At 72.7% G+C, this 109,300-nt stretch carries 109 protein-coding genes, 2 pseudogenes and 1 riboswitch (2 of these 112 cut by a window edge); of the genes and pseudogenes, 52 read left to right on the top strand and 59 right to left on the bottom strand.

What is annotated here, in order from left to right; genetic code table 11:
• Positions 1-2,873, top strand: the 3' portion of a protein-coding gene (gcvP, locus tag ACLJPL_RS21310; RefSeq protein ID WP_411082460.1) for an aminomethyl-transferring glycine dehydrogenase. 13 nt of this gene lie to the left of the window's left edge; 2,873 of the gene's 2,886 nt are visible here — the last part of the coding sequence; the start codon falls outside the window, past its left edge; its stop codon occupies positions 2,871-2,873.
• A 103-nt stretch (positions 2,874-2,976) separates the two neighbouring features.
• On the opposite strand, the gene ACLJPL_RS21305 is transcribed toward gcvP, so the two are convergent.
• Both ACLJPL_RS21305 and ACLJPL_RS21300 read right to left on the bottom strand, forming a co-directional pair.
• Positions 2,977-3,183 carry a DUF5999 family protein gene (locus ACLJPL_RS21305; RefSeq protein WP_411082459.1) on the bottom strand — a complete coding sequence of 69 codons (207 nt, stop codon included), beginning with the start codon at positions 3,181-3,183 and terminating at the stop codon, positions 2,977-2,979.
• A 316-nt stretch (positions 3,184-3,499) separates the two neighbouring features.
• Complete coding sequence (locus ACLJPL_RS21300) at positions 3,500-4,093, bottom strand: hypothetical protein (protein ID WP_411082458.1); 594 nt, start codon at positions 4,091-4,093, stop codon at positions 3,500-3,502.
• A 502-nt stretch (positions 4,094-4,595) separates the two neighbouring features.
• Between ACLJPL_RS21300 and ACLJPL_RS21295 the strand changes: the two genes are divergently transcribed.
• Complete coding sequence (locus tag ACLJPL_RS21295; protein ID WP_411082457.1) at positions 4,596-6,101, top strand: glutamate--cysteine ligase; 1,506 nt, start codon at positions 4,596-4,598, stop codon at positions 6,099-6,101.
• Positions 6,102-6,157: 56 nt separating this feature from the next.
• Here the strand turns inward: ACLJPL_RS21295 and ACLJPL_RS21290 are convergent, their stop codons facing one another.
• Positions 6,158-7,942 (bottom strand): substrate-binding and VWA domain-containing protein, encoded by a 1,785-nt coding sequence (locus tag ACLJPL_RS21290; RefSeq protein WP_411082456.1) that lies wholly within the window; start codon positions 7,940-7,942, stop codon positions 6,158-6,160.
• 190 nt (positions 7,943-8,132) lie between these two features.
• Here ACLJPL_RS21290 and ACLJPL_RS21285 point away from each other — a divergent pair, with 190 nt between their 5' ends.
• Positions 8,133-8,912, top strand: a complete 780-nt coding sequence (locus tag ACLJPL_RS21285) for a CPBP family intramembrane glutamic endopeptidase (RefSeq protein WP_411082455.1) — start codon at positions 8,133-8,135, stop codon at positions 8,910-8,912.
• Between the two features lie 170 nt (positions 8,913-9,082).
• Here the strand turns inward: ACLJPL_RS21285 and ACLJPL_RS21280 are convergent, their stop codons facing one another.
• The 4 genes from ACLJPL_RS21280 to ACLJPL_RS21265 form a co-directional block, all read right to left on the bottom strand.
• Positions 9,083-9,904, bottom strand: coding sequence for a PhzF family phenazine biosynthesis protein (locus tag ACLJPL_RS21280; protein ID WP_411082454.1), 822 nt, complete (start codon positions 9,902-9,904; stop codon positions 9,083-9,085).
• Positions 9,905-10,091: 187 nt separating this feature from the next.
• Positions 10,092-11,414 (bottom strand): MFS transporter, encoded by a 1,323-nt coding sequence (locus ACLJPL_RS21275; RefSeq protein WP_411082453.1) that lies wholly within the window; start codon positions 11,412-11,414, stop codon positions 10,092-10,094.
• A 287-nt stretch (positions 11,415-11,701) separates the two neighbouring features.
• Positions 11,702-11,827, bottom strand: a complete 126-nt coding sequence (locus tag ACLJPL_RS21270) for a hypothetical protein (protein WP_411082452.1) — start codon at positions 11,825-11,827, stop codon at positions 11,702-11,704.
• A 53-nt stretch (positions 11,828-11,880) separates the two neighbouring features.
• Positions 11,881-12,552 carry a formylglycine-generating enzyme family protein gene (locus ACLJPL_RS21265; protein ID WP_411082451.1) on the bottom strand — a complete coding sequence of 224 codons (672 nt, stop codon included), beginning with the start codon at positions 12,550-12,552 and terminating at the stop codon, positions 11,881-11,883.
• Positions 12,553-12,938: 386 nt separating this feature from the next.
• Here ACLJPL_RS21265 and ACLJPL_RS21260 point away from each other — a divergent pair, with 386 nt between their 5' ends.
• Positions 12,939-13,544: a PadR family transcriptional regulator gene (locus tag ACLJPL_RS21260; protein ID WP_411082450.1), complete on the top strand. Its 606-nt coding sequence runs from the start codon at positions 12,939-12,941 to the stop codon at positions 13,542-13,544.
• Positions 13,545-13,636: 92 nt separating this feature from the next.
• On the opposite strand, the gene ACLJPL_RS21255 is transcribed toward ACLJPL_RS21260, so the two are convergent.
• Positions 13,637-14,074 (bottom strand): SRPBCC family protein, encoded by a 438-nt coding sequence (locus ACLJPL_RS21255; protein ID WP_411082449.1) that lies wholly within the window; start codon positions 14,072-14,074, stop codon positions 13,637-13,639.
• 63 nt (positions 14,075-14,137) lie between these two features.
• Positions 14,138-14,350, bottom strand: a complete 213-nt coding sequence (locus ACLJPL_RS21250; RefSeq protein ID WP_411082448.1) for a hypothetical protein — start codon at positions 14,348-14,350, stop codon at positions 14,138-14,140.
• Between the two features lie 246 nt (positions 14,351-14,596).
• On the opposite strand from ACLJPL_RS21250, the gene ACLJPL_RS21245 reads away from it, so the two are divergent.
• The 3 genes from ACLJPL_RS21245 (at position 14,597) to ACLJPL_RS21235 (ending at position 17,323) form a co-directional block, all read left to right on the top strand.
• The gene (locus ACLJPL_RS21245) at positions 14,597-15,139 is read left to right on the top strand and encodes a Clp protease N-terminal domain-containing protein (RefSeq protein WP_411082447.1); all 543 of its coding nucleotides are present in this window, start codon (positions 14,597-14,599) and stop codon (positions 15,137-15,139) included.
• A gap of 40 nt (positions 15,140-15,179) precedes the next feature.
• Entirely contained in the window at positions 15,180-16,205 is a 1,026-nt protein-coding gene (locus ACLJPL_RS21240) for an EamA family transporter (RefSeq protein ID WP_411082446.1), read from the top strand.
• Positions 16,206-16,366: 161 nt separating this feature from the next.
• Positions 16,367-17,323, top strand: coding sequence for a DMT family transporter (locus ACLJPL_RS21235; RefSeq protein WP_411082445.1), 957 nt, complete (start codon positions 16,367-16,369; stop codon positions 17,321-17,323).
• A 95-nt stretch (positions 17,324-17,418) separates the two neighbouring features.
• Here the strand turns inward: ACLJPL_RS21235 and ACLJPL_RS21230 are convergent, their stop codons facing one another.
• Entirely contained in the window at positions 17,419-18,114 is a 696-nt protein-coding gene (locus tag ACLJPL_RS21230) for a pyridoxamine 5'-phosphate oxidase family protein (RefSeq protein WP_411082444.1), read from the bottom strand.
• A 47-nt stretch (positions 18,115-18,161) separates the two neighbouring features.
• On the opposite strand from ACLJPL_RS21230, the gene ACLJPL_RS21225 reads away from it, so the two are divergent.
• Positions 18,162-19,493: an aminotransferase class I/II-fold pyridoxal phosphate-dependent enzyme gene (locus tag ACLJPL_RS21225; protein ID WP_411082443.1), complete on the top strand. Its 1,332-nt coding sequence runs from the start codon at positions 18,162-18,164 to the stop codon at positions 19,491-19,493.
• A gap of 178 nt (positions 19,494-19,671) precedes the next feature.
• Here the strand turns inward: ACLJPL_RS21225 and ACLJPL_RS21220 are convergent, their stop codons facing one another.
• The gene (locus ACLJPL_RS21220; RefSeq protein WP_411082442.1) at positions 19,672-20,694 is read right to left on the bottom strand and encodes a DMT family transporter; all 1,023 of its coding nucleotides are present in this window, start codon (positions 20,692-20,694) and stop codon (positions 19,672-19,674) included.
• Positions 20,695-20,768: 74 nt separating this feature from the next.
• Between ACLJPL_RS21220 and ACLJPL_RS21215 the strand changes: the two genes are divergently transcribed.
• The gene (locus ACLJPL_RS21215; RefSeq protein ID WP_411082441.1) at positions 20,769-21,692 is read left to right on the top strand and encodes a LysR family transcriptional regulator; all 924 of its coding nucleotides are present in this window, start codon (positions 20,769-20,771) and stop codon (positions 21,690-21,692) included.
• A gap of 91 nt (positions 21,693-21,783) precedes the next feature.
• On the opposite strand, the gene ACLJPL_RS21210 is transcribed toward ACLJPL_RS21215, so the two are convergent.
• The gene (locus tag ACLJPL_RS21210; RefSeq protein WP_411082440.1) at positions 21,784-22,257 is read right to left on the bottom strand and encodes a pyridoxamine 5'-phosphate oxidase family protein; all 474 of its coding nucleotides are present in this window, start codon (positions 22,255-22,257) and stop codon (positions 21,784-21,786) included.
• A 124-nt stretch (positions 22,258-22,381) separates the two neighbouring features.
• Between ACLJPL_RS21210 and ACLJPL_RS21205 the strand changes: the two genes are divergently transcribed.
• On the top strand, positions 22,382-23,053 hold the full coding sequence (locus ACLJPL_RS21205; protein WP_411082439.1) for a cysteine hydrolase: 672 nt from the start codon (positions 22,382-22,384) through the stop codon (positions 23,051-23,053).
• Here ACLJPL_RS21205 and ACLJPL_RS21200 read toward each other — a convergent pair.
• On the bottom strand, positions 23,040-23,489 hold the full coding sequence (locus tag ACLJPL_RS21200) for a Rieske (2Fe-2S) protein (protein WP_411082438.1): 450 nt from the start codon (positions 23,487-23,489) through the stop codon (positions 23,040-23,042). The two genes, ACLJPL_RS21205 and ACLJPL_RS21200, sit on opposite strands and share 14 nt — an antisense overlap.
• A 137-nt stretch (positions 23,490-23,626) precedes the next feature.
• Here ACLJPL_RS21200 and ACLJPL_RS21195 point away from each other — a divergent pair, with 137 nt between their 5' ends.
• The 9 genes from ACLJPL_RS21195 (at position 23,627) to ACLJPL_RS21155 (ending at position 32,196) form a co-directional block, all read left to right on the top strand.
• Complete coding sequence (locus ACLJPL_RS21195; protein WP_411082437.1) at positions 23,627-24,016, top strand: effector-associated constant component EACC1; 390 nt, start codon at positions 23,627-23,629, stop codon at positions 24,014-24,016.
• Entirely contained in the window at positions 24,013-26,115 is a 2,103-nt protein-coding gene (locus ACLJPL_RS21190) for a caspase, EACC1-associated type (RefSeq protein ID WP_411082436.1), read from the top strand. Before ACLJPL_RS21195 ends, ACLJPL_RS21190 begins: the two co-directional genes overlap by 4 nt.
• Positions 26,116-26,166: 51 nt before the next feature.
• Positions 26,167-27,030: a HipA family kinase gene (locus tag ACLJPL_RS21185; protein WP_411082435.1), complete on the top strand. Its 864-nt coding sequence runs from the start codon at positions 26,167-26,169 to the stop codon at positions 27,028-27,030.
• A complete protein-coding gene (locus ACLJPL_RS21180; protein WP_411082434.1) occupies positions 27,027-27,410 on the top strand; it encodes a DUF3037 domain-containing protein in 384 nt (127 codons plus the stop codon). Before ACLJPL_RS21185 ends, ACLJPL_RS21180 begins: the two co-directional genes overlap by 4 nt.
• Positions 27,411-27,604: 194 nt before the next feature.
• Positions 27,605-28,366: a 3-oxoacyl-ACP reductase FabG gene (fabG, locus tag ACLJPL_RS21175; protein ID WP_411082433.1), complete on the top strand. Its 762-nt coding sequence runs from the start codon at positions 27,605-27,607 to the stop codon at positions 28,364-28,366.
• A gap of 20 nt (positions 28,367-28,386) precedes the next feature.
• Positions 28,387-29,142, top strand: a complete 756-nt coding sequence (locus ACLJPL_RS21170; RefSeq protein ID WP_411082432.1) for an SDR family oxidoreductase — start codon at positions 28,387-28,389, stop codon at positions 29,140-29,142.
• A gap of 117 nt (positions 29,143-29,259) precedes the next feature.
• Positions 29,260-30,843, top strand: a complete 1,584-nt coding sequence (locus ACLJPL_RS21165; RefSeq protein WP_411082481.1) for an ABC transporter substrate-binding protein — start codon at positions 29,260-29,262, stop codon at positions 30,841-30,843.
• A gap of 93 nt (positions 30,844-30,936) precedes the next feature.
• The gene (locus ACLJPL_RS21160) at positions 30,937-31,620 is read left to right on the top strand and encodes a uracil-DNA glycosylase (protein WP_411082431.1); all 684 of its coding nucleotides are present in this window, start codon (positions 30,937-30,939) and stop codon (positions 31,618-31,620) included.
• 102 nt (positions 31,621-31,722) lie between these two features.
• Entirely contained in the window at positions 31,723-32,196 is a 474-nt protein-coding gene (locus ACLJPL_RS21155; RefSeq protein ID WP_411082430.1) for a hypothetical protein, read from the top strand.
• Between the two features lie 206 nt (positions 32,197-32,402).
• Here ACLJPL_RS21155 and ACLJPL_RS21150 read toward each other — a convergent pair whose 3' ends face one another.
• Positions 32,403-32,891, bottom strand: a complete 489-nt coding sequence (locus ACLJPL_RS21150) for a hypothetical protein (RefSeq protein WP_411082429.1) — start codon at positions 32,889-32,891, stop codon at positions 32,403-32,405.
• A 197-nt stretch (positions 32,892-33,088) separates the two neighbouring features.
• On the opposite strand from ACLJPL_RS21150, the gene ACLJPL_RS21145 reads away from it, so the two are divergent.
• Entirely contained in the window at positions 33,089-33,997 is a 909-nt protein-coding gene (locus ACLJPL_RS21145; RefSeq protein WP_411082428.1) for a Gfo/Idh/MocA family protein, read from the top strand.
• On the opposite strand, the gene lnt is transcribed toward ACLJPL_RS21145, so the two are convergent.
• From lnt to ACLJPL_RS21125, 4 genes are all read right to left on the bottom strand, one after another.
• On the bottom strand, positions 33,918-35,564 hold the full coding sequence (lnt, locus tag ACLJPL_RS21140; RefSeq protein ID WP_411082427.1) for an apolipoprotein N-acyltransferase: 1,647 nt from the start codon (positions 35,562-35,564) through the stop codon (positions 33,918-33,920). The genes ACLJPL_RS21145 and lnt overlap by 80 nt on opposite strands.
• Positions 35,565-35,694: 130 nt before the next feature.
• On the bottom strand, positions 35,695-36,165 hold the full coding sequence (locus ACLJPL_RS21135; protein WP_411082426.1) for a nuclear transport factor 2 family protein: 471 nt from the start codon (positions 36,163-36,165) through the stop codon (positions 35,695-35,697).
• A gap of 117 nt (positions 36,166-36,282) precedes the next feature.
• A complete protein-coding gene (locus ACLJPL_RS21130) occupies positions 36,283-37,149 on the bottom strand; it encodes a universal stress protein (RefSeq protein ID WP_411082425.1) in 867 nt (288 codons plus the stop codon).
• A gap of 34 nt (positions 37,150-37,183) precedes the next feature.
• Positions 37,184-38,203 carry a ferric reductase-like transmembrane domain-containing protein gene (locus ACLJPL_RS21125; RefSeq protein ID WP_411082424.1) on the bottom strand — a complete coding sequence of 340 codons (1,020 nt, stop codon included), beginning with the start codon at positions 38,201-38,203 and terminating at the stop codon, positions 37,184-37,186.
• Positions 38,204-38,434: 231 nt separating this feature from the next.
• Here ACLJPL_RS21125 and ACLJPL_RS21120 point away from each other — a divergent pair, with 231 nt between their 5' ends.
• The gene (locus ACLJPL_RS21120; protein WP_411082423.1) at positions 38,435-39,109 is read left to right on the top strand and encodes a hypothetical protein; all 675 of its coding nucleotides are present in this window, start codon (positions 38,435-38,437) and stop codon (positions 39,107-39,109) included.
• Between the two features lie 271 nt (positions 39,110-39,380).
• Entirely contained in the window at positions 39,381-40,070 is a 690-nt protein-coding gene (locus ACLJPL_RS21115) for a sigma-70 family RNA polymerase sigma factor (protein ID WP_411082480.1), read from the top strand.
• On the opposite strand, the gene ACLJPL_RS21110 is transcribed toward ACLJPL_RS21115, so the two are convergent.
• The 4 genes from ACLJPL_RS21110 to ACLJPL_RS21095 are packed head-to-tail and all read right to left on the bottom strand — an operon-like array spanning position 40,056 to position 44,373.
• Positions 40,056-41,276 (bottom strand): MFS transporter, encoded by a 1,221-nt coding sequence (locus ACLJPL_RS21110; protein ID WP_411082422.1) that lies wholly within the window; start codon positions 41,274-41,276, stop codon positions 40,056-40,058. The genes ACLJPL_RS21115 and ACLJPL_RS21110 overlap by 15 nt on opposite strands.
• Positions 41,277-41,318: 42 nt before the next feature.
• Positions 41,319-42,542 (bottom strand): ATP-grasp domain-containing protein, encoded by a 1,224-nt coding sequence (locus ACLJPL_RS21105; protein WP_411082421.1) that lies wholly within the window; start codon positions 42,540-42,542, stop codon positions 41,319-41,321.
• Positions 42,539-43,636 carry a pyridoxal-phosphate dependent enzyme gene (locus ACLJPL_RS21100; protein ID WP_411082420.1) on the bottom strand — a complete coding sequence of 366 codons (1,098 nt, stop codon included), beginning with the start codon at positions 43,634-43,636 and terminating at the stop codon, positions 42,539-42,541. The genes ACLJPL_RS21105 and ACLJPL_RS21100 overlap by 4 nt, the downstream gene beginning before the upstream one ends.
• Positions 43,633-44,373, bottom strand: coding sequence for a class I SAM-dependent methyltransferase (locus ACLJPL_RS21095; RefSeq protein ID WP_411082419.1), 741 nt, complete (start codon positions 44,371-44,373; stop codon positions 43,633-43,635). The genes ACLJPL_RS21100 and ACLJPL_RS21095 overlap by 4 nt, the downstream gene beginning before the upstream one ends.
• A 199-nt stretch (positions 44,374-44,572) precedes the next feature.
• Between ACLJPL_RS21095 and ACLJPL_RS21090 the strand changes: the two genes are divergently transcribed.
• Positions 44,573-45,130 (top strand): AAA family ATPase, encoded by a 558-nt coding sequence (locus ACLJPL_RS21090; RefSeq protein WP_411082418.1) that lies wholly within the window; start codon positions 44,573-44,575, stop codon positions 45,128-45,130.
• A gap of 114 nt (positions 45,131-45,244) precedes the next feature.
• Here the strand turns inward: ACLJPL_RS21090 and ACLJPL_RS21085 are convergent, their stop codons facing one another.
• Together ACLJPL_RS21085 and ACLJPL_RS21080 are read right to left on the bottom strand one after the other, a co-directional pair.
• Positions 45,245-46,117, bottom strand: a complete 873-nt coding sequence (locus tag ACLJPL_RS21085) for an undecaprenyl-diphosphate phosphatase (protein ID WP_411082417.1) — start codon at positions 46,115-46,117, stop codon at positions 45,245-45,247.
• A 188-nt stretch (positions 46,118-46,305) separates the two neighbouring features.
• Positions 46,306-47,028, bottom strand: coding sequence for a TVP38/TMEM64 family protein (locus tag ACLJPL_RS21080; RefSeq protein ID WP_411082416.1), 723 nt, complete (start codon positions 47,026-47,028; stop codon positions 46,306-46,308).
• Between the two features lie 22 nt (positions 47,029-47,050).
• On the opposite strand from ACLJPL_RS21080, the gene ACLJPL_RS21075 reads away from it, so the two are divergent.
• The 4 genes from ACLJPL_RS21075 (at position 47,051) to ACLJPL_RS21060 (ending at position 50,276) form a co-directional block, all read left to right on the top strand.
• Positions 47,051-47,791 carry a DNA alkylation repair protein gene (locus ACLJPL_RS21075; protein ID WP_411082415.1) on the top strand — a complete coding sequence of 247 codons (741 nt, stop codon included), beginning with the start codon at positions 47,051-47,053 and terminating at the stop codon, positions 47,789-47,791.
• Between the two features lie 87 nt (positions 47,792-47,878).
• The gene (locus ACLJPL_RS21070) at positions 47,879-48,040 is read left to right on the top strand and encodes a hypothetical protein (protein ID WP_411082414.1); all 162 of its coding nucleotides are present in this window, start codon (positions 47,879-47,881) and stop codon (positions 48,038-48,040) included.
• Between the two features lie 95 nt (positions 48,041-48,135).
• On the top strand, positions 48,136-49,311 hold the full coding sequence (gene tuf / locus ACLJPL_RS21065; RefSeq protein WP_411082413.1) for an elongation factor Tu: 1,176 nt from the start codon (positions 48,136-48,138) through the stop codon (positions 49,309-49,311).
• A 119-nt stretch (positions 49,312-49,430) separates the two neighbouring features.
• On the top strand, positions 49,431-50,276 hold the full coding sequence (locus ACLJPL_RS21060; protein ID WP_411082412.1) for a spermidine synthase: 846 nt from the start codon (positions 49,431-49,433) through the stop codon (positions 50,274-50,276).
• Positions 50,277-50,358: 82 nt separating this feature from the next.
• Here ACLJPL_RS21060 and ACLJPL_RS21055 read toward each other — a convergent pair whose 3' ends face one another.
• On the bottom strand, positions 50,359-51,432 hold the full coding sequence (locus ACLJPL_RS21055; RefSeq protein ID WP_411082411.1) for a hypothetical protein: 1,074 nt from the start codon (positions 51,430-51,432) through the stop codon (positions 50,359-50,361).
• A 134-nt stretch (positions 51,433-51,566) separates the two neighbouring features.
• On the opposite strand from ACLJPL_RS21055, the gene ACLJPL_RS21050 reads away from it, so the two are divergent.
• Positions 51,567-52,004, top strand: a complete 438-nt coding sequence (locus ACLJPL_RS21050; protein ID WP_411082479.1) for a DUF4442 domain-containing protein — start codon at positions 51,567-51,569, stop codon at positions 52,002-52,004.
• Between the two features lie 96 nt (positions 52,005-52,100).
• Here ACLJPL_RS21050 and ACLJPL_RS21045 read toward each other — a convergent pair whose 3' ends face one another.
• Positions 52,101-52,631, bottom strand: a complete 531-nt coding sequence (locus ACLJPL_RS21045; protein ID WP_411082410.1) for a gamma carbonic anhydrase family protein — start codon at positions 52,629-52,631, stop codon at positions 52,101-52,103.
• A gap of 218 nt (positions 52,632-52,849) precedes the next feature.
• Here ACLJPL_RS21045 and ACLJPL_RS21040 point away from each other — a divergent pair, with 218 nt between their 5' ends.
• Positions 52,850-53,599: an acyltransferase gene (locus ACLJPL_RS21040; RefSeq protein WP_411082409.1), complete on the top strand. Its 750-nt coding sequence runs from the start codon at positions 52,850-52,852 to the stop codon at positions 53,597-53,599.
• A 74-nt stretch (positions 53,600-53,673) separates the two neighbouring features.
• Positions 53,674-54,228: a YbaK/EbsC family protein gene (locus ACLJPL_RS21035; RefSeq protein ID WP_411082408.1), complete on the top strand. Its 555-nt coding sequence runs from the start codon at positions 53,674-53,676 to the stop codon at positions 54,226-54,228.
• Positions 54,229-54,486: 258 nt separating this feature from the next.
• On the opposite strand, the gene ACLJPL_RS21030 is transcribed toward ACLJPL_RS21035, so the two are convergent.
• A complete protein-coding gene (locus ACLJPL_RS21030) occupies positions 54,487-55,299 on the bottom strand; it encodes an aminoglycoside N(3)-acetyltransferase (protein ID WP_411082407.1) in 813 nt (270 codons plus the stop codon).
• Between the two features lie 49 nt (positions 55,300-55,348).
• A complete protein-coding gene (locus tag ACLJPL_RS21025; RefSeq protein WP_411082406.1) occupies positions 55,349-55,759 on the bottom strand; it encodes a CoA-binding protein in 411 nt (136 codons plus the stop codon).
• 75 nt (positions 55,760-55,834) lie between these two features.
• Here ACLJPL_RS21025 and ACLJPL_RS21020 point away from each other — a divergent pair, with 75 nt between their 5' ends.
• From ACLJPL_RS21020 to ACLJPL_RS21010, 3 genes are all read left to right on the top strand, one after another.
• On the top strand, positions 55,835-56,461 hold the full coding sequence (locus ACLJPL_RS21020) for a YigZ family protein (RefSeq protein ID WP_411082405.1): 627 nt from the start codon (positions 55,835-55,837) through the stop codon (positions 56,459-56,461).
• A 253-nt stretch (positions 56,462-56,714) separates the two neighbouring features.
• On the top strand, positions 56,715-57,884 hold the full coding sequence (locus ACLJPL_RS21015; RefSeq protein WP_411082404.1) for an exonuclease SbcCD subunit D: 1,170 nt from the start codon (positions 56,715-56,717) through the stop codon (positions 57,882-57,884).
• Positions 57,881-60,886, top strand: a complete 3,006-nt coding sequence (locus tag ACLJPL_RS21010) for an AAA family ATPase (protein ID WP_411082403.1) — start codon at positions 57,881-57,883, stop codon at positions 60,884-60,886. The genes ACLJPL_RS21015 and ACLJPL_RS21010 overlap by 4 nt, the downstream gene beginning before the upstream one ends.
• Before the next feature lie 71 nt (positions 60,887-60,957).
• On the opposite strand, the gene ACLJPL_RS21005 is transcribed toward ACLJPL_RS21010, so the two are convergent.
• The gene (locus ACLJPL_RS21005; RefSeq protein WP_411082402.1) at positions 60,958-61,404 is read right to left on the bottom strand and encodes an Lrp/AsnC family transcriptional regulator; all 447 of its coding nucleotides are present in this window, start codon (positions 61,402-61,404) and stop codon (positions 60,958-60,960) included.
• Positions 61,405-61,491: 87 nt separating this feature from the next.
• Between ACLJPL_RS21005 and ACLJPL_RS21000 the strand changes: the two genes are divergently transcribed.
• The gene (locus ACLJPL_RS21000) at positions 61,492-61,986 is read left to right on the top strand and encodes a rhodanese-like domain-containing protein (RefSeq protein ID WP_411082478.1); all 495 of its coding nucleotides are present in this window, start codon (positions 61,492-61,494) and stop codon (positions 61,984-61,986) included.
• Between the two features lie 120 nt (positions 61,987-62,106).
• Here the strand turns inward: ACLJPL_RS21000 and ACLJPL_RS20995 are convergent, their stop codons facing one another.
• The 3 genes from ACLJPL_RS20995 to ACLJPL_RS20985 form a co-directional block, all read right to left on the bottom strand.
• Positions 62,107-63,009: an ATP-grasp domain-containing protein gene (locus ACLJPL_RS20995; RefSeq protein ID WP_411082401.1), complete on the bottom strand. Its 903-nt coding sequence runs from the start codon at positions 63,007-63,009 to the stop codon at positions 62,107-62,109.
• A 95-nt stretch (positions 63,010-63,104) separates the two neighbouring features.
• Positions 63,105-64,793 carry a DUF885 domain-containing protein gene (locus ACLJPL_RS20990; protein ID WP_411082400.1) on the bottom strand — a complete coding sequence of 563 codons (1,689 nt, stop codon included), beginning with the start codon at positions 64,791-64,793 and terminating at the stop codon, positions 63,105-63,107.
• A gap of 117 nt (positions 64,794-64,910) precedes the next feature.
• The gene (locus ACLJPL_RS20985; RefSeq protein WP_411082399.1) at positions 64,911-65,399 is read right to left on the bottom strand and encodes an Lrp/AsnC family transcriptional regulator; all 489 of its coding nucleotides are present in this window, start codon (positions 65,397-65,399) and stop codon (positions 64,911-64,913) included.
• Between the two features lie 59 nt (positions 65,400-65,458).
• On the opposite strand from ACLJPL_RS20985, the gene ACLJPL_RS20980 reads away from it, so the two are divergent.
• Positions 65,459-66,679, top strand: coding sequence for a trans-sulfuration enzyme family protein (locus tag ACLJPL_RS20980; RefSeq protein ID WP_411082398.1), 1,221 nt, complete (start codon positions 65,459-65,461; stop codon positions 66,677-66,679).
• Here ACLJPL_RS20980 and ACLJPL_RS20975 read toward each other — a convergent pair.
• The 5 genes from ACLJPL_RS20975 to ACLJPL_RS20955 form a co-directional block, all read right to left on the bottom strand.
• The gene (locus ACLJPL_RS20975) at positions 66,606-68,009 is read right to left on the bottom strand and encodes a GNAT family N-acetyltransferase (RefSeq protein WP_411082397.1); all 1,404 of its coding nucleotides are present in this window, start codon (positions 68,007-68,009) and stop codon (positions 66,606-66,608) included. The genes ACLJPL_RS20980 and ACLJPL_RS20975 overlap by 74 nt on opposite strands.
• Before the next feature lie 196 nt (positions 68,010-68,205).
• Positions 68,206-70,941, bottom strand: a complete 2,736-nt coding sequence (locus ACLJPL_RS20970) for a DUF6493 family protein (protein WP_411082396.1) — start codon at positions 70,939-70,941, stop codon at positions 68,206-68,208.
• On the bottom strand, positions 70,938-72,314 hold the full coding sequence (locus ACLJPL_RS20965; protein ID WP_411082395.1) for an SWIM zinc finger domain-containing protein: 1,377 nt from the start codon (positions 72,312-72,314) through the stop codon (positions 70,938-70,940). The genes ACLJPL_RS20970 and ACLJPL_RS20965 overlap by 4 nt, the downstream gene beginning before the upstream one ends.
• 71 nt (positions 72,315-72,385) lie before the next feature.
• Positions 72,386-73,960: an alkaline phosphatase D family protein gene (locus tag ACLJPL_RS20960; RefSeq protein ID WP_411082394.1), complete on the bottom strand. Its 1,575-nt coding sequence runs from the start codon at positions 73,958-73,960 to the stop codon at positions 72,386-72,388.
• Positions 73,961-74,017: 57 nt separating this feature from the next.
• The gene (locus tag ACLJPL_RS20955; RefSeq protein WP_411082393.1) at positions 74,018-75,574 is read right to left on the bottom strand and encodes a PLP-dependent aminotransferase family protein; all 1,557 of its coding nucleotides are present in this window, start codon (positions 75,572-75,574) and stop codon (positions 74,018-74,020) included.
• Between the two features lie 47 nt (positions 75,575-75,621).
• On the opposite strand from ACLJPL_RS20955, the pseudogene ACLJPL_RS20950 reads away from it, so the two are divergent.
• Positions 75,622-76,467 (top strand): annotated as a pseudogene (locus ACLJPL_RS20950) (DMT family transporter); the annotation flags it as partial.
• 69 nt (positions 76,468-76,536) lie between these two features.
• Here ACLJPL_RS20950 and ACLJPL_RS20945 read toward each other — a convergent pair.
• The gene (locus ACLJPL_RS20945) at positions 76,537-77,367 is read right to left on the bottom strand and encodes an alpha/beta fold hydrolase (RefSeq protein ID WP_411082392.1); all 831 of its coding nucleotides are present in this window, start codon (positions 77,365-77,367) and stop codon (positions 76,537-76,539) included.
• A gap of 122 nt (positions 77,368-77,489) precedes the next feature.
• On the opposite strand from ACLJPL_RS20945, the gene ACLJPL_RS20940 reads away from it, so the two are divergent.
• Positions 77,490-78,374, top strand: coding sequence for an RNA polymerase sigma-70 factor (locus ACLJPL_RS20940; RefSeq protein WP_411082391.1), 885 nt, complete (start codon positions 77,490-77,492; stop codon positions 78,372-78,374).
• Between the two features lie 280 nt (positions 78,375-78,654).
• Positions 78,655-79,422, top strand: coding sequence for a GntR family transcriptional regulator (locus ACLJPL_RS20935; protein WP_411082390.1), 768 nt, complete (start codon positions 78,655-78,657; stop codon positions 79,420-79,422).
• Positions 79,423-79,616: 194 nt separating this feature from the next.
• Here ACLJPL_RS20935 and ACLJPL_RS20930 read toward each other — a convergent pair whose 3' ends face one another.
• The 3 genes from ACLJPL_RS20930 to ACLJPL_RS20920 form a co-directional block, all read right to left on the bottom strand.
• On the bottom strand, positions 79,617-80,774 hold the full coding sequence (locus tag ACLJPL_RS20930; RefSeq protein ID WP_411082389.1) for an ROK family transcriptional regulator: 1,158 nt from the start codon (positions 80,772-80,774) through the stop codon (positions 79,617-79,619).
• A gap of 100 nt (positions 80,775-80,874) precedes the next feature.
• The gene (locus ACLJPL_RS20925) at positions 80,875-81,525 is read right to left on the bottom strand and encodes a response regulator (protein WP_411082388.1); all 651 of its coding nucleotides are present in this window, start codon (positions 81,523-81,525) and stop codon (positions 80,875-80,877) included.
• Positions 81,497-82,690, bottom strand: coding sequence for a sensor histidine kinase (locus ACLJPL_RS20920; protein ID WP_411082387.1), 1,194 nt, complete (start codon positions 82,688-82,690; stop codon positions 81,497-81,499). The genes ACLJPL_RS20925 and ACLJPL_RS20920 overlap by 29 nt, the downstream gene beginning before the upstream one ends.
• A 108-nt stretch (positions 82,691-82,798) precedes the next feature.
• Here ACLJPL_RS20920 and ACLJPL_RS20915 point away from each other — a divergent pair, with 108 nt between their 5' ends.
• Genes ACLJPL_RS20915 through ACLJPL_RS20905 form a run of 3 tightly spaced genes read left to right on the top strand, consistent with a single transcriptional unit; the run spans position 82,799 to position 84,959 of the window.
• Positions 82,799-83,731 (top strand): ABC transporter ATP-binding protein, encoded by a 933-nt coding sequence (locus ACLJPL_RS20915; RefSeq protein WP_411082386.1) that lies wholly within the window; start codon positions 82,799-82,801, stop codon positions 83,729-83,731.
• 2 nt (positions 83,732-83,733) lie between these two features.
• The gene (locus ACLJPL_RS20910) at positions 83,734-84,471 is read left to right on the top strand and encodes an ABC transporter permease (protein WP_411082385.1); all 738 of its coding nucleotides are present in this window, start codon (positions 83,734-83,736) and stop codon (positions 84,469-84,471) included.
• Positions 84,472-84,521: 50 nt separating this feature from the next.
• A complete protein-coding gene (locus tag ACLJPL_RS20905) occupies positions 84,522-84,959 on the top strand; it encodes a hypothetical protein (protein WP_411082384.1) in 438 nt (145 codons plus the stop codon).
• Positions 84,960-85,104: 145 nt separating this feature from the next.
• Here the strand turns inward: ACLJPL_RS20905 and mug are convergent.
• From mug to ACLJPL_RS20890, 3 genes and pseudogenes are all read right to left on the bottom strand, one after another.
• Positions 85,105-85,641: pseudogene (gene mug, locus ACLJPL_RS20900) on the bottom strand (G/U mismatch-specific DNA glycosylase); the annotation flags it as partial.
• Between the two features lie 19 nt (positions 85,642-85,660).
• The gene (purB, locus tag ACLJPL_RS20895; RefSeq protein ID WP_411082383.1) at positions 85,661-87,103 is read right to left on the bottom strand and encodes an adenylosuccinate lyase; all 1,443 of its coding nucleotides are present in this window, start codon (positions 87,101-87,103) and stop codon (positions 85,661-85,663) included.
• Positions 87,104-87,209: 106 nt separating this feature from the next.
• Positions 87,210-87,632, bottom strand: coding sequence for a MarR family winged helix-turn-helix transcriptional regulator (locus ACLJPL_RS20890; RefSeq protein WP_411082382.1), 423 nt, complete (start codon positions 87,630-87,632; stop codon positions 87,210-87,212).
• 162 nt (positions 87,633-87,794) lie between these two features.
• Here ACLJPL_RS20890 and eno point away from each other — a divergent pair, with 162 nt between their 5' ends.
• Positions 87,795-89,129, top strand: coding sequence for a phosphopyruvate hydratase (gene eno, locus ACLJPL_RS20885; protein ID WP_411082381.1), 1,335 nt, complete (start codon positions 87,795-87,797; stop codon positions 89,127-89,129).
• Between the two features lie 189 nt (positions 89,130-89,318).
• Here eno and ACLJPL_RS20880 read toward each other — a convergent pair whose 3' ends face one another.
• From ACLJPL_RS20880 to ACLJPL_RS20865, 4 genes are all read right to left on the bottom strand, one after another.
• Positions 89,319-90,188: an SGNH/GDSL hydrolase family protein gene (locus ACLJPL_RS20880; protein WP_411082380.1), complete on the bottom strand. Its 870-nt coding sequence runs from the start codon at positions 90,186-90,188 to the stop codon at positions 89,319-89,321.
• 102 nt (positions 90,189-90,290) lie between these two features.
• A complete protein-coding gene (locus ACLJPL_RS20875) occupies positions 90,291-91,310 on the bottom strand; it encodes a hemolysin family protein (protein WP_411082379.1) in 1,020 nt (339 codons plus the stop codon).
• A complete protein-coding gene (locus ACLJPL_RS20870) occupies positions 91,307-92,644 on the bottom strand; it encodes a hemolysin family protein (protein ID WP_411082378.1) in 1,338 nt (445 codons plus the stop codon). Before ACLJPL_RS20870 ends, ACLJPL_RS20875 begins: the two co-directional genes overlap by 4 nt.
• A 187-nt stretch (positions 92,645-92,831) precedes the next feature.
• Positions 92,832-93,266 carry a GNAT family N-acetyltransferase gene (locus ACLJPL_RS20865; protein ID WP_411082377.1) on the bottom strand — a complete coding sequence of 145 codons (435 nt, stop codon included), beginning with the start codon at positions 93,264-93,266 and terminating at the stop codon, positions 92,832-92,834.
• 93 nt (positions 93,267-93,359) lie between these two features.
• Here ACLJPL_RS20865 and ACLJPL_RS20860 point away from each other — a divergent pair, with 93 nt between their 5' ends.
• A complete protein-coding gene (locus ACLJPL_RS20860) occupies positions 93,360-93,602 on the top strand; it encodes an antitoxin (protein ID WP_411082376.1) in 243 nt (80 codons plus the stop codon).
• Entirely contained in the window at positions 93,599-93,970 is a 372-nt protein-coding gene (locus ACLJPL_RS20855; RefSeq protein WP_109166801.1) for a fic family toxin-antitoxin system, toxin component, read from the top strand. Before ACLJPL_RS20860 ends, ACLJPL_RS20855 begins: the two co-directional genes overlap by 4 nt.
• A 265-nt stretch (positions 93,971-94,235) precedes the next feature.
• Here ACLJPL_RS20855 and ACLJPL_RS20850 read toward each other — a convergent pair whose 3' ends face one another.
• The 4 genes from ACLJPL_RS20850 to bioB form a co-directional block, all read right to left on the bottom strand.
• Positions 94,236-94,922: a class I SAM-dependent methyltransferase gene (locus tag ACLJPL_RS20850; protein WP_411082375.1), complete on the bottom strand. Its 687-nt coding sequence runs from the start codon at positions 94,920-94,922 to the stop codon at positions 94,236-94,238.
• A gap of 101 nt (positions 94,923-95,023) precedes the next feature.
• A complete protein-coding gene (gene bioD, locus ACLJPL_RS20845) occupies positions 95,024-95,722 on the bottom strand; it encodes a dethiobiotin synthase (protein WP_411082374.1) in 699 nt (232 codons plus the stop codon).
• Position 95,723: 1 nt separating this feature from the next.
• Positions 95,724-97,067 carry an adenosylmethionine--8-amino-7-oxononanoate transaminase gene (locus ACLJPL_RS20840; RefSeq protein ID WP_411082373.1) on the bottom strand — a complete coding sequence of 448 codons (1,344 nt, stop codon included), beginning with the start codon at positions 97,065-97,067 and terminating at the stop codon, positions 95,724-95,726.
• Complete coding sequence (gene bioB / locus ACLJPL_RS20835) at positions 97,060-98,352, bottom strand: biotin synthase BioB (protein ID WP_411082372.1); 1,293 nt, start codon at positions 98,350-98,352, stop codon at positions 97,060-97,062. The genes ACLJPL_RS20840 and bioB overlap by 8 nt, the downstream gene beginning before the upstream one ends.
• Positions 98,353-98,507: 155 nt before the next feature.
• Between bioB and ACLJPL_RS20830 the strand changes: the two genes are divergently transcribed.
• On the top strand, positions 98,508-99,668 hold the full coding sequence (locus ACLJPL_RS20830) for an 8-amino-7-oxononanoate synthase (RefSeq protein WP_411082477.1): 1,161 nt from the start codon (positions 98,508-98,510) through the stop codon (positions 99,666-99,668).
• Positions 99,669-99,859: 191 nt separating this feature from the next.
• Here the strand turns inward: ACLJPL_RS20830 and ACLJPL_RS20825 are convergent, their stop codons facing one another.
• Together ACLJPL_RS20825 and ACLJPL_RS20820 are read right to left on the bottom strand one after the other, a co-directional pair.
• The gene (locus ACLJPL_RS20825) at positions 99,860-100,102 is read right to left on the bottom strand and encodes a DUF397 domain-containing protein (protein ID WP_411082371.1); all 243 of its coding nucleotides are present in this window, start codon (positions 100,100-100,102) and stop codon (positions 99,860-99,862) included.
• A 29-nt stretch (positions 100,103-100,131) separates the two neighbouring features.
• Complete coding sequence (locus ACLJPL_RS20820; protein ID WP_411082370.1) at positions 100,132-100,992, bottom strand: helix-turn-helix domain-containing protein; 861 nt, start codon at positions 100,990-100,992, stop codon at positions 100,132-100,134.
• A 246-nt stretch (positions 100,993-101,238) separates the two neighbouring features.
• Between ACLJPL_RS20820 and ACLJPL_RS20815 the strand changes: the two genes are divergently transcribed.
• Complete coding sequence (locus tag ACLJPL_RS20815) at positions 101,239-101,670, top strand: ATP-binding protein (RefSeq protein WP_411082369.1); 432 nt, start codon at positions 101,239-101,241, stop codon at positions 101,668-101,670.
• Positions 101,671-101,804: 134 nt separating this feature from the next.
• Here ACLJPL_RS20815 and ACLJPL_RS20810 read toward each other — a convergent pair whose 3' ends face one another.
• Complete coding sequence (locus tag ACLJPL_RS20810; RefSeq protein WP_411082368.1) at positions 101,805-102,719, bottom strand: LysR family transcriptional regulator; 915 nt, start codon at positions 102,717-102,719, stop codon at positions 101,805-101,807.
• Positions 102,720-102,792: 73 nt separating this feature from the next.
• Between ACLJPL_RS20810 and ACLJPL_RS20805 the strand changes: the two genes are divergently transcribed.
• Complete coding sequence (locus tag ACLJPL_RS20805; protein ID WP_411082367.1) at positions 102,793-103,446, top strand: LysE family translocator; 654 nt, start codon at positions 102,793-102,795, stop codon at positions 103,444-103,446.
• 61 nt (positions 103,447-103,507) lie between these two features.
• Here the strand turns inward: ACLJPL_RS20805 and ACLJPL_RS20800 are convergent, their stop codons facing one another.
• From ACLJPL_RS20800 to ACLJPL_RS20790, 3 genes are all read right to left on the bottom strand, one after another.
• Positions 103,508-103,978 (bottom strand): C40 family peptidase, encoded by a 471-nt coding sequence (locus ACLJPL_RS20800; RefSeq protein ID WP_411082366.1) that lies wholly within the window; start codon positions 103,976-103,978, stop codon positions 103,508-103,510.
• 3 nt (positions 103,979-103,981) lie between these two features.
• Positions 103,982-104,168: riboswitch (cyclic di-AMP (ydaO/yuaA leader) on the bottom strand.
• A 352-nt stretch (positions 104,169-104,520) separates the two neighbouring features.
• Positions 104,521-104,826 carry a hypothetical protein gene (locus tag ACLJPL_RS20795; RefSeq protein ID WP_411082365.1) on the bottom strand — a complete coding sequence of 102 codons (306 nt, stop codon included), beginning with the start codon at positions 104,824-104,826 and terminating at the stop codon, positions 104,521-104,523.
• Positions 104,827-104,899: 73 nt separating this feature from the next.
• On the bottom strand, positions 104,900-105,505 hold the full coding sequence (locus tag ACLJPL_RS20790; protein WP_411082364.1) for an ATP-dependent Clp protease proteolytic subunit: 606 nt from the start codon (positions 105,503-105,505) through the stop codon (positions 104,900-104,902).
• A 303-nt stretch (positions 105,506-105,808) separates the two neighbouring features.
• Between ACLJPL_RS20790 and ACLJPL_RS20785 the strand changes: the two genes are divergently transcribed.
• Positions 105,809-106,105, top strand: coding sequence for a type II toxin-antitoxin system Phd/YefM family antitoxin (locus tag ACLJPL_RS20785; protein ID WP_411082363.1), 297 nt, complete (start codon positions 105,809-105,811; stop codon positions 106,103-106,105).
• Between the two features lie 187 nt (positions 106,106-106,292).
• On the opposite strand, the gene ACLJPL_RS20780 is transcribed toward ACLJPL_RS20785, so the two are convergent.
• The gene (locus ACLJPL_RS20780; protein WP_411082362.1) at positions 106,293-107,282 is read right to left on the bottom strand and encodes an ABC transporter permease; all 990 of its coding nucleotides are present in this window, start codon (positions 107,280-107,282) and stop codon (positions 106,293-106,295) included.
• 117 nt (positions 107,283-107,399) lie between these two features.
• Here ACLJPL_RS20780 and ACLJPL_RS20775 point away from each other — a divergent pair, with 117 nt between their 5' ends.
• The 4 genes from ACLJPL_RS20775 to ACLJPL_RS20760 form a co-directional block, all read left to right on the top strand.
• Positions 107,400-108,020 carry a TetR/AcrR family transcriptional regulator gene (locus tag ACLJPL_RS20775; protein WP_411082361.1) on the top strand — a complete coding sequence of 207 codons (621 nt, stop codon included), beginning with the start codon at positions 107,400-107,402 and terminating at the stop codon, positions 108,018-108,020.
• Between the two features lie 139 nt (positions 108,021-108,159).
• On the top strand, positions 108,160-108,462 hold the full coding sequence (locus ACLJPL_RS20770; protein WP_411082360.1) for an urease subunit gamma: 303 nt from the start codon (positions 108,160-108,162) through the stop codon (positions 108,460-108,462).
• A 13-nt stretch (positions 108,463-108,475) separates the two neighbouring features.
• On the top strand, positions 108,476-108,787 hold the full coding sequence (locus tag ACLJPL_RS20765) for an urease subunit beta (RefSeq protein WP_411082359.1): 312 nt from the start codon (positions 108,476-108,478) through the stop codon (positions 108,785-108,787).
• Positions 108,780-109,300, top strand: partial view of an urease subunit alpha gene (locus ACLJPL_RS20760; RefSeq protein WP_411082358.1) — the 5' portion only. The gene runs 1,201 nt beyond the window's last position; only the first 521 of its 1,722 coding nucleotides appear in the window; its start codon is at positions 108,780-108,782; the stop codon falls past the right edge of the window. The genes ACLJPL_RS20765 and ACLJPL_RS20760 overlap by 8 nt, the downstream gene beginning before the upstream one ends.

Below are 109,300 nucleotides of genomic sequence, written 5' to 3'. Positions count from 1 at the left end.
GCACTCCGCTCTCCCAGCTGGAGCAGGGCATTCCGTTCGAGCAGCGCCACATAGGGCCCGACGCCGAAGCCCAGGCGAAGATGCTCGCCCAGGTCGGCTACGGCTCCCTCGACGAGCTGACCGCCGCCGCGGTGCCCGACGTGATCAAGAGTGCGGAGGCCCTGAACCTTCCCTCGGCGCGCACCGAGGCCGAGGTCCTGGCCGAGCTGCGGTCGCTCGCCGACCGCAACCAGGTGCTCGCCCCGATGATCGGCCTCGGCTACTACGGCACCTTCACGCCGCCCGTCATCCTGCGCAACGTCATGGAGAACCCCGCGTGGTACACGGCCTACACGCCGTACCAGCCGGAGATCTCCCAGGGCCGCCTGGAGGCCCTGCTGAACTTCCAGACGATGGTCGCCGAGCTGACCGGACTGCCCACCTCCGGCGCGTCCCTGCTCGACGAGGGCACCGCCGCCGCCGAGGCCATGGCGCTCGCCCGGCGCGTCGGCAAGGTCAAGAAGGGCGTCTTCCTGGTCGACGCCGACACCCTGCCGCAGACCATCGCGGTCATCGAGACCCGCGCCGAGCCGACCGGCGTCGAGGTCGTCGTCGCGGACCTCGGCGACGGCATCCCCGCCGAGATCGCCGAGCGCGGCGTCTTCGGCGTCCTGCTCCAGTACCCGGGCGCTTCCGGCGCTGTGCGCGCCATCGAGCCCGTCATCGAGCAGGCCCACGAACTCGGCGCGATCGTCACCGTCGCCGCCGACCTGCTGGCGCTCACGCTGCTCACCTCGCCCGGAGCGCTCGGCGCGGACATCGCGGTCGGCACCACCCAGCGCTTCGGCGTCCCCATGGGCTTCGGCGGCCCGCACGCCGGCTTCATGGCCGTCCGCGAGAAGTTCGCCCGCAGCCTGCCCGGCCGCCTCGTCGGCGTCTCCGTCGACGCGGACGGCGACAAGGCGTACCGCCTCGCCCTCCAGACCCGCGAGCAGCACATCCGCCGCGAGAAGGCCACCAGCAACATCTGTACGGCGCAGGTCCTGCTCGCCGTCATGGCCGGGATGTACGCCGTCTACCACGGGCCCGAGGGGCTGCGCACGATCGCCCGGCGCACCCACCGCTACGCCGCGATCCTCGCCGAGGGCCTGCGCGCCGCCGGCGCCGAGGTCGTGCACGGCGACTTCTTCGACACCCTGACCGTGCGGTCGCCCGGCAAGGCCGCGGAGATCGTCGCGGAGGCCCGGGAGCGCGGGGTCAACCTGCGCCGCGTCGACGCCGACCACGTCTCCATCGCCTGCGACGAGACCACCACCCGGTCCCAGCTCTCCGCCGTCTGGGCGGCCTTCGGCGCGGACGGCGACATCGAGGCGCTGGACGGCTCGGCCGCCGACGCGCTGCCCGGCGCGCTGCTGCGCTCCGACGACATCCTGACCCACCCGGTCTTCCACCAGCACCGCTCCGAGACCGCGATGCTGCGCTACCTGCGCAAGCTCGCCGACCGCGACTACGCGCTGGACCGCGGCATGATCCCGCTCGGCTCCTGCACCATGAAGCTGAACGCGACCGCCGAGATGGAGTCCATCACCTGGCCCGAGTTCGGCGCGCTGCACCCCTTCGCCCCGGCCGAGCAGGCGCAGGGCTTCCTCACGCTCATCCGCGAGCTGGAGGAGCGCCTGGCGGAGGTCACCGGTTACGACGCCGTCTCCATCCAGCCGAACGCCGGCTCCCAGGGCGAGTTCGCGGGACTGCTGGCCGTCCGCGCGTACCACCGGGCCAACGGCGACGACCAGCGCACCGTCTGCCTGATCCCCTCCTCCGCGCACGGCACCAACGCCGCGAGCGCGGTCATGGCGGGCATGAAGGTCGTCGTGGTGAAGACCGCCGACGACGGCGAGGTCGACATCGCGGACCTGCGGGCCAAGATCGAGCAGCACCGCGACGAGCTGGCCGTGCTCATGATCACCTACCCGTCCACGCACGGGGTCTTCGAGGAGCACGTCGCCGACATCTGCGGCGAGGTGCACGACGCGGGCGGCCAGGTCTACGTCGACGGCGCCAACCTCAACGCGCTGGTCGGGCTGGCCAAGCCGGGCAAGTTCGGCGGCGACGTCTCGCACCTGAACCTGCACAAGACCTTCTGCATCCCGCACGGCGGCGGCGGCCCCGGCGTCGGCCCGGTCGGCGTCCGCGCGCACCTCGCCCCGTACCTCCCCAACCACCCGCTCCAGCCCGCCGCGGGCCCGGAGACCGGCGTGGGCCCGATCTCGGCCGCCCCGTGGGGCTCGGCGGGCATCCTGCCGATCTCGTGGGCGTACGTCCGTCTGATGGGCGGCGAGGGCCTCAAGCGCGCCACGCAGGTCGCCGTGCTGGCCGCCAACTACATCGCCAAGCGCCTGGAGCCGCACTTCCCGATCCTGTACAACGGCCCGGCCGGACTGGTCGCGCACGAGTGCATCGTGGACCTGCGGCCGATCTCCCGGGCGACCGGCGTCTCCATCGACGACGTCGCCAAGCGCCTCATCGACTACGGCTTCCACTCGCCGACCATGTCGTTCCCGGTGGCCGGCACGCTGATGATCGAGCCGACCGAGAGCGAGGACCTCGCCGAGCTCGACCGGTTCTGCGACACGATGATCGCGATCCGTGCCGAGATCGAGAAGGTCGCCTCCGGCGAGTGGAGCGCGGACGACAACCCGCTGGCCAACGCGCCGCACACCGCGGCGGCGCTCGGCGGCGACTGGGACCACGGCTACAGCCGCGAGGAGGCCGTCTTCCCGGCCGGGGTGTCCGCCGCGGACAAGTACTGGCCGCCGGTGCGCCGGATCGACGGCGCCTTCGGCGACCGCAACCTGGTGTGCTCCTGCCCGCCGCTGGAGGAGTACGACAACTGACCCTTCGGGGCGTGACCTGACATGCGTCGGGGCCGGTGCGGGAATCCTCCCGGGCCGGCCCCTTCTCCGTACAGCCTTGTTCGGACGTCCTCGTACGTCCGCCTCAGGCGGCCTTCACCACGCGGCCTGTCGCCAACGGCCGGTGCGGGGCGATGATCTGCCCGTCGGGCAGCAGCTCGCCGGTGTCCTCGAAGAGCAGGACGCCGTTGCACAAGAGGCTCCAGCCCTGTTCCGGGTGGTGTGCCGTCAGTCGGGCCGCCTCCCGGTCGGTGGAGTCGGCGGTCGGGCAGGGTGGCTGGTGCTGGCACATGGATGGGTTCTTTCGCTGCGTCGAGTCGAGTGTCCTGCGGCTGGATGAAAGGCTCATGGCCGCCCCCGTATCAGTCGGTCGAGTCCCAGTGTTGCCCTACGGCGCTGATTCCGCAGGGATTTCACCGCAGCTCCTGTACTCCTCTCATGACGCATCACCCGCGCGGACGGTTCACCGCAACTGCACGGTCCCTTCGGGTGGTTCGGGGTGGCCGGACCGGGCTAGTCCGAGTGGGCAAGAGGGAGCCCCCACGGTGACCCGTTCCGCCGGCAGGGCGTGCGGGTCATCGTGGGGGCCGGTCGTCCGTCGCCGCCGGTCAGGCGGAGCTGAGCAGTGGGCCGGGGGCCACGCGCAGGGTCATGACGGGCAGCAGGTCGGCGACCCGGTGCGGGCGGTGCGCGGCGATGCCCGGCGGGGCGGGCGCGAGGGGCACCAGGACGTCGGCCGGGGCGAGCACGCCGACCGAGGCGTCGGAGGAGTCGTCCTCGGTGCTGTCGTGCAGCCAGAGGGTGAGCATGTACAGCTCGGGAATGGACAGGAGTCTCGCCTGGTACGCCGTGGGCGAGGCTTCCGCCTGGCGGACCGCGAGCTCCGTCGAGGCGAGATAGGGGCCCTCGAAGAAGTGCGAGAAGCTCCAGCCGTCCGGCGTGAGCATGGTGTCCGCGGCGGCGACCGCCCGGCCCTCGCTCCGGATGAGGAAGCGCCAGGCCGCGAGGCGGGTTCGGGGTGCCGTGCCGGTCGGAGCGATCCGGTCCAGAACGTGCACGGGAAGCGGCAGTTCGGGGCTCAGTGGTCCCTGGACGGACCGCAGGGCGGAGGTGTGCGCCTCGCGGACCGCGGTCGGGGAACCGAGGGCCGCGAGAACACTGCGCAGGGCGGGCGCGGGAGCCGGGGGGACATGCAGCGGCATAGTGGGTCGCCTCTCACTTCGGAGACACGGTGATGCGTGGGCGGGTGCAGACGGCGCTGTCGGCGTGCGGAGCCAGAGCCAGAGGAGGCCGGTGACGGGCCGGTTGCGTCAACTCTCTGCCTCGTCAGGCGGAGTTTATACGACACGTGTTCACTCAGTGTTTCCGCTAGCTGCCGGGCATATTTCGCGCAAGGCGGCATCCGGTCTTCGAATTGCGGTATTCCTGGTGATTTGATCGGCCGCTCACGGCCCCTGCCTGGGGCTCTTTCGGCGGAGCGGACGGCCGAAACTCGTCGGTGTTTCCACCACGGTTCCGCCGGGTGCTCCCCGGCCGAAAATGCCGGGCGGCCCTTGCCCAAGGAATGTGCCCCCGGTCTCCGTCAACCAGCCTAGCGGGTTTCCCGACGCCCGTGGGGCGTTACGGATCACTCCGGCTGGGCATTATCGATCGTGATGCGAACGGCCCGGTCAGCGGGCCGACCACTGGAGGAGGGACCCCTCGATGGGGGAGAAGGTCGTGGCGGGAGCCGTTGACCTGTCCGATCGGCAGGCATACCGCACCAAGCTCAACCAGTGCCTGGAGGGGCTGGGCAGACTCCTGGCGGAGCGGAGGTTCGACCGGCCGAGAAACCTGATGGGGCTGGAGATAGAGCTGAATCTCGCGGGCTCGGACGGCATGCCCCGGATGATGAATCAAGAAGTGCTCCAGCGCATCGCGAGCCGGGATTTCCAGACCGAACTCGGGATGTTCAATCTGGAAGTAAATATCGTTCCGCACCGGCTCGGCGGCCGGGTATTCGATCAGCTCTCGGAGGAGTTGCGGACCGGTCTCGCCTATGCGCACCGCAAGGCCGGGGAGGTGGACGCGGGGATCGTCATGATCGGAATCCTGCCGACGCTCGGCCGGCATGACGTGGTCTCGGCCAATCTCTCGGACGTGGACCGCTACACCCTGCTCAACGATCAAATGGCGGCGGCCCGGGGGGAGGATTTCGTCCTGGATATCGAAGGCGTGGACCACCTGGTCTGCTCCTCGCCCTCGATCGCCCCCGAATCGGCCTGCACCTCGGTCCAGTTGCACCTCCAGGTGACGCCCGGCCGCTTCGCCGACGTGTGGAACGCGGCCCAGGCGATCGCCTCCGTCCAGATCGCGCTGGGCGCCAACGCCCCGTTCCTGTTCGGCAAGGAGCTGTGGCGCGAGTCGCGGCCCCCGTTGTTCCAGCAGGCCACCGACGTACGGCCGCCGGAGCTGGCGAACCAGGGCGTGCGGCCGAGGACCTGGTTCGGGGAGCGCTGGATCACCTCCGCCTACGAGCTCTTCGAGGAGAACCTCCGCTACTTCCCGCCGCTGCTGCCGATCTGCGACGAGGAGGAGCCGCTGCGGGTCCTCGACGAGGGCGGTGTGCCCGAACTGGCGGAGCTGGTCCTGCACAACGGGACGGTCTACCGCTGGAACCGCCCGGTGTACGGGATGACCGACGGCGTTCCGCACCTGCGGGTGGAGAACCGGGTCCTGCCGGCCGGGCCGACCGTCACGGACGTGATCGCCAACTCCGCGTTCTACTACGGGCTCGTACGGGCGCTCGCCGAGGAGTCCCGGCCGGTGTGGAGCAGGCTGCCGTTCGAGGCGGCGGAGGAGAACTTCGACGAGGCGTGCCGGCACGGCATCGAGGCCGAGCTCCTCTGGCCCCGGTCCGGCCGCTCCGGCGGGCTGGCCAGGATCCCCGCCGTACAGCTGGTACGGGAGGAGCTGCTGCCGCTGGCCGCGGCCGGGCTGGACGCCTGGCACATCGAGCCCGCCGACCGCGACCGCTATCTGGGCGTCATCGAGGAGCGCTGCAAGCGGCGGGTCAACGGGGCCTCCTGGCAGGTCGCCACCTACCGCCGGGCGCTGGAGGCCGGGCTCGGCCGGGAAGCGGCCCTGGCGGCGACCACGCGGCGCTATGCCGAGCTGATGCACGCGGGGGAGCCGGTGCACACCTGGCCGGTGGGGTTCCCGGCGCCGTGAGCGTTGGCTCGTACGCGGACGGGGGCGGCGGCCGGGCCGGGCCGCCGCCCTCATTCCTAGGGGACGTGTCCGCGCTGGCCGGCCGTCATGATGGCCCGGAGGATGACGGCCTGGATGTCCGCCGGGTCGCTCACCCCGTACCCGTCGCCGCCGGTGATCCGCGCGATCTCCGCCACCTCCGTACGGTCGGCGTCCGGGCCCACCGCGATGACGATGACGGGAACGGGGCGCTCCGGGTCGACGAGTTCCTTGAGCTCGGCGAGCAACGCGCCGCGTGAGATGGAGCGTTCGTCCTGGTTGGAGCCGTCGGTGAGGATCACCAGGGCGTTGAACTTGCCCTTCACATACGTCGACAGGGCCTCCTTGTACGAGGCCAGCATCGTGTCGTACAGCCCGGTCGCCCCGCCCGGCACGGGCTGGAGCCCCGCGAACGCCGCCGTCAGCTTCTCCCGGTGGGTGGAGCCGCCCTGGGCGGGGTCGCCCAGCCGGCGGGTCGGCATGAGCTCGCGGTAGTCCTTCTCGCCGTCCAGCGTGGTGGCGAACTCCCAGAGGCCGATCTCGTCGTCCGGGGTGAACTGGCTCAGGGCCTGGATGAGCGATTCCTTGGTGACGTCCATCCGGGACTGGGCGCGTCCCGGCACCGGCGTCGACATGGAACCGGACGCGTCGACCACCGTGGTCAGCCGGGCGCTCCGCACCGTGATCGTCCACATCCCCAGCATCTCCTGGAGCCGCTTCGCCGAGGGCGCCTCGGCGGCCGACGTGCTGTACGGCTGGGGCGCCCGGCCGCCCGCCGACGTGACGACCGTGCTCAGCGCCCCGCCGTCCGGCGCCCGGAACCCGTACCGGGCGAACGTGGCGCGGGAGTCCCCGTCGTTGAGCAGGGTCATGAAGCGCAGGGCCGCCCGGGACTGCGCCAGGGTCAGCTTCTCCCGGTTGACCAGGGTGTACGGGTAGTCGAGGAGCGGAGTGCCGTCCTCGGGATAGAAGAGGTTCAGCTTGCCGTCGTCGGCCGCCTCCCCGTTGTGGGTGAAGGCCGCCTGCTCGGAGATCAGGACCGCCTGATTGCGCTTCGCGTCGCCGCCCCCGGTGCCGGAGCCGCTCCGCGCCAGGGTCCCCAGCGCCTGCGCGTCGCTGTCCGACATCCGCTCGGCCAGCACCTTGGCGGTCTCCGCGACCCTGGTGTCGCTGTCTTCGCCCTGCTGCTCGGACGAGGAGCCGATGCTGGTGAGCGCCAGCAGGCCGGTGGCGCTGCGCGCCGGATCCGCCGCACCGAGGCGAACCTTGTCCGACTGGAGGATCGCGGTGACCAACTCGCCCCAGGCGTACGTCTTGTCGGGCCAGCCCAGACGTTTCGACACGGACGGCACTATGGCCAGAACCACCGGTGAGGAGGCCACCGAATCCGAGGGGGAGACGGGGATGCCCTCGCCCAGCCCTTCGGCCCGGTCCAGCCACAGGTCGGAGTCGGGCAGCCAGATATGGAAGCCGGGGGCCTTGCCGCCGCCCGCGAGTTCGGCTGCCACCTCGGAGGAATCGCGCGCCACCACCTCCACGTCGAGACAGCGGCCGTCCGATCTCACCTCGTCGGCGAGGGCCTCCTCGGCTATGGAGCGTACGGCCGGCGCGATGTCCGGGGAGGCGACCAGGGACAGTCGGACGGCGGCGTTCTCGCAGGACTCGGAGAACGCCCACAGGCCGCCCTTGGCCGCCACCGCTGTGCCCGTCGCCACGGCCAGGACGAGCAGGGTGGCGATGGAGATGGTGCGACGCCGGCGCCCGCGGGGAGCGTCCCGGCGTTCATCCGGCGCGTAGGCGTCGGGCAAGCTATGACGTCCCATGTGGGTGATGCCCCCTGAAGATGAACGATGAACGAGGAAAAAGGGGGGACCGCACCATCGGTGATGGTGGTCGTCCTCCGGCCTGTCGCGCATGATCTTCGTACCTGCATTCGAGACCCTAGCGGGACGGTGAGCGGGATGAGACGCGATTGCAGAACAAAAGGCGGGTGTACTGGTGGAGGCGGGGCGCGTGGCTGATTCTTTTCCGCAAGTGGACGCATCGAGAAGGATCTTGCGGTCCGAAACGGTGCTGGTCCTGGCGCTCTCTCTGGGCGCGAGCGCGGTGTCGGCACTTATCAGTTTCATCGGATCGCTGACGAAACCGGGCGGTCTGAAGGACCAGGCGGCGACGCTGAACGGCTCGTACGCCCCAGGCCGCCCATGGCTTGATCTGGCCTGGCAAATGTTCGGGATCGCAACGGCCCTGGTGCCGGTCGCGCTCGTGGCGCACCTGCTCATCAGGGAGGGGGCGAGCCTGCGGACCATCGGGTTCGACCGGACCCGGCCGTGGTTCGACCTCGGTCGCGGGACCCTGGTCGCGGCCGGCATCGGCAGTGCCGGGCTCGCCTTCTACCTGGGGGCCAGGGCGAGCGGTTTCAACCTCACCGTCGTTCCGGAGTCGCTGCCCGACGTCTGGTGGAAGTTCCCCGTACTGATCCTCGCCGCGGCCGAGAACTCCGTGGTGGAGGAGGTCATCGTCGTCGCGTATCTGCTGCGCAGACTGGACCAGTTGGGGTGGACGCCGATGGCCTCACTGGTGGCGAGCTCCGTACTGCGCGGCTCGTACCACCTGTACCAGGGCATCGGCGGCTTCATCGGCAACCTGGTGATGGGCGTGGTCTTCGTGCTGCTGTACCGGCGCTGGGGACGGGTGGGGCCGCTGGTCGTCGCGCACACGCTGCTCGACATCGGGGCGTTCGTCGGGTACGCGCTGCTCGCGGGGAGGGTGGACTGGCTGCCGACGCTGTGAGGGCGGGGGCAGGGGGGGTTGGGCTGCGGGGGGAGTGGGGGGCTCCGCAGCTTTTCGCGTCGGTACGGCCCCGCACTCCTGCCATGCGTACGGGCTTTCGCGGCCCCCGCTGCCCGTGCCGGGGCCCCGCAGCGCCTGCCATCCGTACCCGGGCCCCGCAACTCCCGCGCTCAGAGTGTCGTCAGCAGCTCGCCGTCGATCACCGTGACCGCCGTGCCGGTCAGCAGGGTGCGCTCCCCGCGCAGGGCGGTGCGTACGAGGCCGGAGCGGGCGGACGCCTGGAGCCCGGTGAGGTCGCTCCGGCCGAACCGGGCCGACCAGAAGGGGGCCAGTGCGGTGTGGGCGCTGCCGGTCACCGGGTCCTCGTCGATGCCGACGCCCGGGAAGAAGCCGCGCGAGACGAAGTCGTAACCGCGGGCGGGGTCTTCGGCGGCGGCCGTGGCGATGACGCCCCGCCGGGAGCAGGCCGCGAGGGCGGCGAAGTCCGGGGCGAGAGCCCGTACGGTCGCCTCGTCGGACAGTTCGACGAGCAGGTCGCCGATGTGCTCGCCGGTGTCGTGGACCGAGAGCGGCTCGGCTCCCAGCGCTTCGGCGAGTCCGGTCGGCGCGCTCTCCGCGCGCAGCGGGGCGGTGGGGAAGTCGAGGGTGAAGGAACCGTCCGGGTGGGCGGTGGTGGTGACGATCCCGCAGCGCGCGGTGAAGCGCACCGTGCCGGTGGCCTGCCCCGTGGTGTGCAGGATGTGCGCGGTGGCGAGCGTGGCATGACCGCACATGCCCACCTCGGTGGCCGGGGTGAACCAGCGCAGCGCCCAGTCGGCCTCGCCGCCCGGCGGCAGGGGGTGGGCGAAGGCCGTTTCGGAGAGGTTGACCTCGCCGGCGATCTCCTGGAGCCGTTCGGCGTCAGGGAAGGCGGCGGAGTCCAGCAGGAGGACGCCTGCGGGGTTGCCGGAGAAGGGGCGGTCGGTGAACGCGTCGACGATGCGAATCCTCATGCGGCGACCGTAGATCGCTCGCGGGACCGTGGACCAAGGCCAATCCGGGACGTCTGGCCTTGGTTCCGGGAGGTCGACGGTCCGACCGAAGGCAGCGGTAGGCCGGCAGAGCCGAGGCGCGCTCCTGGACGTGCCCGCGCCGAACGTGTACGGCGGTCGGGTCCGGTCCGGGTGTCAGACCCTGGTTCTAGTGTTGTCCCGGTGATCCCGTTGGCGGTGAATCCGTCGCGGCCGGAAGCCGCCGCCCCAGGCGCGCCAGGGGAGACAGGGCCATCAGTGCCGGGGACAGCATCATGCCCGCCGACGTCGCCAGGAGGCTGGTGCGCACCCCCCACTCCGCCGCGAGGTATCCGCCGAGCAGGGAACCGAGCGGGGTCAGCCCCATGCCGACGAAGGTGATCGTCGCCGCCGCACGGCCCTGCATCCCGTAAGGGGTGACGGCCTGCCGGACGGCCATGACCGTGACGTTCACCAGCTGGCTGAAGGTTCCGAACACGAAGGTGATCAGGAGGAGCGCGGGCACCGTCCCGGGGGAGGAGCCGTGCAGCGCGGGAACGCACAGCAGCGCCCCGTTGCCGATCACCGCCGCGCACACGAGCACGGCGCCATGGCCGAACCTGCCCGGCAGACGGGCGGCGAGCAGCGAGCCCAGGAGCGCACCCGGCCCCGTCGCCGCGAGCGCCAGCCCGACCATGGCGCCGGACAGACGCAGTTCACGCGGGAGGAAGAGCAGATAGGCGGTCATGGTGGCCGCCAGAGCGAACTGAAAGGCGGCCGAGGCCAGGCAGATGGTCCGCAGCGAGGCATCGCGGGCGACGAAACGGAGGCCCTCGCGGATGCGCCGTCCTACCCGGGGGGAGCGTTCCGAACGTTCCGGGGGCGATTCGACTCGACTGATCCGCCCGATCGACAGGAACGACAGCACGAAGAACAGCGCACCGGAGGCGACAGCGATCGCCGCCGGCAGCGACATCAGAGCGCCGCCGAGGGCCGGACCGCCGATCTGCGCCGCGGACCGGCTGCCCTCGAGCGCGCTGTTCCCGCCCAGTAGCTGATCGCGCCTCACCAGCCGTACAAGGGAGGTCTGATAGGCCACGTCGAAGAACACGGACAGCGCCCCGACGACGAACGCCAGCACGAGCAGCACCGGCAGACCCAGCCCGCCGAGGAGACCGGCCACGGCGGCCGCACCCAGCGCCAGGGCCCGGGCGGCGTCCGTCAGCACCATGACCGTGCGCGTCCGCCACCTGTCCACCCACGCGCCGACGAAGAGCGAGAGCAGCAGGATCGGAGCCTGTCCCACGGCGCGGAGGACGCCCAGCTCCCCGGCGTCGGCTTCGAGCGTCAGGACGGCGAAGAGCGGCAGGACCACCAGCGCTGTGTGCTCGCCGAGTTGGGAGGTCGTCTGCCCCGCCCAGAGTCTGCGGAAGTCTCGGTCCCGCCACAGGCTCGACGTAACAGGACGGTGGGAATCGGAGGGGGCGGAGGAATCGGAGGAAGCGGACGGCACGAAGTCCCCTGGGGATGCCGGAACGAGGCCCGCTGTCCGACGACGTGCCGAGGCGGGCGCGCCGAGGGTACGAGCCGGGGTGGGGCTCGCTGTGCCGCGACATCAGGGGCAGCACGCGATGACAGGGCCGATCACGGCCTACCGCAGTGTCAACGCGCGCTCGGGCGACCGGGCATGTCTGGGCTCCTCGGGGTGTGCTCGCTGCGTGCGCACACTAGCGCCGGCGGCCCGGCCGACCCAAGGCGTTTTCGGCCGGCGGGGGCTTCTTCGCCGACGCCGATACCCCGTCAGCCGTCCCGCGCCAGTGCGGAGGGGCAGCGGAACACCGGTCGGCCGAGGTGGTCCGCGCGCCCCTCTTCGTCGAGTTCGAAGGGGCCCTCGGGGATCACGCAGAACTCGTTGGGGTTCGCCATGCCGTGACCCTCGCAGGTCGCCAGGTGCACGCGGCCACCGTCGACCGCGTGGCCTACACGATGGAACGCGCGACGCGGAATCCCACGTCGTCGACCTGGAAGGTCGGGTGGCTGCGGCGACGGGCCGAGGCGCGGCAACTCCAGTGCTCGTCGAACCAACCACCGCCACGGAGCACCCGGTATTCGCCGTAGACCTCGGCGTCGTAGACGTCCCAGCACCAGTCCCAGGCGTTGCCGAGCATGTCGTAAAGCCCCCACGGGTTGGGGCGTTTGCCGCCCACTTCGTGGATGCGCTCATGCGAGTTGCCGCGGTACCAGCCGATCTCGTCGAGATCCCCGTAGTGCGGCCCGGTCGTCCCGGCACGGCAGGCGTGCTCCCACTCGGCCTCGGTCGGCAGCCGGTACCCGTCGGCGGACGCGTCCCACTCGACGCCTTCGCCATCGGCGGGGAAGTGGTAGGCGGAGGTGAACCCGTGGCACTGGGACAGGGCGTTGCAGAACCGTGCCGCGTCCCACCAGGAGACGCTCTCGACGGGCAGCCGATCGCCCTGGGCGGTACTCGGCCGCCGGCCGGTGATCTGCGCGTACAACGCCTGGGTGACAGGGAATGCCCCGAGCCGGTAGGGCGCGAGCTCGACCGGCCAACTGCGCTGTGTCCGCCGGTCCGACAGCGTCACCCGCCCCGGCGGGACCTCGATCATCTCGTTGCCCGGTGTCACGTCCATGATCAGGAGATCCTAACGAGAGCTGCCGGCCGGGATCTGGGCAGGGGCGGGTTTGAGCGGAGAGACCGGCGGACGTGAGCCACCTCTGTCATCTGTCACCCCCTGCCGTCCGTCGACGACTTCCGGGGCTGCGCCCCCGATGACCGTCCGGCGACAGGACGGGACAGGACAGGACGGGAACGGAGCCTTGCGTTCCGCCTACTCGGTCACACGGTCCGAGTCACGCTCGGCGGGAGTCGGTGCGCGGTGATGCCGAAGTGTTGTGCCGTCTGGACCGGCTCGCCGACGTCAATGAGGGCCCCGCACGGACCAGACGCTTGCCGGAAGATAGGTTCCGATATATCGTTGAAGTATCGCGAAAGATCACCGATAGAAGGAGCGTAATGATGCGTACACACGGATACGAGCATGAGCACGGGCCGGGACGCCGCGGCCCCGGTCATCACGGGCGAGATGAGGGCGGCGGGCGGCGAGCCGCCTTCGGGCCGTTCGGGCCGCCGTTCGGCGGCGGGCCTTTCGGGGGGCGCGGTCGAGGCGGTGGAGGCCGGGGCCGGGCGCGGCGCGGGGATGTGCGGGCGTCGATCCTGGCTCTGCTGAAGGACCGGCCGATGCACGGATACGAGATGATCCAGGAGATCGGCGAGCGCAGCGGCGGGGCCTGGCGGCCCAGTCCCGGGTCCGTCTACCCGACGCTCCAGCTGCTGGAGGACGAGGGGCTGATCGTCAGCGCGAGCGAGGGCGGCAAGAAGCTCTTCACGCTCACCGACTCCGGACGCGCGGAGGCGGAGTCCGCTCCCGAGGCCCCGTGGGAGGGGGCCGGGCGCGGCGCGGACTGGGAGGACGCGAACGAGATCCGGCAGGCCGGGTTCGGTCTGATGGAGGCGTTCGGACAGGTCTGGAAGACCGGCTCGCCCGAGCAGCGGCAGAAGGCGATGGCCGTCATCAACGACGCCCGCAAGAAGCTGTATCTGATCCTTGCCGACGAGCATTGAGCGGGTGCCCGCCATCGACCGCGGTCGGTGGCGGGCGGTGGGGCCTCACGGACAGCTGTCCGCGAGGCCCCACCGTGCGTTCGCCGCCGAAGTCAGGCCGCGACCAGGCCGTCGAGTCTGCGCAGTGACTCCTGGAGCGCCGCCGTCGCGGAGTCCCTGAGTCTGCCGCCCATCATGGAGACCGCCGCGCCGGTGAACTCGCCGTCGATGCGCACCGCCGTGGCGTCCCCGTCCGGGGCGGGCGTGAGGGAGTAGCGCATGGTCAGGTCGACTCCCATCGGGCCCTTGCCCCGGGTCGTCAGCAGCCGGCCGTGTTCCAACTCGTCGACCGTCCACGCCACCTCGGCGGGGAAGCCCATGAGCTTCATGTTCTCCTCGTAGACAGCCCCGAGCTCCAGCGCGGCCGGGCCGCCCTTGGGGAAGCTGGTGTGGGTGGCGTTCCACGCGCCGTACGACGAGAAGTCCGTCAGTTGCGCCCAGACTTTCTCGGCAGGTGCTTCGATGCGCGCCTGCGCGCTGACCTCGGCCATGCGACCACCCCTGGTTCCGTCCGGATACGGTGCCGCGGAACGTAGCGGCAGCGACCGGAACATTCAATGCTGATGGGTCGTCAGATTCGCCGGGGCTGCCGGGTTCCGCCAGATCGTCGCGGCGTCGAAGCGGTCCGACGCGCGCGGGTGCGGGCCCTCGTCGTGGCAGTGGAACGCGGCCCAGAACAGATCGGCGGGCAGCGCGTCGTCCGGTGCGTACACGCGGTAGACGTACTGCATTCCGTCCTGGGCGAGCAGTGCGACCATCCAGAACACTCGTGATCTCTCCCGCCCGGCGCTGTTGCGTGCTGTGGTCTGAGGGACGTGCGGGCGGGGGTCTGCGGTTGCCCGGGGCGCGCGGCGCAAGGCGGCGCGTCCGATTCGAGAGCCCTGGTTGTACGCCGTGGCGTGATCTCATCCGCAAGGATGAGGGGCCGCTCCGGTGTGCCCGACTTGGGTGGGACCCGGGAATGGGTCCCTCCGGCGATGCCCCGGCACCCCGGGAACTGATGGGGTGGAGGGGTGCAAAACCGGACGACGCGGATCCCCGAACAGCCCACCCCGTACCCCACCGATCCCGATGCCGGATTCACCGCCGAACTGGCCTCGGTGGTGACCGGGGCGCGCAGGCGTGCGCTGCGGGACGGCGACCGTCAGATCGACACCGCCCACCTCCTGCACTCCCTCGTCGAGAGCGACCCCGAGGTCCGCGAGGTCTTCGACGGGGCTCCGCAGCTGGCCCGGGTGCTCGGCTATCTCGTCCAGCGCAGCATCGGTTACGGGCTCCGCTGGCAGGGCTCCGTCGAGGATTCCGGAGCCGTCCCCGTCGTACGGGAGTCGTCCCCGGAGGGCTGGTCGCCGGCGGCCGTCGCCGCCATGGAGGCCGCTCTCCACCGTGCCGGGCTGCGCGGTGAGGCGCGCGCCCGCGGGCTCGACCTCCTCGCCGCGCTGGCCGTCGACGGCGAGTGCCGCGCGGTGGAGGTGCTGACGCGGGCGGGCGTCGACGCGCGGTGGTTGTCGGGCCGCGCGGCCGAGCGTACGGCCGAGGCGTCTCGACAGGTGTGACGGAGGTGACGGTGCTGTCGGCTGCTGCCATGATGTGCCGATGCACGCGTCTGGCGGAAATCGGAAGAGAAGCGCCGGCCTGGGACTCGCCCTCGCCTCGGCCTTCGCGTTCGGCGGTTCGGGAGTGGCGGCCAAACCGCTGATCGAGGCGGGGCTCGACCCTCTGCACGTGGTGTGGCTACGGGTGGCGGGCGCCGCCGTCGTCATGCTGCCCGTCGCCTGGCGCCACCGGAATCTGGTACGTGAGCGGCCTGCCCTGCTCGCCGGGTTCGGGCTCTTCGCCGTGGCCGGCGTGCAGGCGTGCTACTTCGCCGCGATCTCCCGTATCCCGGTCGGCGTGGCCCTCCTCGTCGAGTATCTGGCCCCCGCGCTGGTCCTCGGCTGGGTCCGCTTCGTCCAGCGCAGGCCCGTGACCCGGGCCGCGGCGCTCGGCGTGGTCCTGGCGGTGGGCGGCCTGGCCTGTGTGGTGGAGGTCTGGGCCGGGCTCGGCTTCGACGCCCTCGGACTGCTGCTCGCCCTCGGCGCGGCCTGCTGCCAGGTGGGGTACTTCGTCCTGTCCGACCACGGCGGCCAGGACGGCCGGGACGGTGAGGGGAAGCGGGCCGAGCCTCCGCATCCGGTCGGCGTCATCGCGTACGGACTGATCGTCGGCGCCGTCGTCCTGACCGTCGTGGCGCGCCCCTGGGGAATGGACTGGTCGCTGCTCGGCGGGACCGCCGGGATGAACGGCGACGAGATCCCCGCCTGGCTGCTGCTCGGCTGGATCGTGCTGATCGCCACCGTGCTCGCGTACGCCACCGGAGTCGTCTCCGTCCGGCTGCTCTCGCCGCAGGTGGCCGGGGTCGTCGCGTGCCTGGAAGCGGTCATCGCGACGGTCCTGGCCTGGGTGCTGCTCGGCGAGCACCTCTCCGCCCCGCAGCTCGTCGGCGGTTTCGTCGTCCTCGCCGGTGCGTTCATCGCGCAGTCCGCCGCCCCGAAACCGCCTTCGGGGCCCATCGCCGCGGGGACGGGCGCGGCGGCGGCCGCCGCCGAAAGCGAGTTGTCCGCCGGGCGGACCCCGCACTAGTGTGCCGATCATGCATCTGACTGTGCTGCCGCCGCCCGCCGCCTAGCGCGCGCGGCCACTCACTCCTGACGAGGACCGGGCTCGGGCAGTCCCCGAGCGGTTCGTCGCTGCCCGCGTGCGGAGCCGAGCGACCACACCCTTTCCTCCTCCGGAGAAGTCATATGCCCACCCCGGTTTCCGGGCTGCCCATCGGGCGGAGCCTGTTGTATCTCGTCGTCGCCGGAATCGCCTGGGGGACCGCGGGCGCGGCCGCTTCCCTGCTCTTCCGGGTCAGCGATCTCGGTCCCCTCGCCCTGTCCTTCTGGCGCTGCGCCGGCGGCCTCGTCCTGCTCGCCGGCGCGCTCGCCCTGCGTCCCCGCCGCGCACCCCGGCGGCCCGAGCCCCGGGGCCGCCGACTGCTGCGTGTCCTCGCCACGGGCGTCGGTCTCACCGTGTTCCAGAGCGCGTACTTTGCGGCGGTGGAGTCCACCGGCCTGGCGGTCGGCACCGTCGTCACCCTCGGGGCGGGGCCCGTCCTGATCGCGGTCGGCGCACGGCTGATGCTGGGCGAACGCCTCGGCGGGGGCGGTCTGGCCGCCGTGACCGGGGCGCTGACCGGTCTGGCCGTGCTGGTCCTCGGCGGCGAGGGCGGCGACGTCGTCCCGGCCGGGGTGCTGCTCGCGCTCCTGTCCGCATCCGGGTACGCGGCGATCACCCTGCTCACCCGGTGGCTCGGGCGGGACGGTGACGGCGGTGACGCGCTCACCACCAGCGCCTGGGCGTTCGGCATCGGCGCGGTGGGCCTGCTGCCCATGGCGCTGGCCGAGGGCCTGGTGCCGCACACCGCCGAGACGGGCCAGGTGCTGTGGCTGCTGGTCTACGTGGCGGCGGTGCCCACCGCGCTCGCGTACGCGCTGTACTTCGCGGGGGCCACCGCCGTCCGCTCGGCCACCGTCTCCGTGATCATGCTCCTGGAGCCGGTGAGCGCCGCGGTCATCGCGGTGACCGTCCTGCGGGAGCGGCTGACGGCGGCCACCGTCGTCGGCACTCTGCTCCTGCTGACCGCCGTGGGCGGGCTGGCCCTGGCCGAGGCGCGCTCCGGCGCGCTCACGCGCCGCCAGGACGCCATGGCGGTGTAGCGACCGGGGTGGTGGACGGGCTCGAAGCGGAGCGTCCCGGCGCTCCGGGTCCGTCCACCACCCGTGCCTCGCGGGAGGTCCCGGGCGGCCGGACGTCAGAGCGCACGGAGATAGTCCGGGACGTCCACGGCCGGATCCAGGTCGTCCGCCGGGACCGGCGGCGCGTAGCCGCGGGTGAGCGGCACGATCCCGGTCCAGTGGGGGAGCGTGACGTCCTCCGGCTCGTCGTTGGGGCCGCCGGTGCGGACCTTCGCGGAGACCTCGTCCAGATCCAGCCGGATGACCGCCGTGGCGGCCAGCTCCTTGTCGTTCGCCGGGCGTGCGTCCCGGGAGCGGCCGGGGACGGCCTGGTCGACGATCGCGTCGAGGGCGATCCGCCGCTCCTCGGGGTCGGTCACGGCGGTGGCGGTGCCGTGGACCACCACGGAGCGGTAGTTCAGCGAGTGGTGGAAGGCGGACCGGGCCAGCACCAGGGCGTCGACATGGGTGACGGTCAGGCAGACCGGCAGGCCCGGGTCGGCCGCGCGGGTGTCGCGCAGTGGCCGCGATCCGGTCGACCCGTGGACGTACAGGCGCTCCCCGACCCGGCCGTACATGGTCGGGAGCACGACCGGCGCCCCGTCCCGGACGAAGCCGAGGTGGCAGAGGTAGGTGGCGTCGAGCGTCGAGTGGACCAGCTCGCGGTCGTAGGAGGCGCGCTCCTTGGCCCGGGTGGGGACCGTGCGGTCGGTGGGCGTGTAGGGGGCGGCGACGCCGGGGCCCGCGGCGGTGGGCGGTGCGGTGTCCTGCATGGTGTGCTCCCTTGCGGATTTCATTGCACTAGTGCATAGTATTGTTTGTGCTAGGAGAGTATCGGATCAGTGGGCGGCGCGCATCGGAGATCGCCGCCAGCGTGGAGCGCGGGGTCGGTTCCGGGGACCTCGCGCCCGGTCATGTGCTGCCCCCGATGCGGGAGTTGGCCACACATCTGGAGGTCAACCCGAACACGGTGGCGGCCGCGTACCGGACCCTGCGCGAGCGCGGAGTGATCGAGACGGCGGGCCGCCGGGGCAGCCGGGTGCGTCCGCGCCCGGCCAGCACCCCGCGCGGCTCCCTGCGCATCGAGGCCCCGCCGGGCGTGCGGGACCTGGGGGAGGGCAACCCGGATCCCGCCCTGCTGCCGGACCTCGGCCCGGCACTGGCCGCTGCCGCAGCGATCGACGCCGCGAGCCCCGGCCTGTACGGGGAGGAGCCCGTGGTCGCGGAGTTCGCCGCGTACGCGCGCGGGGCGATGGACGCCGACGGGGTGCCCGCGGGGCCGGTCGCGGTGACCTCGGGCGCGCTCGACGCCATCGAGCGGGTGCTCGCGGCGCACCTCAAGCCGGGGGACTCGGTGGCGGTGGAGGACCCCGGGTGGGGCAGCGTGCTCGACCTCGTGCCGGCGCTCGGGCTGCGTGCCGTGCCGGTCGGGGTGGACGACGACGGGCCGCTGGTCGCGGACGTGGAGCGGGCGCTGCGCGCCGGGGCGCGGGCGCTCGTCGTCACCGACCGCGCGCAGAACCCCACCGGGGCCTCGGTGAGCGCGGGCCGCGCCCAGGAGCTCAAGGCCGTCCTCGCCCGCCACCCGGACGTGCTGCTGATCGAGGACGACCACGGCCACGCCATCGTCGGCCTTCCGCTGCACCCGCTGGCCGGCGCCACGGACCACTGGGCGTTCATCCGCTCGGCCGCCAAGGCGTACGGGCCCGACCTGCGGGTCGCCGTGCTCACCGGGGACGCGGTCACCGTCGACCGGGTCGCGGGGCGGCAGGGACTGGGGCCCGGCTGGGTGAGCCGGCTGCTTCAGCGCGCCGTGCTCCACCTGTGGACCTCGGACGCCGTCGACACCGCCGCCGTCGCCCGGTCCTACGGGGAGCGCCGGGACGCGCTCGTGCGCGCACTGGCCGAGCGCGGGGTTGCGGCGCACGGGCGCAGCGGGATGAACGTGTGGGTGCCCGTCAGTGACGAGACCGGGGCCATCGCCCGGCTGCTGCACGCCGGTTGGGCCGTGGCCCCCGGTGCGCGCTTTCGGATGGCCACGCCTCAGGCGGTGCGGCTCACCGTGTCCCCGCTGACGGCGGCGGACATCGGGCCGCTGGCGGACGCGGTGGCGGCGGCGGCCGGGCCCGCGCGACCGGTCGCGTACGGCTGAGGTCCGGGCGTGCGGCCGGCTGTCGTACGCGCCTGCCGGGTACGGCTGAGGACTTGGCGTGCGGCCGTACGCGCCTGTCGCGTACGGCTCGGGCGCCTGCCGCACGGTCCTCCGCCGTACGCACCGGCTGCGTACGGCGGAGGTGTGTGGGCGTGCGGTCGTGTGCCGTACGGGTCGGTCACGTGCGGCTGAGGCGCTTCGTCCCGCCTTCTGCCGTACGGGAGTCGGCGGCGGCGGACGACGGGCGGCTCTGGGTGAGGGCCGCGCCGACCAGGACGATCACCACGCCCACCGGAGTGTTCCAGCTCAGTCGCTCGCCGAGCAGGGCGACGCCCGCCGCCGTGGCGATCACCGGGATGAAGTACGTGACCATCTGCCCGGTCGTCGGGCCGACCTCCTGGACCAGTCCGTACTGGAGCAGGACCGCGAGCCCCGTGCCGAGCGCTCCGAGCGCCAGGACGGAGAGGGTGGGCAGCAGGGGGAACGTGTCCGGAGCAGAGGTGAACACCGGTGTCACCACGGCCAGTTGCAGCGTTCCGATGAAGAGCTGGCTGCCGGTGAGGGTCAGTGTCGACGCGCCGGTCCCCGACAGCGTACGGCGGACGTAGATCCAGCCGACCGCGTAGCTGAACGAGGCCAGCAGCGCCATCCCCGTGCCCGGCAGGTCCAGGCCCGAGAAGCCCTGCCAGGCCCCCAGCACGGTCAGCACGCCGATGAAGCCCACGCCCAGCCCGGCGACGCGGCGGCGGGTCGGGCGGTCCTCGGAAAGGGCGACCACCGAGAGGGCCATGCCCCACAGGGGCGAGGTCGCGTTGCAGATCCCGGCGAGGGTGGAGGGGATGGTCAGCTCGGCGTAGGAGAAGAGGGAGAACGGCAGCGCGTTGAGGAAGAACGCCGCCACGGTGATGTGCACCCAGGTCCGGGCCGAGCGCGGCAGCCGCTCACGGCGCATCGCCATCGCGACGGCCAGGACGGCGGTCCCGGCCAGCAGCCTGCCGAAGGTGACCTGGAACGGTGCGAACCCCTGGGTGCCCACCTTGATGAGCAGGAAGCTGAACCCCCAGATGAGGGAGAGCGCGGCGAACCGGATCCGCCAGTCCACGGCCGGGCGTCGGTGGGCGGGGTCGGGGGCGTGGGCGGTCGGGGGTGCGGGTGCGGGTGCGGCCGCTGGGGTGGGCGGCTGGTGGCAGGGGGCGCTCATGGGTTCAACGATGGCGACCGTCACCGCGTAGCACAAGTGAGAGTTTCTGCGCCCTTTCGCGTAGCATTACTTACATGTTGAATCTGGAGCGGCTGCGCACGCTGGACGCCCTCGCCCGGCACGGATCGGTGAGCGGGGCCGCCGGCGGGCTGCACGTCACCACGTCGGCGGTCTCGCAGCAGATGGCCAAGCTGGAGCGCGAAGTGGGGCAGCGGCTGCTCGCCAGGAACGGCCGCGGGGTGCGTCTCACCGACGCGGGGCGGCTGCTCGCGGACCACGCGGCGCGGATCCTGTCCCAGGTGGAGCTGGCCCAGTCCGACATCGAGGCCCAACGGGGCGAGGTGGTCGGCCAGGTGACGCTTTCGGCGTTCCCCACGGCGGCGCGCGGACTGCTGCCCGACACGCTCACCGGTCTGCGCGCGGACCACCCCGAACTGAAGGTCCGCACAAGGGAACTGGAGCCGGAACAGGGGCTCCGGGCGGTCCTGCGGGGCGATGTCGACGTGGCCGTGGTGCTCGACTGGAGCAACAAGCGGCTGCCCGTGCCCGGGGGCCTCACCAAGGCCGAACTCCTGGACGACGCACCGGACATCGCCATGCCCGCGGGGCATCCGCTGGCCGGCCGGGACGAAGTGGAGCTGGAGGACTTCGCCCAGGACGAGTGGGTGTCCTGGCCCGAGGGCGAATTCTGTTACGAGTGGCTCATGTTCACCCTGCGCTCCCGGGGCATCGAGCCCCGCATCTCCCACCTGGCCGGTGAGCACCATACGCAACTCGCCCTGATCGCGGCCGGGTTCGGCGTCTGCGTCGCACCCCGACTGGGCCGGGGGCCCGTGCCCGAAGGGGTTTCCCTGGTGCCGGTGCGGCAGACGATGCGCCGCCACATCCACGCCGTCTGGCGTACGGACGCGGACCGCCGCCCCTCGGTCCGCGCCGCGGTCGACGCGCTGCGGGCGGCGGGGGAGCGGGTGGCGGCCGGGGCCCCCATGTCCGGGTGACTACCAGGCCAGGCCCGCATCCGGGTGACTGCCCGGACAGGGCCCCGCATCTGGGTGTGACTACCCGGCCAGGGCCCGCATCCGGGTATGACTACCCGGCCAGGCCCGCGATCTTGCGGAAGTCCCACGAGGTGACCGCGTCCGGGGTGAGCCGCAGCCAGGCGTGCCGTCCGTCGTGCGGCATCTCCGTGATCCCGAAGTACTTCGCGGGGAACAGCCGCTCCGGTACGTCGAGTTCGGGGCAGGGCTCACCCGTGCGCGGGGCCTCGCCGACGAACTGGGCCGTGCCGGAGAGTTCCACGCCGCGCAGTTCCTCGTACGCCTCGCCGTCGTCGACCACGACGGCGATCCTCGGGTCCTTGCGGAGCTGGGACCAGCGCAGGCTGCGGGTGATGGAGTACAGCCAGAGCGACGAGCCGTCCCAGACGAACCAGAGCGCGCCGATGTGCGGCGGGCCTTCGGCGGCCAGGGTGGCGACCCGGCAGGTGCGTTGCTCGGTGAGGTAGGCGTCCCGTTCCTCCGGGGTCATCATGATCCGGCGGCCGCGTCGCTGGGTGTCGGTCATGCGGTGTCCTCCCTTGTCATCTGACGATGTGTCAGAAATCATGGGTGTTCTTGCCGTGCGGCGCAACGCCGTTCGCCACGCGGCAGACGTCAGCAGCACAGGCACAGGAAGAAGGAGGAGCGCCGTGGCGTCCAGGGAAACGCGGGAACGGCTCGCCGCGCTGCTCGACCCGGCCACCACCGTACTGCTCACCGTCGAATGTCAGCAGGGGGTCGTGGGACCGGACAGCGCGCTGCCCGAACTCGCCGGGGCCGCACGGTCGTCGGGCGTCCTCGGCAACATCGCCCGGCTGGTCGCCGCCGCCCACGAGAGCGGGGTCCAGGTGATGCACGCGATCGCCGAGAGCCGCCCGGACGGGCGCGGCGCCAACCGCAACGCCCGGCTCTTCCACGCCGCCGCACGGCTGCCCGTACAGCAGCACACCGGCACCACCGCCGTACGGGTGGCGCCGCCCATCCAGGTGGCGGACGAGGACCTCGTCGTACGCCGGTTGCACGGGCTCTCGCCGCTCGCCGGCACCGACGTGGACGCGCTCCTGCGCAACCTCGGCTGCCGCACGCTCGTCGTCACCGGGGTCTCGGCCAACGTCGCCGTCCCCAACGCCGTGTTCGACGCCGTCAACCTCGGCTACACGGCGGTCGTCCCGGCCGACGCGATCGCCGGGGTGCCCGCCGAGTACACTCCCGCGATGGTCCGCAACACCCTCGCCCTGGTCGCCACGATCGCCGCCACCGACGAGATCCTGGGCTGCTGGAAGGCTCCCCGCAGGCCGGGCGGCGGCGCTATGCCAGCGTGATCGACCCGCCCTCCACGGTGATCTCCCGAGCGGGCAGCGGCCGGGTGGCGGGCCCGGCGGTGGGGTCGCCCGTCGCCGCGTCGAACGCCGAGTTGTGACAGGGGCAGGTGATCGCGCCGCCCGTGACCTCCTTCACCGCGCAGCCCTGATGCGTACAGGTGGACGAGAACGCCTTGAACTCACCGGCCCTCGGCTGGGTCACCACGACCTTCTGCGCGGCGAAGACGACCCCGCCGCCCTCCGGGATGTCCGCCGTCCGCGCGAGGACGGCCCCGCTCCCCCCGCCGCTCCCCGGCTGCTCGACCGACTCCGCGCCGCCCCCCGAACCGTCCGGACCTCCGCACGCGGTCAGTGCGGCAGCCGCTCCGGCCGCCCCCACCGCCAGGACGACGGTGCGGCGTTCGAGGAGGTTCCGGCGCTCCTGCGCTGCGCTCATCGCGGCATTCCCTTCATCGGTGTCCATGGTCATCGGTGTCCATGGCCTCTGGCATGGGTACGGAGAGCGGGGCGCCGGTGTTCAGTTGGACGGGGCGTACGGGGCCACGGGGCGTCACTCACGGCGAGGGGGCGGATGTGCTGATCGAGATACGGCTGTCGGACGCGGGAGAGGAAGCGGGGGAGGACACCGACCTCGACGCGTTGAGGTCGCTGTACCTGTGGCTGCTGGAGGACCGCGCCGTCTCCCAGCACGCCCAGGTGTCGCTGGCCTCCGGACCGGCCCGGCCGGGCGCCCAGGGAGGCGGGGCGTTCGAGTGGGTGCAACTGGCCGCGGACTCGGGCCTGCAAATCGGCGCGCTCGCGCTGTCGTACGCCGGCTGGCGCAACACCCGTCCGGGCCGGTCCGCCGGGACGACCGCGACACTCACCCGTGGCGGGACCACTGTCGAGTTGTCCTCCGACGATCCCGAAGCGGTCGCGCGACTCGTCGCGGCACTCGACGACGAGGACAGTTCCGATTCGTGAACACCAAGCCGCTGCTCCCTGACCCCCACACGTCCAGGGTGGTGCTCCTCGGGGTCAGCGACTACGACCACCTGGAGGACCTGCCCGCAGTGGGCAACAGCCTGCTGGACTTCACAGAAGCCCTGCGGTCGCCGGAACTGTGGGGAATCCCCCGGCAGAACAGCCGCATGCTGCACAACCCGGGCGCCGTCGAGGAGGTGCTCGACGCCGTTCGCCGGGCGGCGGCCGAAGCCCGGGACACCTTGCTCCTCTATTACGCGGGGCACGGTCTGCCGGACCCGTACTCGGGGGAGCTGAATCTGGCCCTCACCGGGTCCGACCCGGAGAAGCAGGAGTCGTTGCTGGCCTACGAATGGCTCCGGCGTCCCCTGCTGGCCAGCCGCGCGAAGCGGAGAATCGTCATTCTCGACTCCTGCTACAGCGGTCGGATCCTGCCCAAGATGCTGTCCGGCCGACGACTGGCCGAGAAGGCCGGCATCGAGGGGGTGTTCCTGATGGCCGCCAGCGCGTCGAACCGGGAGGCGCTCTCGCCGCCGGGCCAACGGCACACCGCGTTCTCCGGCGAACTCCTGCGCATCCTGCGGGAGGGAGTGCCGGAAGCCGGGCTCGCCCTCGACCTCCGCACCATCTTCGGCGAGCTCGACATGGCGCTGACCCGCCGCTCGCTGCCTCGGCCGCAGAGCAACAACCGCAACACCGCGGCGGCTCTGGGACTGGTCTGGAACCGACACCACTTCTCCGCGGTGGCCGAGGGGCAGGAGACCGCCGGGCATCGCGGCGACGTCCTGCTCATCGACGGATTCGACGTCGGCGAGATCCTCGGGAACGAGGAGGAGCGGGAAACCTGGCTCGCCACGGATTCCCGAACGCAACGTCCTGTCGCCATCACGGCCCTGCGGGCGGAGTCTGCCGGAGACCCCGCGGCCCGGGAGAGGTTCCACGTATGGCGGCGCTCACTCCCCGCGGGCGAGAGCCACCCCTCGATCGTGGCGGTGTACGCGAGCGGCGAGGCGCGACACTGGAGGGGGCCGCGCCCCTACGTCGTCACTGAGTACCTGCCGGCCACCTTGCGTGAACTCCTCGACTCCTCGGGCATGTTGCCTCTGGGGCAGGCGGTTTCGGTGATCCGCACCGTGCTGGAAGCGCTCCGGCACGCCCAGGAAACCGGCAGGGGCCACGGGGTCCTCGCTCCGGAGAGCATCCGGATCGGACACGACGGTCACGCGAAGGTCACGCGGTTCCACCGCCCGGTGGCAGAGCCCGACCACGATCCCTCCGCCGCGCTTCCCGTGGTCGCGGGCCCGATCCACTACGCGTCCCCGGAACAGGTGACGTCCCGCGCCTCGGACGCCCGTACCGACGTGTACGCGGCCGCCTGCCTGTTCTGCGAACTCCTCTCCGGCGCCCCGCCCTTCGTCGGCGCGCACGCGGTCGCCATCGCCTACCAGCACATGACGGTGAAGCCGCCCAGGATGTCCGCGCGGCTCAACGACCTGCCGCCGAGGTGGGATCCCTTCTTCCGGAAGGCACTGGCCAAGGACCCGGACGACAGGTACCGGAACGCCGAGAGCATGCTAGAAGCCCTGGTGCACCGTGTGTCCGCTCCCTCGACCCTGGCGGAGGAGGTCATCCAGGCGTTCCGTGAACCGCGGCTCACCGTCCGGGCGAGCACGGTGGACGGGAACTGGGTCCTGGGAGCGTTCCGGGCGTGCGCCGAGGAACTGGCCACGGGCGCGCCGGGGCCCGGCAGCCTGGAGCTGCGCCTGCTGCTGCCCCGTTACGACGCGGACTCGCTCCTCGCCTCGCAACGGGCCCTGCTCAGGGCGGACAGCGAGGACGCGGTGCGGGCGCTGCGGCGGACCCTGGACGCGCTGGTGGCCGCCGGCCACGTGGGGTCGGTCGATGTGCGGGTCCGCCGGGCGTCCTCGGTATCGACCTTCTTCGTCCTCGGCGAGCGGCTGGCCTTCGCGGCTGCGACCCGGGTGCAGCCCCTCCAGCGTTTCGACGCCCGCTCCGGGGAGGCGGAGGCGCACACCGTCCGGGACTTCCGCGCGAAGTTCGCCTCGGCCTGGCGCGCCGCCCCGGAGGAGGCGTCGTGAAGCCGCGCCGGCCCCGGGGCCCCGGTGTACGGCGGCCGATAGCCTGGGCCCATGCTCACCGAAGTCACCGCGACCCGTTACGTCACGCCCCTGCGTGAGGGCGGCTCGCTCCCCGGGATCGTCGAGGCCGACGATCTCGGCACGTACGTCATGAAGTTCACCGGAGCCGGCCAGGGCCGCAAGACGCTCGTCGCTGAGGTCCTCTGCGGCGAGCTGGGCCGGCGGCTCGGGCTGCGGGTGCCGGAGCTGGTGACCATCCATCTCGACCCGGTCATCGGCCTCGCCGAACCCGACCAGGAGGTGCAGGAGCTGCTGAAGGCGAGCGGCGGACTGAACCTCGGGATGGACTACCTGCCGGGCTCGCTCGGCTTCGACCCGCTCGCCTACGAGGTCGGCGCGGCCGAGGCAGGGCGGGTCGTGTGGTTCGACGCGCTGATCAACAACGTCGACCGCTCCTGGCGCAACCCCAACATGCTGGTCTGGCACGGCGACCTCTGGCTCATCGACCACGGCGCCACCATGATCTGGCACCACAACTGGCCGGGCGCCGAAGCCTCGGCCGCGAAGCCGTACAACGCCTCCGACCATGTGCTGGCCCCCTTCGCCCCGGACATCGCGGCGGCGGCCGCCGAGCTCGCCCCGCTGGTCACGGAGGAGCTGCTCACCGAGGTGGCCGCCGATGTGCCGGACGCCTGGCTGGTCGACGAGCCCGGGTTCGGGTCCACCGACGAGCTGCGCCGGGCCTATGTGGCCCCGCTGCTGGCGCGGGCCGCCACCGTCCACGAGCGGATCACCCTGGACGCGCCGACCGCGAACCGGCCCTCCCAGGCCCCGGGCTGGCTCACCGAACGGCTGCCGCCCCGCGGGGGCCGCGCCCCGGCAGCCGCCCGTACCGGCGAGGAGGGCGGCCGATGACGCGCCGCGACGTCTTCGAGTACGCGCTCCTGCGAGTCGTCCCCCGGGTCGAGCGCGGGGAGTGCTTCAACGCGGGGGTGCTCGTCTACTGCCGGGCCCACTCGTTCGTCGCCGCCCGTACGCACCTCGACGAGGCGAAGCTCAGGGCGCTGGACCCGGCCGCCGACGTCGTCGGGGTGCGGGCCGCCCTCCGCGCGGTCGAGGGGGTCTGCGGCGGCGGGGACGGGGCCGGGCAGGCGGCCGGCGACGACCCCGGGCGGCGGTTCCGCTGGCTGATCGCCCCGCGCTCCACGGTCGTCCAGCCCGGGCCCGTGCACACCGGGCTCACCGCCGACCCGGCCGGCGAGGTGGAGCGGCTGCTCGACCTGCTGGTGCGCTGAGTCCGGCACCCGGGGGGTGTGACGTGCGGCCCCCCGGGCCGCACGCCGTTGACACCGGGTGCCAGGGCTTCTAGCGTCTCGTCTGCTGAAGGTACTAAGCGGTTGCTCAGTGATCGGGGCCTCTCTGTCAGGGACTGTCAGGGAAACGCTCCGACGTCCGCTGAGCCGCGATCCAAGGGCGAGGAGAACCAAGCATGTCCACCACCGAGCAGCGCGTGGCCATCGTGACGGGAGCGGCGCGGGGCATCGGCGCCGCCACCGCCGTACGCCTGGCGGCCGAGGGCCGCGCCGTCGCCGTACTCGATCTCGACGAGGCGGCCTGCAAGGACACCGTCGAGAAGATCACCGCCGCCGGGGGCTCCGCGCTCGCGGTCGGCTGCGACGTGTCGGACGCCGCTCAGGTGGAGGCCGCCGTCGCGCGGGTCGCCGCCGAGCTGGGCGCTCCGACGATCCTCGTGAACAACGCGGGGGTGCTCCGCGACAACCTGCTGTTCAAGATGAGCGAGTCCGACTGGGACATCGTGATGAACGTCCACCTCAAGGGCGCGTTCCTGATGGCGAAGGCCGTCCAGGCGCACATGGTGGAGGCCGGGTTCGGCCGGATCGTCTCGCTGTCCTCCTCCTCGGCCCTCGGCAACCGGGGCCAGGCCAACTACTCCGCCGTCAAGGCGGGGCTCCAGGGGCTGACCAAGACCCTCGCCAAGGAGCTCGGCAAGTTCGGCGTCACCGCCAACGCCGTCGCGCCCGGCTTCATCGTCACCGAGATGACCGCGCAGACCGCCGCCCGTGTCGGCATGGGCTTCGAGGAGTTCCAGGCGGCCGCCGCCACCCAGATCCCGGTCCAGCGCGTCGGCCGTCCCGATGACGTCGCGAACGCCATCGCCTTCTTCGCCGGTGACGACGCCGGTTTCGTCTCCGGCCAGGTCATCTACGTGGCCGGCGGACCTCTCAACTGACCCGAAGGGCAGCGGACGACATGACGGTGCAGGACAGCGGAAAAGTCGCGCTCATCACGGGCGCGAGCCGGGGCATCGGTTACGGGATCGCCGAGGCGCTCGTCGCGCGCGGCGACCGGGTGGCCATCACCGGGCGGGGCGAGGACGCCCTCAAGGAGGCCGTGGAGCGGCTCGGGGTCGACCGGGTCATCGCCATCCCCGGCAAGGCCCACGACGAGGCCCACCAGGCGGCGGCCGTCGAGCGGACCATGGAGGCGTTCGGCCGGGTCGACTTCCTGGTGAACAACGCGGGGACCAACCCCGTCTTCGGCCCCATGGCCGAGCTCGACCTCAATGTGGCCCGCAAGGTGTACGAGACGAACGTGATCTCGGCGCTGGGCTTCGCGCAGCAGACCTGGAGGGCCTGGCAGAAGGAGAACGGCGGGGCGATCGTCAACATCGCCTCCGTCGCCGGCGTCGCCCCCTCGCCGTTCATCGGCGCGTACGGGATGTCCAAGGCGGCCATGGTCAACCTGACCCTTCAGCTGGCGCACGAGTTCGCGCCGGTCGTCCGGGTCAACGCGATCGCGCCCGCCGTGGTCAAAACCCGGTTCGCCGAGGCGCTCTACGAGGGCCGGGAGGCGGAGGCGGCGGCCGCCTATCCGCTGGGCAGGCTCGGTGTGCCCGAGGACATCGGGGGCGCCGCGGCCTTCCTGACCTCGGCGCAGTCGGACTGGGTCACCGGCCAGACCCTGGTGGTCGACGGAGGCATTTTCCTCAACGCCGGCGTTGGCTGATAGTGGCCTGAACCGATTTGGCCTGATTGGCTCTGGCGCCCCGCTGGACAAGCGTGTTGACCCGGTGGGGCGCTGCGGTATGGTCTGCCGATCCACGGCTGATCGAGGAGCGTGCGCGTGTTCTACCGGGCCAGTCTGCAGGCTGCTGCAGCTCTAGCATCCTTTTCCCTGCTGGTAGGCGGTTGCGGTCTCCTGTCCGAAAGTGGATCGGAAACTGACCAGAAGATATCCGTTGGAACGACGAGCTCTCCGTCCACGCTCGACCCCGCGGCGGCCTGGGACGGCTCCTGGGAGCTGATGCGGAACATCTACCAGACCCTGATGAGCTTCCCCACCGGCAGTACGAGTCCCGAGCCGGACGCGGCCGACTCCTGCGTGTTCACCGACTCCACGAGCATGGCCTACCGGTGCACCCTCCGGAAGAACCTCAAGTTCTCCAACGGCGAGAAGCTCGACGCCCGGGCCGTGAAGCACTCCATCGACCGTGTCGTGGACATCCACTTCAAGGGCGGCCCGGCCGGCATGCTCGGCTCCCTGGACCGGGTGGAGACCAAGGGCGACGACACCGTCGTCTTCCACCTGAACAAGCCCGACGCCACCTTCCCGTTCATCCTGGCCACGCCCGCCATGTCGCTCGTCGCCCCCGGCGACTACCCCAAGGACAAGATCCGCGACGACGGCAAGGTCACCGGCTCCGGCCCCTACCTCCTGGACGCCTACGAGCCCGGCGTCACCGCCGAGATGACGAAGAACCCCGACTACAGGGGCTTCGCCAACCGGAAGAACGACGCGGTCACCATCCGGTACTTCGAGAAGTCCGCCGACATGGTGAACGCGCTGAAGGCCAAGGAGATCGACGCCACCTACCGGGGTCTGACCGCCGAGGAGGTCATCGGCCTGGAGGACAAGAAGGACGGCAACGAGGGCCTCCAGATCACCGAGACCGTCGGCGCGGACATCCGCTTCCTCGTCTTCAACCCGAAGGACCCCGCCGCCGCCAACCCCGCCGTCCGCAAGGCCATCGCGCACATCGTGGACCGGGACGCCCTGGTGGCCAAGGTCTACCGGGGGACCGCCGAGCCGCTCTACTCGATGGTCCCCAAGGGCATCGCCGGACACACCACCAGCTTCTTCGACACCTTCGGCGACCCGGACGTCGGCAAGGCGAAGAACCTGCTGACCTCGGCCGGGATCACCGAGCCGGTGAAGATGACCTTCTGGTACACCACCGACCGCTACGGCTCCTCCACCCAGCCCGAGTTCGAGGAGCTGGAACGGCAGCTGGAGAAGACCGGGCTGTTCGACATCACCCTGGAGAGCGCGCCCTGGAAGAGCTTCCAGGAGGGCTTCACCCGCGGCGACTACCCGGTCTTCGGCCGCGGCTGGTTCCCGGACTTCCCGGACCCGGACAACTTCATCGCCCCCTTCGTCGGCGAGGAGAGCGTCACCGGCACCCCGTACCGCAACAAGGAGATCACCCAGCAGCTCATCCCCGCCACGCGGCAGAAGAGCGACCGGGCCGCGGTCAGCAGGCAGTTCGAGCGGGCCCAGCAGATCCTCGTCGAGGACGTCCGGCTGCTGCCGCTGTGGCAGGGCAAGCTGTACGTGGCCTCCGGCGAGGACATCGGCGGCGGCGAGCGCGCCCTCGACCCGCAGACCGTCATGCAGATGTGGGAGCTCTACCGCAAGACCAGCTGGTAGCGAGGACCTCAGAACAGGGCTCCCCGGCCCGTTGTCAGTGGCGGCCGGTAGGTTCTGGGATCAAGAACCTGTTGCTCACCGGAGGTTGTGGACGTGACCGATATCGACCTGCTGCCCGAGTCCTGGCGCGGCGTCCTCGGCGAAGAACTGCAGAAGCCGTACGTCAAGGAGCTGGCGGACTTCGTCGAGGAGGAGCGGGCCAAGGGGCCGGTGTACCCGCCGCGCGAGCAGGTCTTCGCCGCCCTGGACGCCACGCCGTACGACCGCGTCAAGGTCCTCGTCCTCGGCCAGGACCCGTATCACGGCGAGGGGCAGGGGCACGGCCTGTGCTTCTCCGTGCGGCCCGGCGTCAGGACCCCGCCCTCGCTGCGCAACATCTACAAGGAGATGCGCGAGGAGCTCGGCCTGCCGGTCCCGGACAACGGCTATCTGATGCCCTGGGCCGAGCAGGGCGTGCTCCTGCTGAACGCCGTGCTCACCGTGCGGGGCGGCGAGGCCAACTCCCACAAGGGCAAGGGCTGGGAGAAGATCACCGACGCCGTGATCCGCGCCGTCGCCGAGCGGCCCGATCCCGCCGTCTTCGTGCTGTGGGGCAACTACGCCCAGAAGAAGCTGCCCCTGATCGACGAGGAGCGCCATGTCGTGGTGAAGGGCGCCCACCCCTCCCCGCTCTCCGCGAAGAAGTTCTTCGGCTCCCGCCCCTTCACCCGGATCAACGAGGCCGTCGCGGCCCAGGGCCACCAGCCGATCGACTGGCGCATCCCGGACCTGGGCTGAGGCCGACCCGGCCGCCGCCCGTGCCTGAGCGGTATTGCGGACCACCGGCGCTAGCGTCGAAGGGACCGTGACCGGGCTGGACGGGCGACAGAGGAGACCGCAGTGGTGGAGCAGCAGGAGGCGTCCGAGGACGCCGTCATGACCAGGATCGGCCAGGCGGTCATGCTGCTCCACGGCGGTGACCGGGAGGAGGCACGCAACCGCTTCGCCCTCCTCTGGTCGGAGCTCGGCGCGGACGGCGACGCCCTGCACCGCTGCACCCTCGCGCACTACATGGCCGACACCCAGGACGACCCCGGCGACGAGCTCGCCTGGGACCTGCGGGCCCTGACGGCCGCCGAGGGGCTGAGCGACGAGCGCCCGGCCGGGCACCCGGACTCCCTGGCGGTCCGGGCGTTCTCCCCGTCCCTCCACCTCAACCTCGCGGCGGACTACCTCAAGCTCCAGCGCCCCGACGCGGCCCGCATCCATCTGCGCCAGGCCCGCGACGCCGCCGACGCGTTGGACGACGAGGGTCACGGCGGCGGAGTGCGGGCCGCCATCGACCGGCTGGAGCTGCGGATGCGGCGGCAGTGAGCGGGGGCGGGCGGGAAGCCGGAGCGGCCGGGTGGCCGGGGCGGTCTCCGAGGTTTGGCCGGTCCGGAAGCCGTACCCGCCCCGGAAGTCCGGCCGCGCCGCAAGCCCCGCAGTTCCGTAAGCCCCGCAGTTCCGGAAGCCGTGGTGCTCGGAAGCCCCGCCGTCCCGGCAGCCCCGCCGCCGCTCATGAGACCGCGACTTCGCCGTCAGCGGCCGTACGTCTCCTCGCAGATCCTGGCCTCCCTGCTGCCCGCGGGCCAGCCGCCGTAGCCCCGGCCGAGCGCGCAGACGTCGTGCCCGCCGCCCGGGAGGCGCGGCAGAGCCGGCAGGGCGGCCGGAGGGATGCGGGGGACCGGCTTCCGCGGTGTCCGCCGCGGTGACGGCGGTGCGGCCCGCTCCGGCGGCCGGGTCGTCTGCGGCGGCACGACGCGCCGCGCCTTCGCCGGATCCGGGGCCGGGGCGGCGGAAGGAGGCGCGGGGGAGGCGGGCCTGCCCGGCGACGGGCTCGGTTCCCCGATGGTCTCCAGCGCCTCGCGGGCGGGCGGCTGCACGACCTGGGGGAACACGTCCTGCGCCGGGCTGCTGCTCCGGCCGGGCTGCCGGGGGCCGTCCTGCGGCGCGACCGAGACGCAGCCGGAGACGGCCGCCACGGCCACCCCGATCAGGAGCCTCGCGGTGATATGGGTTCGCTGCACCCGGACAACTCTGCGGTGCGGAAAGGCCGTCGGGAGCCGATGGACCAGGAATGGCCCACACGAGTGACCCGGTCAGCACAGCGCCCGTCCCCCGGTCCCGGGCGGCCGGAAGGCAGGCGGCGGCCTCCCCGTATGCTGCCGGGACCGGAACACGCCGGCTGGAGGGCCAGTACGGCAGGCGAAAGAGGGGGACCCCAGTGAAGGTCGGTTGCATCGGGCTCGGCGACATCGCGCAGAAGGCGTACCTGCCGGTGCTGACCGCCGTCCCGGGGGTCGAGCCGCACCTCCAGACCCGTACGCCCGCCACGCTCGACACCGTGGGCGACACCCACCGCATCCCGGCCGGAGCCCGCCACACCACCCTGGACTCCCTGCTCGCCGAAGGGCTCGACGCGGCTTTCGTGCACGCCCCGACCGCCGTCCACCCCGAGATCGTGGAACGGCTCATCGAAGCCGGGGTGGCCACGTATGTCGACAAGCCGATCGCCTACGACTACGCCGAGTCCGAGCGGCTGGTGAACCTCGCCGAGGAGCGCGGCGTCAGCCTCGCCATCGGCTTCAACCGCCGCTTCGCGCCGGGCTACGCCCAGTGCGCCGAGCTCCCGCGCGAGCTCATCCTCATGCAGAAGAACCGGGTCGGCCTGCCCGAGGACCCCCGCACCCTGGTGCTCGACGACTTCATCCACGTCGTCGACACCCTGCGCTTCCTGGTCCCCGGCCCCGTCGACCACACGACCGTGCGGGCCCGCGTCGTGGACGGGCTGATGCACCATGTCGTGCTCCAGCTCTCCGGCGACGGCTTCACCGCGATCGGGATGATGAACCGGCTCAACGGCTCGACCGAGGAGATCCTCGAAGTCTCCGGCCGGGACGCCAAGCGCCAGGTGCTCAACCTCGCCGAGATCGTCGACCACAAGGGTCAGCCCAGCGTGCGGCGGCGCGGCGACTGGGTGCCGGTGGCCCGGCAGCGCGGGATCGAGGCGTGCGTCCACGCGTTCCTCGACGCGGTCCGCGCGGGCACGGTGCTCAGTGCCCGGGACGCCCTGGCGACCCATGAGCTGTGCGAGCGGATCGTCCGGGAGTCCCTGGAGCAGGCTTCCGCCTGAACGCCCGCAGCCCCTCGGCCGCGCACAGGGCGGCCAGCGCCGCCAGCGCACCGTAGACCGCCCAGTCGCCGAAGCGGGTGTAGAGCGTCGCGCCGCGCGTCAGCGGTACGTCGTACACGGCCGCCGCGCTCACCTCCGTACCGAGCGGCTGCCCGACCCGCTCCCCGCGCGGCCCGTACACCGCGCTGATGCCGGTGAGCGTCGCGTGCACCACGGGGCGGCCGTTCTCGGCGGCCCGCAGCGCCCCCAGCGACGCGTGCTGGGCCGGGGCCCAGCTCTGCTGGAAGGTGGAGGTGGCGGACTGCGCGACGAGCACCTGAGCGCCGTCCCGGGTCAGCCGCCGGCTCATGTCGGGGAACGCCGACTCGAAGCAGACCAGTGGACCGATCCGCAGCCGCTGATCGCCGTCCGGCAGGGTCATCACCACCTGCCGGTCGCCGCGCAGCCGGTCCTCGCCCGCCGCCTTCCCCACGGAGGTCGCCCAGCCGAGCAGCGAGCGCGCCGGGACGTACTCGCCGAACGGCACCAGGCGCATCTTGTCGTACCGGTCTCCGGTCGGCCCGTCAGGACCCACGAGCACCGCCGACTTGAAGATCCCGCTGCGGCCCGATCCGTCCGTCTGCCGGGCGTCCACATTGACCAGCAGGTCGGCCCCGGTCTCCCGGGACAGCGCCGCGAGCCGCCGTACGGTCGCCGGGTCCCGCCACGCGCCCGCCCCGATGCTGCTCTCGCCCCACACCACGAGGTCCACATCCCGCCCCGCCACCGAGCGGGTCAGCTCCTCGCCCCGGGCGAGCCGCCGCTCGACGCTCCCGGAGCCCGCGACGACCCCCGGCTGGACGACGGCGATCCGGGCCGTGCCGGCGCTCACCGGCTGCGGGGCCCACGTCCATGCGGCGGCCACGGCCAGGGCGCTCCCGGCCAGCGCAGCCCCCGCGGTCGTCCGGGCGGGGGCGGCCCCGGCCGGCAGCAGGGCCACAGCGGTGTTGACCGCCACCACCAGCAGACTCACCAGCCACACCCCGCCCACCGACGCCACCCGCAGGGCGGGAGCGACCTCCCACTGGCTCGCGCCCAGGAGCCCCCACGGCCCGCCGAGCCCCTCCCAGGAGCGGACCAGCTCGATCACCAGCCACCCCGAGGGCACGGCCACCAGCGCGGCGGCGGCGCGCGGGGCGGAGGGCGCGGCGCCGAGCAGCCGCCCGGCCAGAACGCCCCAGGGGGCCCACAGCAGACCGAGCAGCGCGGCCAGCAGCACGATGAAGACGTGCAGACTCGGCATCAGCCAGTGGTGCACCGCGAGAACGAAACCGGTTCCGCCGATCCAGCCGTCCAGCGCCGCCCGGCGGGCCGTGCCCGCCGAGCGGATCAGCAGCAGCCAGGGGACGAGGGCGACATACGCCAGCCACCAGAGCGAGGGCGCGGGGAACGCGAGCGCGGGCAGCGCCCCGGCGAGCAGCGCGGCGACTCCCCGGACCCAGCCGGAGGCGGGAAGCGACCGGGCGGGCTTCTCTCCGGACGGCGGCTGCCCCTCGGACGCCAAAACCCCTCCGCGCCGCATCCGCATGCCGTGCCCTCCTCGTCCCGCGCGGGTGAGCAGCCGCGTGATCTGCCGGATCAGCTCTGGGTACCCAGTGTGGGGGAGGTGATCCCCGGCCGACACGGGACGCGACCGGGGTCCTTCGGCACGGGGAGGTTCAGGCCGTGCGGCGCCACTTCTCGTGGACGGCGACGGTACGGATGCGCCAGCCCGGTTCCGTACGGTCCAGCTCGAAGGTGTAGCGCCCGCCGGTGACGAAGTCGGGGGCGGTGTCCTCGGCCCGCCGCTCGTCGCCCTCCCGCGCCAGGCGCATCGGGTTGAGGTAGTCGGCCCGGACCTGAGCGCGGTCGCCCGGATAGCCGCCCAGGTCCTGGAGGTCGATCCGCCGGTTGACGATGAGGTGCTGGCGGATCGGGAAGAGGAGCATCGTCCCGGCGAGCCACCGCGCGATCTCGCCCGCCGGGCCCTCCTCGCCGCCCGCTCCGGTGTAGTCCGCGCGGCCGTCCGGGGTGAACAGGGCTTCGTACGCCGGCCAGTCGCCGTCGTCCACGCTCACCGCGTATCCGGTGATCACGTCGTCGATGGCGAGCCGGTCCATCACGGTCGCGAGTGCCACACGCTGTGTCATCGGTCAAGTCTCGGTCAAGCGGCCCGGGACGCCAAGGGGCGTGCGCCATCGGGAAGCCGACCGGGCGAAGCCGTACCGAAGCGGCTCGCGCCGCCGGGAAGCCGACAGGGAGGCCGGTCAGCAGGGCACGACGGCGACCGGTCCCAGCGCGTGCGTGACCGTCGTCTGCGCCACCGGCGAGAGCCCGAGGCCGAGCGACTCCCCGCCCTTGCGGCGGCCGATCACCGTCAGGGCCGCCGTGGCGGAGGCCGTGACCAGGGTGCGCGAGGCGGAACCGTTGACCGGCTCCCGTACGACCTCCACCTGCGGGTACCGCTCCTGCCAGCCGGAGGTCAGCTCCGCCAGGCTCCGCGCGGCCGAGCCCGCCGCGGTCTCCCGGTCGAAGACCGGACCGCCCCTGAGCATCGAGGAGAACATCGTCCAGCCGTGCACGATCCGCAGTCGCGCACCGGGCCGGGCGGCCGCGGTCGCGAAGGCGAAGGCGAGGACGGCCTCGCTGCTCTCGTCGGCGGCGACCCCCACCACGATGTCGGAGTGGTCCTCGGCCTCCCCGGGCCGGTCCTCCTCGTCGGAGGGGCCCTCCTGCACGATGACGACCGGGCAGCCCGCCATCGACGCGGTCGCCAGGCTGTTGGAGCCGATCATCAGCGAACGGAAACCGCCGAGGCCCCGCGAGCCGACCACGACCATCGACGCGTCCCGGCCGAGCGAGACCAGGGCCGCCGCCGGGAAGTCCAGCGGGGCCAGCGTCGAGGGGCGCAGTGCCGGGGCGATCAGTTCGCTCCGGCGTACGGCTTCGGCGAGGAGCTGGTCCGCCTCGCGCTGCTGGGTCTCCTCGTCGACGCTCCGGGTGAGCGGCCGCACATGGACGATCAGCAGCGGCAGACGGCGGCGGGCGGCCTCCCGCGTGGCCCAGTCCAGCGCCTGCCGGCTGTGGGTGGAACCGTCGACGGCGGCGAGCACGGGAAGATCATGGGTGGTCATGGACCCGAGCGTACGTGCCCGGGCGGACGCGTCCTCAGTCGTGGTTGTGGGTGGAGGAGGTGTCGTCCGGCGGTACGCTCCGCCCGCCGTCGCTCCCGCTGACCACCACCGCGATCAGCGCTGCCATCACGCCCACCACCGCGAGCCGGCCGCCCAGGCGCAGCGCCCAGCCCGTCCGGGAGACGGCGGTCCCGGACAGCGCGGGCAGCTTCTCGGAGCGACGGGCGGGCCGCAGCAGACGGACGAGCAGCAGGGCGGCGATCGGCAGCTGGAGCAGCCAGACGCTGGTGCGGAACCACCCGTCGTACCAGACGTTCGTCCCGTACAGCAGGGTGTGCCAGACGCTCAGCACATAGACCACGATCACGAAGCGGTGCAGCACGCGCCAGGTCTTCGGGCCGATGCGGTGGCGTACGTAGAAGAGCAGGCCGAGCGGTATCGCGAGGTACAGGGCCGCCTGGCCGATCGGGATGGCGACCTGGCCGGTCCCCGAGTCGTAGCCGCCCGGGACGAAGGTCTCGACGAAGGCGGTGGCCAGCGCGGAGTTCCAGGCCGCTGTGTCGTGCCGGAACAGCTCGGCCCCGAACAGCAGGGCGTGGGCCGCGATCAGCGCGATGGTGTTGAGGCTGGTGGTGCGGTGCAGGCGCTCCAGGCGGGGGCCCGGTATCCGCAGCCACGCCGGGCGGGGGCCGGAGAGCAGAAGCCCGAGGATCACTGTTCCCCACGCCCAGAGCAGGGCGGACCAGCCGAACGCCTGGCTGAGGAAGTACATCCAGAAGCCGCCCGCGTCGGCCATGAACGGCATCACGGAGACCGTGGAGGAGGTCTTGTTCTGGATGCGTATGTACAGCAGGACGAAGACGGCCGCCGTCACGAGGAGCGCCACGAGACCGTCCGGCCAGGAGGCGCGCAGGTCGGAGCGGAGGGTGGTGCGCTGGGCGGTGCGGGGCTGCCGGGGACCGGGGAGACGGCCGTCCGGGGACGCGGTCTCGGGCTGCTCGGCGGGGAGTTCGGCGGCCGCTGCCGGTTCGGGTGCGGGGGGTTGGTTCGTCATGCGGCCTCTTCGGGGCGTCGGCTGGCGGAGGGCGGACGCGTCGGCCCCGGGCCACGAGGCGTGCGCAGACGCGTTGTTGGAGCAGTCGGAGGCGCGGGGCCGAAAGTTCCCCCGCCGGCTCTGTGATGTGAATCACACAGGAGGCGGGTGGGGCAAACGGGGTGAACTCCCGTTGTTTCCGCATCTGCTGGTCTTCTCGCCGGGGCGGGTGCGGCTGGCACGATGGTCGCCATGGGAGCCGGAACCGCACTCCGCCTCGCACGCACCGCACTGTTCGCGGTCGTGTGCGTCGCCGTGTCCGGACTCGGCCATGCCCTGATGTCCGGCGGGCCGCTGCCGCTGCTGCCCCTGCTGGCCGTCCTCGTGCCGGTCACCGCCGCCGGCTGGTGGCTCGCGGGCCGCGAACGGGGCGCACCGGCCACCGTCTGCGCCCACGTCCTGGGCCAGTTGGCACTGCACGCCCACTTCAGCGCGGCCGCCGCCTGCTTTCCGGCGGCCTCCGGAACGGGCGCCACGGGGAGCGCGCACCACGCGCACGGGGCGATGTCCCACGCCTCCCACAGCGGGCCGGCCGGGGACGCCTCGTACCCGATGGAGCTTCTGGCGGCCTTCGACGGTTCGGTGTTCACCCTCGGCATGGCCGCCGCCCACGCGGTCGCCGGACTGATCTGCGGCTGGTGGCTGTGGCGCGGCGAGCTGGCCCTCGCCCGGCTGGGCCGCTCCCTGGCCCTGTTCGTGCGGGCCCCGCTGCGGACCGCCTGGCGTCTGTGGTCGGCGACGCCGCCCGCCGCCGGGCGGCCCACTCGGCGACGCACCCGCCGCAGGCCGGGCCGCCGCCCCCAGGACCGCCTCGCCCTGCACGCCATCTCCCGGCGCGGTCCGCCCCTTCCCGTCCCCTCCCTGTGACTTCCACCCGCCCACCCGGTCCTGTGCGACCCGGTGGCGGTACGGGTGTGCGCCGCGCACACCCGTGACAGGCATGCCGGTCGACCGGACCGCCCCGAGGGCGTCCGCGCGGCCGGCCACGCGGAGCCGGGCCCGAGGACCGCACCACGGCTCCGCCAGGACGCGAAGGACTGCTGTGACCCCTACTGCCACCCCCTCCCTCCCCGCCCGGCCGCCGACCGCCCCGGCGCCCCGGCCCCGGGTCCACGCCGCCCGGCAGAACGACGGACAGATCACCGACTGGGCCCTGGCCGCCGGAGGCGGCGACCGGGAGGCCGCCGACCGCTTCGTCCGGGCGACCTACGAGGACGTCCGCAGGTTCGTCGCCTACCTCAGCGCCGATGTGCCGGGGGCCGACGACCTCGCCCAGGAGACCTATCTGCGGGCGATGACCGGACTGGCCCGCTTCGCCGGGCGCTCCTGCGCCCGCACCTGGCTGCTGTCCATCGCGCGTCGCGTCGTGATCGACCGGTACCGCACGGCCGCCGTACGCCCCCGGACCGCGGACACCGCCGACTGGCAGGGCGCGGCGGAACGGACGCAGCCGCGCCACCTGCCCGGATTCGACGAGTCCGTCGCGGTCTTCGACGCCCTGAGCCGACTGGACCCGGCCCGCCGCCAGGCGTTCGTCCTCACCCAGATGCTGGGGCTCTCCTACGAGGAGGCGGCGGACGACGCGGGATGCCCTGTCGGTACGGTGCGCTCCCGCGTGGCCCGCGCCCGCCGGGAACTGGCGGGGCAGTGGCGCACCGAACCGGGGGAGCGGGCGGCGTCCGCCACGGCCGTAGTCGCCGTCGTAGCGTCCGCCACCGTCGTCCCCGGCACGGCTGTGTCCGCCACTGTCCTGTCCGGCGCGGGCGTCTCCGTCAGGTCCGTGCCCGTCACGGGCGCGACCGCTCCGGCCGGTTCAGCCGCCATCTAGGTCGGACGCCGTTCCCGCCCGGGGCTTCGAGGCGCCCCGGGCGGTACGGCGGAAGCTCAGCAGGAGCACCGGCAGCAGCAGGCACTGGAGGCAGGCGGCCACCCAGAACGCCCGTGCCGAGGCGGCCGACTCCGCCGCCGCGTACAGCTGGCCGCCCACCACCCCGCTGACGAACGCGCCGATGCCCGCCGCCAGTCGCTGGCGGCCGAACACGGCGGCCGGGGGAGCGGAGGCGCGGGCCAGCGCCTCCAGGTCGTTCTTCAGGAAGAGCACGATCTCGCCCACGCAGAGCAGCGCCCCGCCCACCGCGATGCCGGTGTGCCCGCCCCCGGCGATCGCCGCCATCCCCGCCGCCATGACCCCGAACCCCCACCGCAGGGCCGCCCGATAGGTCAGGGCGGCGATCCACTCGGCCAGCAGCGGCTGGGCGACGACGAGGAGGGCCGCGTACCCCATCATGACCGCTCCGTAGAAGCCGGCCGACGTCCGGGGGACCGCGTACAGCGCCAGATAGTGCTGGAAGAACATGAACGCGTACACGCTGGCGACCGTCACCAGGAACGGCGAGAGTCCGGGCCGCGACGGGCCCCCGCCCGGAGGCTCGTCCGCGACCGTCTCCGGGCGCGCCGCGTCGCGCGGCAGGAACGCGTGCCCCACCCCGACCAGCGCGAACAGCCCGGCGACGCACGTGAAGAGCACCCCGGGGGAGCCCATGACGAGCGGGGCCGCGGCCGGAGGGCCGAGCGCCATCCCCGCGTTGAACGCCGAACTGCTCGCCGACAGCAGCCGCGGCCGGTCCTCGTCCGGTGAACCGTCCACCAGATAAGCCTTGTTGGCGGGCAGATAGAGCGCCGCGCCCGCCGACACCAGCAGCAGCGCGCCGATCGCGAGCGCGGGGCTGGCCAACCCCGGTACGAACGCGGCGAATCCGGCCGTCCGCAGGGTCAGGGCCACCAGCATCGACCGCCGCAGCCCGATCCGCGCGGCGACCGGGCCCGCGACCACGCCCCCGGCGAACTGGATCAGCGAGGCCACCGCCAGCACGAAGCCGACCGTGCCCAGCCCGAGGCCGAGGCGCTGGTGCAGCAGCACCGACATGTACGGCAGCACGGCGAAGCTGCCCAGGGTGATCAGGAACGAGCCCGCCAGCAGAAGGCCCTGCGGGCCGCTGAACCTCCGCCCTGCCGTGGCCCGTCCGGCGCTCACGCCCACCGCCGGAGGGCCGGCCGTCCCGTGCTCACCCGGCCCTCACGGCGCGTCCGCGATCACCGGGCGTACCCGCACCGCCGCGCTCCACGCCCGGTGCTGGGCCAGCTCCGCCGTCGCCGCCTCGGCCAGCACCATGCCCGTGCAGCCCCGCTGATCGCCCACCTGGGCCAGGGTCTCGCCGGGCTCGCGGACGGGGTACCACTCCACGGGCCCGGGAAAGGCGGCGAGTTCGTCGAGGCCGTGCCAGCCCTTCAGGACCCCGGGGCGGTCGGCGTAGACGAGGACGAAGGCGTACGCGGGTCCCCGCCCGTCGAGCGGGGAGTCCAGCAGCCCGGGGCGGCGGCCGAGGGCCTCGTCCACCATCGCCGTGTACACATTGGTCCGCAGGGTCCGGCAGAGCACCTCGCCGACCAGCGCCCCGCCGATCCGCCGGTTGACCTCCACCAACTCGGGCCCCTCGGCGGTCAGGATGAACTCCACATGGGCGAACCCCCTTCGGTGCCCGGCCACTTCGAGGACCCGGCCCACCCACGCCTCGATATCGGCCCGCTCCCCGTCCGGCAGCGCCACCGGAAACGCCGCGACCTCCTCCCGTACCACCGCCGACCGGGACGTCTGGCGGCTCAGCACCCCGAGCAGCCGGGTGGTCCCCTCCCAGCTCAGGGTCTCCGCGCTGTACAGAGGACCGGACAGGAACGCCTCCGCGAACAGCGCCCCTTTCAGCGGCCGTTGGGCGGACTCCGCCAGCGCCCGGTGCAACGCCTCCTCGTCGTGCACGACCCAGACGTCGCGAGAGGAGGTGCCCGCCGAGTCCTTCAGCACGGCGGGCAGTCCGACCGTACGCAGCACCGCGTCCGCCCCCTTCGGCCCGGGCGGCACGGCCACGGCGGCGGACCGGCTCAACCCCCGCGCGTACAGGGCCTCCCTCACCCGGCGCTTGTCCCGCAGCAGCCGGACCGCCGCCGGGTCCGGGCCCGGGAGCCCCAGCTCGGCGGCCAGATCGGCGGCCGGCACGCTCCAGGTGTCCGTCGTGTTGATCAGCCCGGCCAGGGACGGGACGGCGGCCAGCGCCCGGCGGACCGCCTCCGGGTCGTCGGTGTCCACGTCCACGACGTCCAGCGCGTCGGGCGGCAGGGTGGCCAGCTCATGCCGGTACACCGAGCGGTCGCCGGTCAGCAGGCAGAGCCGGCGCCCGGTGGACGCGGCGGCCTCGGCCATCCTCCCGAGACCGAAGGACAGGGACTCCAGGGCGGCGATCGTCACGGCAGCATCTCCACGGTCGGTACGGGGGCGGGGGAGCCCGGTTCGGGCAGGCGGGCGGCCTCGGGCGCGGCGCGGCGGGCCCACTCCATCACCGACCACGGCGGCCGCAGGGCGTCCAGCGACGCGATCGGCCGGGGCCGCAGACCGGCCGGGTCCAGCGCCTCGGCGTGCCGGGCGAACACCCGCTCGGCGTAACGGTGTCCGGTGTCCGCGCCCAGCACCAGATGCAGCCGGCCCGGGTCGCGCGCCGCCTCCCAGGAGCCCGCCAGGTGCGCCGCCCCGGTGGACAGCCCGGCGAACACGGCGTGCCGGCGCAGCAGTCCGACCGCACCGGCCATCGCATGGCGGAAGTCCAGCCAGTGGACGGTGTCGTACAGCTCATGGTGGACGTTCCCGAACGGGATCGAACTGCCGATGCCCGCGATGATCGCCTCCGGGTCGCTGAACTGCTCGCTGCCGAAGGTGACACTGCCGAACGGCTGGACGCCCACCAGCCGCACCGCCCGCCCCGACTCCCGCAGCGCGCGGGCCAGTCCGCCGGTCGACGCCCCCGTGCCGACCGCGCCGACCACGGTGAGCGGGCCCTCGGGCAGGGACGCGGTGAGCAGATCGGCGAACTCCCGGTACCCGTCGTGGTGGACGGCGTCGTGGTACTGCCGCATCCAGTGGAAGTCCGGCCGTTCGGCCAGGAGCCGGCGAACATGGCGCACGCGCAGCTCCTGATCCAGGCGCAGGCTCTGCGACGGCGGCATCCGGTCCACGGTCGCGCCGAGGATCTCCAACTGGGCGAGCATCGTGGCGTCGACGGTGGTGGACGCCACGATGTGGCAGCGCAGCCCGTAGCGGTGGCAGGCCATGGCCAGCGCCACCGCGTAGATGCCGCTGGAGCTGTCGACCAGCGTCTGGCCGGAGGACACCCGGCCCCGGCGCAGCAGCGAACGGACCGCGCCGAGCGCCGCGTACACCTTCATCGTCTCGAACCGCGCCAGCACCACGTCAGCGTCCAGCCGGATCAGGTCCGGGGTCTTCACGGCGTCGGTGATGTGCTCGTGCACGGTCGCGGCGGCGGCCGACTGCCGCGCCCCGGCCCTCACTTGCGCCGCCCTCGGACGATGAGCCGGTCGGAGCGCTGGTCGTACCCCGACCCGTCGAAGCCGCCGAAGCACTCCACTTCGGCGAAGCCCGCCTCCGTGAAGAGGGCGTGCAGTTCGGCGGCCGAGTACAGCCAGGAGTGGAGGGAGGCCGTACGGGCCGAACTCCCGCGCACCAGCGTCCAGTCGGTGCGCAGCCGCCGCCAGCTGTCGAGGACGGTGTCGCGCTGGACGACGTACGAACCGTCCGGCAGGTCCACCACTTTGGGCCGCCCGATCCAGCCCGCCAGCACCTCCTTGCCCATCACGTCCACCAGGAGCTGCCCGCCCGGCTTGAGGCTGTCGTGGGCGTTGCGGAGCACCTGGAGGTTGTCGTCGGCGTCCTCGAAGTAGCCGAACGAGGTGAAGACGTTCAGTACGACGTCGAAGGCTCCGGGCTCCGTGTACGTGAGCATGTCGGCCCGCTCCAGGCGCACTTCGGCTCCCGCCGCGTCACACAGGTTCCGGGCCCGCTCCAGCATCGAGGGCGACAGGTCGACCCCCGTCACCGCGTATCCGCGTGCCGCCAGCGGCACCACGAACAGCCCCGGTCCGCAGGCCAGGTCCAGCACCCGGGAACCCGGTGGGAAGTCCAGCAGGGGGGAGGAGGCGACCAGGGCTGCGGCGGACTCGGCCCGGGCGGGTGGGAACATCGTCGAGGCGAAATCGGACCAGAGCGCGTCGTCCTCGTACCAATGCATGCCTCTCGGCCTCCTCCCGGCCCTTGTGGGGCCCGTCCTGCCCGCAGTACCTGGCGTGTCCGCCGTACTCGTCGCTGGGTCGTCCTCCAGTAGTCGGCCGCCCGGGCGGGGAAGTTCCCGCCGCCGCCCCCGGACGACGGGTGCCCTACGATCACCGGCGGGGGCGGAGCGGACCGCCCGTGCACGGAGCGGAGCGACGATGGCCTGGACCGAGGTACCGGTGGACACGGAGCCGGCCGCGGGCGCGGTCCTGCTGAGCGGCATCCCCGGCAGCGGCAAGTCCACGGTGGCCGCCGCGCTCGCCGCGCGGTTCGCCGCCTCGGCCCACATCGAGGTGGACGCACTCCAGGAACTCATCGTCACGGGCGGGCGCTGGCCCTCCCCGGAGCGGGACGAGGAGGCGGACCGGCAGATCTTCCTCCGGGCCCGCAACGCCTGCCTGCTGGCGGACAGTTTCGTCGGCGCGGGCTTCCTGCCAGTGATCGACGACGTGGTGGTCCGCCGGGCCCACCTCGACTTCTACCGGAAGCGGATCACGGTGGGGCCGCTGCACTGCGTGGTCCTCGCCCCGGGCGCGGCGAAGGCGGGGGAGCGCAACCTCGCCCGCGACAAGACGCTCACCACGGACTGGACGTTCCTCGACACGGCGATGCGCGACGAACTGGCCGGCCAGGGCGTCTGGATCGACAACGCCGAGCTGACGGTTCAGGAGACGGTGGACGCGGTCCTCGCGGCGACGGGGCTCACGGGCCGCTGAACCGGCGTTGTCAGACCCCCGCTCTACGGTGGTGACATCTATCCGCGCTGCTGGCTGCTGCGCTGCTGGATCGGCCCCGCCCGGCTGCTCCCGGGCGGGGCGCCCATCGCCGGGTCAGCCGGCCGACTCACCCGCGTGCGGGCTCAGCACACCGGTGGAGACGAGGATGAAGAGGAGGATGCCGAGGGCCACCCGGTAGTAGACGAACGGCATGAAGCTCTTGGTCGTGATGAATTTCATGAACCACGCGATGACGGCGTACCCGACGAAGAACGCCACGATGGTCGCGAAGATCGTCGGCCCCCAGGAGACATGGCCCTCGCCCACGTCCTTCAGCTCGTACGCGCCCGACGCGAGCACCGCGGGGATCGCCAGCAGGAAGGAGTAACGGGCGGCCGACTCACGGGTGTAGCCCATCAGCAGGCCGCCGCTGATGGTCGCGCCCGAGCGCGAGACGCCGGGGATCAGGGCCATCGCCTGGCAGAAACCGAAGATCAGGCCGTCCCGGACGCCCAGGTCCTTGAGCGTCTTGCGTTCCTTCACCGCGCGGTGCTTGCCGCCGGCTTCGTCGCGCGCGGCCAGCCGGTCGGCGATGCCGAGGACGATGCCCATGACGATGAGCGTCGTCGCGATCAGCCGCAGGTCGCGGAAGGGCCCCTCGATCTGGTCCTTGAGCGTGATGCCCAGCACCCCGATGGGGATCGAGCCTACGATGACCAGCCAGCCCATCTGGGCGTCGTGGTCGCCGCGCAGCTCCTTGTTCGTCAGCGAGCGGAACCACGCCGACAGGATCCGTGCGATGTCCTTGCGGAAGTAGATCAGCACCGCCGCCTCCGTGCCGATCTGGCTGATGGCGGTGAAGGCCGCCCCCGGGTCGTGCCATCCGGCGAACGCGGCGGTGAGCCGCAGATGGGCGCTGGAGGAGATCGGCAGGAACTCGGTCAGTCCCTGAACGAGTCCCAGGACGAATGATTCGAACCAGCTCATGGGGTTTGGGCCATCCCGAAGGTGATCGTGCATCGGCCAGGGACGACAGGGCCCATCGGCTGAGTGCTGCGTGCGGAGTGCGGTCGAGCGTCAAGGACGAGAAGAAGGACGAGAAGATCGCGGGCAGCGTATCGCCTGGAGGTGAACGCCGGGCTGACCGCACCCGTCCTTCCGGTGTCGCGGTCCGCTCAGTCCTTCGGCGTCCCCCGGCCGAGCCCGTGACGCTTGCGCCAGGCGACGAGCGCCCCGCCGAGACCGGACACCACGATGAAGCCCATCGCGGCCAGGAACAGCGGTGAGGTCGGCGACGCGGCCTGGCTGCCCGCTATGACGTACGCCGCCGTGTTCGGGATCGAGCCGAGGCCGGTGGCCAGGAGGAAGGGCGGGTAGCCCATGCGGGAGGTCGCCGCGCAGTAGTTGGCGGCGGCGAACGGGACCCCGGGGAACAGCCGGAGCGCCAGCACCGAGCGGAAGCCGTGCCGGCTCAGCACCCCGTCCGCGGCGGTGAGCAGTCTCCCGCGCAGCAGGGTGCGCAACGCGTCCTGGCCCAGTACCCGGCCCAGCGTGAACGAGACGCCCGCGCCCAGGACCGTGCCCGCGAGGGCCGCCGCCAGACCCGCCTGCGTGCCGAAAAGGGCGCCGGCGGCGAGGTTGAGGAGCGGGCGCGGCACGAACGCCACGGTCAGCGCCCCGTACGCGAGCCCGAACAGCATGGCGGCGCCGCTGCCGGTCAGCTGCTCCGGCCAGCCCGACGCCAGCAGCCGCTGTGGTTCGAACAGCAGCATCGTCGACGCGGCGGCCAGCAACACCGCGACGAGCAGCGAGAACCGGGACCAGGGCGAGAGCAGCGCCTTGGAACAGCGCAGGGCCAGACCGCCGGCGGGCGGGGAGGCGGGGACGGGCTCGAACATTCGGGGAGACTAACCGAAAAGTATGTGTGATCGCCGTAATGTGCGTCGCGTGGACCCCGCATCGCACCCCGCCCCCGCCGTACCGGAGAGCGCGCTCGCCGACACCGTCCTCGCGCGGCTGACCGCCGCGTACGCTCCGGCCGCCGACCCCGTACGGGCCGAGGCCGCCGCCGCGTACATGAAGCACATCGCGCCGTTCCTGGGCATCCCCACGCCGCGACGCCGGGCCCTGTCCCGGACCGTGACGGCGGGTCTGGGGCGGCCGGACGAGCGGGACTGCACGGCGATCGCGCTGCGCTGCTGGCGACTGCCCGAGCGCGAGTACCAGTACTTCGCCGTCGACTACCTGCGCCGCCACGTGGCCTCCTGCTCCTCCGGCTTCCTGTCCGTCCTGCACCACCTCGTCACCACCGTCCCCTGGTGGGACACGGTCGACGCCCTCGCCGCGCATGTCGCCGGGCCGCTGGTCACCGCCGACCCGGCCCTCGCCCGGTCCATGGACCGGTGGATCGACGACGACCTGTGGGCCGCCCGCACCGCCCTGCTGCACCAACTGCGCTACAAGGAAGCCACCGACGCCGACCGGCTCTTCGGCTACTGCCTGCGCCGCGCGGACCACCCCGACTTCTTCATCCGCAAGGCGATCGGCTGGGCGCTGCGGGAGTACGCGAAGACCGACCCCACCGCCGTACGCGACTTCGTCGAAGGGGCCAGGACCCGGCTGTCGCCGCTCTCCGTGCGCGAGGCGCTCAAGAACCTCTGAAGCCGACATGTCGACACTGGTCCCGGTCCGGCCCGGCCCGCCGAAAACCATTCGACGCGGCGGCCCCGCCCGGCCATGATCAGGGACATGTTCCGGTACGTCTTCCTCGCAGCGCGGTCCGCAGTCGCGGACGCGCCGAAGGCTGCCGTGAACGACGCGGCCGCCGAGGCCGTCGTCTCCGCAGAAGCAGCAGTCCTCGCAGCGGCGTTCACCGCCGCCGCGGCGCCCCTCGACGGCGCCCGAGGCTGACCCTCCCCCGACAGTCCGGCGGACCCCGCAAGGGGAGGGTCGGTGGGGCCCTGGGGTCTTCTCTTCTCAGCTTCGAGTCCTCAAAGGAACGAGCCATGCCCAAGACGGCATACGTGCGCACCAAGCCGCACCTCAACATCGGCACCATGGGCCACGTCGACCACGGCAAGACCACCCTCACCGCCGCCATCACCAAGGTCCTCAGCGAGCGGGGCGGCAGCAGCACCTCCTACGTGTCGTTCGACCGGATCGACCGGGCCCCCGAGGAGGCCCGGCGCGGCATCACCATCAACATCGCGCACGTCGAGTACGAGACCGACACCCGCCACTACGCGCACGTCGACATGCCCGGCCACGCCGACTACACCAAGAATATGGTCACCGGAGCGGCGCAGCTCGACGGGGCGATCCTGGTCGTCTCCGCGCTCGACGGGATCATGCCGCAGACCGCTGAGCACGTCCTGCTGGCCCGTCAAGTGGGCGTCGACCACATCGTCGTCGCCCTCAACAAGGCCGATGCGGGCGACCCCGAGCTGACCGACCTGGTCGAGCTGGAGGTCCGCGAGCTGCTCTCCGCGCACGGGTACGGCGGCGACGCCGTCCCCGTGGTCCGGGTCTCCGGGCTCAAGGCGCTGGAGGGCGACCCGCGCTGGACGGCGGCGATCGAAGGGCTGCTGGACGCCGTGGACACGTACGTGCCGATGCCGGTGCGCTACACCGACGCGCCGTTCCTGCTCTCCGTGGAGAACGTCCTGACCATCACCGGCCGGGGCACGGTCGTCACCGGCGCGGTCGAGCGCGGCACCGTCCGTGTGGGGGACCGGGTGGCGGTGCTGGGCGCGGACGTCGAGACGGTCGTCACCGGTCTGGAGACCTTCGGCAAGCCGATGGAGTCCGCCGAGGCCGGCGACAACGTGGCGCTGCTGCTGCGCGGGGTGGAGCGCGACCGGGTCCGCCGCGGCCATGTCGTGGCCGCGCCCAACAGCGTGGTGCCCAGCCGCCGCTTCACCGCGCAGGTGTACGTCCTGTCGACGAAGGAGGGCGGCCGGTCGACCCCGGTCGCCACCGGCTACCGGCCGCAGTTCTACATCCGTACGGCGGACGTCGTCGGCGACGTCGACCTCGGCGAGGCGGCCGTCGCGCGCCCCGGCGACACGGTCACGATGACCGTGGAGCTCGGCCGTGACGTCCCGCTGGAGAGCGGCCTCGGCTTCGCGATCCGCGAGGGCGGCCGCACGGTCGGCGCGGGCACGGTCACCGGCCTGCTCTGAGCACCGCCCCCGCCCCGCCACCCGTACGCGCGGGCGGCGGGGCGGGGGCGCGCGGGAGCCGCACTCCGGGCGGCGGGCAGGGGGCGCGGGGGCCGGGGCGCACCGGCGACAATGGAGGGGTGAACGAGCCGATACCCGTCATCCGCGACGTCGACCGCGGCACCGCCCGGCTGCTGCCCGACGTGGACCGCGACCGGGCCTGGCTGCTCACGGTCGACGACGCGCCCCAGTCCTATGTCGACCTCGACGACCCGACGTACCTGGAATTCGAGTACGTACGCCGCCTCGCGCACGTCGTGGACTGCGCGGCGCCCCCGGACACCCCGCTGGACGTCCTGCACCTCGGCGGCGGGGCGCTGACCCTGCCCCGGTACGTCGCGGCCACCCGCCCCGGCTCCCGGCAGGACGTCGTCGAGGCGGACCGGGAACTGCTGCGGATGGTGCGGGAGCATCTGCCGCTGCCCGACGACAGTAAGATCGCCGTGCACGCCGCCGACGCCCGGGCCCGGCTGGAAGCGGCGCCGCCGAAGTCCGCCGATCTCGTCGTCGCGGACGTCTTCGGCGGCTCCCGGGTCCCCGCCCACCTCACGTCGGTGGAGTACGCGAAGGTGGCCGGGCGGGTGCTGCGCGACGACGGGATCTACGCCGCCAATCTGGCGGACAGCGCGCCGTTCGCGTTTCTCCGCTCCCAACTGGCCAACTTCGCGGAGACCTTCGAGGAACTGGCGCTGATCGGCGAACCGGCGGTGCTGCGCGGCCGGCGTTTCGGCAACGTCGTCCTGCTCGCCTCGCACGCCCCGATCGACGCCGCGCCGCTCACCCGCCGCTGCGCCGCCGACGCCTTCCCCGCCAGGGTCACCCACGGGGAGGCGCTGGCCCGGCTCGTCGGCGGGGCCCGTCCGGTGCGGGACGCGGACGCCGTCGCCTCGCCCGAGCCGCCGGCCGGGGCCTTCACCGTCGGCTGAGGGGGCCGCGCCACGGCCTGCGGCCCGCGTCCCGGGTCGAAGCAGGACGCGGGCCGCGGGCCGTGGCGGGGCCGGAGCCGGGTCAGCCGGTCGTTTCGTCGGCGAGCCGGACCGTGCTCAGGATCTGCTGGATGGTGGCGTCCGGAAGCTCGTCGTCGACGCCGGCGACGGAGTAGAGGACCCAGGTCGAGTACTCGTCCTTGCCGTTCTTGAAGGAGAAGGCGATCGACTTGCCGTCCGTGTCGCACTTGCCCTTGTTGGCCAGACCGGTCGCGGAAGCGATCGCGACACTGCCGGAAAGGCCCGACTTCGTGGTGAACGGCTTAGGGTCGCCCACCTTGACCTTGCTCTTGGGGTCCGCCTGGCCGTAGGCCGCCCACGCCCAGGTGCCCGCCTCGCTCTTGGCCGCCTGGTCGGTGCTCTTCGCCCCCCGCGCGCCCTTCGTGCCGACGCCCGCGACCTCGTTCTCCTCCTCACGGCCGTCCTTGTCGGAGTCCTCGACGCACCACTTGCTCTTGTAGAAGGCGGGTGCGGAGAAACCGGCGATGGGCGCTTCCTCGGGGTTCTTGGCGTCCGAGATCCCGGCGAACATGCCGGGGCTGGAGACCTCCCAGTCGCCGGGAACGTCGAAGTGCGTGCCCCACTTGGGGTTGGTGACGACCTTCCAGCCCGGAATGACGGGCTTGGGGTCCCCGTCAGCGCCGCGCGGGTTCTCCACGGGCGCGGAGGAGGCGTCGTCGGACGCGCTCGGCTTCGCGGTCGGCGACGCGGACTTCTTGTCGTCCGCGACGGTCGAGCCGCCGTCGTCCTTCTTGTTCAGCACGATCGCACCGGTGACGACGGCGGCCACCACGACGGCGGTCGCGGCGACGATGGCGACGATCGTCGTCTTCTTCTTGTCGTCGGGCTTCGGCCCTCCGGGCGGACCGGGCACCGCGTACTGCGGGGCGGTCGGCTGCTGGTACGGGTTCGGGTACCCGTACCCCGGCTGCTGACCGGGCCGGCCCGGCGGATACCCGGGCGCACCGGGCTGACCCGGCTGCCCCTGCTGCGGATATCCCGGTTGCTGCTGATAGGGATTCGGCTGCTGGTACGGGTTCTGGTTCGGGTCCTGCGGGTTCTGCTCGCCCCCGGGCGGCTGCTGTCCTGGCCACATGGCCAGTAACCATAGAGGGATGGCGTGTCCACTGCTACGACCGCCCCCGTCCCAGTGCTGTCCCGGTGCTGTCACAGGGGGATGGCCAAACCTGGCTACTCGTGAGTAACCTTCGGTCTATGAGCGCTGAACAGATGACCGTCGGCGAGATGCTCGTCGCGACGGTTCCGATGGCCCGGACCCTCAACCTCGAATTCCTGGAGACGACCCCGGAGCGCGCCGTCGTCCGGCTGCCGGACCAGGCGGATTACCACAACCACGTCGGCGGACCGCACGCCGGAGCGATGTTCACGCTCGCCGAGTCGGCCAGCGGCGCCATCGTGATCGCCGCCTTCGGGGACCAGATGTCGCGCGCCGTGCCGCTGGCCGTCAGGGCCGAGATCGGCTACAAGAAGCTCGCCATGGGCGAGGTGACCGCGACGGCCACCCTCGGCCGCCCGATCGCCGACGTCGTCGCCCAGCTCGACGCGGGGGAGCGCCCCGAGTTCCCGGTCGCCATCGAGATCCGGCGCGCGGACGGGGCGGTCACGGGCGAGATGACCGTCGTGTGGACCCTGCGCCCCAACGGCTGACGCCCACGGGCGCGTGTTCCCCGAAGCCGCCGCCCCCTCCGGTCGGGGAGGGGGCGGCGGCTTCGGTATGTCGGCAGGTACGCGTCCGGGTGGGGCTCAGCCCTCGTGCGCCGCGCGGTGGGCCTTGGCCAGCTCCACGTAACCGGCCGCGTTGAACCGGATGCCCTCCAGCTCCTCCGCCGTCAGCGGCCGCTTCACCTTGGCCGGCACCCCCGCGACCAGCGACCCCGGCGGGACCCGCATCCCCTGCGGCACGAGCGCCTGCGCCGCGACCAGGGACCCGGCGCCGATATGCGCCCCGTTGAGCACCGTGGCGCCCATCCCCACCAGCACGTCGTCCTCGATGGTGCAGCCGTGCAGCACCGCGTTGTGGCCGACCGAGACGCGCGCGCCCACCGTGAGCGGGAAGCCGGGGTCGGTGTGCACGCTGCAGTTGTCCTGGATGTTGCTGTCCGGGCCGAGCGTGATCGGGCCGCAGTCGGCGCGCAGCACGGCCTGGTACCAGACGCTGGAACCGGCGGCCAGCGTCACCTCTCCGATCACCACGGAGGTCGGGGCCACGAACGCGTCCGCGTCGATGTCCGGCTCCTTTCCGCCCATGCCCGTGATCAACGCCTGCTCCGCCACAGCCTGCTCCTCGGTGGTTCGGTGGTTCGGTGGTCCGCCGGTCCGGTGTGCTCCGGTGGCCGGCGGACCGCTGGTTCGGTGTGCCGCTTCTGGGGCCTTCGATCGGGATCGGGCCGACTCACACGGTAGGCGACGGCTCCCCGCGCCCACCGGGCGGTGGGGTGAACATCACAGGTCACCGCCCGGATCGCCGCCGCCGGGCCGACTACCGTGAGCCCGTGCCGAAGAACCGAAACACGTTCTCCTTCCTCGCCCGCTGGCGGCGTCGTGCCGTCTCCCGCGCGGTGCACCGCGGCTGGGCGTGGGCGCGGGAGGCCGGAGCCGTGACCGCCGAGCACCCCGGGCGGCTGCGTTTCGGCGCGATCGGGGAAGGGACCCGGCTCGCCTTTCCGCAGGGGACCGTCTTCGGGGAGCCGTGGATCGAGCTCGGCGGGCACTGCATCATCGGGGAGCAGGTCACCCTGACGGCCGGGATGATGCCGGACCTGGACCTCGGGCCCGATCCGATCCTCACTCTGGGCGACGGGGTGGTGCTGGGGCGCGGCAGCCACGTCATCGCCGACACGACGGTGACGATCGGCCCGGACACGTACTGCGGTCCCTACGTCTACATCACGTCGACGAACCACAGCTACGACGACCCGCACGAGCCCGTGGGCAAGCAGTGGCCCCGGATGGAGCCGGTGGCGATCGGCCCCGGCTGCTGGATCGGCACCGGCGCGGTGATCCTGCCCGGCGCCCGCCTCGGCCGCAACGTGGTGGTCGCGGCGGGGGCGGTCGTCCGGGGCGAGGTGCCCGACCACGCGGTGGTCGCGGGGGCCCCGGCCCGTGTCGTACGGAGCTGGGACCCGGAGCAGGGCTGGCAGCCGCCCCTGCGCACGCCGGCCCCCGTGCCCATCCCGGAGGGCGTCACGCCCGAGCAGCTGCTCGCCCTCGCCGAGCTGGACCAGGGGCCGGAGGCCCGGTAGGGGCTTCGGGCCGGTCCCTCCCGCCCTGTGAGACGGCCAACGGGCCACCGATCCGCCGCTGTTAGCGTGGCCGCATGCGCGCACCCATCGGCACCTTCGAGGATGCCTCCCCCGCCTCGGAACGGTTCGACCTGCTCCCCGCCCCCGTCGTCGCCGCCCTGACCGAGGGCTGGGGCGATGTCACCGCCGACCGGCTCCTCCACGTCGACACCGACCCGGCCGTCGCGGACACGGCGGTCTTCGTCGAGCACTACGGGGCGGACCTGCTGGACACCTCCGCCAACTGCGTCGTCGTGGCGGGCAAACGCGGCGGAGAGGTCACCCTCGCCGCGTGCGTGGTGCTCTCCCGCACCCGGGTCGACGTCAACGGCGCGGTGCGCAAGCACCTCGGCGCCCGCAAGGCGTCGTTCGCGTCGATGGACACGGCGGTCGGCGAGACCGGCATGGAGTACGGCGGCATCACTCCGATCGGCCTGCCCGCCCCGTGGCCGCTCCTGCTGGACCCCGCCGTCGTGGACGAGGAGTGGGTCCTGATCGGCAGCGGCAACCGCCGGGGCAAGCTCATCGTCCCCGGCAAGGCGCTCGCCGCCCTCCCGGGAGCGGCGGTCGTGGAGGGCCTGGGGGTCTGAGCGGGCCCATGCGAGAGACAGGCCGGGAACAACTGTGCGACCCACCCGCCCGGCCGCTCGCCCGGGGAACACGTCACGGCACATCAGGGCGACCTCACGGTGGTGAAGGCGGTGCTGCATGGCGGTGAGCCGCTTCCGGCCGGGGCTGACGCCGCATCCTGGCGTGGCGGCCCGACAGCGAGGTGCGGCAGGACTCTGCGAAACGTGCGAGGCATGCCCGATCCGTGATGTGTGCGGCGGCGGGCTCTGCGCCCATGGCTACAAGAGGCCGCCGGGCCGCCGGTGCTCCGTGAGCCACCCGGTGGCGAAGTCGACGGCCGCCCGCAGCCGGAGGAGCCGGCACGTGGCTGACCCGAACGGAGTCGTCCGTACGTCACCGGGCCCGGCGCCCTCCTCGAAGGCGGCGCCCAGGGCCCCGAAGTCGCTGTCGTCCAGGGCGACGTCCTCGTACTCCCACCACTGCCGCACGCCACGTGGGGCCACCACGCAGCGGTAGCGGCGGTACGGAGGGGCGGGGCGGCGGTACTCGCCCAGGTGGAAGGCGGTGCAGGTGGCGAAGCCGGTGCCGAGCAGGAGGATCCTGGCGTCGGCCTCGTACAGCCGGGCGAGCGGGGAGTCCTCGCCGAGGTGGCAGTCCGGCCGGTGCCCGGCGAGCAGCTTCGCCGCCCCCGGGCCGATCGCCGCGAAGGACGTCTGCGGGTGGCCGCTGCGCTCCGCCCCCGCCGCCGTCCGTACGGCCTCGGCCAGCGCGCCCATCGACGGTGCGGGGGTGCGCGCCGGGTCGAACGCCGGCATCGACGAGCGGACCGCCTCGCGCGCCTCGGCGTCCAGGCCACGCACCCGGGCATGGTAATGAGGTGAAGTATCCGAATTCTCCGGGGTGAACGAAGGGACCACCACCGTCCCCTCCCGCCCCACCGCACGGCGCAGGGCCGCCAGCACGGCGTCGGGCCCGCCGTCGACCGGCCCCACCGCCCGCAGGGAGGCGTGCACCAGCAGGACGTCGCCGGGCCGCACCCCGAGCACGGCCAGGGCCGCCGCCCACCGCTCACCGTCGAGAGGTTCGTTCACGGCGGGGATCCTTCCCGCCCCGATACGCCCGCCACACCCGGCCCCAGGCTTACGAGGGCAGCCCCGGGATCTCGATCGCCGGGCACCGGTCCATCACCATGTCCAGCCCCGCCGCACGCGTCCGCTCGTACGCCTCCGCGTCCACCACGCCGAGCTGGAACCACACCGCCTTCGCCCCCACCGCCACCGCCTCGTCCGCGACCGCCCTGGCCAGCTCGCTGTTGACGAACACGTCCACCACGTCCACCGGGAACGGGATCTCCGCCAGCGAGGCGTACCCCTGCTCCCCGTGCACCGTCTCGGCCTTCGGGTGCACCGGCACCACCCGCTTGCCGAAGCGCTGGAGGACCTGCGCCACCCCGAAGGCGGCACGGGAACGGTTGTTGGAGAGGCCCACCACGGCCCAGGTGTCGCCCGAGTCCTGAAGAATCCGCCGGATCGTCTCTGTCTCTGTGTCCATGCCGGGACAACCGATGGCTCCGGCCCTGTCATTCCCGCCGGAACCCGCTGCCGTCGCGGCGCATAGGGTGGACGGATGCAGGAGCAGTACCGGACCGTCGCCCGCGCGGGAGCGCACGAGAGCGAGATCAACCGATCGCGCTTCCTCTGCTCCCTCGCCCCCGCCGCCACCGAACAGGAGGCGCAGGACTTCGTCGCACGCGTCCGCAAGGAGCACCCCGCCGCCACCCACAACTGCTTCGCGTACGTGATCGGCACCGACGCCTCCGTACAGAAGGCGAGCGACGACGGCGAACCCGGCGGCACCGCGGGCGTGCCGATGCTCCAGATGCTGATGCGCCGCGAGGTGCGGTACGTCGCGGCGGTCGTCACCCGCTACTACGGCGGCGTCAAGCTCGGGGCCGGCGGGCTGATCCGCGCGTACGGGGGAGTGGTCGGCGAAGCCCTGGACGCGCTCGGCACCCTCACCCGGCGGCGCTTCCGGCTGGCGACCATCCGCGTCGACCACCAGCGGGCGGGCAAGCTGGAGAACGATCTGCGGGCCACCGGGCGGGAGGTGCGCGAGGTGCGGTACGCGGAGGGCGTGACCATCGAGATCGGGCTGCCGGACGCCGACGTCGCCGCCTTCACCGGCTGGCTGGCGGACGCGACCGCCGGTTCGGCCACGCTGGAACTGGGCGGCGAGGCGTACGGGGACGTGTGAGCGGCACGCCGTTCCGGTGGAGGGGGGTGACGGCGCACCGTCCCCGTGCGGAAGTGCGGACGTGCGGACGTGTGGGCGGCACGCCGTCCCCGTGAGGCCCATCCCACGCCGGCCGAATCCTCGACCGATGCGGGATCGGCGGCCCGGCGGCGTTAGCGTGGTCGGTGCCGGCGGCGGGATCAGGGGCCGCTCCGGTGCGGCCCACGGGGTGGAGGACGACGTACATGCAGCGCACAACCGGTGGAGCGAGCACGTGAGGCTGCTGCACACCTCGGACTGGCACCTGGGCCGGTCCTTCCATCGCGTGCCCCTGCTCGACGCCCAGGCCGCCTTCCTGGACCACCTGGTGGCGACGGTCCAGGCCCAGGGAGTGGACGTGGTCCTCGTCTCCGGCGACGTCTACGACCGGGCCGTCCCGCCGCTCACCGCCGTCGAGCTCTTCGACCGCGCGCTGCACCGGCTCGCCGCCATCGGCGTCCCCACCGTCATGATCTCCGGCAACCACGACTCGGCCCGCCGGCTCGGCGTCGGCGCGGGACTCTTCGAACGCGCCGGGATCCACCTGCGGACCGACCCCGAGGGCTGCGCCACCCCCGTCGTGCTCGCCGACGACCACGGCGACGTCGCCCTCTACGGCCTGCCCTACCTGGAACCCGCCCTGGTCAAGGACACCCTCCGCGCCCCCAGGGCCGGACATGAGGCGGTCCTCACCGCCGCCATGGACCGGGTCCGCGCCGACCTCGCCACCCGCCCCGCCGGCACCCGGTCCGTCGTCCTCGCGCACGCCTTCGTGGCGGGCGGCGAACCCAGCGACAGCGAACGCGACATCACCGTGGGCGGGGTCGCCGCCGTCCCCGCCGGGGTCTTCGACGGCGTCGACTACGTGGCCCTCGGCCACCTCCACGGCTCCCAGCGGGTCACGAGCCGCGTCCGCTACTCCGGCTCCCCGCTCGCCTACTCCTTCTCCGAGGCCGACCACCGCAAGACCATGTGGCTGATCGACCTCGACGCCGACGGGAACATCACCGCCGAGGAGCGCGTCGACTGCCCCGTCGAACGCCCCCTCGCCCGGCTCCGCGGCCGCCTGGACACCCTGCTGGAGGACCCGGCCCTGGACCGCCACGAGCACGCCTGGGTCGAGGCCACCCTCACCGACCCGGTCCGCCCGGCCGACCCCATGGCCCGCCTCAGCGCCCGCTTCCCGCACACCCTCAGCCTCGTCTTCGACCCCGAGCGGCCCCCCGACGACCCGCTCGCCTCCTACGCCCAGCGCCTCAAGGGCCGCGACGACCACCAGATCGCGGAGGACTTCGTGGCCCATGTGCGCGGCGGCAGCGGCCCCAGCGATCCCGAACGCACCGTGCTGCGCGCCGCGTTCGACGACGTCCGGGTCGACGAGAGCGTGCGCGAGGTGTCCCGTTGAGACTGCACCGCCTCACCCTCACCGCCTTCGGCCCCTTCGGCGCCACCCAGGAAGTCGACTTCGACGCCCTCTCATCGGCCGGCCTCTTCCTGCTCCACGGCCCGACCGGCGCGGGGAAGACGTCCGTCCTGGACGCCGTCTGCTACGCCCTGTACGGAGCCGTCCCCGGCGCCCGCCAGAGCCCCGGCGCCACGCTGCGCAGCGACCACGCCCCCGCCGACCTGCCGACCGAGGTCCAGTTGGAGCTGACGGTCGGCGGCCGCCGCCTCGAAGTCACCCGCAGCCCCGCCCAGCCGCGCCCCAAGAAGCGGGGCGACGGCTTCACCCCGGAGAAGGCCCAGAGCCGACTGCGCGGTTACGACCCCGAGCGCGGCTGGCACGCCCTCAGCAAGTCGCACCAGGAGATCGGCGAGGAGCTGGCGCAGCTGATCGGCATGAGCCGGGACCAGTTCTGCCAGGTCGTGCTGCTGCCGCAGGGCGACTTCGCCCGCTTCCTGCGCGCCGACGCCGAAGCGCGCGGCAAACTCCTCGGCCGGCTCTTCGACACCCGCCGGTTCGCCGCCGTCGAGGAGCGGCTCGCGGAGCTGCGCCGGGGAGCCGAGGCCCGGGTGAAATCCGGCGACGAGCAGATCCTCGCCCTCGCCCAGCGCATCGCCCAGGCGGGCGGACCGGCGGCTGCCGAGGCCGCACCGCCCGCCGTACGGGCCGGCGAACCGGGCCTGGCCGAAACGGTCCTGGAGTGGGCCGCGATCGTCCGCAGCGCCGCCCGGGAACGGCTCGACATCGCCGGCGCGGTGGTGGCGGAGGCGGAAGGCCGCCAACTGGCCGCCGCGCGGGCGCTGGAGGCCGAACGCGAACTGGCCCGCCTCCAGCAGCGGTACGCCGAGACCCGGCGGCGCGCCGAGGAGCTGGAGGAACGGAAGCCCGAACACGACCGCTGCCAGGAGCGGTTGGAGCGCGCCCGCAAGGCCGACCGGGTCGCCCCGGCGCTGGAGCTGCACGAGGAGGCCGAGCGGGCCCACCGGGCGGCGGACGACGCGCTCGGCCGGGCCAGGGAGCGGCTGCCCGCCGACCTGGCCGACGCCGGAGCCGACCAACTCGCCGAGCTGGAACGCCGGTTCCGGCAGGAGCTCGGCGGGCTCGAAGCGGCCCGCAAGGACGAGGCGCGCAGTGCGCGGATCGACGAGGAACGCGTCCGGCTGAACCGGGACGCCCGGGCCGACGAGGAGGTCGTCCGGGAGGCGGACGCCTGGCTGGCCGGCTGGGAGACCGCCCGCGCGGAGCTCACGCGGCGCGTCGAGGCCGCCCAGGACGCCGCCACCCGTGCCGAACAGCTCGCCGGACGACTGGCCCCGGCCCGCCGCCGACTGGACGCGGCACGCCGTCGTGACGCGCTCGCCACCGACGTACAGGACGCTCGTGAGACGGTCGACGCCGCACGTCAACAGGCCCTGGACGCCCGTGGATCCTGGCTCGACCTGCGGGAGCGCCGCCTGCGGGACATCGCGGCGGAGCTGGCCGCCGGCCTCGTCGAGGGCGAACCCTGCACGGTCTGCGGAGCCGCCGAACACCCGGCCCCCGCCAGCCCCGGCGACGGCCATGTGGACCGGGCCACGGAGGAGAAGGCCCTCGCCGTCCACCGGTCCGCCGAGGAGGCCCACGCCCGTACGGAACAGCGGCTCGGACTCGTACGCGAACGGCACGCGACAGCCCGGGCGGAGGCTCAGGGGGACGACCCCGCAGAGCCCGCTGTCGCCGAACTCCGTTCCCTCGTGGACCGGTTGGCCGATGAGCACGCCCAGGCCCACTGCCTCGCCGCCGGGACGCACGCCGCGCGCGAAGCCCTCGCCGCCGCCGAGCGCGAGCACGCCGAGCGGGTGGAGCAGCGGCAGGACGCCAGGAACCGGGCCGCCGCCCGGACCTCCCAGCGCGAGGCGCTCGACCGTGAGCAGTCCGCCCTGGAGGAGCAACTCGTCGCCGTCCGGGGCGCGTCGCAGTCCGTCGCCGCGCACGCGGACCGGCTGACCCGCCGGGTCGCGCTCCTCGCGGACGCCGCCGAGGCCGTACGCGCCGAACAGGACGCGGCCCAGCGCCGAAAGGCCGCCGACGACCGGCTCTCGGACGCGGCCTTCAAGGCCGGGTTCGACACCCCGCAGGCCGCCGCCGCGACGCTCCTCGACGCCGGGGCGCAGCGCGACCTCCAGCACCGCGTCGACGCCTGGCAGGCCGAGGCGGCGGCGGTCGCGGACCGCCGGGGCGAGCGGGACGCGCGCGCGGCCGCCGAGCGCCCGCCGGCCCGGCCGGCGGCGGCCGAGAGCGCCCGGGCGACGGCGGAGTGGCTGCTGCGCGAGGCCGCCTCGGCCCTCGCGACCGCCCGCGACCGGTGCGCCGAACTCGACCAGCTCTCGGGGCGGGCGGCCGAGGAGGTACGGCGGCTGGGACCGGTGCGCCAGGAGTACGAGCGGGTCGCCCGGCTCGCGGGACTGACCGCGGGGACCTCCGCCGACAACGAACGCAAGATGCGCCTGGAGGCGTACGTTCTCGCCGCCCGCCTCGAACAGGTGGCGGCGGCTGCCACCGCCCGGCTGCAGCGGATGTCCTCCGGCCGCTACACCCTCGTCCACTCCGACGCCCGCACGGGCGGCCGCCGGGCGGGGCTCGGGCTCCACGTCGTGGACGCCTGGACCGGCAGCGAACGGGACACGTCGACGCTCTCCGGCGGGGAGACGTTCTTCGCCTCGCTGGCCCTGGCGCTCGGCCTCGCCGACGTCGTCACCGAGGAGGCCGGGGGCGTGCGCCTGGACACCCTCTTCATCGACGAAGGGTTCGGCAGCCTGGACGACCAGACCCTGGACGAGGTGCTGGACGTGCTGGACTCGCTGCGGGAGCGGGACCGCAGTGTCGGGATCGTCAGCCATGTGGCCGATCTGCGCCGCCGTATCCCCGCCCGGCTCGAAGTGGTCAAGGAGCGGCACGGATCGACGGTGCACCACCGCCTGTGACCGTCCGTGTGTCCGTCCTGGCGGGTTCAGGGTGTGTCCGGCCTATCCGGTCCTGATCCGCCGGACACGCCCTACCGGCCGATCGCACGCCGGGGGAGCGGCGATGAGTAGACGACGCTGGTGGTGACCGATCCCAGAGCGCTGATCCGGCCGGTGACCTCCTCCAGGTGCCGCATCGAGCGGGCCGTCACCTTGAGGACGAAGCAGTCGTCGCCGGTGACGTGGTGGGCCTCCACGATCTCCGGGGTGGTCTCCAGGAGGTCGTGGAACGGCTTGTAGTTCCCGTGCGGATAGCGCAGCCGTACGAACGCGAGGACCGGCAGCCCGAGCCGTTCGGCGTCGACCACCGCCGCGTAACCGCTGATCACGCCGGTCTCCTCCAGGCGTCGCACCCGTTCCGTCACGGCGCTCGGGGACATGGCCACGGCACGGGCGAGCTCGGCGAAAGTGGCGCGGCCGTCGCGCTGGAGGACATCGAGAATGCGCCAGTCGGTGGCGTCCGGGGAATAGTCGGTCATCCAGTGAGGGAACAGGGAAATCCCCGGCGGATCAAGGTGAGCGCCCGGGAATCCCACTTCCTGGGCCGCGTCCACGGCCATAGATTCCTGGTCATGACCTCTCCGCTCACGGCCACCGCCGTCAACTCCGTCCTGCGCGTCCCGCCCGCCTCCCCGGCCGAGGCGGCGGCCTACTTCGGCGCTTCGCTCGCCTTCCACGCCGATGTGTCCGACGTCGCCTCCGCACTCGCCGGCGATGGCGACCCCGGCTTCGTCGTGGTGGACTCCCGCTCCACCGCCTCCTGGGACCAGGGCCACGTGCCCGGCGCGGTGCACCTTCCGACAGCGCTCATCCCCGGGCAGGCGGCGGCGCTGCTGGACCCGGCCGTACCGGTCGTCGCGTACTGCTGGGGCCCGGGCTGCAACGGCGCGACCCGCGCCGCGCTGGCTCTCGCCCAACTCGGTTACCAGGTCAAGGAGATGCTCGGCGGCTTCGAGTACTGGGCGCGCGAGGGCTTCGCCTTCGAGACCTGGGAGGGCGGCGAGCAGCGTGCCGCCGACCCGCTCACCGCTCCGGTCGACGCCGCCGACTGCGGCTGCTGAGGGGGGTAACCGTCGACGGTGCGTTCCTTGACGGGCTCGGCCCGGCTGGGTGGGCTACCTCAGGGCTTGGCCCGGCCGGGTTGGCTCCCTCACGGCCTCGGACCGGCCGGGTGCGCTCCCTCAGGGCGCGGCCCGGTCAGGTGCGCTCCCTCTCGCCCTCGGCCCGGCGGTGGCCAGCGCCGCGAACAGCTCGCCCGCCCCGGCCCCTGCGGGCAGTCCGCTGACCTGGCCGTCGCCCACCTCCACCACCCGCCACGCCCCGTCCTCCCGCAACGCCAGATCGGTTGTGACCCAGCGCGGCCCGAGCCGCCGCACCGCCTCACGCACCGGGCCCAGCGGCGGGTCGGGCAGCCGGTCGGGGGTGTCGGGGTGGGCGGTGACGAGCACCGGCTCGCCGTCCAGCCACCACACCCGCGCCTCGCCGCCCGGTACGAACGGTTCGAAGGTCCGCAGCACCACGCCGCCGGCCAGGTCCTCGCCCTGGAGCCCGACGAACCGGCCGACCACGGAGACCAGTCGGCCCCGGTCGGTCAACTCCGGTACGAAACAGGCTTCGTGCCACTCGTGCTTGCGGGACTTCACGAAGTCCTTGACGATGCCCGGCCCCCGGCCCAGCGGAGCGGCGAGCGCGACCAGTTCCCCGGGGCCGCCCAAGGGCGTGCCGCGCCATACGCTGTGCGGGGTGAGATGGGCGAACGCCCCGTACCAGCCGGGTAGTTCGTGTGCGAGGCGGTAGTCGGCCGCACCGGTGAGCAGGGCGCAGCCCCGCAGGGCGAGGGCTTCCTCCAGCTCGGCGTACCGGGCAGAGGGGATCATCCAGCCCCGGTACCAGTACGGACCGGAGTCCCGCACCACCCGTGCGCCCGCCCCGGCCGCGTCGCCGGCGAGTAGCGCGTCGTGGTCGATCAGGGCCACCCGGCCGCCCGCTTCCCGTACGGCCGCGGCCTCGCCGGCGAAGTGCGGGTCGGGCCGGTTCGGCCGCAACGGGTCGGCGCAGAACAGGAATCCGTTCCGAACGGACATGGCAGGCCGCCTCGCTTCCCCACTTCGTCACTTCGCCGATCGGCGTCCCGGGCCGGGCCGCCGTGCTGAACGGGGCCCGGCCGGGGCGGAGTCGGTCAGAGCCTGGACAGCTCGTCCAGCAGGTCGTCCAGTCCCAGCGGCCCCTGCGAGAGCGCGGCCATGTGCCACGCCTTGAGGTCGAACGCGTCGCCGTGCGCCGCGCGGGCGTTCTCCCGGCCGAGCAGCCAGGCCCGCTCGCCCAGCTTGTAGCCGATGGCCTGGCCCGGCATCGAGAGATAGCGGGTCAGCTCGCTCTCCACGAAGTCGGCCGGCCGTCCGCTGTGGCCGCCGAAGAACTCCTGTGCCAGGTCGGGGGTCCAGCGCTCACCCGGGTGGAACGGCGAGTCCGCCGGGATCTCCAGCTCCAGGTGCATGCCGATGTCCACGATCACCCGGCAGGCGCGCATCATCTGGGCGTCCAGATAGCCCAGGCGGCGTTCGGCGTCGGGCAGGAAGCCCAGCTCGTCCATCAGCCGTTCCGCGTACAGCGCCCAGCCCTCGGCGTTCGCGCTGACCTGGCCGACCGACGCCTGGTAGCGGGAGAGGCTGTCGGCCACGTGCGTCCACTGCGCGATCTGCAGGTGGTGGCCCGGCACACCCTCGTGGTACCAGGTCGAGACCAGGTCGTACACCGGGAACCGGGTCTCGCCCATCGTGGGCAGCCAGGTGCGTCCGGGGCGCGAGAAGTCCTCGGAGGGGCCGGTGTAATAGGGGGCGGCGGCACCGCCCGGCGGGGCGATGTGGGACTCCACCTTCCGTACCCGCTCGGCGAGGTCGAAGTGCGTGCCGTCCAGAGCCTCGATCGCCTCGTCCATCAGGCTCTGGAGCCACTCGCGGACCTCCTCGACGCCCTCGATGTGGGTGCCGTGCACGTCGAGGTGGGCGAGCGCCTCCCAAGGGCCCGCGTCCGGAAGGACCTTCGCGGCCTCGGTCCTCATCTCGGCGAGCAGCCGGTGGTATTCGGACCAGCCGTACGCGTACGCCTCGTCGAGATCGAGGTCGGTGCCGTTGTACTGCCGCGACCAGCGGGCGTAGCGCTCCCGGCCCACCGTGTCGGGAGCCCCCTCGACCGCCGGGGCGTACACGTCGCGCATCCAGTCCCGCAGTGAGAGCACCGAGGCCGTCGCGAGCCTGGCGGCCCTGTCGAGCTCCGCCCGCAGCGCCTCGGGAGCCCCTGCGACGAAGTCCTCGAAGAACGCCGCGCTGTCGCTCTGCCCGCCCCACTCCGTCAGCTGCCCGACGAAGGTGGCGGTCGCCCGCGGGCCCCCGTACAGCTTCCGCTCCAGACCGAGCCCGAGCGAGGCGCGATACCCCTCGTACGCGGCCGGCACGGCGCGCAGCCGCTCCGCCACCGCGGCCCAGTCCTCGTCCGTCGCGGTCGGCGTGAGCGTGAAGACCTCGACGATGCTGTGGGCGGGGGAGTGCAGGTTGGAGACGGTCCGCAGTCCCTCCTCCGCCTCGTGCACGGCGAGTTCCGCCGTCAGACGCTCCCGCAGGAGCCGTCCGCAGCGGCGTTCGGCGTCGGTGTCCGCACCCGGCTGCTGTTCCGCGGCGTCCAGCTTCAGCAGGGTGGCGCGGATGAGGTCGGCGACCGCCTCCTGGCCGGCCGGTGAGAAATCGGGCAGCCGGTGCGAGCTTTCGGGCACGCCCAGGTAGGTGCCCGTGACGGGGTTGAGTTCGATGACTGCGTCGACGTAGGCGTCGGCGACCTGACGGGGCAGCGCGCTGCTCGAAGTGTCTGACATGCGGACATCCTCCAACGGCGGACGCCTCCCCGTCACCACCGTTTACGGGCGGACCTCCGAGAGAAGATCATGGGCGGACGTCCGAAAGAGGATCATGGCCGAACGTCCCGAAGGCGGTCACGGGCGGACCGCCTCGCCGGGCGGCAGCAGCGGTCCGCAGTCCCACTGCTGGAAGATGAGCCGGGTCTCGACGCGCGCGACCTCCCGGCGCGAGGTGAACTCGTCCAGGACCAGCCGCTGGAGATCGGCGGTGTCGGCCACCGCCACCTGGACCAGATAGTCGTCGGGGCCGGTGAGATGGAAGAGCGCACGGGACTCCGGCAGCGCCCGGACCCGGTCGACGAACGGGCCGATGAGCTCCCGGCGGTGCGGCCGGACCTGCACCAGGAGCAGCGCCTGAAGGCCCCGGCCGAGCTTCGCCGGGTCCAGGCGCAGCTGATCGCCGAGGATCACGCCGGATCGGCGCAGCCGGGCCACCCGGTCCAGACAGGTCGAGGGCGCCACTCCCACCTCGGCGGCGAGCTCCCGGTACGTCGACCGGGCATCGTTCTGCAACAACCGCAGAATATGCAGATCCACCGGGTCTAGAGCGACAGATTCGGCCATGCGGCGAACGTAACACGGCCCTGTGCCGCTACGAATCGGTAACTGTTCAGAGTGCTCCCATGGACAACGAAGTCTCGACGACGCCCCCCGCCCCTACCCCGTCCAGGGCGCTGGCCACCGAAGCCGTGCACGCCGGACGCGACGATCTCGCCTCCCTCGGCCTGCACGCCCCGCCGCTCGACCTGTCCACCACCTACCCCTCCTACGACTCGCGCGGCGAGGCCGAGCGGATCGACGCCTTCGCCACCACGGGCGCGCGGCCGGACGGCCCGCCCGTCTACGCGCGGCTGGACAACCCGACCACCGCCCGCTTCGAGACGGCGCTCGCCCGGCTGGAGGGGACCGACAGCGCTGTCGCGTTCGCCAGCGGAATGGCGGCTCTCACCGCGGTGCTGCTGGCCCGCGCGAGCATGGGACTGCGCCACGTCGTGGCGGTCCGGCCCCTCTACGGATGCAGCGACCATCTGCTGGGCGCCGGACTGCTGGGCACCGAGGTGACCTGGACCGACCCGGCGGGCATCGCCGACGCCATCCGCCCCGACACCGGCCTCGTCATGGTCGAGACCCCGGCCAACCCCACACTCGCCGAGATCGACATCCGGGCCGTCGCCCACTCCTGTGGCTCCGTGCCGCTGCTGGTCGACAACACCTTCGCCACCCCCGTACTCCAGCGCCCGGTCGAACACGGTGCGCGGATCGTCCTGCACAGCGCCACCAAATACCTCGGCGGGCACGGCGACGTGATGGGCGGAGTCGTCGCCTGCGACGAGGAGTTCGCCGCCCGGCTGCGCCAGGTGCGGTTCGCCACCGGCGGAGTGCTGCACCCCCTGGCGGGCTATCTGCTGCTACGGGGGCTGTCCACGCTTCCCGTACGCGTCCGGGCCGCCTCGACCAGCGCCGCCGAACTCGTCCGCAGGCTGACCGCCGATCCGCGGATCGCCCGGGTGCACTACCCGGAGATCGGCGGGGCGATGGTCTCGTTCGAGGTGTACGGGGACCCGCACGCGGTGATCGCCGGCGTACGGCTCATCACGCCCGCCGTCAGTCTCGGGAGCGTGGACTCGCTGATCCAGCATCCGGCCTCCATCAGCCACCGCATCGTGGATGAGGGAGACCGGCAGGCGTCCGGCGTCGGCGACCGGCTGCTGCGGATGTCGGTCGGGCTGGAGGACGTCGAGGATCTGTGGGCCGACCTGTGCCAGGCGCTCAGCGACGGGCCTGTTCCGCGGACTCGGCCGGCCGGACGGTCGTCCGCTGCTCGCTCCGCAGTCGCGCGGTGATGACGAGGGTGCCCTCCTCGATCTGGTAGTCGAGGGGCAGTTCCAGCGCGCGCATCGCCGCGACCATGCCGGTGTTGCGGGACTGCGTCACGGCGTACACGCTGTCGCAGCCCGCCTCCTCGGCGAGCTGCACCAGCCGGCCCAGCAGTTCGGAGCCGATTCCCCGGCGCTGCCAGTCGTCCTCGACGAGGAGGGCCACCTCGGTCTCGTCGCCGTCCCACAGGAGGTGGCCGAGCGCCACCAGCTTGCCGGAGGCGGTCTGGACGGCCAGGGTGCGGCCGAACCGCGGGCTCAGCAGATGGTCCAGGTAGCGGTCCGCGTCGCCCACCGGGCCGTGGTAGCGCAGGCCCAGGGTGCGCGGGGAGCACCGGTCGTGCATGGCGCGGGCCGCGACGAGGTCGCTGCGGTCCGCGCGGCGCACGGTGATCTCGTTGCCCTCGGGCAGCGTGAGGATGTCCTCGCTGCGGGGCACCCTCGGGCCGAGCCGGGCGTCGAGCTCCACCAGGGCGCGGGCCCGTGCGAACTCGGTCGGGGTGAACGGCAGATACGGCCGCTCGACGGAGATGACGCCGCCGGACGGGTCGCGCAGCCGCATCACCGTCTCCTCCAGCATGCCCTCGACCGGGGCGCTCTCCCCGGTCGGGCGGCCGGTGATCGAGACGGCGGGCAGCGAGTGGATGGTGCACCGGCCGAGCAACTGGCGCAGGGCCAGGGGGAGTTCCGCCGCGTCGAGCGCCGTGCGGGTGGCCAGCGAGAGCACCCGGGTCGGGGTGTCCACCAGATCGTGGGCGTCCGCCCGCTCGATCCAGGTGGCGGTGCCGCCCGCGGCCGCGATCTCCCGGGTCAGCTCCTGCGCCGGGAGCGAGGCGGGCGCCCGCAGCAGGAACTCATCGACCGTCCCCTCGGCCAACGGGTGGGTCTGGAGCGTCAGGATGTCGATCCGGAACCGGGCGAGCACCAGGCACAGCGCGGCCAGACTGCCCGGGGCGTCGCGCACCGTCGTCCGCAGCCGCCACAGGACGGTCTCCCCTGCCGCGGCCTTCGCGGCGTCGTCGGTGACCTCGTCGGCGCCCCCGTCCGACGCCGGATCGGACGCGCCTGTTCGTTCCGGCGGGGGAGCGTTGCTGTGCCGTCGTGCCCACCAGGTGTGGAACGTCGCCGTGGCCACCAGGGCCACGGCCGACGCCATGAGCAGGTAGGGCCCGTCGGGCTGGTGCCCGATCAGGTTGGCGATCGCGTCGGCCACGGCGACGGCCGTGAACAGGGCGGCCAGCTCGATCAGGTCCCGCCGCCAGTGGTGCGGGCGGCGGGCGGACTTCGAAGACGTCACATCAGTCATATCCTTACTGTGGACGAACGGTGTTGCCTGATCACGAACACTTTGTGACTGATGGGTTAAGTGTGGATCTGATCGCCTATCGTCGTTTTTCGGCCGTATGTGTGAGCGGTTCGGCAGGCGCCGGCAGCCGGTGGTGGGCGTTTCGGCGGACGGTCCACGGGCGGTCCGGTGGGCCGTCTCGCGGGAGTCAGGGGGAGGTTGGCCCGGCCGGGAACACGGCCAGCAGGCGGGCGGCCTGCCGCACGGTCTGCGAGGCCCCCTTGCGCCCGGCTGTTCCGGCCAGTCCCGCGATCGGCTCGATCCCCTCCGTACCGCAGCGCTCGGCGCAGTCGGCCGCGACGGCCAGCAGCTCCCCGATCCCGCTCGGCGCCTTCTGGTACGCGAGCAGGGCGGGCAGCGCCCCGGCGAGCACGCGCAGCACGGTCCGGTACGCCCCGGTGGCGGCCGCGGTCCGGGCGGAGTCGGCCAGCCGGACCACCTTGACCAGGTCGCGGTCGACGAGGACCGCCAGCTCGCGCCCGAGCAGAGCGGTGTCCAGCCGGCCCCGCGCGGCCAGGACGAGCAGGGCGTCCACGGCGGATATCCGGTCCTCGGGGTGCCGGGCGCCCAGACCGTAGGCCACCGCCAGGTGCACCGCGACCCCCGCCTCGCCGCCGGTCTCCATGAGCGGCGGCAGGCACGAGGCCCCGCCTCTGCGCCCTTCGTCGACGGTGTGCAGCAGGTCCGGCATCAACCAGGCGGCCAGGGTCTCCCCGTCCTCGGGCAAGGTGGCGATCCAGTGCGGGGACCGGCCGGCGCCCCAGTGATAGCAATCCCGGGTGTCGGGCAGGTGCGGACGGCCCAGCCAGTGGAAGGAGCGCGGGAACTCCTCCTGGATCACCAGCCGTTCCTTCGTGGCCAGGAGCACCTGCCGGGTTCCGGCCGCCGACCGCTGCCACCACTTGCGGGTGAAGGGCCGAGCGCCGCCCAGGCCGTGCCGCAGTACGGGCGCGACCGGCTCGTCGGCCCGTATCCAGGCGGCCAGCCTGTCACCCTCGGGCGAGCCGAGGGACGCGGCGGCCTCAGCGGCCGCCGACTCGCCGTGCCGGCGCACACGCAACAGGGCCTGGGCGAAATCGGCGGCCCCCGGCTCCACGCCGAGGCGCTGATACGTCCGCAGTCGCTCGACCAGCTCCGCCCCGTCCAGCGAACCGGTGTGCCAGGTGGGCGTGGCGAGCAGGAAGGGCACCGGGGAGGAGACCCGCACCGCGCCTGCCGCCTCCCAGGCACGGGCGAGCAGCACACCGTTCAGCGCGGCATGGGCGCAGGTCCCGGTCCCCGTCCACCGCCCCTCGCCCTGGGCGAGGGTCTCGTCGGAGACCCGGTCGAGGAGCGAACTCACCACGAGAGCGAGCGCTTGGCCCGTGGTCATGTACGCCGGTTCGGTCTGCCGCTCGACCTCCTGTCCGATGCCCTGCTCGATGGACCACACCCCGGCCACCGCTTCCCGGAGCGCTTCCGTCAGCTCGGCCCGGTCGGTGCGGGCCAGGCGCACGAGCCCGTCCAGAGCCCGTTCGAAATCGGCGCTCCCCGACCCGGTGGCCGAGCGGTCCGAAGCGGCGTCCTGCCAAGGGCGGGACTTCACCTGGGCCGCCACCTCCTCGACGAGCTCCGGCACGGTTCGCGGAGCCGGGGCGAGCCGGGAGCGGACCGGAGCGGGCGGGAGCAGCTCCTCGTACGGGCCGTCCGGCGTCGTCTCCTCCGGTCCGGCCGCCCCGAACAGGGCGGTGACCGCCTCCCGGTGCAGCGGCCCCAATTGCCGAGCCGCGAAAGAGAGTTCCTCGCGCAGCGGTGCGTCGTCGGTCGGGAGGTGGCGCGCGATGAGCTTGAGCGCCCGCTCCTGGAGGGCGATGTCCTCGTTCCCCAACGCCTCGGCCACCACCGGAAGCAGTTCGCCCGCCGTCGCCGCGTCCCGGCTCAGCGCCTTCCCCAGCAGGATCAACTGGCCCCGCACCAGCTTCTTCTCCCGGCGGAAGAGCACCGAGTCCGACACCTCCGCGAGGTCCCGGGTGGACAGCTCGCTCCGTGCCTCCAGCCGCGCGAGGACGTCCTGGGCATGGGAGGCCACCACCGAGATGGCGTCCGCCGCCATCCCCATCCAGTCGCGGAGGTGGCCGCTCTCCTCCTCCCGGGTGATGTTCAGCTGCTGGAGCACGGCGAGGAAGAACCGCTGGTCACTCGTCTTGCCGCCGCGCACCAGGCGCGTCACGCACCGTTCGACCAGCTGCGACCGGTCGAACACTCCCTCCTCGGCGAGCGCGCAGAGCGCGGCCGGCCAGTGGTCGAGCGAATCCGGTGTGGTGTACCAGCCGACCTGGGCCGGAAGCTCCGGCATCTCGAAGAGCCGGGGTGCGAGCACGGCGACGTGCGGGTCGGAGCGCAGCATGCCTACCAGCGACGCCCGGCCGGATCTGCCGTGCCACGGCGTCGTGCGGATCCGCTCCGACCAGCCCTCGACGACGCTGTCCGTCGTCGGGATCGGGCAGCCGGCCATGCGTACCAGCTCGCTGATGAACGTGTACTCCGCCTCGGAGTTCATCGAGCGTGCCGCCAACCGGTGGGCGAGGTCGCCGAGCCACGCCGGATCGCGGTCGCCCAGCGCCACGAGGATCAGCGGATACGGGGAACGGGACCAGGCGCGCAGGTCACGGCCGCCGATCCAGGTGGCGCAGCCCGCCGCCCCGGTGTGGCAGCCGGCCCCCGCCACCAGGAGCGCCTTGCGGATCTCGTCCCGCCGCTGCCACTCCCAGCTCCGGGCCTCCTTGCGCAGCTCCTTCAGCTCGGCCAGCGCCTTCCGGCGTCCGGCCAGGTCCAGCTTGAGCACCAGCGCCGGAACAGCGCGGTGGTTCCCGTTGCGCACCGCGGTGATCAGATCGTCGCTCATCGCACGCCTCCGGCGACCGTCGCACCGCGCCGGACCATCGTCACGGCCAGCGCGTGTTTGCACGGACCCCGCTTGCCCCGGTAGTCCGCCCACCACTGGCAGGTGCAGGTCAGGAACCCGTCGCTCTCCCGCACCTGATAGCGCCGGTCGCCGGAGGCCACGGACGCGAGCGCGCCGTCCAGCGACACCGCCCCCGCACCGGCCAGCTCGCGGGCGGCGACCAGACGCGGGTTGTGACGCTCCGCCCGGTCCGCCTCGTACGGCAGCTCCCGGTGGAAGTAGGCGGCGTCCGCCAGGTCGTAACCGACCCGGCCCGCCGTGCCCAGCCGGGTGAGCGCGGCCCGCACCCGCTCGACGCCCAGTCCCGACTGCTCGGCCAGCGAGGCCGGTTCGATCCTGGGCTCCCAGGCGAGCAGCACGGAGATCAGCTCGGCGTCGGCCGCCGCGTCATCGGTGGCCAGGGCCTCCAGGACGCCGCCCTCGCCCGAGAACCCGCGCGATGCCTCGGGCGACAGCGTCAGCGTGAGCCGCATGCCCGGCAGCACCACCTCCCACGCGCTCGCCGTCGCGGCCCCGTCCGCCACCGGAGGCCCGTACACCCGCAGCGCCGTCGCATGGCGCAGCACCCGCTGCAACGCCACCAGCCGCTCGGGACCCGGCAGGCACACCGCGCCCGGCGTCGGCCGGGTCGTCGGCCGCAGGCCCGTACCGGAGGCCACCACCCATTGCGCGCCGCGCGTCGCGTTGCCCGAGCCACGCGGCAGGGAGCGCAGGAACGCCACCGCCTGCGCCGCCGTCAGCTCGGCCCGCAGATCGAACCCGGCCGAGGCCACCTGCGCCTCGGCGAACCCCCTCAGCCACCGGTCCGGCAGCGGAACCTTCTTCTCCACCACCGGGCCGTCCAGCGTGGTGACCGCCAACTCCTCAGGCCCCACCCGCAGATGCAGCGGATCGTCCGCCGATATCCGGGAGAGGGCGTCCCGCAGCGGGTTGTTGACGTCCACATTGGTGGTGCCGTGTTCCGTCCGCTCCCCGTCCAGGCCCTCCTGGAGCACGTCGAGGCGCGCGTACACCCCGCAGCATCCGGAGAACGACTCGAAGCGCAACCGGTCCCCGTTCCCCGTCACCACCGGATCGAGGGAGGCGGGCAGGGCACGGCGGTAGTAGCGGGCGGCCGCCACATCGGCCACCGCCAGCAGCCCGCGGGCGGCGATGCGCGGAGCGGAGAGGAATCCGGCGAAGAACCGCGGATGCGCCGTTGCCCCACGCGGGGTGAGACCGCCCGCGGTCTCCAGGCCGAGGGAGGCTCCCACCGGCGAGGACTCCAGGGCGGACGGGCGTGCGTAGGCCAATGCCTGAACGGATCGGGTCATGGAAGAAACCGTAGAACCCACCACTGACAACGGGCCCCGACCAGCCGTCCGCCCAGGTCGGCGGGGGTCGTTCACTGGCCGGTGCGGCCCGGGCGCAGCACCTTGGTGAACAGCACCGCACCGCCCTCCGCCCGCAGACGCACGGTCAGGTCCGCGCTGTCGCCGTCGATCTCGACCTCCCCGAAGAACTGCGGGGATTCCATCGGTGACACATTGGCGCGGTCCGGCGCCCGGACGAAGACCTGGTCGGGTCCGAACGTGCCGTCCAGCGCGATGGCCGGAAATCCCCCTGCGGCCAAGGGACCCGAGACGAACTCCCAGAACGGCGCGAAGTCCTTGAACGCCGCCCGCTCGGGCGCGTAGTGCTGCGCCGAGGTGTAGTGCACATCGGCCGTCAGCCACAGCGTGCCGGTGACCTTGCGGTGCTTGATGAACCGCAGCAGCTCAGCGATCTGCAGCTCACGCCCGAGCGGAGCCCCCGGATCGCCCTGGGCCACGGCCTCGAAGTCCGTCGCCCCGTCCGGGACCACCAGCCCGAGCGGCATGTCGGCCGCGATCACCTTCCACACCGCGCGGGACTCGGCGAGGGCGCGTTTGAGCCGGCGGAGCTGCTCCGCGCCCAGGATGCCGGTCGTGTCGTCGGCCTGACGGTTGGGGGAGTTGCGGTTGCGGTGCGAGCGCATGTCGAGGACGAAGACGTCCAGCAGCGGCCCGTGGTGGACGGCACGGTACATCCGGGACCGCGTCGAGGAGCCGTACGGCGCCGACACGGGGAAGTACTCGTGGAAGGCGCGGACGGAACGGGCCGCGAGGATGTCGACGTTCTTCTCGGTGTAGCGCCCGTCGTCGAGTATCTGGCCCGGGTACCAGTTGTTGCGCACCTCGTGGTCGTCCCACTGGGTGACGGAGGGGACCTGCGCGTTGAAGCGGCGGACGTTGCGGTCGAGCAGGTTGTACCGAAAGTTCCCCCGGTACTCGTCCAGCGTCTCGGCGACCTTGGCCTTCTCCTCGGTCATGACATTGCGCCAGGTCCGGCCGTCGGGCAGGACCACGCTCGGCTGGAGCGGCCCGTCCGCGTAGACGGTGTCGCCGCTGCACAGGAAGAAGTCCGGGTCGAGGCGGCGCATCTCCTCGTACACCCGGTAGCCGCCGATGTCCGGGTTGATGCCCCATCCCTGCCCCGCGATGTCCCCGGACCACAGGAAGCGCACACCGTCACGACGCCGGGCCGGAGCCGTACGGAACGTTCCGTACACGGGTTTTCCCGTACGGCGTGGATCGTCCGGGTCGGCCAGCGTGACGCGGTAGTGCACCTGCTCGCCCGCCGGCAGGCCGCGCAGCGGAGTCGTGCCGGTGAAGTCCGTTCCCGGACCGATCAGCGGCCCGCGCCAGCTCCTGGGCCGGCGGAAGGCCGCGGTCGCCGAGGTCTCCACCAGCATCCGGGCGGGCCGGTCCGACCGCACCCACACCAGGGCCGAGGAGGCGGTGACGCTCCCCACCTGCACCCCCCACGCCGCCTCCGGCCGCCCCGCCAGCGCCAGGGTGGGAGCCGCCGCGGTCAGGGACAGGGCCGCCGCCGGGACGAGCAGCGAGCCGCGCAGGACGGTACGGCGGCCGGGCGGGAAGACAGGCGGAAGGTGCGGCATCGATGCGCCTCCAGGGCGGTGGGCGTGACGACCGGGCCGGCGACCGGGCCGAGACGCTCAGTCGGCCCCGAGCCGGTCTCCGCCCCCATGCCTAGTGGCCGGCTGAGACAGCCGCCCCAACCCCAGGTGAACAAGGCCCTCCTGTGTCGGCCTCGGCCAGCGCTGCGCCGCCGCCAGCATCCCGATGCCCCGGGCGATGTCCCCGGCCCCCAGATGAGCGTATCCGAGCACGAGCGCCACCGTGCCGTCCTTTGGCCCGGCGTCGCCGTAGTCGCTCAGTGGCCGCAGCGCGACGCCGGCCCCGGCCGCGCGGCGCAGGAACACGTCCTCGGGGCCGTACCGCTGAGGCAGTCGGGCGATGATGTGCAGCCCGGCGGCGATGCCGCTGAACGCAGCTCCGGGGAAGTGACCGGCGAGCGCGGCCACCATGGCGTCCCGGCGTTCCCGGTAGGCGCGCTGGCAGCGCCTCAACTGCCGGTCATAGGAGCCGCGTGCGACGAAGTCGGCCAGAACTGCCTGGTCGATGGCGGGATTTCCCAGGTCCAGGGTCCGCTTGCGGGCCACGATCCGGGCGGTCAGCGACGCGGGCGCGATCAGCCAGCCCAGCCGCAGGCCCGGAGCCAGCGACTTGCTCACCGACCCGGCGTACACGACACGCTCCGGGTCGAGCCCTTGCAACGCCCCCACCGGAGCCCGGTCGTAGCGAAAATCCCCGTCGTAGTCGTCCTCCATGAGCACGCCGTCCACGTCGCGTGCCCAGGCGAGCAGACGGCGGCGACGATCGGCGGAGTAGGTGATACCGGTGGGGAATTGGTGCGCCGGCGTGGTCACCACAGCGCGCACGCCGGAGCGCAGCAGCGGTTCGAGCGCCAGCCCCTCCGCGTCGAGGGGCAGCGGGACCGTGCGCAAGCCGGTGGAGGCGAACAGCGACACGTGTTCCGGGCTCCCCGGATCCTCCACGCCGACCGAGGTCAGCCCCCTTTCCCGGAGCGCGAAGCCGAGCAGCGTCGTCGCCTGCGCCACCCCGGAGCAGACCACCAGCCGCTCGGGATCGGCCACCACCCCGCGACGCCGGGTCAGCAGCCCGGCCAGCGCCTCCCGCAGCTCCGGCAGCCCGCGCGGATCGGGATAACCCAGCGAGCTGTGCGGCAGCCGCCCGAGGACGGTCCGCTGGGCAGTGGTCCACGCGGTGCGGGGGAAGAGGGAGAGGTCGGGAATGCCGGGCCGGAAGTCCACCAGCGCACCCGGCGTACGCGGCGCGAGATCGCGTACGGGATGCGCCGCCGCGCGTACTCCGGCGCTCACCCATGTTCCCGCGCCCTGCCCGCTGCGCAGGTAGCTCTCAGCGGTCAGCTGCTCGTACGCCTCGGTGACCAGCCCGCGCGACACCCCGAGATCGGCTGCGAGTTCCCGGCTCGCCGGCAGCCGTGTGCCCGCCGTGAGACGGCCTGAGCGGATCGCTTCGCGCAGAGCGGACTGGAGCGCGCGCCCGCGCCCGCGCGCCGGGGCGGAAGCGGCGGGCAGCAGCAACTCCCAGGCCGGAGAAGCGGAATCAAGGCCGCCGGTCTCGCAGCGGTCGTCCCCGCCGGTCGAATTGGTCCCCGAAGACGTCATGAAAGTGGACCTTAGACCGGTCCGATCCCGGACCTAGCGTCACCGTCATGAACGCGAACTCCTTGCGCGGCGCACTTCCGGCCGCCTTCGCCTGCGTGCTGGTGGGGGCCTCCTTCACCGCCAACAGCGTCCTCGGCGACTACCCGTACGCGGGCGGCCAGGCGATCCGCTACGGTCTGGCCGCGCTGCTGCTCGCGGCGCTCGTACGGTACGGCCCGGGCCTTGGGGCAGCCCCGCTGCGGAGCCTCTCCGCGCGCCAGTGGGCACGTCTCGGCCTGCTCGCCGCGGTCGGAATGGTCGGCTTCAACCTGGCGGTCCTGGCAGCGGAACAGACCGCGGAACCAGCCGTTCCGGGCGTATTCGTCGGCTGCGCGCCCATCGTCGTCGGTGTGCTGGTCCCCCTTCTGGACGACCGCCGCCCCTCCCGTGTCACGTTGTACGCCGCCGCTCTCGTCGCCGCCGGAGCGTTCACGGTCCAGGGGTGGGGCCGCACCGACCCGGCGGGCCTCTTCTGGTCGGTGGGCGCGCTCGCGGGCGAGGTCGGCTTCGCGGTCCTGGCCATGCCGGTGCTGCGGCCACTCGGCCCGAAACTGCTCGCGGCGACGGTGTGCGCCATCGCCGCCGTGCAGTCCGCGCTGCTCGGCCTGCTGATGGACGGCGGCGCGTTCCTGCGATCGCCGACATCGGCCGAGGCGACGGCCCTGCTCTGGCAGGCCGTCGTCGTGACCGTGATCGGCTTCGTCTGCTGGTACGTCGGCCTGCGGCGCATCGGGGCCGAACGCGCCACCCTCTTCTCCGGCCTCATCCCGGTCTCCGCCGCGCTGACCGCGCCGCTCGTCGGAGCCGGGGCGTACGGCATGGCGCAGGGCGCGGGGAGCGTCCTGGTCGGAGCCGGGGTGGCGCTCGGCTCGGGAGTCCTGGGACGCCGTGGGGCGACCGGGCCGACGCCGCGCCCCGCCCCGTCAGCGGCTGGTGTCGCGGATGACCCGGGCGACCAGGGCCGGGTCGTCGTTCATCGGGACGTGTCCGCAGCCGGGCAGCCGCACGAGCCTGGCTTCCGGGATCACGTGCTTGGCGCGGACGCCCTGCCTCCGCAGGAGGATGCGGTCGCGGACGCCCCAGGCGACGGTGACGGGAATGCCCTTCACATCGTCGGTGAAACAGACGCTCCCGCCGGCGGCCAGCGTCTGGTGGAAACCGGTCGCTCCCCGCAGGGCCAGGGTCTCGGCGACGACCGCCTCGGGTGAACGCCTGCCGGGCCGGGCGTAGATGGTGCTGGTCAGTGCGGCGCGCCCGGCCGCGCTGCGGGAGAGCCGTTCGATCGCCGGCACCGGGAGGGCCAGTGCGGCGCGGCGCATCGCCCGCAGGGTGGCGAACGCGTAGCGGCGCTCCGGCTCGTTCCAGAAGCCCGCGGGCGACAGGGCGGTCACCGAGCGGACCAGCTCGGCGCGCCCCAGTTCCAGGGCGAACAGGCCGCCGAGGGAGTTGCCGGCCACATGCGGGCGGTCCAGGCCCAGCTCCGCGAACAGGGCCCCGAGGACCGACGTGACCGCCTCCAGGGTGTACGGGACTCCGTCCGGCAGCCCCGCGGACGCGCCGAAGCCGGGCAGGTCGACGGCTATCACCTCGCGCTCGGCGGCCAGGATCCGCGTCACCGGGTCCCATGCCTGGCGGTGGTGGCCGATGCCGTGGAGCAGGACCAGCGGCTCTCCCGCACCGGTGCGTTCGTACTCCACCGAGACCGGACGGGGGCCGTGTGCCGATTCGACGGTGAAGGAGACCGTGGTGGTCATGGAGCTGCTCCCTGGAGTGGGTAGACATCGCGTCAACAACACTTACCGTTCGGTAGCTTGGAGTTCAAGGGCTCCGGCGATTCCCGCTGGACACCGTCCGGTGCGTCGGCTGGGATGAACCGGTGACAGCCGACGCCGCGACCGAAGTCTTCGAAGAGCACCGGGCCGTCCTCACCGGCGTCGCCTACCGCATGCTCGGCCGGGTGGCCGACGCCGAGGACGTGGTGCAGGAGGCGTGGCTGAGGTGGTCCTCCACGACCCGGGAGGGCACCCGCGAGCCGAGAGCCTTCCTGGTGCGGATCACCACACGGCTGGCCATCGACCGGCTGCGGCGCCTGCGATCGCGCCGGGAGTCCTACGTCGGTCCCTGGCTGCCGGAACCCATGGCCACCGACTTCGGGCCGGCCGCGCCCGACGCGGCGGACCAGGCCGTTCTCGCCGACTCCGTCTCCCTCGCCGTGCTCGTCGTCCTCGAATCGCTCTCGCCGTTGGAACGCGCGGTCTTCGTGCTCCGGGAGGCGTTCGGCTTCCCGTACGCCGAGATCGCCACCGCCCTCGACCGCACCGAGGCGGCGGTCCGGCAGCTCGCCGGCCGCGCCAGGCGGCATGTGGACGAGCGCAAGCCGCGCTACGACGTCGATCCGGCGGAGCGCCGGGACCTCACCGACCGGTTCCTGGCCGCCGCGTCCGGCGATGGCATCGAACAGTTGATGGCCCTCCTGGCGCCGGACGTTCGGCTCGTCAGCGACGCCGGCGGCAAGGCGAAGGCGGCGCGGCGGATCATCGAGACCGCCGACAAGGTCGGCCGGTTCCTCGTCGCGGTGGCCCAGGAGGTGGGGCCGGACTGGGACGTGCGCATCGCGGAGTTCAACGGCGGGCCCGCTGTGGCGTGCTTTGTCAGTGGAAAGCCGGATACTTTCTTCCAGCTAGATGTCCGGGGCGGAGCCATTCAATGCATCTATATCGTTCGCAATCCGGACAAGCTCGCCGGCCTCGACGCCAGGTAATCGCGCCGCTTTCCAGCCAGGCGAAATCCGCGTGAGCCCGCTCCGGGGCCGACCGTTCGAAGCCCCGCCACCGGCCCGGTGGTGGGGCTTCATGCTGCGCGCGGCTCACGGCACCACGAACGTCTTGTGAACGCTCTGCGCCAAAGTCCCGTTTCGTTCCGTTACGGAATAAGGATTGGTCTTGACCAAGGGGGTGCGCCGTCCTAGGGTCTCAACTTAAGACAGGAACCTTTAATAAATAGCGTCGCGGAAAAGCCGCCGGGCGATTGCGGAGGACAGGGTGGGGACCACGCAGCTGGAATCGGTACAGGAGCCGAAGTACTGGCACCTCAAGACCGTGCTCAGTGAGGCACTCGACTCGGACTTTGCGGTAGGTGAGATCCTGCCCAACGAGCGGGACCTCGCGGCACGGTTCGGCGTCGCGCGTGCCACGCTCCGACAGGCTCTGGAGCAGCTCGAACTGGAAGGCCGACTGCAGCGCCGTCGCGGCGTCGGCACGACTGTCGCCCCGCCGCGCGTGGGCGTCGCCGTCACCACCGCCCAGCACGAGTGGACGGGCGGCGTGGTCGGTGAGGCATGGCAGCCGGTGGACTGCGTCAGCGAAGCGGCCCCGGCCGTCGTGGCCGCCATGCTCGGCACCGGCGTCGAGCCCGTGCACGTGGTGCGCCGGATCCGCGACACCCACGGCCAGGCCGTGGCCGCCGAGCTTCTCTATGTGCCCGGCTCCTCGGTCCCCGACCTCTCCGCGATCGACGCGCCGTCCGGCACGGTGCGCGCCCGCGCCGTGCTGCGCGAACTGCACCGGCTGGGCCTCGAGGGCCAGGACCGCTCCGTGGAGCTCGGCTCGGCGCGTGCGGACGACGCCAAGGAGCTCGACCGGCTCCCCGGCGCACCCGTCCTCGTCGTCACCACCCGGTACTTCGCTGAAGGCGGCACGGCGGCGGTGTCCATCGCCACCTACCGGGCGGACACCTGCCGGCTCACCTTCGGGGACTCCGGCGCACTGGAGATCAGCCACGACGAGCAGCAGGAGCGCCAGGCGTCCTGACGCTCTCCGTGCCGGGGCTCACGAGCCACTGGAAGACTCTGTCGGCAGCGGTCTGCGAGCCGCCGCCGGAGCACGGAAGGGCTCAGGCCCTCCGCGAGAAAGCGCCACCTGAGGGCGGCCCCGCCGGGCGACCGGCCGGGCCGCCCTTCCGGCATCAACCGACCCTTCGCGCGACACCCGCCCGGCCCCGGCGGTCAGCGGCGGGCCGTCACCGCGCCCTCCACGGCGAACAACTGCTCCTCGACATGGTCCAGCGCCAGCCGCAGAGCCCCCGTCGCGACCGCGGCCTCGCCCAGCAGCGACAACGTCACCCGGGGCGGGCGCAGACAGTAGCGGGCCAGCTCCCCGCGGAGCGGCTCCAGCACCCCGTCCAGTCCGGCGGCCCAGCCGCCGACCACCACCAACTCCGGGTCGAGCGCCAGCGCCAGGGCCGCCACATCGTGCACGAGCCGCTGGAGGAACCGCTCGACGGCCGCCTGTGCCTCCGCATCGCCCTGCCGGGCCTTGGCGAACACCACGGCCACCGCCTGCTCGTCCAGTGGCTCCAGCGGGGTGCCCGTGGTCGACAGCAGATGCTCCGGAGTCACATCCCTGCCCAGCAGGTGCAGAGCGCCGATCTCCCCGGCCGCCCCGCCGTAACCCCGGTGCAGACGCCCGCCGATCAGCGAACCGGCCCCCGGGCTCAGCCCCGCCAGGACGAAGACGATGTCGTCGGACTCGGTGGCGGCGCCCTTCCAGTGCTCGGCGACCGCGGCCGCGTTGGCGTCGTTCTCCACGAGGACCGGGCAACGGAATGAACGCCGCAGCCGCTCCCCGAGCGCGAGCCCCGTCCACCCCGGCAGCGCCGTGCCCAGCCGCACGGTCCCATCGGCCTCCACGATGCCGGGGCTGCCGACGCCCACTGCGCGCAGACTGCTCCGGGCCACCCCGGTGCGGCGCAGCAGGTCCGCGATCACGGCCCGCACCTGGTCGAGCCGCTCGTCCGCACCCGCCGCCTCCGACACCGTACGAGAACCCGCCCCGGTCACCCGGCCGTCGAGCCCCGACAGAAGGGCCGAGACCCGGTGCGGCCCGATCTCGACGCCCAGCAGATGGCCTGCCTCGGCACGGAAGCGGAACCGGCGGGCGGGCCGTCCCTGGCGCCGCGCCTCACTCTCGTCGGGCTGGGCCTCGACCACCAGACCGGCCTCGAACAGCCCCTCGACCACGCCTTCGACCGTGGGCCGGGAAAGCCCCGTGATCCGGGTCAGATCCGTCAGCGTCGGCGAGCCGGCCCCTCGCAGAGCGTGCAGTACCACCGCTGAATTGATCCGCCGCAGCAGCGACGGATCTCCCCCGGTCAGCCGGCTCACGGTGTGTCCTCCCAGCTCGTGCGCATGTCTGCCGGATCGTACTCGCTGCTCGCAGGCCCTGCGAGCAGCGCCGCAAGCCGGTATCGAGCCGCAACCTGCGTCAGCTCGGAGCGACGAAACCGGACTCGTACGCCGCGATGACCGCCTGCGTACGGTCCCGGGCCCCCAACTTCGCGAGAATCGAACTGACATGGGTCTTCACCGTCTCGATGCCCACGGTCAGCCCGGCGGCGATCTCCGCGTTCGACAGGCCCCGCGCCATCAACCGGAGCACTTCCGCCTCCCGGTCGGTGAGCGCGGCCCGATCCAGAGCGGCCCGCGCCTCGGTCGTGCCGTACTCGGCCGCGAGCCGGCGGACCGCCGCCGGGAACAGCAGGGACTCTCCCTCCGCCACCAGACGCACGGCGTGCACGATCTCCGCCGGCCTCGCGCGCTTCAGCAGAAAGCCGTCGGCCCCGGCCCGCAACGCCTCGTAGACGTACTCGTCGTTCTCGAACGTCGTCACCACCAGGATCTTCGGCGGTGTCGGCACCGTCCGCAGGACCAGCCGGGTCGCCTCGATGCCGTCCATCAGCGGCATCCGCACGTCCATGGCCACCACATCGGGCCGCAGCCGGTTCACGAGAGGGAGCACCGCGGCGCCATCGGCCGCCTCACCCACCACCTCGATGTCGGGCTGCGCCTCCAGCACTGCGCGCAGGCCGGCCCGGACGAGCGGTTCGTCATCGACCAGAAGAACGGTGAACGGCATCCGACCAGCGTATGCCGTCCAGCGGAAGGCTCACGCGCACCCTCCACTCGCCCTCCCGCGACTCCATACGGGCCTTCCCGCCCAGCAGCGCGGCCCGCTCCCGTATACCGCGCAGACCACTGCCGCTCCCCGGCAGACCGGCCGCCCCCGACAGCGGGTTCACCACTTCCAGCTCCAGCCGCCCTGCGGCCAACGTGATGGTCACCCGAACGGTGACCGGTCCCGCATGACGCAGCACGTTGGTCAGGCTCTCCTGAAGAATCCGGTACCCCTCCCGCGACACCGGCGCCGGGACCAGGCCGAGATCCCCGGACACCCGCGCGTCGACCCTCGCCCCGGAACTCCTCGCGGAGTCGAGCAACCGCCCGGCCTCTGCCAGCGTCGGCCGCCGGCTCACGGGCGTCCCGGATTCACGCAGCACCCGCAGCACCCGCTCCAGGTCCTCCAGCGCGTCGCGCCCCGTCTCCTCGATGGCGGCGAGCGCCCGCTCGGTGAACACCGGATCGTTCGCCGCCCGCGCCGCACCGGCCTGCACCACCGCCACCGTCAGCGCGTGGCCGATGGAGTCGTGGAGCTCCCGGGCCATCCGATTGCGCTCCAACAGCTGCTCGGTCAGCTCCTCCAGCACGCTCAGCCGGTCCGTCGACGACGGCCCCAGCAGCCAACGGGCGGCCGCCGTGCTCAGCCGCCCTCCGAGCACCACCAGGACCAGCAGCGGAACGATCGGCAGCGGCGCCAGCAGGGCGTTCCACCAGTGCGGACTCACCCCCTCGACCAGCCCGCCCGGAGGTCTGCCCGCCGCCGACAGGACGAGCTCGATCGAGGCCACGGGCAGCCAGAGCGCCAGGATCGCCGCCCCCGATATCAGCAGCCGCACCTCCAGCCAGAGCACGGTCCGCCACCGCTCCGCCCAACTCGACGAGGACGCCACCGCGATGGAGGCGTCGGGCTGCCCGCGCTCGGACGGGGTCAGCAGCAACTGCGCCTGCAACCCCTCCTCGAGCCGCATCGCGGGGATCAGCCCGATGGGCACGGCGAAGAGCAGGGGCGCCCAGAACGTGTCGGAGACGAAGAACCACACGCTGGCCGCGGCGGCCGGAATGAGCATGTGCAACCAGCGGCTGTACGTGACCGCGCTGGTCAACGGCGTGAGGATGCGGTGCATGGCTCCATCGTCCCAGCGGCCCCCGCACGACGGCTCCCCCACGAGAGGGATACCAACCCCACCGGCGGGGGAAGCGGGGAGTCGCGTGCGGCGGCCAGGCTTGAGGACATGACCAGCATCGACGTCCACCAACTCACCAAGGCGTACGGAGCCACCCTGGCGGTGGACCGCCTCAGCTTCCGCGTGCGACCGGGCAGGGTCACCGGATTCCTCGGACCCAACGGCGCCGGCAAGTCCACGACCATGCGCCTCGTTCTGGGCCTGGACCGGCCGACCGGCGGCACGGCCACCATCGGCGGGCGGCCCTACGCCGAGCTCGCCCGACCACTGCGCACGGTCGGCGCCCTGCTCGACGCCCAAGCCGCCCACGGCTCGCGCACACCGCGCAGCCACCTGTCCGTGCTCGCCGCGAGTAACGGGATAGCCGCCTCGCGGGTGCGAGCCGTGCTGGACGAGACCGGGCTCGGTGACGTGGCGGCACGGCGGATCAGGACCTTCTCCCTCGGCATGCGCCAGCGCCTCGGCATCGCGGCCGCCCTGCTCGGCGACCCGGGGGTGGTGATGCTCGACGAGCCGTCGAACGGGCTGGACCCCGAGGGGATCATCTGGATACGCGAACTGATGAAGAGGCTCGCCCGCGAGGGCCGGACGGTCCTGGTCTCCAGCCACCTCATGAACGAGACCGCGTCCTTCGCCGACCATCTGGTGGTGCTCGGCCGGGGCCGCCTCCTCGCCGACCTGCCGATGGGCGAATTCATCGACTCCCGCAGCCGCCCCCGCGTACGCCTGCGAACGACCGAATCGGCCAAGCTCCAATCCGCGCTGGCTCCCCGGGGCCTGAACGCGGTGCGCGCCGAGGACGGCCGCTGGGCGATCGACGGCGCCACCGCGGAGGAGATCGGTGCGCTCGCCGCTCAGGCAGGAATTCCCCTGCTCGAACTGGGCGATGAGCGAGCCACGTTGGAACAGGCATACCTCGACCTCACAGCGGACGACACTCCCTTCGCCGCGTCCACTCCCAGCACTCACCAGGAGGCGTGACCATGACCCTGACGGCAGTACTCCACTCCGAGTGGATCAAGATCAGATCGGTACGGTCCATCTACGGCTCCCTGACAGCCGTCCTCGTCGCCACGCTCACGGTCACCGTGCTCGCTCTCGGCACCATCGGCCAGAAGCAGGCCCAGCGGGCGGGAGCCGAACCGGTCTTCGACGCCTTCTACGCGTTGAACTTCGGGCAGATCGCGGCCATCGCGTTCGGTGCGACGGCGGTCTCCTCGGAGTTCCTCAACGGCGCTCTGCGCCTCTCGCTCTCCGCGGTGCCCCGCCGCTCCCTCTTCTACGCGGCGAAGATGACGGCCATCGGTGGTGCGGCGCTCGTGGTCGGGCTGTTGACCAGCTTCGCCGCGTTCCTGGTCGGTCAGCTCTTCCTGGGGGAGTACGCGATCGACCTGGGGCATCCCGGTGCGCTGCGCGCGGCCTTCGGGGGAGGGATCTACCTAGCACTGATGGCGATGCTCGCGGCGGGGCTCACGGCGCTCCTGCGGAGTGCGGTCGCGGTGCTCAGCCTGCTCATACCGTTCCTCCTGATCGTCCCCTTCGTCTTCGTGGACGTCGCGACCTCGGTGGTGCGGTATCTGCCCGACCGCGCCGGCCAGTTGGTGCTGCACCAGAACCCGGAGGGCGGTCTCGGGCCATGGTCCGGGCTGGCCGTGACAGCAGCCTGGGCGGCTGCCGCGCTCCTGGCGGGGTGGTGGGCGGTGCGCAAGCGCGACGCCTGAGCCCGGGGGCCAGGGCACGGGCTGTCAGTGCCGGACGGTTTACTGACGTCATGACGACCGCACACCATCTCCGCCTCATCGACGGGATGCGCACCAGGGAATTCCCCCTGGAGCGCCTGCCGTCGGTCTCGGGAGTCAGCGGACCCGGCTATCACACGGCATTCCTGCGCACCGACCATGAGCCGTGGGGTGACGACGAGCCGGCCGGCCCCGAGCACCGGGCGCAGTGCCTGGCGGAGCACGACGCCCTGCTCACGCTTCTCACCGCCCGCTGGGGCGAGCCGCAGGTGGTGAGCCTGTGGAGCGCGCAGGAGCGGATGATGACGGGCGAGGTGATACCGGAGCCCTGGGCGGATCCGGTGGCCGGGTGCGAGTTCGTCCGCCTGTGGCGGGTCGAGGAGCGATGGATCGCGATCGGGCTGGTCCTGGAGCAGGGCGGGCCCGGCTGCGAGCTGACGGTCCTGGTGACGGTCGTCGACCCGCCCTGATCCGGACGGAAGAGGCCGGCTGCCGGCCGGGGCGTCAGCCGGGAGGGTTCGATGCGGACACCGCTGCTGATACCGACGCCTCTGCTGAGGCGGATGCCGCTGCGGATGCCGACACCGACACCGACACCGACACCGACACCGATGCCGATGCCGGGATGGCTTCACGAAGGCGGGCGTACTCCTCGGCCATCGTGGCGATCGTCCAATGGGCGTTGAGGCCGCTGGGGTTGGGCAGGGCCCACACCTGGGCGCCGCCGATCGTGCGTTCCTGCCGGCCGATCCGTGCGCGGGGCTCTCCGAAAGCTGTGCGGTAGGCGGTGATGCCGACGACCGCGAGCCACGCCGGCGCGAGCCGCTCGACCCTCGCGGTGAGGGCCGCCCCGCCCTCCCGGAACTCGTCCGCGCCGAGTTCGTCCGCCCGAGCCGTCGCCCGGGCCACCACATTGGTGATGCCGAGGCCGAGGGGCAGCAGCTCGGACTGCTCCGAGGGCAGAAGCCGCCGGGGAGTGAAGCCCGAGCGGTGGAGGACCGGCCAGAACCGGTTGCCGGGGTGGGCGAAGTGATGGCCCGTGGCGGCGGTCGTCAAGCTCGGGTTGATGCCGCAGAAGAGCACACGCAGCCCGCCCGCGGCCACATCGGGGACGATGCGGTCGCGGGCGGCGCGGAGCTCTTCCGGGGTCACGCGGTGAGGGCGGGGCCGGTCACAGGATCGAGCCGGGGGAGTAGGCCGCGGCCTGGGGGTGCTGCTTGGTGATCTCCTCGATCCGGGACACCAGCGCCGTCACCTGGTCGCCGGCCGCGCCCGTGAACGACAGCTTGTCGGCCATCAGCGCGTCCAACTGCGCACGGTCCAGCGGGATGCGCTCGTCGGCGGCCAGTTTGTCGAGCAGCTCGTTGCGCTCGGCGCCCTGCTCCCGCATCGCCAGTGCGGAGGCGACGGCGTTCTCCTTGATCGCCTCGTGGGCCAGTTCGCGGCCCACCCCGGCCCGCACGGCGCCCATGAGGACCTTGGTGGTCGCCAGGAAGGGGAGGTAGCGGTCCAGCTCACGCGCCACGACCGCGGGGAACGCCCCGAACTCGTCCAGCACCGTCAGGAAGGTCTCCAGCAGACCGTCGAACGCGAAGAACGCGTCCGGCAGCGCCACCCGGCGGACCACGGAACAGGACACGTCGCCCTCGTTCCACTGGTCGCCCGCCAGCTCGCCCGTCATCGAGGCGTAGCCCCGCAGGATCACCATCAGACCGTTGACCCGCTCGCAGGAGCGCGTGTTCATCTTGTGCGGCATCGCGGACGAGCCGACCTGGCCGGGCTTGAAGCCCTCGGTCACCAGCTCGTGGCCGGCCATCAGCCGGATGGTCTTCGCCACCGACGAGGGCGCCGCGGCGAGCTGCACCAGGGCGGTCACCACGTCGTAGTCGAGCGAGCGGGGGTAGACCTGGCCCACCGAGGTGAACGCCTGGGCGAAGCCGAGATGACCGGCGATGCGCTGTTCCAGATCGTCGAGCTTCCCGGCGTCGCCGCCGAGCAGGTCCAGCATGTCCTGTGCCGTGCCGACCGGCCCCTTGATCCCGCGCAGGGGGTAGCGGGAGAGGAGGTCCTCCAGCCGTCCGTAGGCCACCAGCAGCTCATCGGCGGCAGTCGCGAAACGCTTGCCCAGCGTCGTCGCCTGTGCGGCGACGTTGTGCGAGCGACCGGCGATCACCAGCTCGCGGTACTCCGCCGCGAGCTTGCCGAGCCGGGCCAGCACGGCCACGGTGCGGTCGCGCATCAGCTCAAGCGAGAGGCGGATCTGCAGCTGCTCGACGTTCTCCGTCAGATCCCGGGAGGTCATGCCCTTGTGGACCTGCTCATGGCCCGCGAGGGCGTTGAACTCCTCGATGCGGGCCTTCACGTCGTGCCGGGTGATCTTCTCGCGCTCGGCGATCGACGCCAGGTCGACCTGGTCGAGCACGCGCTCGTAGTCGGCCAGTGCGGCGTCGGGCACCTCGATCCCGAGGTCCTTCTGAGCGCGCAGCACCGCCAGCCACAGCTGACGCTCCAGCTTCACCTTCTGCTCGGGGGACCAGAGGACGGCCAGCTCCGTAGAGGCGTAGCGGCCGGCCAGGACATTGGGGATGCGAGGCTTCGCAGACACAGCAGTCACGTGGAGGGAGTCTACTGCCGGCGTGTGCGTGCTCCTCCGCCCCCGCCCCTTCGTCCCACGTCACAGGGCCGTCGCGTCGTCGGACGGACCCCGCTGGGCAGGGCGTCTAGCGTGTGGCGAGCCGCTCCAGCAGGCCGGCGCTCCGTGCGAGCAGGGCTCGCTCCTCATCCGTGAGCTCGGCCTCGATGGCCTGCGCGAGCCAGCCGACCCTGCGGCCGCGCTCAGCCTCGAGCGCGGCCCGGCCCGCGTCCGACAGCTCGACCAGCGACTTCCGGCCGTCCGTGGGGTGGGCGCGGCGCGTGATCAGGTTCTGTTCCATGAGGAGCCCCACCGCCCGGGCCATCGACTGGGGGCGTACGCGCTGGTCGGCCGCGAGGTCGCTGGTGGTCATGGCGCCGTCGCGGTCGAGTACGCCGAGCACGGCGACCTGGCCCAGCGGGATGCGGTCCTCGTGGGTGACGCGTCGGGTGAGCTTGCCCATCGCGGTGCGCAGTTCGGCGGCGATGGCGGCGGCTTCCGGGGTGGGCATAGGGCACTTTACCCCGCTGGTCGGCGGGACTGTGCGGCTGACCTGCACAGCAAAGGTGTACAGCAAAACTAAGCAGTATTGCTGTAGGGTTCGATGCTGTCGGGCTCAGCGCCAGCGTCGTCGCAGTCGGGCCACGGCACATGACAACGGGAAGGAACTCCCATGTCCGCAGAGGCATCCGGACCCGTCGGCACCACCGACGCCGGCATCGAGCCCGTCACCGCCGTCCGGACCGTCACCGCCCGCCGGATCATCGACAGCCGGGGCAACCCCACGGTCGAGGTCGACGTCGTCCTGGCGGACGGGTCCCTGGGGCGCGCGGCCGTCCCCTCCGGCGCCTCCACCGGCGCCCGGGAGGCCGTGGAACTGCGCGACGGGGACACCGCGCGCTGGCACGGCAAGGGCGTCGACCGTGCGGTGGCCCACGTCAACGGGGAGATCGCGGCGTCCGTGCGCGGCCGGGACGCGGCCGACCAGGCGGGTCTCGACGCCGCGCTGATCGCCCTCGACGGCACCGCGACAAAGTCCCGGCTCGGCGCCAACGCCATCCTCGGCGTCTCCCTCGCCACCGCCAAGGCCGCCGCGGCCGCCCACCGCCAACCCCTCTACCGCTACCTCGGCGGCGCCGACGCCCGCCTCCTGCCGCTGCCGATGATGAACATCGTCAACGGCGGCGCCCACGCCGACAACCCGCTGGACTTCCAGGAGTTCATGATCGCCCCCGTGGGCGCGGACACCTTCGCCGAAGCCGTCCGGATGGGCAGCGAGGTCTTCCACACCCTGCGCCGCGATCTGCTGGCCGCCGGGCACTCCACCGGCGTCGGCGACGAGGGCGGCTTCGCGCCCGCCCTGCGCACCGCCGAGGAGGCGCTCGACTTCGTGATCACCGCCATCGAGCGCACCGGCTACCGCCCCGGCACGGACATCGGCCTGATCATGGACCCGGCCTCGTCGGAGTTCTTCCGCGACGGGGTGTACGACTACGCGGGCGAGGGGGTGCGCCGCACCCCCTCCGAGAACGCCGACTACCTGGCCAAGCTCATCGACGCCTACCCGATCGTCTCCATCGAGGACCCGATGGCGGAGAACGACCTGGACGGCTGGCGCGAGCTCACCGCCCGCGTCGGCGACCGCTGCCAGCTCACCGGCGACGACGTGTTCTGCACCAACGAGACGCTGCTGCGCGAGGGCATCCGCACCGGCGTCGGCAACTCGGTCCTGATCAAGGTCAACCAGATCGGCACCCTGACCGAGGCGCTGGCCGCCGTCGCCACCGCTCACCGGGCGGGCTGGACGGCTGTCATGTCGCACCGCTCGGGCGAGACGGAGGACACCACCATCGCGGATCTCGCGGTGGCCACCGGCTGCGGTCAGATCAAGACCGGCTCGCTCTCCCGCTCCGACCGCACGGCGAAGTACAACCAAGTGATCCGGATCGAAGAGGAGCTGGGCGACTCGGCGCGCTTCGCTGGCCGCTCAGCACTGCGCCGGGCGTGAACAGCGGGCGGGGGCGAGGCGCGAGGGGCGAGGGCCATGCGGGCCCCGAGCGATCGGGGCCCGCACGCGCTCAGGCCCGGCGCTGCGGATTCCGGCCCCGTGCTGCCGGTACCGGCCCGCCGCTGCGGATTCCAGCCCCGTGCTGCCGGTACCGGCCCGGTGCTCCGGACTCCGGCCCCGTGCTGCCGGCTACTCACCTTCCCCCGCCGGCCCCGGCTGCGGAAGGTCCTGCGCCCGGTTCCACCCCGTCACCGGGCCTGGCGACGCGGCGTCCGCCGGCGTGATCCAGAAGGCCGAGGCCGTACCGGCGTCGAACTGGGCGCCCGTCCGGCCGTCGCCGGAGGACCGGCCGGTGAGGCGGCGGCCGATCCAGGGCCCCAGGTGGCGGCGGGCGAAGCGGAGGTCGTCGGCCCGCCGGTTCGCCCAGCGCGGCGGCAGGGAGGCGGGGACCGGCGCCTGCCAGTCGAGCTCGGGCGGCAGGCCCAGCGTCTGCCAGACCGCCTCCGCCACACGCCGGTGCCCCTCGGCGGCGAGGTGCAGCCGGTCGGCGTCCCACATACGGGGGTCGCTGAGCGAGGGTGCGGAGTAGAGGTCGACCACCGCGGCGCCGTGCCGGTCGGCCAGATCGTCGATCAGGGCGAACAGCGCCTCCATCCGGGGACGGAACCGGTCGAACACCGGGCCGTTGCGCCCGGGGCTGCGCATCAGCACCAACTGCTTGCAGGACGGGGCGAGCCGCTCCACGGCCTCTTCGAGCCGCCCCCTGACCATGCCCATGTCGCACTTCGGGCGCAGCGTGTCGTTGAGCCCGCCGACGAGGGTGACCACATCGGCCTGCATCGCGGCCGCCGCGCCCACCTGCTCCTCGACGATCTGGCCGACGAGCTTTCCGCGCACGGCGAGGTTGGCGTAACGGAATCCGGGAGACCGGGCCGCGAGCCGGGAGGCCAGGATGTCGGCCCAGCCCCGGTAGGTGCCGTCCGGGAGCAGATCCGACATGCCCTCGGTGAACGAGTCGCCGACCGCGACGAGACTGGTGTAGGAGGCATTCAATTCCATGGCCCACCGATCCTACCGCGACCGTCGCCCGTACCGTCCGGCCGGTACGGGAACCGTCGTACCGGCCGAACGGCGGGTACGGGGAACCCGCGCACCGGGCGCTCAGCGCGACTGCGCCCTCCCGACGAGTTCGCGCAGGACGTCCTCCATCGTCACCATGCCGACCAGCCGGTCGTCCTCGTCGAGCACCGCCGCCAGATGGGTCCGGCTGCGCCGCAGCGCGGTGAGCACGTCGTCCAGCGGGGTCGCCGCCCGCACCCGGGCGATCGGCCGCAGCGCCGTCACCGGGAACGGCGCGTCCCGGGGCGTGGCGTCCAGGGCGTCCTTCACATGGAGGTAGCCCAGGATGCGCCCCTCGTCGTTCATCACGGGGAAACGGGAGAACCCGGACTCGTACGAGAGCCGCTCCAGCTCCTCGGGGGTGGTGCCGACCCTGGTGTACAGCACCCGGTCCACCGGCATGACCACATCCCGTACGGGACGGCGGCCCAGCTCCAGGGCGTGCCGCAGCCGTTCCGCCGAGCGGTCGTCCACCAGCCCGGCGTCCCCGGCGTCCTTCACCAGCCGCGCCAGTTCGTCGTCCGAGAACGTCGCGGAGACCTCGTCCTTCGTCTCCACCCGAAGGAGCTTGAGCAGCGCGTTGGCGAAGGCGTTGATCGTGAAGATCACCGGACGCAGCGCCCGGGCCACCGCCACCAGGGGCGGGCCGAGGAGCAGCGCGCTGCGCGCCGGTTCGGCCAGCGCGATGTTCTTCGGCACCATCTCGCCCAGCAGCATGTGCAGATAAGTCGCCACGCTCAGCGCGATCACGAACGAGAGCGGGTGCACCAGCGGATGCGGCACCCCCACCGCGTCGAAGACCGGCTCCAGCAGATGGGCGATGGCCGGCTCGGCCACGATGCCCAGCACCAGGGTGCACAGCGTGATCCCGAGCTGGGCGGCTGCCAGCAGCGCGGAGACGTGCTCCAGCCCCCAGATGACACTGCGGGCCCGCCGGTTCCCGGCCTCGGCCTCCGGCTCGATCTGGCTGCGGCGTACCGAGATCAGGGCGAATTCGGCACCGACGAAGAAGGCGTTGACCACCAGGGTCAGCAGTCCGATGAAGAGCTGAAGGACGATCACCGTGTCTCCTCCGCCCGCTCCTCGGCTCCCGGCAGCGGCGCGTGCAGCAGCGCCCGCGCGGCCCGGCGGCCCGTGTCGTCGACGACGTCGATCCGCCAGCCCGCCAGCTCGACGGTGTCGTCCACGGTCGGGATCCGTCCGAGCTCGGCCGCGATCAGCCCGGCCAGCGTCTCGTAGGGCCCCTCGGGCACCCGCAGCCCGATCCGGCTGAGCTGGTCGGTGCGGGCCGCCCCGTCGGCCGACCACAGCGTGCGGCCGTCGGCGTCCTCACCGGCGGCCGCGAGGTCGGGCGTCTCGTGCGGATCGTGTTCGTCGCGCACCTCGCCGACGACCTCCTCCACGATGTCCTCCAGCGTCACGACGCCCGCCGTACCGCCGTACTCGTCGATCACCACCGCCATCGCCAGCTTGCCGGACAGCTGGTCGAGCAGCCGGTCGACGGTGAGCGTCTCCGGTACGAGCAGGGGTTCGCGCAGCATCTCCGAGACCCGTTTACGGGGGCGTTCGTCGGCCGGGACCGCCAGAACGTCCTTGATATGGGCCACGCCGACCACGGTGTCGAGGCTGCCGCGGTAGACGGGGAAGCGGGACAGGCCGGTGGCCCGGGTGGCGTTGGCGACGTCCTCGGCCGTCGCCCGTACCTCCAGGGCGGTCACCTGGACCCGTGGGGTCATCACGTTCTCCGCGGTCAGCTGCGCCAGATTCAGGGTCCGTACGAAGAGCTCGGCGGTGTCCGCCTCCAGGGCCCCCTCCTTCGCGGAGTGCCGGGCCAGCGCGACCAGCTCCTGGGGGCTGCGCGCGGAGGCCAGCTCCTCGGTGGGCTCCAGGCCGAAGCGGCGCACGATCCGGTTCGCGGTGTTGTTGAGGTGGCTGATGAAGGGCCGGAACACGGCGGTGAACACCCGCTGCGGGGTGGCGACCGCCTTGGCCACGGACAGCGGCGAGGAGATCGCCCAGTTCTTCGGCACCAGCTCGCCGACCACCATCAGGACCACCGTGGACAGCGCCGTACCGATGACGAGGGCCAGCGTGGACGCGGCGGCGGGAGGCAGGCCCGCGGCCTCGACGGGGCTGCGGATGAGCTTGGCGATCGACGGCTCGGAGAGCATCCCGATCACCAGGTTGGTCACGGTGATGCCGAGCTGGGCGCCCGAGAGCTGGAAGGTCAGGCTGCGTACGGCCTTCAGGGCGCTCGCGGCGCCCCGTTCGCCCCGCTCGGCAGCCTGTTCGAGCTCGCCGCGCTCCACGGTGGTCAGGGAGAACTCCGCGGCGACGAACGCGCCGCAGGCGACGCACAGCAGGAGGGCGACGAGCAGCAGAAGCACTTCGGTCATCGGTTCACCTCCGTCCCATGATCGATCAGGGGCGGAAGGATCGCGCGGGGTCGGCTGACATATCGGCTGCCGTGACGGCTATCGGGAGGCTCGCCCATGGGCGGACGCTCACACCTTTCACGAGGCGGGGGGACGGAAAGAAGGCTCATCGTAGAGCGTGTGCCCAGTCGGCCCCCGCCGTACCGCCTCAGGCCGTGAGGTGCTTCACCCAGCGGCTCCACTGCGCCTCGGGCCCGTATCCGGCCGCGTGCCAGGCCCGCTGTGCGAGGTCGTTGCGGTCGAGCACCATGGCGTCGGCCCGCCGTCCGCCAAGGGCGGCGAACCGTTCCTCCGCCGCCGCGAGAAGGGCGCTGCCGACGCCCCTGCGGCGTTGCTCCGGATGGACCGCCAGCCGGTAGAGGTGGCAGCGCCAGCCGTCGAAGCCCGCGATCACGGTGCCGACGAGCGCCCCCTCCCGCTCCGCGAGGATCAAGGCGTCCGGATCCCGCCGCACCAGGCGTTCGACCCCGTCGGCGTCGTCGCTGATGCTGACGCCCTCCGCGGCCGCCTTCCAGAAGGCGAGCACCCCGTCCAGATCGGCCGCGGTCGCGGACCGTGTCGAGAGATCGTTCATGGCGGCCATCCCACCACCCGCCCGCTCCGGAAGTCGATCGCTTTCCCCAGGGCCCGCGCCCTCCCCTTGCCGGTGCTAGCGCGACCGCGCTAGCTTGGAAGAGTGCCCAAGACTCAGCTGAACGTTCGAGTGGACGAGGCCACCGCCGAGGCCGCGCGGCAGCGCGCGCTCCAGAGGGGGATGAGCGTGAACCGCTACATAGAAGAGCTCGTCAAGCAGGACGCCGGCGAGGTGGGACACACCTTCGTCGAGGCCGCCGCCGACTTCATGAAGCAGTACGAGTCGGTCTTCGCCGAGGAGTTCGGCCCGGAGCACGAAGGCACCCGGCGCGAAGGCACCCGTTGAATCTGCGGATCGACCTCTCCTGGCTGCTCATGGTCGCCGAGCACAAGACCCCCGGCGACCCCCAGGTCGTCGACTGGGGCGCGCTCGTGGCCGCGGTCGCCCGCCACGAGGCGGAGATCTTCGGCAGCGCCGTCTACAGCGACCCGCACGCACGGGCGGCGGCCCTGTTGCAGTTGCTGCTGCACGTCCCCGCCCTCGAACGGTCCAACGCGATGTTCGCCTCGGCCGTCGCGTACGGCTATCTCGTCGCCTCCGGGCTGAAAGTCATCACCTCGCCCGAGCAGGTGCGTGATCTGGCCCTCCTGGTCAAGCAGGGCAAGGCCGACGTGCGGGCCATCGCGGACGAGCTGCGCCAGTGGAGCGTGTGAGGCGGCCCCTCCGCTTCGGGACGACGGACCCGCGCACGGCCTCAGGGCGAAGGCGGCTCGGGCGTACGGCTACAGGGCGAAGGCGGACCCGCGCACTCAGCGCGAAGGCGGTTCGGGCGTACGGCTTCAGCGCGAAGGCGGACCCGCGCACTCAGCGCGAAGGCGGTTCGGGCGTACGGCTTCAGCGCGAAGGCGGACCCGCGCACTCAGCGCGAAGGCGGTTCGGGCGCACGGCTTCAGCGCGAAGGCGGACCCGCGCACGCCCTCAGCGCGAAGGCGGCTCGCCGAACGGCTTGCGGGCCACGCCCAGGACGCAGGGGGACGAAGGGAACCGCACCCCCTTCTCCGGGATCCGCAGCCTGCGGTACGTCCCCATCTCGAAGCCCGTCGCCTCGATCGCGGCCAGCGGGTCCCGCGCCGTGTGACAGCCGCCGAAGAGCAGCGGCCACACCGTCCGGTCCGCCGTGCGCTGCACCGCCGCCAGAGCTCTGCCCGGGGCCAGGCCGTGTTCGAAGAACCGCAGTTCGCCGCCCGGCCGCAGGACCCGCTTGATCTCGGCGAGGGCCCTCGGCAGATCCCGTACCGTGCACAGCACCAGTGAGGCCACCGCCGCGTCGAACGCCTCGCTCTTGACCGGCAGCGCCTCCGCCGCCCCCGGCACCACATCCACCGGCACCTCGGCGCGCAGCCCGGAACGGACGGCGAGCTGCCGCAGCGAACGCTCCGGCTCCAGCGCCACCACCTCCGAGACAGCCCCCGGGTAGTGGGCGAAGTTCAGCCCGTTCCCCGCGCCGATCTCGATGACCCGGCCGGAGAGCCCCGCCAGCAGCTCCTGCCGGTACGCGGCGACGCCGCCCCTGAGGTCGGCCGTCACGCTCATCCTGGCGTAGAAGCGGGCGAAGACCGGATGGTGCACGGCGTCCCGCGGGAGCTTCCTGCTGCGCAGTTGCATGACGGACCTCCGGGAGAAGAGGGCGTACGGCTCTCCTCATCGATTCTCCCCCGTACGGGCCGGTACAGGCATGTCCGTACGCAGGCCACGGGGGCGGCGGGTCACATGGACGGCACGGTCCACGTCCCCCCGAGCTCCGGAGCCAGCCAACCGCCCGCCGCCGCCGCGAAATCGTCGCCCCGCAAGGCCCCGGCACCGGCCGGAACGGCGCCCAGCAGCGGTGCGCCGGCCGCCACCGGCAGGTCCTCGATGTTGCACCGGGAGGCCAGGTCCGGACGCTCGGGCATGCTGCCCACCACGACGCCCAGGCACTCCAGCCCCCGAGCCCGCAGCGCCTCGGCCGTGAGCGCGGTGGCGTTCAGCGTGCCCAGGCCCGCGGGAGCCACCACCAGCACCGGGGCGGACAGCAGCCGGGCGGCGTCCGCGAGCGTGCCGCCCTCGTCGTCGAACCGGACGAGCAGCCCGCCCGCCCCCTCCACCAGCACCAGATCGTGCTCGGTCGCCAGCTTCTGAGCCGCCTCGGCCACCTCGTGCGGCCGCACCGGGGCGAGCCCCGCCCGCCAGGCCGCCGTGGCCGGGGCCAACGGCTCGGGGAACCGGGCCAGTTCGACCGCCGTCACCTGTCCGCCCGCCAGCCGCGCCACCTCGGCCGCGTCCCCCGGCTCCCCGGGTGCGAGCCCGGTCTGCGCGGGCTTGAGCACGGCGACCCGGCGGCCCCGCGCGGCGGCCGCCACGGCGGCGGTCACCACCGTCTTGCCGATCTCCGTGCCCGTACCGGACACCACCAGGATCGTCGTCATGTCAGCCCTCCCGCGCCGCGGCGCACACGGCCCGGCAGATCCGTCGTACGTCGTCGTCCCCGGTGACGTACGGCGGCATCGTGTACACCAGATCGCGGAACGGCCGCAGCCACACGCCCTCGCGCACGGCCGCCCGGGTCGCCGCCGTCATGTCCACGTCGTGGTCGAGCTGGACGACGCCGATCGCCCCCAGGACGCGTACGTCCACGACTCCGGGGATCCTTGACGCCTCCCCCAGGCCGGAGCGCAGCCCCGCCCCGATCCGTGCCACCTCGGCCTCCCAGTCCTGCCCGAGCAGCAGGTCCACCGAGGCCGAGGCGATCGAGGCGGCCAGCGGGTTGCCCATGAACGTCGGGCCGTGCGCCAGCACCGGGACCTCGCCGCGCGAGATGCCCTCGGCCACCCGCGAGGTGCACAGCGTCGCCGCCATCGTGAGGTAGCCGCCGGTCAGCGCCTTGCCGACGCACATGACGTCCGGCGACACACCGGCGTGCCCGGCGGCGAACAGCTTCCCCGTACGCCCGAAGCCGGTCGCGATCTCGTCGAAGACCAGCAGGACGTCCGACTCGTCGCACGCCTCGCGCAGCACCCGCAGATAGGCGGGGGAGTGGAACCGCATCCCGCCCGCTCCCTGCACCACCGGTTCCACGATTACCGCGGCGAGCTCGTCGGCGTGACGCGCGATCAGCTCCCGCAGACGAGTGACGTAGGCGGGGTCCGGCTCCGCGTCGAAGCCGTCCGGCGGGGCGTCGGCGAAGACCTGCCGGGGCAGCGAGCCGGACCACAGCTCGTGCATCCCGCCCTCCGGGTCGCACACCGACATCGGCTGCCAGGTGTCGCCGTGGTAGCCGCCGCGCCAGGTCAGCAGCCGGTGCTTCGCCGGCCGTCCGGCCGAACGCCAGTACTGCAGGCACATCTTGACCGCGACCTCGACCGAGACGGACCCCGAGTCGGCCAGGAAGACGTGTCGCAGCGGCTCAGGGGTGATCTCCACCAGCCGGGTCGCCAGCCGGACGGCGGGCTCATGGGTGAGCCCGCCGAACATCACATGGCTCATCCGGTCCAGCTGACCGCGCGCGGCCTCGTTGAGGACCGGGTGGTTGTAGCCGTGCACCGCCGACCACCAGGACGACATGCCGTCCACCAACTCCCGCTGCCCCTCGACGGGTTCGGCGAGCCGGAGCCGTACGCCGGAGGCCGATTCGACGATCAGCGGCTCCTGCCGGCCGGGCATCGGACCGTAGGGGTGCCAGACGTGCGCGCGGTCCAGCGCCCGCAGTTCGTCGGGGGAGTACGGCTTCGGAGCGGCGGACAGGGGAAGCCCGGGGACGTACGGCTCAGGCATTGGGGGCGAGATCCGTCCCCGCGCCCCGGCGGCGGACCGCCACCAGATCCGTACGCGCGGCGCCGGCCGTCTCCGTGCGCGGCGCCGTCTCCGTACGCCCGGCCGGGACGCTCTCCCCGGCGTCGGCGGGCTCCGGCTCGCCATGGCCGCCGCACGGCCCGCAGCCACCGCCGCCGCCGTGCGAACCGCAGCCCGAGGCGCCGGACGGCTCGTGCGATCCGCAGCCTCCCGCCTTCTCCGGCGTGGCGGCCTGCGAACCGCAACCGCCCCCGAGCGCGTCGGCCCGGTGGCGGGGGAGCGTCGTCGTGCCCGCGCCCTCCACCTCGAAGCCGGCGTCGGCGATCATGTCCAGGTCGGCCTGGCCCGCCTGGCCCTCGCTGGTCAGATAGTCGCCGAGGAAGATCGAGTTCACCAGGTGCAGCGCCAGCGGCTGCATCGAGCGCAGATGCACCTCACGGCCGCCCGCGAGCCGGACCTCCACGTCCGGGCAGACGAAGCGGACCATGGCGAGGATGCGCAGGCAGCGCTGCGGGGTGAGGTTCCACTCCTTGGCCAGCGGCGTCCCCTCGAACGGGATCAGGAAGTTCACCGGCACCGAGTCCGGATCCAGGTCCCGCAGCGCGAAGACGACGTCGACCAGGTCCTTGTCGCTCTCGCCCATCCCGGCGATCAGCCCGGAGCACGCCGAGAGACCGGCCGCCTGGGCCTGCTGCACGGTCTCCACCCGGTCCGCATAGGTGTGGGTGGTCGTGATCGCCCCGTACGTCTCCTCGGACGTGTTGAGGTTGTGGTTGTACGCGTCGGCGCCCGCCGAACGCAGCCGGTCGGCCTGTCCGTCGGAGAGCAGACCGAGACAGGCGCAGACCTCGACGCCCTCGTTCTGTTCCTTGATCGCCTCGATGGTCCTGGTGACCCGGTCCACGTCCCGGTCGGTCGGCCCGCGCCCGCTCGCCACCAGGCAGACCCGCTTGGCCCCGCCCGCCACTCCGGCGGCCGCCGCCTTGGACGCCTCGTCCGGCTTCAGCCAGGTGTACTTGAGGATTCCGGCCTTCGAGCCGAGCCGCTGCGAGCAGTAGGAGCAGTCCTCGGGGCAGAGCCCCGATTTCAGGTTGACCAGGTAGTTGAGTTTGACGCGCCGCCCGAACCACTGGCGGCGCACCTTGCCGGCGGCGGCCACCACGTCGAGCAGGTCGTCGTCGGAGGTCGCCAGCACGGCGAGCGCTTCTTCACGGGTCGGCAGTTCGCGCCGCAGCCCCTTGTCCACCAGCGTGTTCAGCAGGTCCATGAAAGATGATCCTGGCGTACGGCACCGCCTCCAGCCAAGGAGGAACCAGACAGGAGACCTGGGCGAGGGTGTGTGTATTGCCACACCCTGACCTGCTGCGCACCCCGCTAGGGTCTGTGAGCTGCCTACAAAAGGGACCGCCTGCCATGTCCTTCGTGCCCTTCGCCCCGTTCGCGTGGATCGACGACGAGGCCCGCCGCCGGGCCGCCGCCGGACTGGTCCGGGCCCTGCGCCCGAGGGAGGCGGAAGCCGGGCTGCTGGACCTCGCGAGCAACGACTACCTGGGGCTCACCCGGCACCCGGAGGTCGTCGCCGCAGCCTCCGCCGCCGTGCACCGCTGGGGTGCGGGCGCGACGGGGTCGCGGCTGGTCACCGGCTCCACCGCGCTGCACGCCGAGCTCGAACGGGAACTCGCCGACTTCTGCGGCTTCGAGGCCGCCCTCGTCCTGTCCTCCGGCTACGCGGCCAACCTCGCGGCCCTGACGGCACTGACCGGCCACGGTTCGCTGATCGTCTCCGACGCCGGCAACCACGCCTCCATCGTGGACGGCTGCCGGCTCTCCCGCGCCCGGACCGCTGTCGTCCCGCACGCCGATCCGGACGCGGTCGCCAAGGCCCTCCACGACCACGAGGGGCGGGCGCTCGCCGTCACCGACTCGGTCTTCTCGGTCGACGGGGACGCGGCGCCGCTGTCCGCGCTGGCCGAGGTCTGCCGCTCCGCGAACGCGGCCCTCCTGGTCGACGACGCCCACGGCCTCGGCGTCCTGGGCGACGGAGGACGCGGCGCCCTGGCCGCCGCCGGTTTTGCGGGCGGCGAGGGCGTCGTCGCCACGCTCACCCTCTCCAAGTCGCTGGGCAGCCAGGGCGGCGCGGTCCTCGGACCGGCCCGCGTCATCGAGCACCTGGTCAACACGGCCCGTACGTTCATCTTCGACACCGGTCTCGCCCCGGCGGCGGCGGGCGGGGCGCTGGGCGCGCTCCGGCTGCTGCGCCGCGAACCGGAACGGGCCGCCAGGGCCCGGGAGGTCGCCCTCGCGCTGTACGGGCGGCTCACCGCCGCCGGGCTGACCGCGGTCCGGCCCGACGCGGCGGTCGTCTCGGTCCGGGCGCCCTCCGCCGACGCGGCGGTGCGCTGGGCGGCCGACTGCCGCACGGCCGGGGTCGCGGTGGGCTGCTTCCGCCCGCCGTCCGTGCCGGACGGGATCTCCCGGCTGCGGCTGACCGCGCGGGCGGACCTGACCGAGGAGCAGATCACGGCCGCGGTGGCCACGGTCGTCTCCACCGCTCCCCGGGAGGCCCTGGCCCCGTTCGACTGACTGGTGCGGTTTCGCGCTCAGCCGCTCCGTGCGGTTTCGCGCTCAGCCGCTCCGTGCGGTTTCGCGCTCAGCCGCTCCGTGCGGTTTCGCGCTCAGCCGCTCCGTGCGGTTTCGCGCTCAGCCGCTCCGTGCGGCTTCGCGCTCAGCCCATCCGTGCGGCTTCGCGCTCAGCTCACCCGGTACGGCTTCGCTCAGCCGGCCCGGTACGGGTCCAGCCCGGCCACGAAGGTGGTCCAGGCCGTCGCGGAGAAGCGCAGCGGCGGCCGCTCCACGTCCTTGGAGTCGCGTACGGTCAGGAGCGCGCCGCCGTGATCCGGTCCCTCCAGCCGCGCGGTCTCCACGCAGTTGTTCATTCCGGTCGAACGGCTGCTGCGGCGCCACAGCAGTGGCTCCGCGGCGGTCGGTAAGGCGTGCGGTGCGAGACGGTCGGACATGATGCCCCCCTCGGGCAGAGTCGGACGTCCTAACGAGTGCCGCAGCGGATCGCGGCGATGAGCTCCAGCGATTGTTCCGGCGTCAGTGCGTGCGCCTGCAAGGTGCGGAAGGCCGAGCTGTACGCCTCGAGGTCTTCTTTCCGCTCCAGGTAGAGGCTACTCGTCAAGTGGTCGAGAACGACCACATCCAGATCAGAAATGTTCGGAAAGGAGAAGATGACGAAAGGGCCGGTGAGGCCGACATACCCGCCCACCGAGAAGGGCAGCAACTGGAGCCGCACATGAGGAAGTTGAGCGACCTGACTCAGATGGCCCAGCTGATCCCGCATCACCTCGGGGCCGCCCACCTCGCGCCGCAGCACGGCTTCGTCCAGTACGGCGGTGAACCGCAGCGGCGGGCTCGCGCGCAGAACTCTCTGACGGGTCAGCCGGACCTCGACCAGGGAGTCCAGCCGGTCCGCCGGTAACCCGTCCAGCGCGGCCCGGGTCACCGCCCGGGCGTAACCGGCGGTCTGGAGCAGCCCCGGAACCACCGAGGTCTCCAGCGTCCGCACCGTGCTCGCCTGGGACTCCAGACTGATGAAGTCGCGGTACTGCGGCGGGATCAGCCCCCGGTACGCGTGCCACCACCCCGAGCCGCCGCCGCCCGCCGATCCGGCGAGGACTTCGAACAGGGCGCGCAACTGCGCGTCGTGCACCGCGTAGGCGTCGAGCAGGCGCGTCACGTCGTCGGCGCTCACCCCGCTCGCACCGGTCTCGATGCGGCTCACCTTCGACTGGTGCCAGCCGAGCAGCCGCGCCGCGTCCCGGCTGGTCAGCCCGGAGGCGTTCCGCAGGCTCCGCAACTCCTCGCCGAGCTTGCGCCGTCGGACGACGGGGCCGTGCAGCATCCAGGTCTCCTTGCGCCGTGCGGGAAGGGGCGGGGCCGACACGCACCGCAAGGTTCGGGCCCGCAGAGGGGTCAGTGTGCCCTTCGTCCACGTCCTGCGGGACCCGAATTCACCGCTTCGAGCGACAGATATATGCATATCTTGGTCGAACGTCGTTACAGCGAGCTTCAACAGTGGCAGTCTGGCGCGAAGCACAATCCTGGCCGACTGCCGGTCGGCCGGGGCGCGAAAGGGACGGGCGTCGCCATGGCAGACCATCAGGAAGCAACCGTCACTCTGCCGAGCGATCCGGCCTCGGTCTCCTCGGCCCGCAGATATGTGGCCAGGACACTGGCCGAATGGGGCCTCGGAGAGGACACCGACTTCGCCGACACCATCCGGCTGATCATCTCGGAACTCGCCACCAACGCCGTCCAGCACACCTTCGGCCAGTCGCCCACCTTCACCGTGGATCTGCGTCTCGAACGGGACGAGGAACTGCGCCTCGGGGTGACGGACAGTCACCCCCGGTGGCCCCAGAGACTTCCCGCCGCCGTACGGCAGGACAACGGGCGGGGCATGGTGATCATCCGCGCGCTGGCCAAGGAGCGCGGCGGGCGGCTCACGGTCGTCCCCACGGCCGAAGGCGGCAAGACGGTCTGGATCATCCTGCCCTGGGCGGTGCCGGTCCAGGGCTGACACGGACGCGGCGGGACGGCGTACCGCTGAGCGGCGGTTCCTGAACCCGGCCGGATCCGGAGAATCGGGAACAGCCACTCCGGATCCGGAGACCGGAGGTAGCCGCTCCGGATCCGGCGACGGGGAGCAGCCGCTCAGATCGCCGCGCCCCGGCCGAAGCCGCTCCGCAGCAGCGCGAGCAGCGTCGCCGCCGCCGCGGTCGCCCGTTCGCCCCGGTGCACGACGGAGATCGTCCGGCGGAAGGCCGCGGGCTCCAGCCGCCGGACGGCCAGCGGCGTGGACGACAGCGACGCGACCATCTCCGGCACCACCGCCACCCCGAGCCCCGCGCTGACCAGCGCGCACACCAGCGCGTAGCCGGGCGACTCGCACACCACCGCCGGTGTGGCGCCCGCCTGCGCCAACGCGCTCTCCACACCGCGCCGGGGCGGATGCGTGGGCGCGCTGCTGATCAGGGGCCGTCCCGCCAGCTCGGTGACCGCCAGCCGCCCGGTGCCCTCGGCGAGCCGGTGGCCGACCGCGGTCGCCAGCACCAGCTCCTCGACCAGCAAGGGTTCCAGGGTGACGCCTGGAGGCGGCGGGTCGGCCGCCGCGGGCTCGTAGGCGTGGGTCAGCGCCAGATCCACTTCGCCCGCCGCCACCGCGGCGACCCCGCCCGGGGGCTCGTACTCGGTGACGGCCAGCTCGACGTCCGGATGGGCCCGCCGGAACGCGCTCAGGACCGGCGGCAGCAGATGGACCCCGGCCGTCGTGAACGTGCCGACCCGCAGCCTGCCCCCGGAGAGCTCGGCCAGCTGTGCCAGCTCGTGCCGCGCCTGGTCCAGCTCGTCCAGGGCCCGCCGGGCGCGGCCCGCCAGCAGCTCCCCGGCCGCTGTCAGCCGCGCCCCGCGATGGTGGCGCACCAGGAGCGTCGCCCCGGCCTCGCGCTCCAGTTTGGCCAGCTGCTGGGAGAGCGCGGGCGCGGTGTAGCCCAGGTGGGCGGCGGCCCGCGTGATCGATCCGGTCTCGGCGACCGCCACCAGCGCCGCGAGCCGTGTCGCGTCGTACATTAAGCGTTCCTTTAGGCAGACCCAGAAGATTGCAAGTACACGCTAAAGGCTTCCACGGTCCAGGCTGGACCCCATGGACGCTCAACTGATCGCCTTCACCGGGATCGCCGCCGGTATGGTCGCGCTGCCCGGCGCCGACTTCGCCGTCGTCGTACGCAACGCCCTGGCCTCGCGGACCGCCGGCCTGGCCACCGCGTTCGGCGTCGCCGGGGGACTGCTCGTGCACACCGCGCTCGCCGTGGCGGGGCTGGCCGCAGTGCTCGTGACGATGCCCGTGCTCTTCCGCACCGTCCAACTGCTCGGCGGGGCGTACGTGCTCTACCTCGGCATCAGCGCCCTGTACGCGGTCCGGCGCCGGGTCTCCGAGGAGAGCAGCCGTACGCCGGACCAGGTACCGCCTGAGGAGTCCAAGGAGGCCAAGGAGTTCGGGCGCGCCCTGCGTCAGGGTTTCCTGACCAACGCGCTCAACCCCAAAGCGCCCGTGCTCTTCCTCAGCCTGCTGCCCCAGTTCGTCCCGGACGGGCAGCCGCCGTTGCCCAGGACGCTGGTGCTCGCCGCCCTCGTGGTGGCTCTCGCCCTCATCTGGTTCCCGGCCGTCGCCCTCCTCGTGGACCGGCTGGGCCGGTGGCTGCGCCGACCGCGTACCGCCCGGGCGATCGAGGGCGGCAGCGGTGTGGCGCTCACCGGACTGGGGCTGGCGCTGGTGACCGGCCCGCTCCTGCGGTGAGTACGGAGAGAGCCTCCGCACGAAGAGAGCGCCCGCACGGAAAGAGCGTCGGGCCGGTGGGTCAGCGGACCCGTCCGTACCAGACGCTCTTGGACCAGATTTTCGCCAGTCGCACCACGTCCCCCGATTTGGGGGAGTGCCAGATCTTCCCGGCCCCGGCGTAGATGCCCACGTGGTAGACGCTGCGCCCCGAATGGAAGAACACGAGGTCGCCGGGTTTCCTCTTCGACGAGGAGATACGGCTGGTCTTGTTGTACTGCTGCTGTGCCGTGCGGGGAAGTTTCTTGCCGACCTTCTTGAACGAGTAGACAGTCAGCCCTGAACAGTCGAAACGGTTGGGGCCGGCGGCCCCGTACTTGTAAGGGGAGCCCTTCTTCGACGCGGCGACCTTCAGCGCCTTCGTCGAGTGGGTGGCGGCCTCGGCGTCGTCGACCAGGCCGGGTGCCAGCATCGAGGACGTCACGGCCAGGGTGAGCACCGATGCCGTACCGAAGCGGGCGAACAGAGACGGGACATGAACCTGCGCAGACATGCGCAACCCTTCGTCAGCCGCCTGTGAAGGATGACCTGTCGGGTTCGGGCTGGCGAAGTTGCCCGGCCGCTTGACGCGGCTTCACCCCGAGGGCTTCCCGGTCTCCCGGTCGGCCCGTTGTGCTCGGGTCCTCCACTCCTGCCGATCCACTCCTGTCGACCAGTCATCCGGGAGGCGGCAGGACTCGGCGTCCACCCGGACCGCCCCGCCGCGGTGGCGGGGGCTTGTCGTCCCAGGGATCTTGACCCACCAAGTGCCGGATTTCCGAGTCGAAACGGTGATTTGTGAGTCTCCTCACCACTGATCCGTTCGAGTGGACAGGGCGGATTCGCGCCCGCCGACGAGCCGGGCGCACACCCTCGTACCAGCGACGAAAGGGCGCATTTCGAGTACGGCCCACGCGGGGAACGCAAGTTGAGCCATCGCTCGCGCGGGTGAACTCCTACGCCGAACGAGCGAGGAAAATCGATCGCGGGACCGGGCGTGTCGCACGGCGCGATCCGCCGGCACACCCTCTATGCGCTCCCGGCGCGCGGAGCGGCTCAGTTCGGGGTCGGAGGCATGGCGACCCGGCCCGCCCGACGCTCGCCGTCCAGCACCCGCAGGGCCCGCGCGAGCGTCGCCGCGTGAATCTGCCGCTCACCCCGCTCGTGCATCAGGGCCAGGGCGTCGCGCAGGGCCGCCGCCCCGGAGGCCAGGGCCTGAGCGGCTCTCAGGGCGCTGTAGGTGTCGCTGCCGCGCGCCGGGTTGATGCGGCCCACCTGGTCCAGGACCGCCAGGTAACAGTCGATGAACTCGCCCTCGGCGCGGGTCAGTGCGGGCAGGGGCGGGAACTCCGTTGGCTCCATGGGCGGTTCACCTCGCGTCGTGCGGCGGCTGGGGGTGAGGGGGCGTCCTGTCGACCGAGTCGCGGAACGTCCCCTAGCGGTTCTCCACGACATGGTCCACCAGCCCATGGGTGCGGGCGGCCCTCGCGTCGAGGATGGTGTCGCGCTCGATGTCGGCGGTGACCTGCTCGGCGGTCCGGCCGGTGTGCCGGACCAGCATGGCCGTGAACATCTCGCGGGTGCGCACCAGTTCGCGCGCGTAGATCTCCAGGTCGGACGGCTGGCCCCGCATCGGCTCCTCCAGTGCGGGCTGCTGAATGACTACCCGCGCACCGGGCAGAGCATGTCGGCGTCCCGGCGCACCGGCCGCCAGCAGGGCGGCGGCGTAGGAGCCGGCCTGGCCCAGGCAGAAGGTCTCCACCTCGCAGGTCAGGAACTGCATCGTGTCGTAGACCGCGGCCATCGCTCCGAACGAGCCGCCGGGGGAGTTGATGTAGAGCGACAGGGGCCGGTCCGGATCGGCGTGCTCCAGATACATGAACTGGGCGATGAGGTCGCTCGCCGCGGTGTCGTCGATCGGAGTCCCGAGAAAGACGATCCGCTCGGAGAGCAGCTTGGAGTACGGGTCCAGCGTCCGGGTTCCGGTCGCGGAGCGTTCGGTGAACTCGGGCAGTACGTGGCGGGCGGTGGGTCGGATCATGCGAAGTCCCTCTCCTCGGCGCGTGACGGAGCGCAGGCGCGGTCCGGATGGGACCCGTGCGAACGCTCCGTCAGAAATGTACAGGACGTACAGATCGGGGGGAGGGTCTTCGGAGTGAGGGGAGCGAAGAAGGGCCCGGCGGACCTCTGCTCGCAGGCGCTCCGGGCTCCGGCGGGCCCTGCGGCGGGGAGGGTGACGGGTTCGCGGGCCCACCGGGGGCGCGACGCGGGGGGCCGGCGGCTGGGCCGCGCGGATGCCGGAAGGCCACCCTGGGCGGTTGCGCGCCCCGCTTAAGCTGGAGCCATGGCTTACGAGATTCCGGTGACGCAAGCACGGGCGGAGCTCGCCGACCTGATCAACCGGGTCGTCTACGGCGGTGAGCGGGTGGTCGTGACACGGCACGGCAAGCCGCTCGTCGCGCTGGTGTCCGCCGCCGACCTGGAACGGCTGGAGGGGCTGGAGGAGGAGGGGACGGCGGCCGAGGAGCAGGTGATCAGCTCGGTCTCCTCGATCGGCTCGGCCACGTCGGTCGTCCGCGGAGGCTCGCAGCGGTTCGGGATCGCGGCCGAGCACCGCGGCCCGGGCGACCCGCGCGCCTGACGCCCGGGCCGGGCGACCCGCGCGCCTGACGCCCGGCCCGGGCGACCCGCGCGCCTGACGCCCGGCCCGGGCGACCGGGAAGACCGCCTGCCCTGCCGAACGCGAAGCCCGGGCCGGGGTGAGCCGGAAACACCCTGCCGTACGCGCGCCCGGCGCGTCGCAACGCCCGAACCGTGAGGCCCCGCCCTCAGTCGGTCACCGCCGCTCCCCGCGAGGCCGGGGCGGTCGGCGCGGCGGTCGTGCCGCGTCGTCGGCCCATGACCAGGACCGCCGCCAGGCCGAGCGCCGACCAGAGCGCGAGCGTCAGCACGGCGCCGCCCGCCGCGCTGCCGTCGAAGAACGCGACCGAGCGCAGCAGCGACCCGCCCGCGCCCGGCGGCAGCCACTGGCCGATCGCGCCGACCGGTTCGGGAAGCATCCTGGGGGCGCTGGTGACCCCGGAGAAGGAGTTGCCCAGCAGCACCATCAGCAGCGCGCCCAGGCCGATTCCGCGTGGGCCGAGCAGGGCGGCGAGCCCTGCCACCGCCGCGCTGATGGCCAGGACCGTCAGGGCGAGCACACCGGCCTCGGTCCACCAGTCGCCCGTGATGACGCCGAGCCAGCTGTGTGCCACGGCCGTGGCGGCCAGGCCCACCAGCGCGGCCGATCCGGCCAGCGTCAGCGCCGCCCGCGTCCCGCGCAGCCCCAGCATCGCGACGGCCGCTCCCGCCCCCATCCCCGCCAGGGCCAGCGGCAGCACGCTCGCGCCGAGTGCGCTGCCGCGCGGATCCCCGGCGGGTGCGGCCACCACATCGGTGACCCGGACCTGAGCGCCCTCCGGCGCCGCCGACGTCACCGCCTCGCGCAGCAGCTGGGCGACCACGGGGCCCGCCGCCGACGCGATGAGCACGTGCGGGCCTTCCGGTCCGACGACGACGGCTCCGTATACGACCCGGTCCTCGATCGCCGTCCGCGCGGCGGACTCGTCGTCGAAGCGGTGCACCTCGAAGGCTCCCGCGCGCTGCTCGAACTGCCGCTGCACCTGCTCGGCCGCCGGAGCCGCGCCCGCCACCCCCACCGGGAGGTCACGGGGCGCGATCCGCGCGGCGGGCCAGGCGAAGGCCCAGAGAGCGAGCGTCACCACCAGCGGGATGAGCAGGGCGACCGCCACCGCGCGGCGGTTGGGGTGTAGCGACATGAGGGCCTCGATTCGCGGGGCAGGCAAAGAGAAGGATTGTTCGTTTTATGAACTGGCCCCACTGTCGGCGCGGTCTCTGAGCTTGTCAAGAAGGAACGTTCGTTTTAGGTTGAGCCCATGGCCCGTGTATCCCAGGAACACCTCGACGCCCGCCGCCGTCAGATCCTCGACGGCGCCGCGCGCTGTTTCGCGCGCAGCGGCTTCCACGGCACGTCCATGCAGGACGTCCTCAAGGAGGTGGGCCTGTCCGCCGGTGCGGTGTACCGCTATTTCCCCGGCAAGGAGGACATCATCGCGGCCATCACCGAGGAGACCTTGTCCACCATCCGCGGCGCGTTCGAGGAAGCCGGCCGCATGTCTCCGCCGCCCACCCCGGACGCCCTGCTGAGCGGCGTGCTCGGCACGGTGCTCGCCGGGCGGCTGCACGGGCTGGAGCGCCGGACCTTCGCCGCCCTCGCCGTGCAGCTCTGGTCCGAGACGCTGCGCGACGAGCGGCTCGCCGCACAGCTGGACGAGGGGTACGCCGCGATGCGCGCCGCATGGGCGAAGCTGGTCAGGGCCTACCGGGACGCCGGGATCCTGAGCGGCGACGTGCCGGACGACCATGTGTCGCGCACGCTGATCGCCACGGCGCAGGGGTTCATCCTCCAGGAGGCGCTCTTCGGGGACGTACGCCCCGAGGTCGTGGCGAACGGGTTGCGCGGGCTGATGTCCATGGGCCCGCAAAAGGCCAGTTAACGCAATGGAAAAACTTCCGCCCTAACGTGCAATACCTGGTCGCGAGGGCCGGGTTCGTCGTTCAACGAACTGTTGAACGGGGATAGGGTCCCGCTGCGCCCGGAGGCCGGTGCCGGGCGGAAGACGATGAGGTGGAAGCGTGCAACTGACCCCGCACGAGCAGGAACGCCTGCTCATCCATGTGGCCGCCGACGTGGCCGAGAAGCGCCGGGCACGCGGGCTGCGGCTCAATCACCCCGAGTCCGTCGCCCTGATCACCGCCCATCTGCTGGAAGGCGCGCGGGACGGCCGCAGCGTCGCCGAACTCATGGCCTCCGGCCGCACATTGCTCACCCGGGACGAGGTCATGGACGGCATCCCCGAGATGCTGCACGACGTCCAGGTCGAGGCCACCTTCCCGGACGGCACCAAGCTCGTCACCGTCCACGACCCGATCGTCTGACGGGGCCGCGCCGATGATTCCCGGAGAGATCCTGTACGGGGACGGGGGCATCGCCCTCAACGAGGGGCGTCCCGTCACCCGCCTCACCGTCCTCAACGCCGCCGACCGCCCCGTCCAGGTCGGCTCCCACTACCACTTCGCCGAGGCCAACCCCGGGCTGCGCTTCGACCGGGCGACCGCCCACGGGCTGCGGCTGCACATCGCGGCCGGCACCGCCGTCCGCTTCGAACCCGGCATCCCCGTCGACGTCGAACTCGTCCCCCTGGCCGGCCGCCGCGTCGTCCCCGGCCTGCGCGGCGAAACCGGAGGCGCCCTCGATGCCTGACATCGACAGGGCCGTGTACGCCGACCTGTTCGGGCCCACCGCCGGCGACCGGATCCGCCTCGCCGACACCGACCTGTTCGTCGAGATCGAGGAGGACCGCTCCGGCGGCCCCGGCCGCGCGGGCGACGAGGCGGTCTTCGGCGGCGGCAAGGTGATCCGCGAGTCCATGGGCCAGGCCCGCACGACCCGGGCCGAGGGCGCACCCGACACCGTCATCACCGGCGCGGTCGTGATCGACCACTGGGGCGTCGTCAAGGCCGACATCGGCATCCGCGACGGCCGGATCACCGGCATCGGCAAGGCCGGGAACCCGGACACCATGGACGGCGTCCACCCCGACCTGGTGATCGGCCCCGAGACCGAGATCATCGCGGGCAACGGCAAGTTCCTGACGGCCGGCGCGGTCGACGCGCACGTCCACTTCATCTCGCCCACCCTCGTGGACCAGGCGCTCTCCAGCGGCATCACCACGCTCGTCGGCGGCGGCACCGGGCCCGCCGAAGGCACCAAGGC

The sequence above is a fragment of the Streptomyces sp. cmx-18-6 genome, from assembly GCF_046548915.1.
Lineage (GTDB): Bacteria > Actinomycetota > Actinomycetes > Streptomycetales > Streptomycetaceae > Streptomyces.
This window is presented reverse-complemented; position numbering and strand designations above follow the sequence as displayed.

What these genes read in the sequence shown, in the direction of transcription:
- lnt (WP_411082427.1), bottom strand. Translation starts at nt 35,564, where the DNA reads ATGCGGATGCGGCGCGGAGGGGTTTTGGCGTCCGAGGGGCAGCCGCCG.
- ACLJPL_RS20820 (WP_411082370.1), bottom strand. Translation starts at nt 100,992, where the DNA reads ATGCTGCACGGCCCCGTCGTCCGACGGCGCAAGCTCGGCGAGGAGTTG.
- ACLJPL_RS21125 (WP_411082424.1), bottom strand. Translation starts at nt 38,203, where the DNA reads ATGACGAACCAACCCCCCGCACCCGAACCGGCAGCGGCCGCCGAACTC.
- ACLJPL_RS21240 (WP_411082446.1), top strand. Translation starts at nt 15,180, where the DNA reads ATGCACGCGTCTGGCGGAAATCGGAAGAGAAGCGCCGGCCTGGGACTC.
- ACLJPL_RS20945 (WP_411082392.1), bottom strand. Translation starts at nt 77,367, where the DNA reads ATGACCACCACGGTCTCCTTCACCGTCGAATCGGCACACGGCCCCCGT.
- ACLJPL_RS20910 (WP_411082385.1), top strand. Translation starts at nt 83,734, where the DNA reads ATGACCCTGACGGCAGTACTCCACTCCGAGTGGATCAAGATCAGATCG.
- ACLJPL_RS20785 (WP_411082363.1), top strand. Translation starts at nt 105,809, where the DNA reads ATGGCTTACGAGATTCCGGTGACGCAAGCACGGGCGGAGCTCGCCGAC.
- ACLJPL_RS21265 (WP_411082451.1), bottom strand. Translation starts at nt 12,552, where the DNA reads ATGGACGTGACACCGGGCAACGAGATGATCGAGGTCCCGCCGGGGCGG.
- ACLJPL_RS21260 (WP_411082450.1), top strand. Translation starts at nt 12,939, where the DNA reads ATGCGTACACACGGATACGAGCATGAGCACGGGCCGGGACGCCGCGGC.
- ACLJPL_RS20850 (WP_411082375.1), bottom strand. Translation starts at nt 94,922, where the DNA reads ATGCAACTGCGCAGCAGGAAGCTCCCGCGGGACGCCGTGCACCATCCG.
- ACLJPL_RS21135 (WP_411082426.1), bottom strand. Translation starts at nt 36,165, where the DNA reads ATGACACAGCGTGTGGCACTCGCGACCGTGATGGACCGGCTCGCCATC.
- ACLJPL_RS20990 (WP_411082400.1), bottom strand. Translation starts at nt 64,793, where the DNA reads ATGTCAGACACTTCGAGCAGCGCGCTGCCCCGTCAGGTCGCCGACGCC.
- ACLJPL_RS21200 (WP_411082438.1), bottom strand. Translation starts at nt 23,489, where the DNA reads ATGAGCGCAGCGCAGGAGCGCCGGAACCTCCTCGAACGCCGCACCGTC.
- ACLJPL_RS21005 (WP_411082402.1), bottom strand. Translation starts at nt 61,404, where the DNA reads ATGACCGACTATTCCCCGGACGCCACCGACTGGCGCATTCTCGATGTC.
- ACLJPL_RS21080 (WP_411082416.1), bottom strand. Translation starts at nt 47,028, where the DNA reads ATGTTCGAGCCCGTCCCCGCCTCCCCGCCCGCCGGCGGTCTGGCCCTG.
- ACLJPL_RS20980 (WP_411082398.1), top strand. Translation starts at nt 65,459, where the DNA reads ATGGACAACGAAGTCTCGACGACGCCCCCCGCCCCTACCCCGTCCAGG.
- ACLJPL_RS20805 (WP_411082367.1), top strand. Translation starts at nt 102,793, where the DNA reads ATGGACGCTCAACTGATCGCCTTCACCGGGATCGCCGCCGGTATGGTC.
- ACLJPL_RS21215 (WP_411082441.1), top strand. Translation starts at nt 20,769, where the DNA reads ATGTTGAATCTGGAGCGGCTGCGCACGCTGGACGCCCTCGCCCGGCAC.
- ACLJPL_RS21070 (WP_411082414.1), top strand. Translation starts at nt 47,879, where the DNA reads ATGTTCCGGTACGTCTTCCTCGCAGCGCGGTCCGCAGTCGCGGACGCG.
- ACLJPL_RS21020 (WP_411082405.1), top strand. Translation starts at nt 55,835, where the DNA reads ATGCAGGAGCAGTACCGGACCGTCGCCCGCGCGGGAGCGCACGAGAGC.
- ACLJPL_RS21085 (WP_411082417.1), bottom strand. Translation starts at nt 46,117, where the DNA reads ATGAGCTGGTTCGAATCATTCGTCCTGGGACTCGTTCAGGGACTGACC.
- ACLJPL_RS21280 (WP_411082454.1), bottom strand. Translation starts at nt 9,904, where the DNA reads ATGAGGATTCGCATCGTCGACGCGTTCACCGACCGCCCCTTCTCCGGC.
- ACLJPL_RS20870 (WP_411082378.1), bottom strand. Translation starts at nt 92,644, where the DNA reads ATGACCGAAGTGCTTCTGCTGCTCGTCGCCCTCCTGCTGTGCGTCGCC.
- ACLJPL_RS21270 (WP_411082452.1), bottom strand. Translation starts at nt 11,827, where the DNA reads ATGGCGAACCCCAACGAGTTCTGCGTGATCCCCGAGGGCCCCTTCGAA.
- ACLJPL_RS21255 (WP_411082449.1), bottom strand. Translation starts at nt 14,074, where the DNA reads ATGGCCGAGGTCAGCGCGCAGGCGCGCATCGAAGCACCTGCCGAGAAA.
- ACLJPL_RS20780 (WP_411082362.1), bottom strand. Translation starts at nt 107,282, where the DNA reads ATGTCGCTACACCCCAACCGCCGCGCGGTGGCGGTCGCCCTGCTCATC.
- ACLJPL_RS20765 (WP_411082359.1), top strand. Translation starts at nt 108,476, where the DNA reads ATGATTCCCGGAGAGATCCTGTACGGGGACGGGGGCATCGCCCTCAAC.
- ACLJPL_RS20810 (WP_411082368.1), bottom strand. Translation starts at nt 102,719, where the DNA reads ATGTACGACGCGACACGGCTCGCGGCGCTGGTGGCGGTCGCCGAGACC.
- ACLJPL_RS20795 (WP_411082365.1), bottom strand. Translation starts at nt 104,826, where the DNA reads ATGGAGCCAACGGAGTTCCCGCCCCTGCCCGCACTGACCCGCGCCGAG.
- ACLJPL_RS20825 (WP_411082371.1), bottom strand. Translation starts at nt 100,102, where the DNA reads ATGTCCGACCGTCTCGCACCGCACGCCTTACCGACCGCCGCGGAGCCA.
- ACLJPL_RS21235 (WP_411082445.1), top strand. Translation starts at nt 16,367, where the DNA reads ATGCCCACCCCGGTTTCCGGGCTGCCCATCGGGCGGAGCCTGTTGTAT.
- fabG (WP_411082433.1), top strand. Translation starts at nt 27,605, where the DNA reads ATGTCCACCACCGAGCAGCGCGTGGCCATCGTGACGGGAGCGGCGCGG.
- eno (WP_411082381.1), top strand. Translation starts at nt 87,795, where the DNA reads ATGTCCGCAGAGGCATCCGGACCCGTCGGCACCACCGACGCCGGCATC.
- ACLJPL_RS21095 (WP_411082419.1), bottom strand. Translation starts at nt 44,373, where the DNA reads ATGCATTGGTACGAGGACGACGCGCTCTGGTCCGATTTCGCCTCGACG.
- ACLJPL_RS21090 (WP_411082418.1), top strand. Translation starts at nt 44,573, where the DNA reads ATGGCCTGGACCGAGGTACCGGTGGACACGGAGCCGGCCGCGGGCGCG.
- ACLJPL_RS20985 (WP_411082399.1), bottom strand. Translation starts at nt 65,399, where the DNA reads ATGGCCGAATCTGTCGCTCTAGACCCGGTGGATCTGCATATTCTGCGG.
- ACLJPL_RS20970 (WP_411082396.1), bottom strand. Translation starts at nt 70,941, where the DNA reads ATGAGCGACGATCTGATCACCGCGGTGCGCAACGGGAACCACCGCGCT.
- bioB (WP_411082372.1), bottom strand. Translation starts at nt 98,352, where the DNA reads ATGGACCTGCTGAACACGCTGGTGGACAAGGGGCTGCGGCGCGAACTG.
- ACLJPL_RS20840 (WP_411082373.1), bottom strand. Translation starts at nt 97,067, where the DNA reads ATGCCTGAGCCGTACGTCCCCGGGCTTCCCCTGTCCGCCGCTCCGAAG.
- ACLJPL_RS21180 (WP_411082434.1), top strand. Translation starts at nt 27,027, where the DNA reads ATGACGCGCCGCGACGTCTTCGAGTACGCGCTCCTGCGAGTCGTCCCC.
- ACLJPL_RS21050 (WP_411082479.1), top strand. Translation starts at nt 51,567, where the DNA reads ATGACCGTCGGCGAGATGCTCGTCGCGACGGTTCCGATGGCCCGGACC.
- ACLJPL_RS21075 (WP_411082415.1), top strand. Translation starts at nt 47,051, where the DNA reads ATGTGTGATCGCCGTAATGTGCGTCGCGTGGACCCCGCATCGCACCCC.
- ACLJPL_RS20890 (WP_411082382.1), bottom strand. Translation starts at nt 87,632, where the DNA reads ATGCCCACCCCGGAAGCCGCCGCCATCGCCGCCGAACTGCGCACCGCG.
- ACLJPL_RS21170 (WP_411082432.1), top strand. Translation starts at nt 28,387, where the DNA reads ATGACGGTGCAGGACAGCGGAAAAGTCGCGCTCATCACGGGCGCGAGC.
- bioD (WP_411082374.1), bottom strand. Translation starts at nt 95,722, where the DNA reads ATGACGACGATCCTGGTGGTGTCCGGTACGGGCACGGAGATCGGCAAG.
- ACLJPL_RS21230 (WP_411082444.1), bottom strand. Translation starts at nt 18,114, where the DNA reads ATGCAGGACACCGCACCGCCCACCGCCGCGGGCCCCGGCGTCGCCGCC.
- ACLJPL_RS21295 (WP_411082457.1), top strand. Translation starts at nt 4,596, where the DNA reads ATGGGGGAGAAGGTCGTGGCGGGAGCCGTTGACCTGTCCGATCGGCAG.
- ACLJPL_RS20960 (WP_411082394.1), bottom strand. Translation starts at nt 73,960, where the DNA reads ATGCCGCACCTTCCGCCTGTCTTCCCGCCCGGCCGCCGTACCGTCCTG.
- ACLJPL_RS20915 (WP_411082386.1), top strand. Translation starts at nt 82,799, where the DNA reads ATGACCAGCATCGACGTCCACCAACTCACCAAGGCGTACGGAGCCACC.
- ACLJPL_RS21025 (WP_411082406.1), bottom strand. Translation starts at nt 55,759, where the DNA reads ATGGACACAGAGACAGAGACGATCCGGCGGATTCTTCAGGACTCGGGC.
- ACLJPL_RS20965 (WP_411082395.1), bottom strand. Translation starts at nt 72,314, where the DNA reads ATGACCCGATCCGTTCAGGCATTGGCCTACGCACGCCCGTCCGCCCTG.
- ACLJPL_RS21210 (WP_411082440.1), bottom strand. Translation starts at nt 22,257, where the DNA reads ATGACCGACACCCAGCGACGCGGCCGCCGGATCATGATGACCCCGGAG.
- ACLJPL_RS20955 (WP_411082393.1), bottom strand. Translation starts at nt 75,574, where the DNA reads ATGACGTCTTCGGGGACCAATTCGACCGGCGGGGACGACCGCTGCGAG.
- ACLJPL_RS21305 (WP_411082459.1), bottom strand. Translation starts at nt 3,183, where the DNA reads ATGTGCCAGCACCAGCCACCCTGCCCGACCGCCGACTCCACCGACCGG.
- ACLJPL_RS21055 (WP_411082411.1), bottom strand. Translation starts at nt 51,432, where the DNA reads ATGTGGCCAGGACAGCAGCCGCCCGGGGGCGAGCAGAACCCGCAGGAC.
- tuf (WP_411082413.1), top strand. Translation starts at nt 48,136, where the DNA reads ATGCCCAAGACGGCATACGTGCGCACCAAGCCGCACCTCAACATCGGC.
- ACLJPL_RS20800 (WP_411082366.1), bottom strand. Translation starts at nt 103,978, where the DNA reads ATGTCTGCGCAGGTTCATGTCCCGTCTCTGTTCGCCCGCTTCGGTACG.
- ACLJPL_RS20865 (WP_411082377.1), bottom strand. Translation starts at nt 93,266, where the DNA reads ATGGCCGCCATGAACGATCTCTCGACACGGTCCGCGACCGCGGCCGAT.
- ACLJPL_RS20905 (WP_411082384.1), top strand. Translation starts at nt 84,522, where the DNA reads ATGACGACCGCACACCATCTCCGCCTCATCGACGGGATGCGCACCAGG.
- ACLJPL_RS21120 (WP_411082423.1), top strand. Translation starts at nt 38,435, where the DNA reads ATGGGAGCCGGAACCGCACTCCGCCTCGCACGCACCGCACTGTTCGCG.
- ACLJPL_RS21220 (WP_411082442.1), bottom strand. Translation starts at nt 20,694, where the DNA reads ATGAGCGCCCCCTGCCACCAGCCGCCCACCCCAGCGGCCGCACCCGCA.
- ACLJPL_RS21185 (WP_411082435.1), top strand. Translation starts at nt 26,167, where the DNA reads ATGCTCACCGAAGTCACCGCGACCCGTTACGTCACGCCCCTGCGTGAG.
- ACLJPL_RS20995 (WP_411082401.1), bottom strand. Translation starts at nt 63,009, where the DNA reads ATGTCCGTTCGGAACGGATTCCTGTTCTGCGCCGACCCGTTGCGGCCG.
- ACLJPL_RS20790 (WP_411082364.1), bottom strand. Translation starts at nt 105,505, where the DNA reads ATGATCCGACCCACCGCCCGCCACGTACTGCCCGAGTTCACCGAACGC.
- ACLJPL_RS21130 (WP_411082425.1), bottom strand. Translation starts at nt 37,149, where the DNA reads ATGACCACCCATGATCTTCCCGTGCTCGCCGCCGTCGACGGTTCCACC.
- ACLJPL_RS20775 (WP_411082361.1), top strand. Translation starts at nt 107,400, where the DNA reads ATGGCCCGTGTATCCCAGGAACACCTCGACGCCCGCCGCCGTCAGATC.
- ACLJPL_RS20880 (WP_411082380.1), bottom strand. Translation starts at nt 90,188, where the DNA reads ATGGAATTGAATGCCTCCTACACCAGTCTCGTCGCGGTCGGCGACTCG.
- ACLJPL_RS21300 (WP_411082458.1), bottom strand. Translation starts at nt 4,093, where the DNA reads ATGCCGCTGCATGTCCCCCCGGCTCCCGCGCCCGCCCTGCGCAGTGTT.
- ACLJPL_RS21290 (WP_411082456.1), bottom strand. Translation starts at nt 7,942, where the DNA reads ATGGGACGTCATAGCTTGCCCGACGCCTACGCGCCGGATGAACGCCGG.
- ACLJPL_RS20925 (WP_411082388.1), bottom strand. Translation starts at nt 81,525, where the DNA reads ATGCCGTTCACCGTTCTTCTGGTCGATGACGAACCGCTCGTCCGGGCC.
- ACLJPL_RS20815 (WP_411082369.1), top strand. Translation starts at nt 101,239, where the DNA reads ATGGCAGACCATCAGGAAGCAACCGTCACTCTGCCGAGCGATCCGGCC.
- ACLJPL_RS21035 (WP_411082408.1), top strand. Translation starts at nt 53,674, where the DNA reads ATGCGCGCACCCATCGGCACCTTCGAGGATGCCTCCCCCGCCTCGGAA.
- ACLJPL_RS20920 (WP_411082387.1), bottom strand. Translation starts at nt 82,690, where the DNA reads ATGCACCGCATCCTCACGCCGTTGACCAGCGCGGTCACGTACAGCCGC.